The sequence below is a fragment of the uncultured Porphyromonas sp. genome (assembly GCF_900541275.1).
Taxonomy (GTDB): Bacteria; Bacteroidota; Bacteroidia; order Bacteroidales; family Porphyromonadaceae; genus Porphyromonas_A.
The window spans coordinates 288,358-403,700 of the sequence record NZ_UQJH01000001.1 but is presented as its reverse complement, the minus strand read 5'-3'; the positions used below and the strand labels follow the sequence as shown (position 1 = coordinate 403,700).

The 115,343-nt window shown below is 54.1% G+C and carries 83 protein-coding genes and 2 tRNA genes (1 of these 85 running past the window's edge); 46 read left to right on the top strand and 39 right to left on the bottom strand.

Annotation, left to right across the window (positions count from 1 at the left end):
* A protein-coding gene (locus QZR17_RS01600) for a DUF4954 family protein (RefSeq protein ID WP_297126794.1) crosses the window boundary here: on the top strand, positions 1 to 1,220 show its 3' portion. The gene continues 748 nt to the left of window position 1, outside the view; only the last 1,220 of its 1,968 coding nucleotides appear in the window; its start codon lies off the left edge, out of view; it ends in the stop codon at positions 1,218 to 1,220.
* Between the two features lie 3 nt (positions 1,221 to 1,223).
* Here the strand turns inward: QZR17_RS01600 and QZR17_RS01595 are convergent, their stop codons facing one another.
* The 6 genes from QZR17_RS01595 to QZR17_RS01570 all read right to left on the bottom strand — a co-directional run bounded on the left by QZR17_RS01595 (position 1,224) and on the right by QZR17_RS01570 (position 6,107).
* Positions 1,224 to 2,141, bottom strand: coding sequence for an NAD(+)/NADH kinase (locus QZR17_RS01595; RefSeq protein ID WP_297126790.1), 918 nt, complete (start codon positions 2,139 to 2,141; stop codon positions 1,224 to 1,226).
* 107 nt (positions 2,142 to 2,248) lie between these two features.
* Positions 2,249 to 3,895, bottom strand: a complete 1,647-nt coding sequence (locus QZR17_RS01590; protein WP_297126788.1) for a diphosphate--fructose-6-phosphate 1-phosphotransferase — start codon at positions 3,893 to 3,895, stop codon at positions 2,249 to 2,251.
* A 24-nt stretch (positions 3,896 to 3,919) separates the two neighbouring features.
* A complete protein-coding gene (locus QZR17_RS01585; RefSeq protein WP_297126786.1) occupies positions 3,920 to 4,138 on the bottom strand; it encodes a hypothetical protein in 219 nt (72 codons plus the stop codon).
* Between the two features lie 56 nt (positions 4,139 to 4,194).
* Positions 4,195 to 4,998: a tRNA pseudouridine(38-40) synthase TruA gene (gene truA / locus QZR17_RS01580; protein WP_297126783.1), complete on the bottom strand. Its 804-nt coding sequence runs from the start codon at positions 4,996 to 4,998 to the stop codon at positions 4,195 to 4,197.
* Positions 4,999 to 5,118: 120 nt separating this feature from the next.
* A complete protein-coding gene (locus tag QZR17_RS01575) occupies positions 5,119 to 5,754 on the bottom strand; it encodes an OmpH family outer membrane protein (RefSeq protein ID WP_297126780.1) in 636 nt (211 codons plus the stop codon).
* A gap of 122 nt (positions 5,755 to 5,876) precedes the next feature.
* On the bottom strand, positions 5,877 to 6,107 hold the full coding sequence (locus QZR17_RS01570; RefSeq protein WP_296164685.1) for a hypothetical protein: 231 nt from the start codon (positions 6,105 to 6,107) through the stop codon (positions 5,877 to 5,879).
* A gap of 279 nt (positions 6,108 to 6,386) precedes the next feature.
* Here QZR17_RS01570 and QZR17_RS01565 point away from each other — a divergent pair.
* From QZR17_RS01565 to sprA, 3 genes are all read left to right on the top strand, one after another.
* Positions 6,387 to 6,458: transfer RNA gene (locus tag QZR17_RS01565), tRNA-Phe, on the top strand.
* A 99-nt stretch (positions 6,459 to 6,557) separates the two neighbouring features.
* A complete protein-coding gene (gene ruvA / locus QZR17_RS01560) occupies positions 6,558 to 7,175 on the top strand; it encodes a Holliday junction branch migration protein RuvA (RefSeq protein ID WP_296164680.1) in 618 nt (205 codons plus the stop codon).
* An 18-nt stretch (positions 7,176 to 7,193) separates the two neighbouring features.
* A complete protein-coding gene (gene sprA / locus QZR17_RS01555) occupies positions 7,194 to 13,202 on the top strand; it encodes a cell surface protein SprA (RefSeq protein WP_297126776.1) in 6,009 nt (2,002 codons plus the stop codon).
* Positions 13,203 to 13,213: 11 nt separating this feature from the next.
* On the opposite strand, the gene QZR17_RS01550 is transcribed toward sprA, so the two are convergent.
* Positions 13,214 to 13,693, bottom strand: a complete 480-nt coding sequence (locus QZR17_RS01550) for an Lrp/AsnC family transcriptional regulator (RefSeq protein ID WP_070467169.1) — start codon at positions 13,691 to 13,693, stop codon at positions 13,214 to 13,216.
* Positions 13,694 to 14,056: 363 nt separating this feature from the next.
* Here QZR17_RS01550 and nspC point away from each other — a divergent pair, with 363 nt between their 5' ends.
* From nspC to thiL, 28 genes are all read left to right on the top strand, one after another.
* A complete protein-coding gene (nspC, locus tag QZR17_RS01545; RefSeq protein WP_297126772.1) occupies positions 14,057 to 15,211 on the top strand; it encodes a carboxynorspermidine decarboxylase in 1,155 nt (384 codons plus the stop codon).
* Between the two features lie 12 nt (positions 15,212 to 15,223).
* Positions 15,224 to 16,183, top strand: coding sequence for a signal recognition particle-docking protein FtsY (ftsY, locus tag QZR17_RS01540; RefSeq protein WP_297126768.1), 960 nt, complete (start codon positions 15,224 to 15,226; stop codon positions 16,181 to 16,183).
* Between the two features lie 11 nt (positions 16,184 to 16,194).
* Positions 16,195 to 17,499 carry a 30S ribosomal protein S12 methylthiotransferase RimO gene (rimO, locus tag QZR17_RS01535; protein WP_297126765.1) on the top strand — a complete coding sequence of 435 codons (1,305 nt, stop codon included), beginning with the start codon at positions 16,195 to 16,197 and terminating at the stop codon, positions 17,497 to 17,499.
* Complete coding sequence (locus QZR17_RS01530) at positions 17,496 to 19,772, top strand: GH92 family glycosyl hydrolase (RefSeq protein WP_297126762.1); 2,277 nt, start codon at positions 17,496 to 17,498, stop codon at positions 19,770 to 19,772. The genes rimO and QZR17_RS01530 overlap by 4 nt, the downstream gene beginning before the upstream one ends.
* A gap of 96 nt (positions 19,773 to 19,868) precedes the next feature.
* Entirely contained in the window at positions 19,869 to 20,867 is a 999-nt protein-coding gene (locus QZR17_RS01525) for an AAA family ATPase (RefSeq protein WP_296163653.1), read from the top strand.
* Positions 20,868 to 20,878: 11 nt separating this feature from the next.
* On the top strand, positions 20,879 to 21,751 hold the full coding sequence (locus QZR17_RS01520; RefSeq protein WP_297126758.1) for a DUF58 domain-containing protein: 873 nt from the start codon (positions 20,879 to 20,881) through the stop codon (positions 21,749 to 21,751).
* Positions 21,751 to 22,758 (top strand): hypothetical protein, encoded by a 1,008-nt coding sequence (locus QZR17_RS01515; RefSeq protein ID WP_297126755.1) that lies wholly within the window; start codon positions 21,751 to 21,753, stop codon positions 22,756 to 22,758. Before QZR17_RS01520 ends, QZR17_RS01515 begins: the two co-directional genes overlap by 1 nt.
* Complete coding sequence (locus tag QZR17_RS01510) at positions 22,755 to 23,735, top strand: VWA domain-containing protein (RefSeq protein WP_297126752.1); 981 nt, start codon at positions 22,755 to 22,757, stop codon at positions 23,733 to 23,735. The genes QZR17_RS01515 and QZR17_RS01510 overlap by 4 nt, the downstream gene beginning before the upstream one ends.
* Positions 23,736 to 23,747: 12 nt before the next feature.
* Positions 23,748 to 24,782, top strand: a complete 1,035-nt coding sequence (locus QZR17_RS01505; protein ID WP_297126749.1) for a VWA domain-containing protein — start codon at positions 23,748 to 23,750, stop codon at positions 24,780 to 24,782.
* On the top strand, positions 24,769 to 25,476 hold the full coding sequence (locus QZR17_RS01500) for a tetratricopeptide repeat protein (RefSeq protein ID WP_297126746.1): 708 nt from the start codon (positions 24,769 to 24,771) through the stop codon (positions 25,474 to 25,476). The genes QZR17_RS01505 and QZR17_RS01500 overlap by 14 nt, the downstream gene beginning before the upstream one ends.
* 6 nt (positions 25,477 to 25,482) lie before the next feature.
* Complete coding sequence (locus QZR17_RS01495) at positions 25,483 to 27,330, top strand: BatD family protein (RefSeq protein ID WP_297126743.1); 1,848 nt, start codon at positions 25,483 to 25,485, stop codon at positions 27,328 to 27,330.
* Positions 27,330 to 28,175: a tetratricopeptide repeat protein gene (locus tag QZR17_RS01490; protein WP_297126739.1), complete on the top strand. Its 846-nt coding sequence runs from the start codon at positions 27,330 to 27,332 to the stop codon at positions 28,173 to 28,175. Before QZR17_RS01495 ends, QZR17_RS01490 begins: the two co-directional genes overlap by 1 nt.
* A 4-nt stretch (positions 28,176 to 28,179) precedes the next feature.
* The gene (locus QZR17_RS01485) at positions 28,180 to 28,881 is read left to right on the top strand and encodes a phosphatase PAP2 family protein (protein ID WP_297126737.1); all 702 of its coding nucleotides are present in this window, start codon (positions 28,180 to 28,182) and stop codon (positions 28,879 to 28,881) included.
* 10 nt (positions 28,882 to 28,891) lie between these two features.
* Positions 28,892 to 29,998, top strand: a complete 1,107-nt coding sequence (locus QZR17_RS01480) for an aminoglycoside phosphotransferase family protein (protein WP_297126734.1) — start codon at positions 28,892 to 28,894, stop codon at positions 29,996 to 29,998.
* A 336-nt stretch (positions 29,999 to 30,334) separates the two neighbouring features.
* Positions 30,335 to 33,634: a DUF2723 domain-containing protein gene (locus tag QZR17_RS01475; protein WP_297126731.1), complete on the top strand. Its 3,300-nt coding sequence runs from the start codon at positions 30,335 to 30,337 to the stop codon at positions 33,632 to 33,634.
* Entirely contained in the window at positions 33,631 to 34,575 is a 945-nt protein-coding gene (gene queG / locus QZR17_RS01470) for a tRNA epoxyqueuosine(34) reductase QueG (protein ID WP_297126728.1), read from the top strand. Before QZR17_RS01475 ends, queG begins: the two co-directional genes overlap by 4 nt.
* A gap of 21 nt (positions 34,576 to 34,596) precedes the next feature.
* Positions 34,597 to 37,467, top strand: a complete 2,871-nt coding sequence (gene uvrA / locus QZR17_RS01465; RefSeq protein ID WP_297126724.1) for an excinuclease ABC subunit UvrA — start codon at positions 34,597 to 34,599, stop codon at positions 37,465 to 37,467.
* Positions 37,464 to 39,767: a UvrD-helicase domain-containing protein gene (locus QZR17_RS01460; RefSeq protein ID WP_297126721.1), complete on the top strand. Its 2,304-nt coding sequence runs from the start codon at positions 37,464 to 37,466 to the stop codon at positions 39,765 to 39,767. Before uvrA ends, QZR17_RS01460 begins: the two co-directional genes overlap by 4 nt.
* A gap of 31 nt (positions 39,768 to 39,798) precedes the next feature.
* Complete coding sequence (locus QZR17_RS01455) at positions 39,799 to 41,640, top strand: ABC transporter ATP-binding protein (RefSeq protein ID WP_297126719.1); 1,842 nt, start codon at positions 39,799 to 39,801, stop codon at positions 41,638 to 41,640.
* Positions 41,641 to 41,824: 184 nt separating this feature from the next.
* Positions 41,825 to 43,885 (top strand): DNA/RNA non-specific endonuclease, encoded by a 2,061-nt coding sequence (locus QZR17_RS01450; RefSeq protein ID WP_297126717.1) that lies wholly within the window; start codon positions 41,825 to 41,827, stop codon positions 43,883 to 43,885.
* Between the two features lie 38 nt (positions 43,886 to 43,923).
* A complete protein-coding gene (locus QZR17_RS01445; RefSeq protein ID WP_297126714.1) occupies positions 43,924 to 44,838 on the top strand; it encodes a fimbrillin family protein in 915 nt (304 codons plus the stop codon).
* Positions 44,839 to 44,901: 63 nt separating this feature from the next.
* Positions 44,902 to 47,655: a TonB-dependent receptor gene (locus tag QZR17_RS01440; protein ID WP_297126710.1), complete on the top strand. Its 2,754-nt coding sequence runs from the start codon at positions 44,902 to 44,904 to the stop codon at positions 47,653 to 47,655.
* A 29-nt stretch (positions 47,656 to 47,684) separates the two neighbouring features.
* Positions 47,685 to 49,124 (top strand): DUF5689 domain-containing protein, encoded by a 1,440-nt coding sequence (locus tag QZR17_RS01435; protein WP_297126708.1) that lies wholly within the window; start codon positions 47,685 to 47,687, stop codon positions 49,122 to 49,124.
* A complete protein-coding gene (locus QZR17_RS01430; protein ID WP_297126706.1) occupies positions 49,108 to 50,199 on the top strand; it encodes an endonuclease/exonuclease/phosphatase family protein in 1,092 nt (363 codons plus the stop codon). The genes QZR17_RS01435 and QZR17_RS01430 overlap by 17 nt, the downstream gene beginning before the upstream one ends.
* Positions 50,200 to 50,501: 302 nt before the next feature.
* Positions 50,502 to 52,973, top strand: coding sequence for a heavy metal translocating P-type ATPase (locus QZR17_RS01425; protein WP_297126703.1), 2,472 nt, complete (start codon positions 50,502 to 50,504; stop codon positions 52,971 to 52,973).
* A gap of 174 nt (positions 52,974 to 53,147) precedes the next feature.
* Positions 53,148 to 55,547 carry a type I DNA topoisomerase gene (gene topA / locus QZR17_RS01420; RefSeq protein WP_297126700.1) on the top strand — a complete coding sequence of 800 codons (2,400 nt, stop codon included), beginning with the start codon at positions 53,148 to 53,150 and terminating at the stop codon, positions 55,545 to 55,547.
* 16 nt (positions 55,548 to 55,563) lie between these two features.
* Positions 55,564 to 56,328, top strand: coding sequence for a tRNA (adenosine(37)-N6)-threonylcarbamoyltransferase complex dimerization subunit type 1 TsaB (gene tsaB / locus QZR17_RS01415; RefSeq protein ID WP_297126697.1), 765 nt, complete (start codon positions 55,564 to 55,566; stop codon positions 56,326 to 56,328).
* A gap of 274 nt (positions 56,329 to 56,602) precedes the next feature.
* Positions 56,603 to 57,637: a thiamine-phosphate kinase gene (thiL, locus tag QZR17_RS01410; protein WP_297126694.1), complete on the top strand. Its 1,035-nt coding sequence runs from the start codon at positions 56,603 to 56,605 to the stop codon at positions 57,635 to 57,637.
* 90 nt (positions 57,638 to 57,727) lie between these two features.
* On the opposite strand, the gene QZR17_RS01405 is transcribed toward thiL, so the two are convergent.
* Together QZR17_RS01405 and QZR17_RS01400 are read right to left on the bottom strand one after the other, a co-directional pair.
* Positions 57,728 to 58,921, bottom strand: a complete 1,194-nt coding sequence (locus QZR17_RS01405) for a DUF4369 domain-containing protein (protein ID WP_297126692.1) — start codon at positions 58,919 to 58,921, stop codon at positions 57,728 to 57,730.
* An 11-nt stretch (positions 58,922 to 58,932) separates the two neighbouring features.
* Positions 58,933 to 60,969 carry a trypsin-like peptidase domain-containing protein gene (locus QZR17_RS01400; RefSeq protein WP_297126689.1) on the bottom strand — a complete coding sequence of 679 codons (2,037 nt, stop codon included), beginning with the start codon at positions 60,967 to 60,969 and terminating at the stop codon, positions 58,933 to 58,935.
* A 3-nt stretch (positions 60,970 to 60,972) separates the two neighbouring features.
* On the opposite strand from QZR17_RS01400, the gene QZR17_RS01395 reads away from it, so the two are divergent.
* The gene (locus QZR17_RS01395; RefSeq protein ID WP_297126686.1) at positions 60,973 to 61,131 is read left to right on the top strand and encodes a hypothetical protein; all 159 of its coding nucleotides are present in this window, start codon (positions 60,973 to 60,975) and stop codon (positions 61,129 to 61,131) included.
* Positions 61,132 to 61,306: 175 nt separating this feature from the next.
* Here QZR17_RS01395 and QZR17_RS01390 read toward each other — a convergent pair whose 3' ends face one another.
* From QZR17_RS01390 to QZR17_RS01335, 12 genes are all read right to left on the bottom strand, one after another.
* Complete coding sequence (locus QZR17_RS01390; RefSeq protein WP_297127141.1) at positions 61,307 to 62,923, bottom strand: trehalase family glycosidase; 1,617 nt, start codon at positions 62,921 to 62,923, stop codon at positions 61,307 to 61,309.
* Entirely contained in the window at positions 62,923 to 64,128 is a 1,206-nt protein-coding gene (locus QZR17_RS01385; protein WP_296158972.1) for a DNA-binding transcriptional regulator, read from the bottom strand. The genes QZR17_RS01390 and QZR17_RS01385 overlap by 1 nt, the downstream gene beginning before the upstream one ends.
* Position 64,129: 1 nt before the next feature.
* The gene (locus QZR17_RS01380) at positions 64,130 to 65,587 is read right to left on the bottom strand and encodes a metallophosphoesterase (protein ID WP_297126683.1); all 1,458 of its coding nucleotides are present in this window, start codon (positions 65,585 to 65,587) and stop codon (positions 64,130 to 64,132) included.
* Positions 65,584 to 66,756 carry an alkaline phosphatase gene (locus QZR17_RS01375; RefSeq protein ID WP_297126680.1) on the bottom strand — a complete coding sequence of 391 codons (1,173 nt, stop codon included), beginning with the start codon at positions 66,754 to 66,756 and terminating at the stop codon, positions 65,584 to 65,586. The genes QZR17_RS01380 and QZR17_RS01375 overlap by 4 nt, the downstream gene beginning before the upstream one ends.
* Before the next feature lie 3 nt (positions 66,757 to 66,759).
* Positions 66,760 to 69,702: a GH92 family glycosyl hydrolase gene (locus tag QZR17_RS01370; RefSeq protein ID WP_297126677.1), complete on the bottom strand. Its 2,943-nt coding sequence runs from the start codon at positions 69,700 to 69,702 to the stop codon at positions 66,760 to 66,762.
* Complete coding sequence (locus tag QZR17_RS01365) at positions 69,699 to 70,748, bottom strand: phosphatidylinositol-specific phospholipase C domain-containing protein (RefSeq protein ID WP_297126675.1); 1,050 nt, start codon at positions 70,746 to 70,748, stop codon at positions 69,699 to 69,701. The genes QZR17_RS01370 and QZR17_RS01365 overlap by 4 nt, the downstream gene beginning before the upstream one ends.
* Complete coding sequence (locus tag QZR17_RS01360) at positions 70,720 to 71,580, bottom strand: phosphatidylinositol-specific phospholipase C domain-containing protein (RefSeq protein ID WP_297126672.1); 861 nt, start codon at positions 71,578 to 71,580, stop codon at positions 70,720 to 70,722. Before QZR17_RS01360 ends, QZR17_RS01365 begins: the two co-directional genes overlap by 29 nt.
* A 176-nt stretch (positions 71,581 to 71,756) precedes the next feature.
* Positions 71,757 to 72,602 carry a hypothetical protein gene (locus tag QZR17_RS01355; protein ID WP_297126669.1) on the bottom strand — a complete coding sequence of 282 codons (846 nt, stop codon included), beginning with the start codon at positions 72,600 to 72,602 and terminating at the stop codon, positions 71,757 to 71,759.
* Positions 72,599 to 73,405 (bottom strand): endonuclease/exonuclease/phosphatase family protein, encoded by an 807-nt coding sequence (locus tag QZR17_RS01350; RefSeq protein ID WP_297126666.1) that lies wholly within the window; start codon positions 73,403 to 73,405, stop codon positions 72,599 to 72,601. The genes QZR17_RS01355 and QZR17_RS01350 overlap by 4 nt, the downstream gene beginning before the upstream one ends.
* Positions 73,392 to 75,086 (bottom strand): RagB/SusD family nutrient uptake outer membrane protein, encoded by a 1,695-nt coding sequence (locus QZR17_RS01345; RefSeq protein ID WP_297126662.1) that lies wholly within the window; start codon positions 75,084 to 75,086, stop codon positions 73,392 to 73,394. Before QZR17_RS01345 ends, QZR17_RS01350 begins: the two co-directional genes overlap by 14 nt.
* Positions 75,087 to 75,118: 32 nt before the next feature.
* Positions 75,119 to 78,277 carry a TonB-dependent receptor gene (locus QZR17_RS01340; protein ID WP_297126659.1) on the bottom strand — a complete coding sequence of 1,053 codons (3,159 nt, stop codon included), beginning with the start codon at positions 78,275 to 78,277 and terminating at the stop codon, positions 75,119 to 75,121.
* 18 nt (positions 78,278 to 78,295) lie between these two features.
* On the bottom strand, positions 78,296 to 79,270 hold the full coding sequence (locus QZR17_RS01335) for a discoidin domain-containing protein (RefSeq protein WP_297126656.1): 975 nt from the start codon (positions 79,268 to 79,270) through the stop codon (positions 78,296 to 78,298).
* 667 nt (positions 79,271 to 79,937) lie between these two features.
* Here QZR17_RS01335 and QZR17_RS01330 point away from each other — a divergent pair.
* Both QZR17_RS01330 and QZR17_RS01325 read left to right on the top strand, forming a co-directional pair.
* A complete protein-coding gene (locus QZR17_RS01330; protein ID WP_297126654.1) occupies positions 79,938 to 81,689 on the top strand; it encodes a phospho-sugar mutase in 1,752 nt (583 codons plus the stop codon).
* 85 nt (positions 81,690 to 81,774) lie between these two features.
* Positions 81,775 to 83,799, top strand: coding sequence for a DNA topoisomerase 3 (locus tag QZR17_RS01325; protein ID WP_297126651.1), 2,025 nt, complete (start codon positions 81,775 to 81,777; stop codon positions 83,797 to 83,799).
* 2 nt (positions 83,800 to 83,801) lie between these two features.
* On the opposite strand, the gene QZR17_RS01320 is transcribed toward QZR17_RS01325, so the two are convergent.
* The 7 genes from QZR17_RS01320 to QZR17_RS01290 form a co-directional block, all read right to left on the bottom strand.
* Positions 83,802 to 84,335 carry a DUF4294 domain-containing protein gene (locus QZR17_RS01320; RefSeq protein ID WP_297127138.1) on the bottom strand — a complete coding sequence of 178 codons (534 nt, stop codon included), beginning with the start codon at positions 84,333 to 84,335 and terminating at the stop codon, positions 83,802 to 83,804.
* Between the two features lie 267 nt (positions 84,336 to 84,602).
* The gene (gene zupT / locus QZR17_RS01315; RefSeq protein WP_297126647.1) at positions 84,603 to 85,403 is read right to left on the bottom strand and encodes a zinc transporter ZupT; all 801 of its coding nucleotides are present in this window, start codon (positions 85,401 to 85,403) and stop codon (positions 84,603 to 84,605) included.
* 6 nt (positions 85,404 to 85,409) lie between these two features.
* On the bottom strand, positions 85,410 to 86,216 hold the full coding sequence (locus tag QZR17_RS01310) for a ZIP family metal transporter (protein ID WP_297126644.1): 807 nt from the start codon (positions 86,214 to 86,216) through the stop codon (positions 85,410 to 85,412).
* 3 nt (positions 86,217 to 86,219) lie between these two features.
* Positions 86,220 to 87,608 carry a UDP-N-acetylmuramoyl-tripeptide--D-alanyl-D-alanine ligase gene (gene murF / locus QZR17_RS01305; RefSeq protein WP_297126641.1) on the bottom strand — a complete coding sequence of 463 codons (1,389 nt, stop codon included), beginning with the start codon at positions 87,606 to 87,608 and terminating at the stop codon, positions 86,220 to 86,222.
* A gap of 93 nt (positions 87,609 to 87,701) precedes the next feature.
* Entirely contained in the window at positions 87,702 to 90,098 is a 2,397-nt protein-coding gene (locus QZR17_RS01300; protein ID WP_297126638.1) for an aspartate kinase, read from the bottom strand.
* A gap of 23 nt (positions 90,099 to 90,121) precedes the next feature.
* Entirely contained in the window at positions 90,122 to 91,072 is a 951-nt protein-coding gene (locus QZR17_RS01295) for an alpha/beta fold hydrolase (protein WP_297126635.1), read from the bottom strand.
* Complete coding sequence (locus QZR17_RS01290) at positions 91,057 to 92,358, bottom strand: PLP-dependent transferase (RefSeq protein ID WP_297126632.1); 1,302 nt, start codon at positions 92,356 to 92,358, stop codon at positions 91,057 to 91,059. The genes QZR17_RS01295 and QZR17_RS01290 overlap by 16 nt, the downstream gene beginning before the upstream one ends.
* Positions 92,359 to 92,784: 426 nt before the next feature.
* Between QZR17_RS01290 and pyrE the strand changes: the two genes are divergently transcribed.
* On the top strand, positions 92,785 to 93,426 hold the full coding sequence (pyrE, locus tag QZR17_RS01285) for an orotate phosphoribosyltransferase (RefSeq protein WP_297126630.1): 642 nt from the start codon (positions 92,785 to 92,787) through the stop codon (positions 93,424 to 93,426).
* 23 nt (positions 93,427 to 93,449) lie between these two features.
* A complete protein-coding gene (locus QZR17_RS01280) occupies positions 93,450 to 93,881 on the top strand; it encodes a hypothetical protein (RefSeq protein WP_296165340.1) in 432 nt (143 codons plus the stop codon).
* Positions 93,882 to 93,963: 82 nt separating this feature from the next.
* Here the strand turns inward: QZR17_RS01280 and QZR17_RS01275 are convergent, their stop codons facing one another.
* Complete coding sequence (locus QZR17_RS01275; RefSeq protein WP_297126628.1) at positions 93,964 to 94,131, bottom strand: hypothetical protein; 168 nt, start codon at positions 94,129 to 94,131, stop codon at positions 93,964 to 93,966.
* An 84-nt stretch (positions 94,132 to 94,215) separates the two neighbouring features.
* On the opposite strand from QZR17_RS01275, the gene QZR17_RS01270 reads away from it, so the two are divergent.
* Together QZR17_RS01270 and QZR17_RS01265 are read left to right on the top strand one after the other, a co-directional pair.
* Positions 94,216 to 94,392 (top strand): hypothetical protein, encoded by a 177-nt coding sequence (locus QZR17_RS01270; RefSeq protein ID WP_297126626.1) that lies wholly within the window; start codon positions 94,216 to 94,218, stop codon positions 94,390 to 94,392.
* An 83-nt stretch (positions 94,393 to 94,475) separates the two neighbouring features.
* Positions 94,476 to 95,357: a lysophospholipid acyltransferase family protein gene (locus QZR17_RS01265; protein ID WP_297126623.1), complete on the top strand. Its 882-nt coding sequence runs from the start codon at positions 94,476 to 94,478 to the stop codon at positions 95,355 to 95,357.
* A 69-nt stretch (positions 95,358 to 95,426) separates the two neighbouring features.
* Here the strand turns inward: QZR17_RS01265 and gltX are convergent, their stop codons facing one another.
* From gltX to metK, 6 genes are all read right to left on the bottom strand, one after another.
* Positions 95,427 to 96,956 carry a glutamate--tRNA ligase gene (gene gltX / locus QZR17_RS01260; RefSeq protein WP_297126622.1) on the bottom strand — a complete coding sequence of 510 codons (1,530 nt, stop codon included), beginning with the start codon at positions 96,954 to 96,956 and terminating at the stop codon, positions 95,427 to 95,429.
* 50 nt (positions 96,957 to 97,006) lie between these two features.
* Complete coding sequence (obgE, locus tag QZR17_RS01255) at positions 97,007 to 98,161, bottom strand: GTPase ObgE (protein WP_297126620.1); 1,155 nt, start codon at positions 98,159 to 98,161, stop codon at positions 97,007 to 97,009.
* Between the two features lie 63 nt (positions 98,162 to 98,224).
* Entirely contained in the window at positions 98,225 to 98,800 is a 576-nt protein-coding gene (locus QZR17_RS01250) for an adenylate kinase (RefSeq protein WP_297126618.1), read from the bottom strand.
* Between the two features lie 4 nt (positions 98,801 to 98,804).
* Positions 98,805 to 99,380 carry a phosphoribosyltransferase family protein gene (locus QZR17_RS01245; RefSeq protein WP_296160452.1) on the bottom strand — a complete coding sequence of 192 codons (576 nt, stop codon included), beginning with the start codon at positions 99,378 to 99,380 and terminating at the stop codon, positions 98,805 to 98,807.
* A 65-nt stretch (positions 99,381 to 99,445) separates the two neighbouring features.
* Positions 99,446 to 100,174, bottom strand: a complete 729-nt coding sequence (locus tag QZR17_RS01240; protein WP_297126615.1) for a methyltransferase — start codon at positions 100,172 to 100,174, stop codon at positions 99,446 to 99,448.
* A gap of 21 nt (positions 100,175 to 100,195) precedes the next feature.
* The gene (gene metK, locus QZR17_RS01235; RefSeq protein WP_297126612.1) at positions 100,196 to 101,494 is read right to left on the bottom strand and encodes a methionine adenosyltransferase; all 1,299 of its coding nucleotides are present in this window, start codon (positions 101,492 to 101,494) and stop codon (positions 100,196 to 100,198) included.
* A 539-nt stretch (positions 101,495 to 102,033) separates the two neighbouring features.
* Here metK and QZR17_RS01230 point away from each other — a divergent pair.
* The 3 genes from QZR17_RS01230 to QZR17_RS01220 all read left to right on the top strand — a co-directional run bounded on the left by QZR17_RS01230 (position 102,034) and on the right by QZR17_RS01220 (position 105,057).
* Complete coding sequence (locus QZR17_RS01230) at positions 102,034 to 102,624, top strand: FKBP-type peptidyl-prolyl cis-trans isomerase (RefSeq protein ID WP_297126611.1); 591 nt, start codon at positions 102,034 to 102,036, stop codon at positions 102,622 to 102,624.
* Between the two features lie 64 nt (positions 102,625 to 102,688).
* Complete coding sequence (locus tag QZR17_RS01225) at positions 102,689 to 103,564, top strand: FKBP-type peptidyl-prolyl cis-trans isomerase (protein ID WP_297126609.1); 876 nt, start codon at positions 102,689 to 102,691, stop codon at positions 103,562 to 103,564.
* A gap of 179 nt (positions 103,565 to 103,743) precedes the next feature.
* A complete protein-coding gene (locus QZR17_RS01220; RefSeq protein ID WP_297126607.1) occupies positions 103,744 to 105,057 on the top strand; it encodes a hypothetical protein in 1,314 nt (437 codons plus the stop codon).
* 74 nt (positions 105,058 to 105,131) lie between these two features.
* On the opposite strand, the gene QZR17_RS01215 is transcribed toward QZR17_RS01220, so the two are convergent.
* Both QZR17_RS01215 and QZR17_RS01210 read right to left on the bottom strand, forming a co-directional pair.
* Positions 105,132 to 105,644, bottom strand: a complete 513-nt coding sequence (locus QZR17_RS01215) for a hypothetical protein (RefSeq protein WP_296164842.1) — start codon at positions 105,642 to 105,644, stop codon at positions 105,132 to 105,134.
* Between the two features lie 122 nt (positions 105,645 to 105,766).
* Positions 105,767 to 105,837: transfer RNA gene (locus tag QZR17_RS01210), tRNA-Cys, on the bottom strand.
* 185 nt (positions 105,838 to 106,022) lie between these two features.
* Between QZR17_RS01210 and QZR17_RS01205 the strand changes: the two genes are divergently transcribed.
* The 3 genes from QZR17_RS01205 to QZR17_RS01195 are packed head-to-tail and all read left to right on the top strand — an operon-like array spanning position 106,023 to position 110,616.
* A complete protein-coding gene (locus QZR17_RS01205) occupies positions 106,023 to 107,957 on the top strand; it encodes an NAD(+) synthase (protein WP_297126603.1) in 1,935 nt (644 codons plus the stop codon).
* Positions 107,958 to 107,995: 38 nt separating this feature from the next.
* Positions 107,996 to 109,639: an ATP-binding cassette domain-containing protein gene (locus QZR17_RS01200; protein WP_297126601.1), complete on the top strand. Its 1,644-nt coding sequence runs from the start codon at positions 107,996 to 107,998 to the stop codon at positions 109,637 to 109,639.
* Positions 109,636 to 110,616 carry a hypothetical protein gene (locus QZR17_RS01195; protein WP_297126598.1) on the top strand — a complete coding sequence of 327 codons (981 nt, stop codon included), beginning with the start codon at positions 109,636 to 109,638 and terminating at the stop codon, positions 110,614 to 110,616. Before QZR17_RS01200 ends, QZR17_RS01195 begins: the two co-directional genes overlap by 4 nt.
* A 21-nt stretch (positions 110,617 to 110,637) precedes the next feature.
* Here QZR17_RS01195 and QZR17_RS01190 read toward each other — a convergent pair whose 3' ends face one another.
* Positions 110,638 to 111,285, bottom strand: a complete 648-nt coding sequence (locus QZR17_RS01190; protein ID WP_297126595.1) for a SprT-like domain-containing protein — start codon at positions 111,283 to 111,285, stop codon at positions 110,638 to 110,640.
* A 498-nt stretch (positions 111,286 to 111,783) separates the two neighbouring features.
* Between QZR17_RS01190 and QZR17_RS01185 the strand changes: the two genes are divergently transcribed.
* Positions 111,784 to 112,566, top strand: a complete 783-nt coding sequence (locus tag QZR17_RS01185; protein ID WP_297126592.1) for a DUF2807 domain-containing protein — start codon at positions 111,784 to 111,786, stop codon at positions 112,564 to 112,566.
* A 90-nt stretch (positions 112,567 to 112,656) separates the two neighbouring features.
* On the opposite strand, the gene QZR17_RS01180 is transcribed toward QZR17_RS01185, so the two are convergent.
* Positions 112,657 to 115,221, bottom strand: coding sequence for an adenosylcobalamin-dependent ribonucleoside-diphosphate reductase (locus tag QZR17_RS01180; RefSeq protein WP_297126590.1), 2,565 nt, complete (start codon positions 115,219 to 115,221; stop codon positions 112,657 to 112,659).
* Positions 115,222 to 115,343: the final 122 nt, after the last annotated feature.

Sequence of the window (115,343 nt, the reverse complement as noted above, 5' to 3'; positions counted from 1 at the left end):
GTCAGTCTGCTAAGGTGGGAAATCTTTTCTCTGCCAATGAGTCGCTGATATTCAGTAATTGTACCTTAGAGAATGGGGAGGCGGCTGCCATTGTCGCAGGTCCCTTCACGGTATCTATGCATAAGAGCTCCTTACTGATCGCAGGCCTTTTCTCCTTCCTGAATGCGGGCTCGGGATCCAACCAGAGTAATCACCTCTACAAGACTGGTCCCATCCATCATGGTGTCGTGGAGCGGGGAAGTAAGACCTCAAGTGACTCGTATATCCTCTGGCCCTCAAGGATCGGTCCATTCAGCTTGATTATGGGCCGGCATACGGACCATGTGGATACCTCCGCTTTCCCCTTCAGCTACGTGATCGAGAATCACAATGAGACTTATCTCGTGCCCGGTCGAGCACTACTGACTATTGGGACGATGCGTGATGCCAAGAAATGGCCCTCTCGTGATCACCGACCGGGAGACTGTAAGCTCGATTGCGTTAATTATAACCTGCTCAGTCCCTACACGGTGGGAAAAATGGAGCAAGGATATCGCAAGCTGCAGGAGCTGCTTGACTTTGTCGGGCAGCACGATGAGACCTACATTTATCACAATCTCCACCTTAAGTCCTCATCCCTGCACCATGGGCTTAGGATCTATAGGCTGGGTATCGACAAGTTTATCGGCAACTCCCTCATCACTCGTATCCGGGACAAGGTGGAGAGCCAAGAGATTGCCACTATTGAGGATCTCCAGAGACTGCTCCGACCGGATCACGATGAGGGAGTAGGTCTCTGGACGGACCTGTGTGGTATGATTGCTCCCGAGCGTGGGGTGAGACGACTCACTGATGGCTTGAGGGAGACTGCGTACGCGACGATCGAGGACTTCAGCAGCCAGGTCCGATCACTGCATGAGAGGTATTACGAGCTGGAGTGGGACTGGAGTTACGACCTGATCTATAGGTGGTACGGGCTTGATAAGTCCGAGTCTCTGACGGCAGAGGTGGTCCATGAGATACTGGATCGGTGGATCGATGCGGTGCTGACGATAGATCGCAGTCTCATCCAGGATGCTGCCAAGGAGCATGCGATCGACCGGAGAATATCCTCCTCAGCAACTACCCAGCTGGACGCAGCGGATGAGCTGGAGCAGGATGTGTATGTCCAGTGTGTCCGGGAGCATATGGAGCGGAAGCAAAGTCTATATGACTCGGTCGTGAAGCAGCTGCAGCTTTAGTCTTTAGTCGGGCTGAGAGGCTTCGTCTTCATCATTACCGACAGATCGCGAGTCGGCACCCCACATCAGCTTCTTACGAAGGTTTTCAAAGTATTGATAACCGCTGGTATGGAGTACCTTGACCACGCGATCCGACTTCCGGACGGTCACCCGACAATTGTCTAGAAAATCCTTTCCTCTCCCGTCCAGAGCGATAGCAAATGTCCCTGATCGGCTGCTGATCGTGAAGTCGATCGTCATGCTATCAGGTATTAGGATGGGTCTCATCGTGAGAGAGTGGGGGGCTATCGGGACGATGAGGAGTGAGGTGCAATTAGGGTGAACCAGTGGTCCGCCTACACTCAGCGCGTAGGCGGAGGAGCCTGTGGGCGTTGAGACAAGCACCCCATCCGCTTGGTAGTCGACCATCCATTGTCCACAGACCTTGGTGGTGACTTTGATCATACTCAGTATGTCTCGCCTGATGACGGAGACCTCGTTGAGCGCAATCCCTTTATGGAGGATCTTCCCATCCGGACCGGTGACGACTGCCTCCAGCGTGGCTCGCTCGTCCACCTGAGCACGCCCAGATCGTATCTCCTCCCAGTAGGAGGAGAGGACATCGGGCTGCATACTGGATAGAAAACCCAGATGTCCGGAGTTAAGACCGATGATCCCGGCTTCCGTGCCAGCGACCAATTTTGCACCCCGAAGGAATGTGCCGTCCCCTCCGATGCAGACCATTAGGTCTGTGTCGATAGTCCCGCTGAGGGGGTAGGTCTTCACGCCCAATGGAGCTATTTCGTGCTGGATCAGGTAGCTAAAAAAACGACTATCGATGGTTACCTCATCGGTACTGTCGACAGTCAGCAGGTCCAGGATCCCTCGCAGGGTATCGAGTGAAGCGGTCTGATGGGTCGAGCCTATGATGTGTATCCTCATATATTTATTCTAAAGGTCATTGGAAATCCCCGTGGACAAATATAGCAAAAGGGGTGGGATCGGAATGCTCCGATCCCGCCCCTTAGGCGATATAGGGTACTCAGGCCTTACTTGTGCTCCAGAAGGATGGTCTTTGTCGGACGATCGCAGACGGAGCTCGGACCCCAGTACTGAATCGGTCCCGGATAGACGAAAGCAGTCTCCTTAGCCCACTCCTCGCGATGGCTCTCAAACTCTCTGAATGGAGCACCCTCCAGATCGACAAGGGCCTTGCGGATCACCGGCTTGTCCTTTCCTCCGCGACGCTCGATATTGAACATCATCGTGATCGGTGTACCACCAGCAATCCACTGCGGAACCTCTCTCGTGAGATTTTGTACAGAGCTCATATACCCAGTCAGACCGGCCTCAATCAGCTTACTTGCTGTAAAGCCGAGAGTATAGCAGTAGTCGGCATCAAAATTGGATGGAGCAGCACATCTTCCCTCATAGCCGAGGAAGTGGTGCTGAGTCTTAAAGGATCCCTCGTACTTCCCCTCCTTCTTCCACTCTGCGAGTTTCTTCGCCACCATACCTGAGAGGAGCTTCTCCGTCTCGATGAGTGACACCTGTACGTTGCCGTGAGGGTCTCTCTCTCCTGCGATCTGATAGGCGACAGTGTCGGGGAGGGAGCGGAAGGCCTCTGCATTCTCTGCTGAGAGTCTTGATGCTATGAACTCAAGTTGCTCTTCCTTAGGGGTGTGGGCAAAGTCGTCTCCTACCTTAGCAAGCAGATCATTCAGCTCGCTGATGAGGTCTCGCATAGAGGGGATAAACTCGATCAGTCCCTCCGGGATCAGGGCTACACCAAAGTTATTGCCCTCAGCAGCACGCTTAGCCACTATTGAGGCAATATATTCTACGATCTGACTAAGGGACTGCTTCTTCTCCTCTACTTCCTCCGAGATGAGACAGATATTAGGCTGTGTCTGTAGAGCGCACTCGAGGGCGATGTGAGAGGCAGAGCGTCCCATCACCTTGATGAAGTGCCAGTACTTGCGCGCAGAGTTGCAGTCGCGCTCGATGTTTCCGATGATCTCGGAGTAGACCTTTGTGGCAGTATCAAAGCCAAAGGAGGTCTCTATCTGCTCGTTCTTCAGGTCCCCATCGATCGTCTTAGGACAGCCGATCACCTGTACTCCGGCATTGATCGACTTGTAGTACTCAGCTAGTACGCAAGCATTGGTATTGGAGTCATCACCGCCGATGATCACGAGAGCAGAGATGTGGAGCTCACGCAGGATCCCGAGTCCGCTATCGAATTGATCCTTAGTCTCCAGCTTCGTGCGACCGGAGCCGATCATGTCAAATCCTCCCGTATTGCGATACTCATCGATGATCTCCGCGGTGAGCTCGATATACTTGTGCTCGATCAGCCCGGAGGGTCCCATCAGGAATCCGTAGAGCTTGCTCTCGGAATTAAGCGCCTTAATACCATCAAAGATCCCCGCGATCACATTGTGCCCACCGGGTGCTTGACCACCGGACAAGAGGACACCTACATTGATCGGGTCGTGCTTGGCCTCGGCATCTTCTCCTTTCTCAAAGGTGATACTAGGCATACCATAGGTGTAGGGGAAGAGTTCCTTGACTCTCTCTTTGTCAGCTACCGACTCTGTGGCGTTGCCCTTGACGGCGTGTAGCTTCCCCTTCAGCACGTCAGGCATCTTGGGCTGGTAGGACTTTCTCTCTCTTTGTAATTCGCTTACTCTCATAAGATGTGTATGAATGTGTGATGTTTATTCCTCTTTTTTGCCCCTCTTGGACGGGTCGTTGTGGCTGATGAAGTAGAGCATCAGACCAAAGTTGAGTGCCAGTATCAGGCACAGCAGTGCGAAGTAGGTCTTCATCCAGCCTGCTAAGAAAATCAGACAAACGATCGCGCCGATGATTGAGATGGCGGCTCCTGCTAATGCAACTGCTCTGAAGCCACGAAAAAACCTTGGTCCTGGAGGCATAGTAAATATGGATTAGTGTGATACTTCTTACCTATCAGTACAAAGGTACTCATTTTTCACTCCTTGGGAGTATCCTGGAGTGGCGCCTCTGGCCCGGCATCTGCGAGGAAAATGGACTCCGGGTAAGTCACCTCCTCTAAGAAGAGTCCCTCACTCGGCGCAGATGACCCGCAGAGGGATCTGTCACGTGCTGCTAAGAGATCTCCGAAGTCCGATGGATCCATCTTTCCACGCCCAACCTCAAATAGTGTCCCCACTATGCCGCGAACCATATTTCTAAGAAAGCGGTTGGCCGTGATGTGAAAGGTGTTGCAACACTCACCAAAAGAGCGTTCACGCTCCCACTTGGCCTCTGTGACGATGCAGTTGTGCGTCCTGACCTGAGAGTGCTTCTTGGAGAAAGTCGTAAAGTCGTGCTCTCCGATGAGATAAGTGGCCGCTTGGTTCATAGCCTCAAAGTCCAGCGACTCGGGCACAAGGGTACAGTATTTCCGGGTAAAGGGTGAGGCTGTGGTCCTTACGTGGTATCCGTACCGGCGACTGATCGCATCAAATCGGGCATGGGCATCTGCGGTCACACGCCTGACCTCCAGTAAGGCAATGTCGGGAGGGAGGAAGCGTCGCAGACGATAGGTCATCTCCCCCATCTCTCTGCCTGACAGGTCGAGGTCCAGATGACAAACCATCCGGCTCGCATGCACCCCAGTGTCGGTCCTCCCCGCCCCCGTGATGGATATGGGGTGGCGAAGCATCGTGCTGAGCCTTTGCTCCAGCTCCCCCTGCACGGTGCGTCCCTCGGGCTGTGATTGCCAGCCGAGGAAATCGGTGCCGTCGTATGCTATGTAGAGGAAGTATCTCATACCCTTCTTCTTTTGCTCGGAAAAAAGTCCCACAGAGATCCGTCAAGAGGAGCACTGTGGGACTTGCTTTTAGATAGTTAGCCCATCCTTGATAAGGGTAGGGCGCATCGTAAAGGGGGCTTACTTCTTGTCAGTATCCTCCTTCTCTGCGGTGCTCTTAGAGGGGTCGTACTGATCGTTGAGATACTTGACCACCTCCTCAGTGATGTCGTACATAGGTACCGAGTAGATGATCGAGCCACCTTGGTTGGTGAGGATCATCTGATAGTGCCCGTGGAGCTCATTGTAGGTGCGTATCTGAGACCAGATGGTGTCGGAGAGCGACTTCATCGTCTTGGCCTGCTCTTCCATCAGTTCACCTGAGAGCTTCTGCTGGAGCTGCTGGAAGTCCTGCTGCTTCTTTGCGAGTCTCTGATACTCTCGCTCGGCACGCTCCTGGCTGAAGAAGGCGTTGTTATTCATCTTGTACTGAAAGTCCTGCATCTCCTTCTCGAGCTGACGACCCTGAGCGTTGAGGTTTGCCTGCTTGGTCTCAGCGGATGCCATAAGCTTGTCGTTAACGTCCTTGGCATAGTTGTACTGAGTCATCAGGCTGTCAATGGTGACGTAAGCTATCGGCATGACGACGGTAGAGTCGCCGGTAGGCATAGGTGCCATCTTGGGAGTTTTGGGCTTGTCTGCGAAGTGAAGCACAAAAAGTGCAACTACTGCTACCGCCAAGATGACGGTGATGATGGTATTTGTAGAGTTCTTCATTGATGAAATACTGGGAGCTGTGAGCAGAGATGCCCGAGATAACTCCTTTGAGAATTATTGGTTTTGGAGAATGACTGTATGATAAGAGATGTAGGTGTGATCAATCAAAGTGGATGGAGGTCTTAGTCGTCCGGGAGCTCCTGACCCTCGCTGATGCGATCGTATAGGTTCCGATGCTTCATCTCAAGAGCGGTGATCTTATTGCCGCAGACGAGTCCCTTAGCGCGAAGTGCAGGCTGATCCTCTATCTCGGTCTTAGGGAACTCTCCACCTTTCACGAAAAACACCCGCACCCCCAAGAGTAGCACGGCTATTCCTACGAGGGCAAGTGTAAGTATGAGAGTTGTCGTCATGACTTGGTAGTCGTTTCCTTAGGTGATCAAATACGCTGGCAAATATACCTTTTTTATTGCTTTCAAGGGTCTCGATTTCCTTTGGATCCGGGAAGAGGCGTCATCTTTAGGTAGTTATAACATTTTATGGTCCGGTCGGTCGAGGCTTGTATAGGCTGGGTCGGCACTTTCCTCAGGTCGGTGAGAGATGGTGAGGACGAAAAGGTGCTTGCTAATCCAAATTTTTATCTTACCTTTGCAGTGCAAAAACGAGGAGTACACCTCTCGTATAGCACAAATGGCGCGGTAGCTCAGTGGTAGAGCAATGGACTGAAAATCCATGTGTCCTTGGTTCAATTCCAAGTCGCGCCACTCCCTCCCCCGAAGCCCCTTGGATGTTGACTTAGGTCTCATTCGAGGGGCTTCACTTTTTGGGCTGGCTAGGCTTCCTTTTTTTTGTACCTTTCCACCATGATTGAGTACATCTACGGAAAACTTTTCTCCAAGAATCCGGCATCTGTTGTCGTGGAGGCAGGCGGCATAGGGTACCTGCTCAATATCACCCTCAATACCTACAACGCTCTGGACCGCCTAGGGACCGGGGAGGTTCGGCTCTTTGTCCATGAGGTCATCCGTGAGGATGCGTACGAGCTCTATGGCTTTCTTGACCAGAGTGAGCGACAGATCTTTCGTCTCCTGATTGGGGTCTCCGGCATAGGACCTGCCACAGGGCGACTTATCCTCAGCACTTTTACCCCTAAGGAGCTGGTCTCTATTATCGCGGCCGGAGACGACAGGTCCCTGCAGGGGGTCAAGGGGATTGGGGCCAAGACTGCTAAGCGGGCGATACTTGATCTTAAGGACAAGGTGGTCGCTGAGATGGCTGACTTCATCGATGCGAAGGATCTTACCCGGGATGACAAGGCGGTTCCACTGGCGAGGAGGGAGCTCTACGAGGAGGCGGAGCAGGCTTTTGTCACGCTGGGATACACCAAGGCTATGGCTCATAAGGTGATCGCCATGCTTGTCAAGGAGGATCCTGATATGAGTGTCAATGACATCATCCGTCGAGGTCTGCAGATGCTCTAATCATCCTATCGACCGCTGATGAAGGGCTGCCTGAACCTCATGCTCTGCGTGGCCGGACTGCTGCTCTCGGCATCAGCACTCGCACAGCAGCTGCCGAGTGATAGCGTGAGAAACGCCTCTCCCCAGCTCCGAGTCGTGACGAATGGCTCGATCACCCTCTCGGCCGGCAGGTCGACGATATGGGAGGATAACCCTCTCCTGCCTCAGAGCTATCGCAAGAGGACAATGCCGATACTGGAGCAGCAGAGCAATCTGCACGCCAATGTGAGGTATGGTGACCGCTTGTGGCTCGACCTTGACTACAATACCGATAGGAGTCTCAGCTCATCCAAGAATAGACTGCGTCTCGGGTATAGGGGAGGTGAGTACGAGATGCTACAGTCCCTCCAAGCGGGCAACATTTCTTTCCGAAGCCACAATCCACTCATCTCCACCCCGTCCAACCTCTTCGGCGTCTTGGGCGACTTCTGGGCGGGGCCTCTGCAGCTACGCTTCCTCACCTCGATACAGAGGGATAATGTCAGGCGGATGACCATCAGACGGGGTAAGCAGGTGTACCCCTTTGAGCTGAAAAGCTCCGACTATGAGGTCAATAAGCATTTCTTCCTGTCGGAGTTTTTTGCAAAGAAATACGATAAGGCGCTCTGGGAGTTGCCGTTGGTGGAGAGCGACATCAAGATCTTGCGCGTCTCCGTCTGGATCGAGTCAGCTGGCACTACAGATAATGGTGGCAGAGCACACAGAGTGGCTGCTTATCGGTCTCTGAGTATGGAGAAGGAGACCCCACCGGAGGGTCAGGGCCAGGGAGAGGTGTCTGAGATTCCCTATGCCGTGCGACTGGATGAGGAGAGCTACGAGGTCAATCCGATCCTAGGCTTCATCTCGCTCAGGTTTCCCCTCTCGGACAGCAAGCGGCTCGCTGTCTCCTACGAGTACCAGTATCAGGGGAAGAGGATCCGTGTCGGCTCCTTCGATGCAGATAGTTCGGGTACAATCACCGCAGCACTTCTGGCAGATCGGGACAAGTCCCCCTCATCCGACCTTTGGGCGCTGATGATGAAGAATGGCTACTCCATCGGAGCAACCGGTCGACTCGATGGTGCTGAGGACTTAGACGTGAAGCTGAGCTACTTAGAGCCCAGCACCGGTGTGGCTACAGAGATGACACCATCCGGAGAGACTTGGATGAAGTGGATGGGCTTGGATGTGCGGGACAGTAGGGGCATAGGTGGGGTGAGTGATGGGAGGCTGGACTACACTCCGGGCGTGACGGTGAGCGAGGAGATGGGCACACTTTTCATCCCGAGGAGAGAGCCGTTTCGATCCCTCCCCGATGGGTATGAGCCCTATGAGGATCTATATACAGAGAGCCCGACGAGGGCCAAGGAGCGTCAGGATCTGGATCGATTTAGGATCACAGGATCGGTCTCGGCGAGGTCGCAAGAGACGGTCAAGATCGGTCACCGCATCCCGAGGGGAAGTATTACTGCGACGCAGGGCGGACGATCGCTGATAGAGGGGGCCGACTATACTGTCGACTACGATCAGGGCGAGCTGAGAGTCCTAAGCACCTCAGACGAGCCGATAGAGATCACCATCCCCCAGGAGTCGCAGACAGAGGTCAAGCGGAAGTCCCTCTTCGGACTTGAGGCTGAGCTTGCACTTGCTTACCGTCTGACCCTCGGAGCCAGCCTATATGGTTACGTGGAGGATAGCGGGGGAGAAAAGATGCGGATCGGTCAGGAAGACTTGCGAAATACGATCCTGGGTACCCACCTCACGTACGACTTCTCCTCTCGAAAGCTGTCCCGATGGCTCTCCCGCTTTGCAACCGTCTCGGAGGAGATCCCCGTTTCGCTCAGAGCAAAGATGGCTTACACCCACTTGATCTCGGACTACAACACCTCCGGTGGTAGAGGGGCAATTGTCGTGGACGACTTTGAGGACGGTGGCACGGCTGTCGACCTGACTTCCTCTCTGCGGTGGCAACTGTCGACACTGAGAGAGAGCAGTCCCGATTACAGAGCCCACTTGGCGTGGTTCAATGTCGACCCTCTCTTGGTCCGAGAGGGGGCACCCGGTCAGCCGACCGGGCTCAGCCGACGCCCTGACCTGAGACAAAGTCCCCTCGTGCGCGAGTATCGAGTCGAGGAGCTCTTCCCCGGCAGAGACCTCGATCAGCTGACCACTCAGATTATCGAGATGCTAAACCTCTCGTACTATCCGGATGAGCGGGGACCCTACAACTACCGCACAGATGGCTGGACGTCGGATGGCAAGCTTGCTCGACCTCACGACAACTGGGCTTCCATCGTATCCACTCTGGAGATAAGGGACTTGGAGAAGGAGCGTATCACCTCCATTGAGCTCTGGGTTTTGGATCCTTTCTCCATACGTCCTGATGCCCCGGAGGGGGATTTGATGGTCGATCTTGGTAGATTTTCTGAGGAGATCATCCCGGATGGCGCTCTCGACTTTGAGAGTGACCTCCCCAAGGTGACTACCCCCCATGGTCGGCGCTCGGAGACGCTCCCTTCGTCTCGCTCTTTCTCCTCTCAGGGCATCGAGGAGCAGGATGTCGGCTTGGACGGTATTTCCTCGTCGGATGAGCAGGTCCTCTTTGCCTCGTATCTCAAGTCTGTCACTGCCCACATTGATCCGCAGGCTTGGAGTGTGGGAGGAGTACAGCTTCCCGGTTCGCCACTTGGGGACCCCTCCGGTGATGACTACCACTTCTACCTCGGGGACCACTGGGACAGGGTGGAGGCGGACATTCCGAGCAGGTATAAGTATATCAATGGTACGGAGGGAAATTCGTTGCCGCGGCTCATCCAAGGGCACCAGTCGGCACGCACCGATCTACCGGATAGCGAGGACCTCAATGGAGACGGCGTACTATCCACTACTGATGGCTACTTTCGCTATCATCTGTCGGTGACTAAGGAGGCGCTCCGTCCCGGAGGGAAGTGGTACTCCGGTGAGGTGGAGATCCGGGAGGAGGATGGGCGCTCCTCGAGGTGGGTCAAGCTTACCATCCCGCTCTCCAAGTACGATGCTACCTCTGGTGCTCACCCCACGATGCAGGATATCGAGTCGATTCGGCTCACTCTACAGCACTTCGATAAGCCGATACACCTCAGGTGCGCCTCCCTTCGGCTCATCTCCTCACCCTGGCAACGCTACACCTCGGTCATCGATCCCGACCGGTCCAATGCTGAGCTGACCCTGCAGACCCACAGCCTCGAGGAGGACTCGGGCAGATCACCCATTCCCTACGTCTCCCCTAAGGGGGTAGTCCGTGGCCAGAGGCGTGGCACCCTTTCCTTAGCTCGCTATGATGAGAAGGCACTTGCCCTCTCGATCCCCACTATGGAGAAGGACGAGGTGGCAGCGGTCTATCGGGCTACCGATCTTGACCTGCGCCACTACCGGTATCTCACCCTCCATACCCATGCCGAGGGAGAAGTGAGGGATCGGGATCTCGAGCTCTTTGTCCGGCTGGGATCGGACTACTCTGCCAATTACTACGAGTATCGTCTCCCCCTGATGGTGACCCCAAGGAGAGACTACAGTGGGATGAGCACCTCGGAGAAGCAAGACTTGATCTGGCCCCTCTCCAATGTCCTTCAGATCGATCTTAGCGAATTGACAGGAGTGAAGCAGGAGCGTGCCTCTCAGGGAGCTCTTGATAAGAAGGAGCTCTACACAAGAGGCAGAGTCTCGATCAAGGGCTATCCCTCCCTCGGCAACCTCTCAGCTATCTTGATCGGCGTTCGAAACCGGAGCAGTGGGCGCATCAGTGCAGAGGTGTGGATCAATGATCTCACCGTCTCAGGAGTTGGCCAAATGGGTGGCAGCGCTTGGCTCGCTGATGTACAGGCGACACTCTCCGACCTAGGTTCCGCTAGTATTAAGGTCGGCGGTCAGTCCGGTGGCTATGGCGACATACGCAATGATGCCCGCCTCCGGCAGCAACTCACACAAACCTATATTGACCTGGAGACTATGCTGGAGCTGGGTAAGCTCCTACCCCGGGAGTGGGGCGTCCAAGCGCCTGTCCGTTACACGTTGCTTGAGAATAAAAAGACACCGCACTATGACCCCTACGACACCGATCTGCCCTATCGGGGGAGGGAGCCCATTTACCTCGAGCGAGCGGATCATCTCATACTCAACAATTGGAGAGTCAGTCCCGAGGGAGAACCACTCACCTCGGGCGGGAAGTCAAGGTCCGATCTCACTTTCTCCTACGACCTCACCCATCATCAGCGTAAGGATCCCCAGGTGATAGAGGAGAAGAATAGACGGATGCACACCACCATAGACTACCGCGCGGAGGGGGGGGATGGGGATTACCTCAGGCTCCATAGTGGCTGGAGTCGGGTGGATAATACGTCCCTTATGCCTACACCCGGTGAGGAGAAGGAGCAGTCTGCTCAGGTCTATCGGAATTGGCTCTGGGACCGATCTCTGGCCATCAAGTGGTCGCCTGTCGACTTTGGATCACTCACCATCCAAAGCAATACTTTCGCCCTCATCGACAATATCCCTCCTGAGGTGGTCGCCCGAGGGGAGAGTGACCTCTCTTTTCGGCTATTCACGGACCGGATCCTCCGCTCCATTGTCTCGCTTGGCACTACCGACAGGTATCAGGGGCGCTATTGCATTACACTCCATACCCCGAGTATGCGCCACTCCCTCCTGACCCCACTGTACGCCAGTCTATCCTATAGTGGAGACTACAGCTGGAGGCGGGGTGTCGTGGTGGGCGACCGGTCGAGTGGGCATACCATCAAGAATAATGGACGCCTTGATCTCCAAGCCCAGTACGACCTCAGTAAGGCATCCAAGCAAGTGGGGGAGCTGCGACTGAGATATAGTCACGATGCCGGGAGTATGATCCCCGGCTTCCTGCCTGAGGCAGGCAAGATCTTTGGCTTCGGTCATCAGGGGCAGCTGCTGTCCCCCACGATCGGCTATATGCTTAGCATCTGCGACTACGCGGGTGAGATAGGTCATGCGGTAAGGTCTCGCTGGATAATGGACGATAGCTCTCTCAGTCGCCTTCCCTCCTACTTTGTCAAGGACGATCTCTCCTGCGCGCTGAGCCTGTCACCGGTCCGAGGACTATCTGTGGAGCTCTTCCTCACTCAGACGAAGAGCAACTCCTATATATGTAGCAGCATCACCGGTGATGTAGTCGATATGAGCGGACGGCTCACGATGTCCACCATTGGGCTTCGAGGCGATCGGACGGAGCGATTGCTTAGTGAATTAGCCGACAGCCCGACCATCGAGCAAGCCATCGACTGCTTCGCATCCGGCTATCTCGTCAGTCCCAAAATGTCTCGGGGCATACCCTCATCGCTCAATCTTCTCCCCAACTGGCTCCTCACGATCGACCTCGCCACACTCTCTGACGCCGTGCGATCACTTACACCCCGGCTCCTGATCAAGCATCAGTACAGCGGGCTCCTAGAGCTGCCCGATTACCGTCTGAGGAGCGATCCAGAAAGTGGCGCTCCCTACGACCTGCAGACGATCACCACTACCGACCTATTCAGTCCTCTGCTGGGGATGGACACATCAGTCGGCAAGAGCCTCACGCTCTCAGCAGCGTATGTCCTCAGTAGGTCGCACTCCCTCCTCACTGGGAGTCTCAGGCTCCTCTCTCAGACCGATCGGAGGTGTGATGTCTCACTACGGTATCAGCTCAAGCTTCCTCCCCTCTTCCGGTCGAGTCTTCCCTTGCTCTCCTCCACCTCTTCCAGCCTCGAGAGCAACATTGGGTACTCCTTCACACACACATCGCTGGAGGAGGCAGATCTCAGACGCTCGACCCAAAATAGGCTGCGCGGACTCAACACCCACAGCCTGCGACTGACGCTGGATTACCACTGCTCCCAGAGTCTCTCCATCAGAGGGTTCTGGAGAGAGGATATACGTACCCCCCTCGTCACGGGTAGGCAGTATCCCTACCGCAAGTCTTCCTACGGTGCTATGCTACTGCTGACCCTCCACCCCTGAGTCGGGGACTCTCACTCATCGATATTCTTCAGCGGGAGAGCCGGCGTCTGCTTGACTACTCCCAGCACAAAGACACTGTCGAGGCTGCCGATGCTGTCGATTGTGCCGAGCTTGTTGAGTACAAAATTCTGGTACTCTGACATATCGTGTACAAGGATCTTCACCATGAAGTCGTAGTCCCCTGAAGTGTTGTAGCACTCGACCACCTCGTCGAAGTCGACGATCTTACTCATAAAGTCCTGTCCCATCTCCTGGGCGTGCTTCTTGAGCTTGATGTTGCACCACACCTGGATGTTATTTCCCGTCTTTTGGGGACTCAGGATGGCAGCGTACCTCACGATGTATCCCTCCTGCTCCAGCTTGCGCTGTCGCTCAAAGACCGGTGACTGAGAGAGCCCAACGCGGTTGGCAAGCTCCTTAGTGGTCATCTTCCCATTTTGCTGAAGCTCCTTAAGGATCTTGATGTCTATATTATCTAATGTGTGACTCATATAAAGATGGTTGATTTAGATGATGGCAAAGGGTAATTGTTCTTTACTGAGACAAAAATAAGCAATTCTTTCTCGCCAACCGAATTCTTAAGCCTCCGCTGCAGAGGGGATGTCTATTTGACCCTCGAGGGTCTGTCGGCAGACAACGGCAAATTCCCCGACTTCAGGCTTAATTCTTTTACCGATATTAGAGAAAACTAATATCGGTATTGGAGAAGCCTAATATCGGTATTAGATTGGCGTTGTCTTCTCCTGAAAAGAGCACACAGCTGATTGACTGTCCATAAGTGTGTCCAGCTGGCTTTTTCAGCACGTGGGGTGACTTCTTATGTGGCGACCTCAATAAATTGGTACCTTTGAGTAATGAAGGAATGCTATCACAATATACCCTCTCCATCGTATGTGGTGGAGGAGATGCTCCTGAGGCGTAATCTGGAGCTGATACGTCGCGTGTCGGTCGAGGCGGACGTGGAGATCATAATGGCCTTTAAGGCTTTTGCTCTCTGGAAGACCTTCCCGATATTTAGGGAATACATCAGTGGCACTACTGCCAGCTCTCTCTCGGAGGCGCGACTGGGCTACGAGGAGATGGGCTCTCTGACCCATACCTATGCTCCGGTCTATCGTCCGGATGAGATGGAGGAGATCCTGCGTTGTAGCAGCCATATTACTTTTAACTCTCTCTCCCAATTTGACCGCTGGTATCCCACGGTCTGCGACTATGCCGGGCATCCGATCAGCTGCGGGCTCAGGCTCAACCCTGAGTACAGCGAGATCGAGACCGACCTCTACAATCCCGCCTCACCTGACTCGAGGCTGGGCGTGCCGCTCGCTGACCTGCCTGATGAGCTGCCGGCTGGGATCGAGGGGATCCACATCCACTCGCACTGCGAGGACGACTCGCACACCTTTGCGCGCTCGCTGAGCGTGATCGAGGAGAAGTTTGGTCGCTATCTCGAGCGAGCTAAGTGGGTCAATTTTGGGGGCGGTCACCTGATGACGCGGAAGGACTACGACGTTGAGCTGCTGATCAAGCTCCTCACCGACTTCCACCGGCGCTATCCTCACCTGCGGGTAATCCTGGAGCCGGGGAGTGCCTTTGCATGGCAGACCGGACCACTCATCACGACGATCCTCGACCGGGTGACCCATGGTGGAGTCACTACGCTGATGATCGATGCCTCCTTCTCCTGCCATATGCCCGACTGCCTTGAGATGCCGTATCAGCCTGTCATCCGGGGAGCCTCTATGGTGCAAGACGTTGAGCATACCTACGGCCCTTATCGTGTGGGTGGCAACAGCTGCCTCAGCGGGGATGTGATGGGCGACTGGTACGTCGACCATGAGCCGGTGGTGGGGGAGCGGCTGATATTCGAGGATATGATACACTACACGACGGTGAAGACGACTATGTTCAATGGCATCTCTCACCCCTCTATTTACCTACTCCACAGCGATGGTACGCCGGAGCTGCTGAGAGCCTATGGGTATGAGGATTACAAGACAAGAATGGATTAAAGATATTGAGCGATGGGATTTTTTGGATTATTCTCTAAGAAAAAGAAAGAGACACTGGACACCGGTCTGGAGAAGACGAAGCAGAGCTTCTTCGACAAGCTCTCCCACTCCGTAGCGGGGAAGTCCAAGGTGGATGACGAGGTACTCGATAGGCTCGAGGAGATACTCATCACCAGTGACGTGGGCGTGGAGACGACGCTGAAGATCATTGACCGGATCGAGAAGCGTGTCGCTCAGGATAAGTATGTGGGTACCAGCGAGCTCAATCGACTGCTTAAGGAGGAGATCGCGGCACTCCTCGCTGAGAATGAGACGGAGGATGGCACCTCCTTTGACCTCTCCAAGCAGGTCAAGCCCTACGTGATCCTCGTCGTGGGGGTCAATGGCGTGGGTAAGACCACCACCGTCGGCAAGCTTGCCTATCAGTATAAGAGCGAGGGGCTCAACGTAGTACTTGGGGCTGCGGACACTTTCCGCGCTGCAGCCATCGAGCAGCTGGAGATCTGGGGAGAGCGTGTCGGCGTCCCGGTCATCAAGCAGAAGATGGGCTCCGACCCGGCCTCAGTCGCCTATGATACCGTCGAGCATGGCAAGGCCAATGGCGCAGACGTGATCATCATCGACACTGCCGGGAGGCTCCACAATAGGGTGGGGCTGATGAATGAACTCTCGAAGATCCGCAAAGTGGTGCAGAAGGTTCATCCGGAGGCACCGCAGGAGATCCTGCTGGTGCTGGATGGCTCCACCGGGCAGAATGCCTTTGAGCAGGCCAAGCAATTTACCGAGGCGACCGACGTCAATACCCTCGCCATCACTAAGCTGGATGGTACTGCCAAGGGTGGGGTGGTGATTGGCATTTCGGATCAATTCAAGATCCCGGTCAAGTACATCGGTCTCGGGGAGCAGATGACTGACTTGCAGCTCTTCAATAAGGAGGAGTTCGTGGACTCCCTCTTTGAGGGCTCGCTCTGAAAGCTCGGCTTATGCGGAAGAATAGGGTAGACGTCATCACCATGGGCTGCTCCAAGAACCTGATCGACTCGGAGCGGCTCATGAGACAATTTGCGGAGAGTGGCTACACGGTCTGCCATAACCCTGAGAAGGTCGAGGGCGAGATCGTGGTGGTCAATACCTGCGGCTTCATCGAGAGTGCCAAGAAAGAGAGCATCGATATGATCCTCGAAGTGGTCTCCGGTAAGTCCTCGGGGCAGGTAGGACAGGTCTATGTCATGGGCTGTCTCAGTGAGCGATACCGGGAGGAGCTGAAGGAGGCTATCCCGGAGCTGGATGGGATATATGGGAAATTTGACTGGAAGGATCTGATCACTCACCTGGGGAAGGCATACCACACCACTGTCGCTGACTCTCGCCTGACGACCACGCCGGATCACTATGCTTTCCTGAAGATTGCGGAGGGTTGCAGCCGACACTGCGCCTACTGCGCCATCCCGATCATTACCGGTAAGCACATCTCCCGACCGGAGGAGGAGATCCTCGAGGAGGTGAGAGGTCTGGCCGCCTCAGGAGTGAAGGAGCTACTCGTTATCGCGCAGGATCTCACCTACTACGGACGGGATCTCTATGGAGAGCCACGACTGCCTGAGCTGATCGAGAAGATCTGCCAGATCGACGGGATCGAGTGGGTGAGGCTCCACTATGGCTATCCGGCACAGTTCCCGATGGATCTCCTGAGGGTGATGCGTGAGCAGCCCAAGGTCTGTAAGTATCTCGATATTGCCCTCCAGCACGCCTCCGACCATATGCTGCGAGTGATGCGACGAGGTGTGACCCGTCAGGAGACAGAGGAGCTCCTACGACGTATGCGTGAGGAGGTCCCCTGCATAGCGATCCGTACGACGCTGATGGTAGGGCATCCGGAGGAGACGGATGAGGACTTTGAGGAGCTGATGGACTTTGTCAGAGAGCAGCGATTTGAGCGGATGGGTGCCTTTATGTACTCCCATGAGGAGGGGACCTACGACTACCTTCACTACAGCGACAATGTCCCGCAGGAGGTCAAGGAGGAGCGCTACGACCGCCTGATGACACTGCAGCAGGAGATTGCCATAGAGACAGCGGAGTCGATGGTGGGCAAGACGCTCAGGGTACTGGTAGACCGAACTGAGGAGGGACACTATGTCGGTCGGACGGAGTACGACTCGCCTGATGTGGATCCCGAGGTGATCCTTACGGGTGAGGCGAGAGTGGGGGAGTTTTGTCAGGTACGTATCACCGGCACCGCCGACTATGACCTTATTGGTGAGGTGCTAAGCTTAGAGTCCAAATGATTAGACGCACACTCTCTCTTGCATCCCTTTTTTTCCTCCTCTCTGTCGGTCTCTTTGCCCAAGAGCCAGTGGACTATGTCCAAGTGCTGATGGGTACTGACAGCAGTCATGATCTCTCCGCTGGAAATACCTATCCGGTGATTGCCCGACCTTGGGGAATGAACGCCTGGACACCCCTTACGGGTAAGATGAGCGATGGGTGGCAATACACCTATGACGCGCAGAAGATCAGAGGCTTCAAGCAGACCCACCAACCCAGTCCATGGATGAATGACTATGGTCAGCTGGTCCTGATGCCTACGACGGACAATCCCTCTCCTGATCAGGACGAGAGGGCATCGTGGTTCTCACACTTCTCTGAAGTGGCTACTCCCTACAGCTATCGTGTCTATCTGCCAGACTACGATACCCGAGTGACGATGGTGCCGACTGAGCGAGCGGTAAGGTTTCGGATCGACTACCCAGAGGGGCGGACGCCTTATCTTGTCCTCGATGCTCTCGATGGAGGGTCAGCGATCACTGTGGACGAAAGAGCGCAGACCATTACCGGGTACAGCAGCAAGAATAGTGGCGGGGTGGCGGACAACTTCAGGTGCCACTTTGTGGTGAAGACGGACCGCCCCTTCCGACTACACAATATATATAGGGAGGGTCAGGAGGTAGACTCTCCTCAGGCGGAGGGAGATCATACCTCAGCTGTGGTCGCTTTTGAGAAGGGTGCAACGGTCGAGCTGGTCGTCTCCTCCTCTTTTGTCAGCCCGATGCAGGCAGAGCTCAACCAGCGAGAGGCGGTGTCAAAGGGTATTGACGAACTGGAGCAGGAGGGGCGAGAGCTGTGGAATAGTCTCCTCGGGCGCATCCGAGTGGAGGGAAAGAGCGTCGACGATATGAGGACCTTCTACTCCACGCTCTACAGGTGTCTACTCTTCCCACGTCGCCTCTATGAGTACGATGAGTCCGGGACGAGAATCCACTACAGTCCTTACGATGGTCAGGTCCATGAGGGGTATCTCTATGGAGATACCGGATTTTGGGACACCTTCAGGGCACTATTCCCGCTCCTCAACCTACTGTACCCTGAGGAGGCAGCTCATATGCAGGCGGGTCTCGTGAGTGCTTACCGCGAGAGCGGTTTCCTGCCCGAGTGGTCCAGCCCGGGACATCGAGACATTATGGTGGGGAATAACTCCGCCTCAGTCGTCGCTGACGGCTATCTCACAGGCCTGAGAGGCTATGACGTGGAGACACTATGGGATGCCGTCACCCATGGTGCTCACGCAGTCCACCCTAAGGTATCCGCGACCGGACGCCTCGGGTGGGAGTGGTACGATCGTCTCGGCTATGTCCCCTCCGATGTGGGGATCAATGAGAGTGCAGCGCGTACGCTCGAGTATGCCTACGATGACTGGTGCATCTGGAGGCTCGGCACGGCACTGGGGAAGAGTGAGAGGGAGCTCAGACCCTACGCAAAGTCAGCTACGAACTATCGCCATCTCTATGACCCCACGCACAAGCTGATGCGTGGTCGTCTGAAGGATGGCACGCCTGCCCCTGACTTTAATCCTCTTAAGTGGGGAGGAGACTTTACCGAGGGCAACTCTTGGCACTACACTTGGTCTGTCTTTCACGATCCACAGGGGCTGATCGACCTGATGGGTGGCAGAGAGCCATTCGTACAGATGCTAGACTCCGTTTTTTCTCTCCCACCGATCTTTGACGAGAGCTACTATGGCTTTGTCATACACGAGATCCGAGAGATGCAGGTGATGGGGATGGGCAATTACGCCCACGGCAATCAGCCGATCCAGCATATGATCTATCTCTACAGCTATGCCGGTAAGCCTTGGCGGACCCAGTATCTGGTTCGTGAGGTGATGGATCGCTTCTATGCAGCACGCCCGGATGGCTACTGCGGGGATGAGGACAATGGGCAGACCTCTGCCTGGTATGTCTTCTCGGCACTTGGGTTTTACCCCGTCTGTCCCGGCTCGCTCCAGTATGTGATCGGCTCACCGCTCTTTGACAGGGTGACGCTTAGTCTCCCTGAGGGAAAGGAGCTCTCCATCGAGGCGATAGGTAATGGTCCCAAGAGCCGATACGTAGATGCCCTGCAGCTCGGCGACAAGGTTTTGGATCGAAGTTACCTGACGATGGATGAGATCCGAGGAGGCGGAGTGCTAAGGTTTCAGATGAGCAATCGGCCTAATATGAAGAGGGGAATATCGCTCTCAGTTACACCGTACTCCTTTTCACGTGACTCCAGCGTTAAGTAAGATTACCAGTTGTTTCGGCAGGGGTTGGGGCGAAATCGGTATATTTGTGGCTGTTTGAGAGGGGAGGCTTAGGTAGATAGTATAATAAGATTAGATATGGAACAACCAAGCGTAGATATCAGGGCACTGACTGAGATGATCGAGCGTGAGAGCGGTTTTCTCACCCTCATTGATGAGGGGATGAATCGTGTCATCGTTGGGCAAAAGCATCTTCGGGAATCGCTTCTCATAGGGTTACTTGCGGACGGGCACATCCTCCTGGAGGGTGTCCCCGGACTGGCGAAGACACTCGCAATCAAGACTCTGGCGGAGCTTATTGACTCCGACTTTAGCCGGATCCAATTCACCCCCGACCTTCTCCCGGCAGACGTCATCGGCACTCAGATCTATAGTCAGCGGTCTGAGACCTTCAGCGTGAAGAAGGGACCAATATTTGCCAACTTTGTCCTCGCCGATGAGATCAATCGTGCGCCTGCCAAGGTGCAGAGTGCACTGCTCGAGGCGATGCAGGAGCGTCAGGTGACGATCGCTGACCAGACCTTTGAGCTGCCACGTCCATTCCTCGTCATGGCCACTCAAAACCCGATCGACCAGGAGGGAACCTACTCACTGCCGGAGGCACAGAGCGACCGCTTTATGCTCAAGGTGCTCGTGGGCTATCCCACCAAGGAGGAAGAGAGCCGTATCGTGACGGAGCAGATCAAGGCTACGCCGGCTGAGGTACGCCCTGTGGTCTCCGGTGATCAGATCCTTAAGGCTCGGGAGATCGTGCATCAGGTCTACCTCGACGAGAAGATCAATAGGTATATCATTGATATCGTCTTTGCCTCCCGCTACCCGGGCGATGCCGGGCTGGATAACCTTAGGGGGATGATCAGCTATGGCGCCTCACCGCGTGCCTCGATCAACCTTGCCCTCGCTGCGAGAGCTTACGCCTTTATCAAGCACCGTGGCTTCGTCATCCCGGAGGACGTGCGTGCTGTCTGTCACGATGTGATGCGTCACCGTATTGGGCTTAGCTATGAGGCTGAGGCGGAAAATCTCAAGACTGATGAGGTGATCACAGAGATACTTAATAAGGTACAGGTGCCCTAAGCGGAGAGGTGATGGATACACAGGAGTTGCTAAGGAGACTCCGTAGGATCGAGATCAAGTCGAGTCGTCTGTCGGAGGATATCTTCTCCGGTGCGTATCGCTCAGCCTTCAAGGGACGAGGTATGTCCTTTAGTGAGGTGAGAGAGTACCAGCCGGGGGATGATGTGCGGGATATCGACTGGAATGTCACCGCACGATATGCTCGCCCTTACGTCAAAGTCTATGAGGAGGAGCGCGAGCTGACTATGATCCTTCTCGTCGACATCTCGAGGAGTGAGCACTTCGGTACCGTAGGTATGACGAAGCGGCAAAGAGTGGCGGAGATCGCCGGCACGCTCGCCTTTAGTACCATAAAGAATAATGATAATGTCGGTGTGATCTTCTACTCCGATAGGGTGGAGAAGTATATCCCCCCGTCAAAGGGACACAAGCATGTGTTGACGATACTCTCCGAGATCCTCTCTATCGAGCCTGAGGGGTCGGGGACTGATATCTCCGTGGCTCTGCGCTTTGCACACAATGTACAGCGCAAGAGCTGTACCCTCTTTCTCCTCTCCGACTTTATCGACGGGAGTGACTATGCTAAGACTCTGGCAGTGGTGCGTAATAAGCATGACCTGCTCGCTATGCAGGTCTACGATCCCCACGAGGCAGAGTTGCCGATCGTCGGACTGCTTCGTGTCAGGGATGCAGAGACAGGTGAAGTACGTATGATCGATAGCTCCTCTAAGTCTGTCCGGAAACAGTATCGTGACTACTGGCAGGAGCTCTCCGTCAAGCTGAGGGAGACCTTCAGTAAGTACAATATCGGATATGCGAGCGTGTCAACATCGGAGGACTATGTCCCGAGACTGCAGCGACTCTTTACTCACCCTCGGATCTGATGACTGATATAAGTATGACCCATCGCCTCCGGCATTGTCGCCTGATTGCCCTCCTTCTGCTCGCGTCTGTGTGCGGAAGCGCTTTCGCACAGGACGAGGTGCGTGTTATCCCGAAACTGGAGCCGACGAAGATCCTAATTGGTGAGCAGACCACTCTTAGTGTGAGTGTCGTCGCCCCGGCGGATAGGGAGATCCAGCTCGCACTGCCCGCAGATACTCTGGTCTCAGGGGTGGAGATCTTGGGTGTTGCCACTGGTGATACGACGATGATCAGTGACCGACTGCGTCAGATCGTCTACGAGGTGACGCTCACCTCCTTTGACTCCGCCTCGTACACGCTTGAGCATATTGCAGCGTTAGTTGCGGACAAGCCGGTGGAGGCACAGGATCAGCCGATCCTCATGGTCGGGACCGTCCCCGTAGACCTTGAGCACCCGGATGAGATTAAGGACATCAAGCCCCAGTGGTTGGCTGACTTTGTCCTCTGGGACTATCTCTACTATGTGGCACTCTTCTACGCTCTTCTGAGTCTCATCGCCTTGCTCTTCGTCTCGGTCGCTTACTTTGTAAGTTGCAGAAAGAAGGGAGCCGTGGCGGTGTCTACCATAGCCAAGGAGCCACTCCGCGATCCCTACGAGGAAGCGGTGGAGGAGCTGGCGAAGCTCAAGGACGAGAAGCTCTGGGAGAGCGATCAAGTGAAGGAGTACTACACCGAGATGTCAGATATTCTGCGTCGCTACCTCAAGCGGGTCTATGGCTTTGAGACGGGTGAGAAGACCTCGTCGGAGATATTGGAGCTCTTCCGATCTCACATCGGGCGTGAGCGTATGTATGATGACCTAAGTCGTATCCTGACTACTGCCGATCTGGCGAAATTTGCCAAGTATCGTCCGGAGATGGGGGAGAATGTGGGTCTCTTGAGTGCCTCTCGAGCTTTTGTCGAGGAGCATAGACCGAAGGTGGAGGCTAAGGAGGACGATAAGGATAAGAAAGAGGACAAACTATGACATTTGCACATCCTTGTTTTTTTCTCCTCCTACTGCTCTTACCGCTTTTCGTCTACCTGTATCTACGTAGGCGGAAGCGTCCAGCAACCTTTACGCTGAGCACCGCCAATGCCTTCCGCGGTATGCGTCGTAGCTTGCGCTCACGCCTGACGTGGATCCCTTTTGCCCTGCTGCTCAGCGCTTACTCGTGTATGGTGGTGGCACTTGCCCGCCCGCAGAGCTTTAGTAGCAAGTCGTCAAGTGAGACGGAGGGCATCAATATTATGATGGCCTTAGATATCTCCGGGAGTATGCTTGCCCGAGACCTACAGCCCAATCGTGTCGAAGCGGCAAAGACGGTGGCTGGCGAATTTATCTCCTCTCGCGAGCATGACAACATCGGCTTGGTGATCTTTGCCGGAGAGAGCTTTACCCAGTGCCCCCTCACTACAGACCACGCCATCCTACTCAGCCTCCTCAGTCAGGTGGACATAGGACTGCTGGAGGACGGAACAGCCATCGGTGATGGTCTTGCCACCGCAGTGAGCCGACTTAAGGACCAGAAGGGTGACAGTAAGGTGGTGATCCTCCTTACGGATGGAACCAATAACGCCGGAACCATCGACCCTATGACGGCGGCTGAGATTGCGAAGAGCTTTGGGATCAGAGTCTACACTATCGCTGTCGGTACTATGGGGCAGGCTCCCTATCCCGTGATGACGGACTTCGGTATCGAGTATCAGATGATGCCGGTGGAGATCGATGAAAGCTCCCTCCGGACCATTGCTGAAACCACCGGTGGTAGTTTCTTTAGGGCCACGGACAACTCTAGCCTTGAGGAGATCTACGACCAGATCGATCAGATGGAGAAGATCAAGCTGGAGGTACATAACTACACGGAGAAGTCTGAGCACTTTATGCCCTGGCTCTGTGCCGCCCTACTCTGCCTATTTGGGGCGATCCTTTTGAGGACGACTGCCTTCCGTACGATGCCGTGATATACTGAGGATATGCGATTTTTATACCCCTACATACTGCTCTTGCTCGTGCCTCTCGCGCTCCTCTTGGTGTGGGCATTCTTGAGGATCAGGAGGGACAAGAAGAAGCTTAAGAACTTCGGTGAGACAGAGCTGGTTCGCCAGCTGATGCCCGATCTCTCTCTGAGACGAAAACTGACGAAGGACATCCTACTCATCGCCTCCGGTATGCTCATCGTGGTGGCGCTTGCCCGCCCACAGGTGGGATCAAAGCCGGAGAAGGTAAAGCTGGAGGGCATCGAGATGATCGTCGCTCTCGACCTCTCCAATTCGATGCTTGCCAAGGACGTTACCCCGAGCCGTCTCAAGTTAGCCAAGAACATAGTGTCTCGCATGACGGACGAGTTGGCTAATAACAAGATCGGTCTGATCTACTTCGCCGGGGAAGCCTACATCCAGCTACCGATCACGTCGGACTTCGTCTCCGCCAAGATGTTTCTCCAGTCTGCTGATCCAAGCCTCATAGCTGCTCAGGGGACCGTTATCGGTGAAGCAATCAAGCTGGCTACCAGAGGCTTTTCATCGGACAAGGAGGTGAAGAAAGCGCTGGTGCTGATCACCGATGCGGAGAATCTTGATGGAGATGTGGAGGAGGCGCTTCAGGCTGCTAAGGAGAAAGGAATCCTCATCTCCGTCCTCGGTGTAGGGACTGAGGAGGGTGCACCGATCCCGATGGGGAATGGTGAGTATCTGACGGACGAAGAGGGTAAGGTGGTCGTTACTCGCCTCAATCAGCAGCTCGCCAAGCAGATTGCTGAGACTGCCGATGGGGTTTATATCCATGCTCAGGATGTCTCCGGAGCTGTCCGACTCCTCAAGAAGAGCCTCGACAGACTGCAGAAGTCGGATATGAGTACCACCGTCTACCGATCCTATGCGGATGTCTATTATTACTTCCTGATACCGGCGTTGCTCCTGCTCATGATAGACCTGCTGATGCTGGATCATAAGAATAGGTTCCTCAGGCGGTTTAATATCTTTGACATAAAGCGTGATGATGAGAAGTAAGTACTTGCTGTCGATCCTCTTTGCCACTCTCTTCTGTCTCCCCCTGTGGGGGCAGAAGCAGGTCCGGGACCTGACCCGCAGCGGCAATAAGCTCTATCGCTCCAAGGAGTACTCCAAGGCTGAGATAGACTACCGCAAGGCTCTTGAGTTCAATAAGAGCGACCGCACCACGATCTTCAATCTTGCCAATGTCCTCTACCGGACCGATCGAGGAGAGGAGGCAGGCAAACTCTACCAGTCTCTCGCTCCGCACCTGTCTCTGCTCACTCCTACTGAGGCGGCCGATCTGACGCACAACGCCGGCAACACCGCTTTCCGAACTAAGCAGCTGGAGCAGGCGATCGAGTACTACAAGGAGTCACTTCGTAGGCGCCCCTCCGATGAGGACACGCGCTACAACCTCGCTCTCGCTCAGAAGCTACTGGAGAATCAGAAAAAAAATGGCGGTGGTGGACAGGATCAGAAGCAAGATCAGGATAAGGATCAGAAGAAAGACCAGCAGGATCAGAAGAAAAACCAGCAGGATCAGCAGAAAGATCAGCAGAAGCAACCTCAGCAGCCCAGTCAGGATCAGATGTCTCAAGAGACCGCCAGTAGGATCCTCCAAGCCCTCCAAAAGGATGAGAAGAATACCCGGCATAAGCTCGAGCAGGCTCAGCAGCAGAGAGGGCGCAGTCGTCGCAAGAATTGGTAATCCACTATGTCTCGTAGAGTATTTTATATAATCGCAAGCCTCCTCATCCTCTCCCTGACTGCTCAGGCGACGGATAAGGTAACTGTACGGGTCTCACCGCCCCAGGAAGCGGTCGTCGGGGAGCCCTTCAGGATCCAGCTGATCGTGAGTGACAAGGCATCCGATCCTCAGTGGGCGTTCCCATCAGGATTAGAGGTCCTATATGGACCTGCGGTGAGTCGATCCTCGAGTACCAGCATCATCAATGGTAAGATGTCCCGCTCCTCCTCAACCTCATTCACCTACACTCTGATAGCTGATCATGCCGGCTCCTACAGCCTCCCCTCCGCTACTGTCAAGGTCGGAGGCGCCAGCTATCGATCGGGGGCTACGACCTTCAAGGTCTATGAGCCATCTGCCGCCTCTCCTGGAGCCTCCGGATCAAGTGCATCCGGCGATGAGGGTGAGGGTAAGCTCTCCGACGCTGAGGCGGTCCACCTGAGCAATGATGCCCTGCAGGTGGTGGCTAATGTGAGTAAGACGACCGTCTATGAGCAGGAGGCCCTCCTCGTCACCTACAAGCTCTACTCGAGATATCAAGGGATCCAGATCGAGAGCGCCAACTTCCCCGAGTACGATGGATTTGTCAAGCAAGAGATCCCACAGACTGGTCCGCTACAGCTCGACATAGAGCAGTATCGGGGCAAAAATTACTACACAGTGACGCTCCTCCGTCAGCTTCTCTTTCCTCAAAAGCCCGGTAAGCTCAGCGTCCCATCAGGTTCCTTTGGCCTCCTTGTGACGGTTCCCTCGCAGAATAATGATCCCGAGGACTTCTTCTCCGGCTTCTTTGACTCCTACCAGAGGGTTCGGAAAAAGGTGACCACCAAGCCCTTTACGGTCAATGTGAAGCCCCTCCCTATGCCGAAGCCTGACGACTTTACAGGAGCTGTCGGCGACTTCAGGCTCACCTCCGATGGGCTTCACCAGCCTGTGAAGACCGGTGAGAGTGTACAGATGAAACTGACTCTCAGTGGTGAGGGAAATCTTAAGCTGTCTACCCTCCCTGAGGTGCAGTGGCCCGAGGGCTTTGAGGTCTATGATCCTCAAGAGGAGGACGACATCCAGGTCACGGCGGGAGGAGCATCCGGCTGGAAGTCCATCGAGTACTTCGCCATCCCGAGGTACGAGGGTACCTATACCATTCCCGAGGTTACCTACTCCTACTTTGACCCCAGGACTGGGTCCTACAAGCGTGAAGTGATCCCTGCACAGAAAATCCAGGTAGAGAAAGGCAGCGGATCGGCTGTGTCGGATGGCTCTGCCTTCGGTAGCCACGATGCCCTCAAGCGCTTGGGCAACGACATTCGTTACCTCAAGCCTACCGGCAGGCTTACCCATCTTTCACGAGTCAGCCTCAGGACATACTGGCTGCTCTATGGCGTGGTACTCCTTATAGGTATGATTGCCTTCTTCCTCATTCGCTCCCGCCGAGCCGGATCGGTCGAGAACTCCCACAATCGTGCCCGTCGTGCCGGCAAGATGGCGCGAAAGTATCTCAAGCTGGCGGAGAAGGAGCGCGCCAAGGGCGACAATATGGCCTACTATGAGGCACTCCTCAATGGTCTCAATAGCTACCTCTGTGCCAAGCTCCATATCGCGCCCTCCGATCTCTCTAAGGAACGTATTGCGGAGGTCATGCGAGTTAATGGCTTGTCCGATGAGCTTGTGAGCCGGACCCTCTCCGTACAGTCAGACCTTGAGCTGGCTCGCTTTGCACCCTCAGAGGAGGGAGGGCTAAGGGATGAGCTCTACAAGACCTCATCGGAGGTCATTGATGGCATTGAGGCCTCTAAAATCAAGATCATAGACTGATGAAACGACTACTGATACTTCCCATCCTTCTCCTCTCTATTTCCCTCAGTGGAGTTGCCTCTGCTCAGGAGACGGCTCCTACAGATAGTACCGACGTCGTGGCACTCACTGATGGCGCAGTCTCCTCGACCGACATCAAGAGACTGATGGATGAGGCAACGACTGCGTATGGTGAGCAAAAGTACAGCCTCGCTATATCGATCTACGAGAAGTGCCTCAGCCTCTCGCCTGAGCCCTCCGCCGAGCTGTACTACAATCTCGGCTGTGCATACTATAAGGATGGTCAGCTCTCCAGCGCCATCCTCAGTCTCGAGCGCGCCTACAGACTGGATCCCTCTGACGCTGACACCCGCTACAACCTTGCCTTCCTCGCCGACCATATGGCCGAGAAGGTAGAGCAGCCCCGATCACAGATGCTCTCACGGATGATGGACGGGATGACGCACTGGTTCTCTCTACCGGTATGGATGAGCCTTGCCTTAGGCTCCTTTGTGATCTTTATCCTACTCATTTTCCTCTTTGCTTACGGACGTAGTGAGACTAAGAGGCGTATAGGCTTCTATGCCGGGTTAGTCGCTCTCGTACTATGCCTGGTCCTCAATCTCTTTGTGTACCGATCTTATCGGTTTATCACTGATCGCTCTGAGGCGATCCTGACGGCCCCTGTGATCACTCTGCAGAGCTCTCCCGACTCCTCGTCGCAGGATATTGCGGTAGTGCACGAGGGGCATAAGGTTAGGGTGCTGGGTAGAGTAGGGGGCTACGCTGAGATACGACTTGCTGACGGGACAGTCGGCTGGGTCCCCGAGGAGACCTTTGACTTAATCAACGACTTTAGCGACTGATAGAATGGTAGAGAATTTAGCCCTGCTGGAGCGAGACTTTTTTCTCTGGCTCAATAGCCCTCACAGTGCCTATTTGGACTCGGTGATGTTCACCTTCTCCGACAAGCGGATCTGGTACTTCTTCCTGATCTTTTTCTTCACGTTGCTTTTTTATCGGCAAAAGGCCAAGGAGTGCCTGTTGCTTATCCTCTTTGTCGCACTGATGATGGTGATCTCTGACCAGCTCTCTTCGGCTGTCTTTAAGCCTTATTTCCAGCGCTTCCGCCCGACCCTTCATCCCTTTACGGAGGATGTCGTCAAGACGGTCATGGGACACTCAGGAGGAGGTCTATACGGCTTTATCTCCGGTCATAGCACCAACTTTGCAGCCCTTGGGGCCTTCACGATGTTGCTGATGAGGCATAGGGGCTATTCCATAATTATGACGATCGTTGTGCTGACTACGATGTACTCACGCGTCTACTTAGGTGTCCACTTTCTCTCAGACGTCATCGCGGGGTGTCTCTGTGGTACCCTCGTCGGTATTATGATGTACTACCTCTATCGTGAGACGCGCCACAGCTTTTTCAAGATCCCAGATCGACAGAAGTCGGTCTGCTATATAACTCCTCGCAGTAGGATCGATAAGATTGCACTCTCTCTTGTGATCCTATTCCTCGCCTTTTGGATCTTGGGACCTATCGTATACCCCATCTTGTATCTCTAAACTTAACATTATGACAAAAAACTATCAGGCGATCTTGGATGCATTCCCTATCGAGGGTGAAGTAGTTGGCGTAGAGCCTTTTGGGAATGGTCATATTAATGATACTCTCCGTGTTACAGTTAAGTGCCCTGATGGTGTGGAGCGTATCAAGTATGTCCTCCAGCGGATCAATCATCAAGTCTTCCGGGATGTAGACACCCTTCAGCAGAATATATTCACAGTCACAGAGCACATTAGGAAAAAGCTGGAGGCTGAGGGTGATCAGGACGTTGGCCGACACGTCTGCACATTCCTACGCACGAAGTGTGGGGAGCGCTATACCTCTTACGAGGGAGCCTACTGGCGCGTGATGCTCTATATCCCTGGATCACTTACCGTGGATACAGTCACACCGGAGTCTGCACGATCTGCCGGGAGGGCCTTCGGACAGTTTCAGAGCCGTCTTGCTGATGTGCCGGAGGGCACACTGGGTGAGACGATCCCCCGCTTCCACGATATGGCATTTAGGCTCAGAGAGCTCTCTGATGCCATCCGAGAAGATCGTGTAGGTAGAGCTGCTGAGGACCGTGTACGTAAGCTTGTCAAGGAGCTGGATGATCGCTCCGATGATATGTTGATCCAGGAGAGACTGTACGAGGAGGGAAAGCTACCTAAGCATATCAATCACTTAGATACAAAAGTGGATAACATACTCTTCGACAAAGAGACCGGAGAGGTGCTGACGGTGATTGACCTCGATACCGTGATGCCCGGCTTCATCCTCTCCGATGTCGGAGACTTCATCCGCACTGCTGTGAATACCGGTGCCGAGGATGAGACCGATGAGTCCAGGATTGGTGTGGATATGGAGATATTCAAGTCGTATGTGGAGGGCTATATGTCCTCAGCAAGTAGCTTCCTCACGGAGACGGAGACACGACTTATCCCCTACGGCGGTCGTATGATGACTTATATGCAGGCGGTCCGATTCCTGACCGACTACATCAATGGGGATACCTACTATAAGACGGACTACAAGGACCACAATTGGGATCGTGCGTGGGCTCAGTTTGTCTACCTGACACGCTTAGAGGCTAAGGCCAAGGAAATGAGTGACTTTATGTCACACTGGCTGTAAGCGTCTTATTCGCCTGACTGAAAAACCAAGTTCCTCAGTTAAGAGTCACATACATTGGTCCGATGCCATTTTGCAATAGTCTGATAGCGACCACCTCCTCAGGGGTATTTCTTATACCGGTATTAGTATTCTCTAATACCGGTATAAGGATTCACTAATATCGGTATTAGATTTCTCTCAGATCAATTTTGGTTTTAGGGGGAGTCCCTGCCCTTGAGTACCCTTTTGTGGTCATTCCTTAGTTGCACGAGCGTTGGCATTCCATAGGGGGCATTGGGCTAAAAATTGGTATTTTTGCAACTGATCGTGATGTCACGATTGGTTGAGAAGATAAGCATGCAACGAAGTAACTATAAGCGCCTGGAGCGTGGTATGAGCTGGCTCGTCTTTGCCATCTCTGCCATCGTCTACTGGGTGACCATGGAGAAGAGTGCCTCGGTATGGGACTGTCCGGAGTTTATCACCACCTTCCATAAGTTAGAGGTGGGACACCCGCCGGGCGCGCCATTCTATATGCTGGCGTACAATGCCTTTGCTGAGCTTTTCCCAGCTCATGGCGATTGGATTGCCATTGCGGGCAATGCGCTGAGTGGGCTCCTCTCCGGTCTGACGATACTACTTCTTTTCCGGACGATAAGCCACCTGATCCGGCGGTCCTTTATCCTCCGCACTGCCTCGTGGCGTGAGGAGGCTGAGATGCCTGCCGACTATGCGTGGATCGCTCTGGGTAGTGCCCTGGTGGGTTCGCTCACCTACGCCTTCACTGACACATTTTGGTATAGTGCGGTGGAGAGTGAGGTGTATGCCTTCTCGAGTTTCTTCACAGCTCTCGTCTTCTACCTCATACTGAAGTGGGAGGAGACGCGCAATCCGATCAAGGAGGATCGCTGGCTCCTGCTGACAGCGTACCTTATGGGACTGAGTGTGGGTGTGCACCTGCTCAATCTGCTGGCTATCCCTGCGATGGCACTGGTGTACTACTTCAAGCGGACGGAAAAGGCAACGTGGAGGGGTGGACTGGTAGCTACGCTACTGTCCTTTGTCCTCATCGCAGTGATCCTCTTTGGGATCATCCCGGGTGTGCCGGAGGTGGCGGGATACTTTGACCTCTTCTTCGTCAATACCCTTGGTCTCAGCTATAATAGCGGTCTGATCTGCTACGTCCTCGTGCTGGCTCTTGTGATGGGGCTCACCCTCTATGCATCGATGAGACGACCCGTGCCGATGACACTCCTCCGGGTGGGCTTCCTCTCCACCTGCATCCTGCTCGGGATCCCATTTATGGGGAGCGGTTGGGTCGTCCCCATCATCGTGATCGCTGCCATCGTCTGGTATTTGTGGTACTCCAAGCGGACAGATGCTCACAGGCTAGCTCACCTGACGATGGCGATGGGGCTTCTCTTTGCCGGTATCAGCACTTATGGCGTGATCCTTGTGCGAGCCAACTCGGATATTCCGATGAATCAGAATACTCCTGCTGATGTCTTTGCCCTCCGATACTACCTCTCGCGTGAGCAGTATGGTAGTACTCCCCTCATCTATGGTCAGACCTACGCCTCACTGCCGGAGTACGACGCCCAAGGGCGTCCGGTGACCACTACCAAGGTCACCTATGCCCGGGCGAATAAGCTCTCTCCCGATGATCCCGATCACTACGAGCGTCAGGAGAGTAGCTCGCTGGTCTACCGGAGCGATATGAAGATGCTCTTCCCGCGCGTCTACAGCAATATGATGCCACACTTCAAGGAGGGGTATGAGATCTGGGGTGAGGTGAAGGGTGAGACGAAGACGGTCAATCAAGCAGGCAAGGTGGAGACGGTGACGCTACCGACCTTCGGGGAGAACCTCCGTTACTTCTTCTCCTACCAGCTCAATTATATGTACTGGAGGTACTTCCTTTGGAACTTCTCCGGTCGCCAAAATGATATACAGGGGCAGGGAGAGCTGACGAAGGGTAATTGGATCACAGGTATCCCCTTCATCGATGGGCTCTTCCTCGGTCCACAGACAGAGCTGCCCTCCTTTGTGACCGACAATCCCGGACACAACCGCTACTTTATGCTGCCCCTCATACTCGGTCTTCTCGGACTGATTGCTCAGTTGCTGAGCCGACGTGAGCGGAGTAGGCAAAATTTCTGGATCATCCTCTCGCTCTTCTTTATGACCGGTATAGCCATCGTGCTGTATGTCAATCAGACGCCTTATCAGGTGCGCGAGCGAGACTACTCCTACGCGGGGTCTTTCTACGCCTTTAGTATCTGGATCGGGTGTGGTGTCTTCGGTCTCTATGACCTCATCACCGGGGAGAGAAGCAGGAAGAAGAGTGCTCTGGCTCTCGTTCTGACAGCCCTCTGCCTCCTCGTGCCGACCTTAGTGGCGTGGCAAAACTGGGACGATCACGACCGCTCAGGGCGTCGTCTCGCAGCCGATACGGGGAATAACTACCTCAATAGTTGCGAGCCAAATGGGATCATCTACTGCAATGGAGACAACGATACCTTCCCCCTCTGGTATGCGCAGGAGGTGGAGGGAGTGCGGACTGACCTGAAGGTCTGCAACTCCTCCTACCTGCAGGCGGACTGGTACATCGAGCAGATGAAGAAGCAAACCTACGAGGCGGCTCCAATGCCCATTACTTGGGGTCTGAAGGAGTATGGGGGTGACAAGCGTGGCATCGCTTATGTGGTGCCGGTGATGAGGGATACGCTGGAGCTGAGGCACGCACTTGACTTCATCGGCTCCGATGACCCCTCCACCAAGGATATCCCTGGTATTGTGCAGAAGGTGGACTACCTGCCCAGCACTAAGGTGGCCCTTCGTTACGACCCTGAGGATCTGATACATCGCGGCATCCTTTACCCAAGTGATACAGCGCTTGTGAAGGGTCCGGTGACGCTCTATGACTTTGCGGGCAAGAGCTATCTCGGCAAGGAGGAGCTGGTCTCCTACGATATGATCGAGGCTAATCAATGGAAGCGACCGATCTACTTCTGCATCACGGTCGGCGAGTCCAATCGCATGGGACTTACCCCTTACTTCCGACAGACCGGTATGGCCTATCAGGTGCTCCCGATCCGGACCAAGGGGACCTCGAGTGAGGTCGATGTGGAGCGGATGTACACCAATGTGATGGAGCGCTTCCGCTGGGCCGGAGCTGATCGCGCAGAGACCTATATGGATGAGAATGCCCGGCGAATGCTGGAGACGTACCGGAGCATGATCTTTGCTCCGCTGGCTAAGGGACTTATAGCCCGTGGTGACTCGATCCGAGCACGGGAGGTGCTGAAGCGATCCAGGACTGCCATCCTCGATGAGGTGGTGCCTCATGGAGCCTCCTCACTTCCCCTCGTGGGAGCCTTCTACGATGCAGGGATGACTGCTGACGCTGAGGAGATCACCTCGCTGATGCTTGATCGGAGCCTGAGAGACCTAGACTGGTTCTTCCGTCTCAGTGACAGGGACTTCATCACCTGTATGCCTGAGATTGAGCGTGAGATCATTGTTGCGGAGGAGCTCATGCGGCTCAATCGCACCCATGGTGGCGGTCTGGAGACGAAGTATGGCAAGGACTGTGACTACTACAGCAAGGCTTACCTGCAGATATACAACCAGCTCTCCGGGGCATCGAAGCAATGACTCAAGACCTGCGACCGCTCATCCGTGAGGCTGGTAGGGAGTATGGCTTTGATGCAGTAGGCTTTGCTCGGCTCGGCGAGGTGTCGGATGAGCACCAGTCCTACCTCGACCACTGGCTTGAGGAGGGCAAGGAGGCGGGTATGAGCTACATGTCCAAGAATGTCGAGGTGAGGAAGAATCCCATCGACAAGATCCTCCCGGGTGCTCGCTCGGTTATCGTGGTGGCAGCTTCGTATTATCCCTTGAGGCAGCAGCCCAAGGAGGCTCCGCAGGTGGCTAAGTATGCCTACGGACCGGACTACCACGATGTGCTGACGGAGGCACTGGTACGCCTTGGCGAAGGGATTAATGAGCGAGTGGCGCCACACTCATTTCGCTGCATCTCAGGCAGTGTACCTTTCCTCGAGCGGTATTGGGCGAGCGAGGCGGGTATAGGCTTCATAGGGAAGAATCGCTGTATGATCATCCCAGGGATGGGCAGCTTCTTTTTCCTTGCTGAGATGCTGACGACTCTTGATCTGGAGTCGGAGCATCCGGTCCGTAGACCGCTCTGTGGCTCCTGTCATCGTTGCCTGGACGCCTGTCCGACAGGTGCGCTCTCACCGGAGGGGATGGATGCTCGACGCTGTGTCAGTTACCTGACTGTCGAGCACCACGATGAGGTGTCGCCGGAGCTGAGTCGACGGATGGGTAATAGGCTCTTCGGCTGCGACAGCTGCCAGGATGCCTGCCCTTTTAATCACCGACCACAGCCGACTAAGCTCTTCCCCTCCTACGATACGATCCTCGACCTAAGTCGCGAGGATATCACAGAGATGTCGCTGGAGGAGTACCACAGAATATTTCAGCAAAGCCCTGCCCGCAGAGCTAACTATAAGTGGATGACGCGCAACTGCCGGCTTTGGCTGGAGAATAATCCTCCCACCGACGCTGATAATTGAGTACCTTTGCCCATTATATCTATGAAAGATAAGAGCACGATAGAGAGCAAGGCTGTAGAGAAAGGGTGGATCGCGGTACAGGGAGCGAGGGAGCATAACCTACGCAACATCTCTGTGTCCATCCCGCGCAATTCCCTAACGGTGGTCACGGGGCTGAGTGGTAGTGGTAAGTCGTCCCTCGCCTTCGATACGATCTACTCAGAGGGTAATCGGCGATATCTAGAGACCTTCTCCTCGTATGCCAGAGGCTATATCGGTGACCTGGAGCGACCTGACGTAGATGAGATTACCGGTCTGTCGCCTGTTATCTCCATTGAGCAGAAGACTACCAACAAGAATCCACGCAGTACCGTGGGCACGACCACGGAGATCTACGACTTCCTCCGTCTGCTTTACGCCCGCTGTGCGACCGCCTACTCGCTCAAGACCGGTAAGGAGCTAGTCCACTACTCTGAGGATCAGATCATAGAGCGGATCCTCGAGACCTATGCCGACCATAAGGTCTATCTCTATGCTCCGGTCGTACGGACACGTAAGGGCCACTACCGCGAGCTACTCGAGAGCTACCGCAGGAAGGGATACGTATCTGCACGGATCGATGGCGAGCTGACTAACCTGAAGCCTGGTCTCGCCTTGTCGCGGTACAAAAACCACTCGATAGAGATCCTGATCGATAAGCTGAAGGTGGTGTCCAAGCAGTCTGAGCGAATCAAGGAGAGCGTCAGGACGGCACTTCGTTTAGGTAAGGGGATCATCCTTGTGCAGGATATGCAGGAGGATGGGCTCAAGCCCTCCTACTACAGCCGTAATCTGATGGACGAGGAAGCGGGAGAGTCGCTCCCGGATCCGGACCCTAATACGTTTTCTTTTAATTCCCCTCAGGGCAGCTGTCCGAAGTGTAAGGGCCTCGGGGTAGTCACCGCTCCGGATCTCTCCAAGGTGATCCCGGACCCGAAGCTCAGCTTGAGAGAGGGGGGGCTGGTCCCGATCGGGAAGTACAAGCGTGGGCTGCTCTTTGCCCAGATGGATGCGATCCTTAAGCACCATGACCTGGATCTCGACACTCCCATAGAGGAGTATCCGGAGGAGCTGATCGATGATGTGCTAAATGGTGTCGACTATCCTCTCTACTATCACACTGAGACCGGTGTCCGTCAGCGGCTGACCGAGTACAATGGTATTGTCTCCTTGCTGGAGAAAATGACGGAGGGGGACTATAATGCTAAGACAAAGAAGTGGGCGGAGCAATTTAGTACCTATGTCCCCTGTCCGCGCTGCCAAGGGAAGCGGTTGCGCAAGGAGGCTTTGGCATTTAAGATCGATGGCAAGGACATCACAGAGATGTCGTCGATGCCAATCCCTGAGCTGCTTGATGAGATCAAAGCGGTCCCGGCAAAGATAGACCGGCAGAGACGTGTCGTCGCTACGGAGATCTGCAAGGAGATTGAGAGCCGTCTCTCATTCTTAGTAGAGGTGGGGCTGACCTACATTTCCTTGGATAGGACCACTGCCACCCTCTCCGGGGGGGAGATGCAGCGTATACGGCTGGCGACTCAGCTGGGAAGCCGCTTGGTAAATGTCCTATACATCCTCGATGAGCCCTCGATAGGGCTTCATCAGAGGGATAATGACCGGCTGATACGATCTCTTAAGTCTCTGCGGGACCAAGGCAATACGATCTTAGTCGTAGAGCACGACCGAGAGATTATGGAGCAGGCCGACTACATCATCGATATCGGTCCCGGAGCGGGACGCAAGGGAGGGCATATCGTCTTTAGTGGTACACCTGAGGAGCTGATGAAGACTGATACTCTGACAGCGCAGTACCTGAGGAGGGAGAAAGACATAGAGATCCCCAAGGTAAGGCGGTGTGGCTCAGGTAACTGCCTTACGCTGCTGGGCGCTAAGGGTAACAATCTGCAGGGAGAGCCATTCTCCATACCACTGGGGACGCTGACTCTAGTGACCGGAGTGAGCGGCTCCGGTAAGAGTACCTATGTCAATGACACCCTTTACCCGGCTCTCTCAAAGCATCTCTACAAGTCTCTCACGGAGCCACTGGCGTATGATAAGATCGAGGGCATTGACCTGGTAGACAAAGTGGTCCAGGTGGATCAGTCGCCCATCGGTCGCACACCAAGGAGCAATCCCGCGACCTATACGGGAGTCTTTACCGACATCCGAAATCTCTTCACGGAGATGCCGGAGGCAAAGATCAGAGGGTACAAGCCGGGCCGCTTCTCCTTTAATGTCAAGGGGGGACGCTGTGAGGCGTGCAATGGAAATGGCTATCGCCGGATCGAGATGCACTTCCTCCCCGATGTCTATGTGCCGTGTGAGGTGTGTCGTGGAAAGCGGTACAATCGGGAGACGCTGGAGGTAAGGTACAAGGGGCAGTCTATCTCCGATGTACTGGAGATGACCGTGAATCAGGCGGTGGACTTCTTCGATGGTCAAAGCCGCATCCAGAGTAAGATCAAGGTGCTGCAGGACGTGGGTCTCGGATATATAAAGCTTGGTCAGTCCTCATCGACTCTCTCCGGGGGTGAGTGTCAGCGGATCAAGCTGGCGAGCGAACTGAATAGAAGAGATACCGGCAATACGATCTACTTCCTCGATGAGCCGACGACGGGGCTACACTTCGAGGACATCAGTATGCTGATGACGATTGTCAATAGGCTGGTGGATCGAGGTAATACCATCGTTATCATTGAGCACAATCTTGACGTGATCAAGACAGCTGACCATATCATAGATATAGGTCCCGATGGAGGTAAGGATGGTGGACACATCATTTTCCAAGGGACACCTGAGGAAATGGTGCAGCGCTGTGACAGCCACACGGCAAGGTATCTGAGAGAGGAATTTAAGGCGGCAGGAAGAGACGTATGATGACGACAAGCGAGGAGCTCTTAGCGACGCTCAATGAGGAGCAACGTCAGGCTGTAGAGGATCTCACTCACGACAGTTTGGTGATTGCCGGGGCGGGCTCGGGCAAGACACGCGTCCTGACGACGAAGATAGCCTATATCTTGGCTGAGGGTAAGGCGGGTCCCTCAGAGGTGTTAGCGCTTACCTTTACGAATAAGGCTGCGAGAGAGATGCGCTCCCGTATCGCTACTATCGTGGGAGAGGATCTCTCGCGGATGATCCCTATGGGGACCTTCCACTCCATCTTTGCTCGCTGGCTCCGTGGTTACGGGAAGTATCTCGGATATGATAGTGATTATACCATTTACGACTCAGGTGACTCACGGACTTTGGTCAAGGTCATCATCCGAGATATGAAGCTGGATGAGAAAGACTATCCCCCCAAGAAGGTCTACGGACTCATATCAGCTTGTAAAAATGATGGACTTACTCCCGGTAGCCTCTCGGATAGTGACCCAAGACTACGTCGGATGCCCCGCTTTGAGGATGTCTACAAGGGCTATCTGAGCCGCTGCTTCAGAGCCAATGCGATGGACTTTGATGACCTTCTCATCAATATGCTTCGGCTGCTGAGACAGCATCCGGAGGTGAGGGACGAGCTCCATAGGAGATTTCGATATATCCTTGTCGATGAGTATCAGGATACCAATTGGGTGCAAAATGAGATCGTTAAGCAACTGAAGGGACCTGATACGATCCTCACCGTCGTAGGCGACGACGCACAGAGCATTTACTCCTTCCGTGGCGCTGTGATCGAGAATATCCTCAGTTTCAGCAATACATTCCCCGGAGCCGTGGTCTATAAGCTCCGGAAAAACTATCGCTCGACCTCCAATATCGTTGACATCGCCAATAGTCTGATCGAGAAAAATCACTTCCGCATTCCCAAGACTGTGGAAGCAATAGCCGGTCAGGGGGAGAAACTTACCCTCTTCGATGCCTTTAGTGGTAAGTCCGAGGCTGAGCGGGTCGCGGAGATGATCTCCTCCTCCCTCCGGCGTGGGAGATCCCCTGAGGAGGTAGCCATTCTCTACCGTACCAATGCTCAGAGCCGTCTACTCGAGGAGCAGTTGCGCAATTACTCTATCCCTTACAGGATCTATGGTGGGCTCTCATTCTACGACCGGGCTGAGATCAAGGATGCTCTCGCATACCTACGCCTGGTTATCAATGCCAGTGATGATGAGGCATTCCGGAGGGTCTACAATACTCCTAAGAGAGGGATCGGCGATATGACCTTTTCCACCCTCTCTGATCTGGCTAATAGTCAGCATAAGCCCCTGATGGAGGTGGCTGCAGACCCTGATCTGATGGCAGAGGCTCTTAAGGCGGGACCGATCAAGCGGATCTCCGACTTTGTGGAGCTGATCAATCAGCTACGCGAGGCGGCTAACACCGGGATGACTTTGGCAGAGTATATGAGCCATCTCATCCTCGCCACACGGCTGACTGATATGTATAGCGACGATAGTGTGGAGTCGCTGTCTAAGCTGGACAACCTCAATGAGCTGGTTTCAGCGGTGCAGGAGTATGAGGATGCTCACTACGAGCTCTCTGACGATCCGGTGACCATTGAGGACTTTGTCCGTGATATGTCTCTCTACACTGATGCTGATCAGAAGGAGGACGGTACCCCCAAAGTCACTCTGATGACGATGCACGCCTCCAAGGGACTGGAGTATGAGGAGGTCTACTGTGTGGGGCTTGAGGATCAGCTGATCCCCAGTGACCGATATAGCGAGGAGAAAGACATCGAGGAGGAGCGTCGTCTCCTCTACGTGGCTATCACGCGAGCCAAGGAGAAGTGTATCCTCTCCTATGCTCAGAGCCGTATGACTCATGGTCAGCTGGATTACCAGAGACCGAGCAGGTTCCTCCTTGACTTAGATCCCCGATACCTTGAGGATCATACCGGACTGACCGACTATTTGCCACGCTCGTCAGCTCGAGTGGAGTCTCCGAGAGAGGTGAGACCCTCAGTGATGCCCTCATCTCCAGAGAAGTCCTCGCCCCATATTGATCCCAAGCCCAGACGTGTCCGTCGAGTGATACGGACGAAAGAGGAGGACAACGAGCCGCTGACCGACCGAGTGAGCGAGGCGGATCTCTGCAAGGGCGATCGAGTAGAGCATCCCACCTTTGGGGTGGGGCAGGTGGAGGGCTTCTCACAGAGTGTCTCCGGGACCAAGGTCCTTGTCACCTTTGACGATGGATCGAGGAAGCAGATGATCCTTAAGTTTGCCAAGCTTCGCAAGATCTGATCGAGCTGCGACTTACTAACGACTTACCCTGATGAAGGACTTTTTTCGAGCATTTAGAAGGTTTCTCCCCAAGTACAAGTGGTATATCTTAGGTAACATAGCCTGCAATGCTATAGCACCGCTGCTAAACCTATTGGCATTCTCTCTCCTGATACCTATCCTGAGGGTTCTATTCGGGATAGACACCACCGCATACCACTTTGTACCATGGAATGAGCTGTCGCTCAGCACGCTGATGAGTGGGATCCAGAATAACTTCAATTATGCGGTGACGCAGATGATTGGCGCTTATGGTGTCTCTAAGTCTCTGCTGGTCTTGGCGCTTTATCTTGTGGCGATCACATTGCTGAAGGTGTCAGTGCAGTATGCTGCCTCATTCTTCATGATACCGGTCCAGACCGGTGTGGTGAGGGATATACGAAATCAGCTCAATGAGAAAGTGCTGGGGCTCAACCTGGCCTTCTTCTCCGGTGAGCGCAAGGGCGACCTGCTGGCGCGTATATCAGGAGATGTCAATGAGCTGCAGCACTCCTTGATCAGTTCGCTTGATATGATGATCAAGAATCCCCTTATCATCCTCGTCTCTCTGATCGCTATGCTGATCATCAGCCCCACGCTGACCCTTTTTGTGATGCTTCTGTTGCCTGTGGCTGGGCTTGTCATGGGGCGGATCGGAAAGAGACTTAAGCGTGACTCCCTTGAGGGGCAGACGAAGTGGGGCTATCTGATCAGCCTCTTTGAGGAGACGCTGGGCGGACTTAGGGTGATTAAGGCCTTTTATGCTGAGAAGCCTATACAAGATCGGTTTGAGAACCAAAACGAGGAGTTTAGGACCATCTCCAGGCACGTTGCCTCTAGACAGGCATTGGCTCATCCCGTGAGCGAATTCCTTGGGACGGTCACCATCGCCGTGGTGCTGTGGTTTGGTGGTACGCTCATTTTCCATAATAGCGTTGGCTTCGATGCCTCCACCTTCATCTACTACTTAGTGATCTTCTACAGCATCATCAATCCTGCGAAGGAGTTTTCCCGTGCCTCCTACGACATACGTAAGGGGATGGCATCCCTCGCCCGCATTGACGAAGTGCTCTCGGCAGTCAATCCGATCCAAGACCCTGAGCATCCCCGGGCGATCCGCTTCGAGAGAGAGATCAGATATGATCATGTGTCTTTTCGCTACAATAACTACGACGACCACTGGATCCTGAGAGACGTTGACCTCACCATTCCTAAGGGAAAGACGCTGGCGATCGTGGGGGAGAGTGGCTCCGGCAAGAGCACTTTAGTGGACCTTCTGCCTCGCTTCTATGACGTGGACGAGGGCTCCATACGGATCGATGACACGGACATCAGGGAGCTGAGGATGCACGACCTGAGGATGCTGATGGGTAATGTCAATCAAGAAGCGATCCTCTTCAATGACACCGTCCGGGCTAATGTCGCTTTTGGCAACGCGAATGCAACAGATGAGGAGATCGTGGCGGCCTGCAAGGTGGCCAATGCGGACGACTTTATCAGAGAGCTCTCTGAGGGATACGAGACCAATATCGGTGATCGAGGCAGCAAGCTCTCCGGCGGGCAACGACAGCGACTGAGCATCGCGCGCGCCGTGCTCAAGGATCCGGACATCCTGATCCTCGATGAAGCAACGTCCGCTCTCGATACCGAGTCCGAGCGACTAGTGCAGGAGGCACTGGAGCACCTTATGAGAGGACGCACCACTATCGTCATCGCTCATCGTCTCTCCACGATCGTCAGTGCCGATCAGATCATCGTCCTGCATAAGGGAAGTATCGTCGAGCGAGGTACGCACGAGGAGCTGCTGGCTCAGGGGAGATACTACGCTCGCCTCGTCGCTATGCAGAAGCTCTAACCAGTCGTTCCATTCCAAGTATTGCCGGTACTTAGCCCCTTGGCGGACTGAGTGCCGGCTTTTTTGTTATAGGAGAAGTCGAGGTCCCCTTATTGCTCGCTCTTTGGTCAAGGAATTGATATTGGGTATCTTTGGTTATCCACTAAGTGTTGTCATCTCAAAAAAAGATTATCACCATAAATCAATGAAAGGGAATTTGACCGACTACATGACTCTCCCAAGATTGAGCATAGCCCTTGTGGCACTCTTGGTTTTGTGGGCTTCATGCACGCATAGAGAAACGGGAGATGATCTTCTACAGCCGTACGAGCTGCGCTACAAGGCAAGCTTCCGATCTGCAGCTCCTACTTGGCAGAAAAACGATCAGATGGGAGTCTTCTCTCTCTCGGATGGTGTGGTCTCGGATGACAATATCCTCTATACCTCGAGTGCGGGGGATGGTGTTTTCTTCTCCACATCACCAGTCCATCGGTCGCCATCGTCCCCTCTCGAGATCATCGCGTACTATCCGTACACGGCCGAGGCTTCGCAGGGAAAGATCCCGATGAACTATGCAGGTCAGGCGGAAGGAAAGGCTCCGGACTACTTCTATGGGAAGCTCTCCGATGTTACTTGGGCGGCGGAGCCGAGGGTTACTCTTAGGCGTATCAATGCTCTTCTGCAATTAGTAATCACTGCATCGCCGGACTTCGGTGACCTATCGCATCTGACTGTCGAGGTTGCTGATGTTCCTCTCTCAGCTTGCTTTGATCTAGTGTCGGACCAATTTCAGTATCGGGGTGCAAAGGGTACACTTGATCTCGCTGTACGAGGTCGTCGTGCTCAAGCTGTGGCTGCAGCTGTGGTGGTGCCGGGCATTAACTATGGCGATCTGGCTGTGACCTTAAGTTTTGGTGGGCGCACAGTAAGGTGGCGTCCCTCTACTTATGTGGGGAAGGCGGGCGAAATGGCTACCTACCACCTGACCCTCTCCGGTAGTGGGAGCGGACTCTATGTACTCGAGACCAAAGGACCTGGTGAATTGTCTCAAGAGGCTCCCGAGGGTCCTATCGTGCTGACGCCGGACGGGCTGAAGGGCGAGCGCTACGATCCGTATGACCCAAAGTATGGCGCTAAGCCTATTGACCCGAGTGCCGGGATTGATCCTGTCCAGCCCTCACCGGTAGAGCCATCTGTCAAGGATAGTGAGGGTGGTGGCGTGCCAATAGATCCCAGTGCAGGCATCGACCCTCTCGCTCCGGCTGATATGGAACCCTCGATCAAGGAGGGAGATGAGCCCTCCAGTGGAGTGCCGATTGACCCGAGTGCGGGGGAAATCCTCCCTCTTAACCCCGGTGGTGACTTCACCGTCAAGGATCAGGATGCAGTACCTATTGATCCCTCCACTCCCGGGATCGATCCCACAGATCCGGATGAGCCCACGCCGGGAGTCGACCCCAATGACCCGCTTGGTAATGTCCGCCCCGGTGTGGTAGCGCAGTATCGAGAGGAGGCTGTGGCACAGAGTGCCAGACTGCTGGATCATGCCCTATTTGTTCGCCATATGGCGCCCGATGCATGGTTTACTGACGGAGGCGGTGGCACGAGGCGGAATTACTCCATTCTCTTTGATACAAAGTATCGTAGTCCCAGGTACGTTGCCTTCCCAATGTATCCAGGTGTAATAGGAAATACCAAGCGGTCCAATAGCTGGGACTACGATCCTGATCTCTCGAGATCCATTCAGCCTAACCTCTCCAAGTCTTATAAAACCCGTGGCTTGTCTCGAGGACATATGCTGTCTAGCGGGTCGAGAACAGCCTCCAGACCTCTGAATGAGACAACATTCTACTTCTCCAATATGCTTCCTCAGAATCAGTCTCAGAATGGCGGTCAGTGGCAACAGCTGGAGGGTAAGGAGCGCACTTGGGCTCAGCAAGTCTCCAAGTACGACACACTCTACGTAGTCTGCGGCCCGGTGTATAGCAGGGAACCCCTACAGATGACCAAAGACCAAGATGGGAAGCAGATCCCAGTCCCGGATGCCACATACAAGGTCTTCCTCCGCCAAGAGAAGTCTACGGGCAATTGGTATAGCATCGGCTTCGTTATGCCAAATAGAGCTCTCCCCGGCACTAAGTATCGCGACTACTCTGTGACGGTCTCTGAGGTAGAGCGACAGACAGGGCTCCAGTTCTTCACCCACCTCCCGAAAGATAAGGCAGTGGGGATAAAGTCGCAGAATGACCAGTCCCGCTGGAGGTAATCTCATCCCATCCCGAATCAGTACAAACGAATATATATATGTCACGTCACACGATCTATCACACGCTACTTGCCGCTGTGTGCTTGCTCTCACTTGGGCTCTCCTCGTGCTGTCGGGGACCGCAGTCCTGCTCGGCAGGCTGTGCTCCCGATGATGTCGAGGATCCGTATCTTATACGGTCCGGTAATCTCCGCTTGACAGGTATTCTCAAGGGCAACGACCTGCAGGCTGGCGCTCGCTGGCACGATCGTGATGCCATAGGTGTCACAGCGCTTCTTGATGGCAAGACACTGGTCTCTAATGTCAAGTATACTACGATGACATCCCTAGGAGGTCACTTCGTCGCTGCCAGGTCGGGCATTCGTCTGCCGGAAGGTAAGAGTTATGAGTTGATTGCCTACTATCCATACACCGAGGAGCTTGCCGATGGGGAATATCTCCCCTTGACAACCACCTCTGCCCTCTACCTCTCTCGCCCTGTGACGGGAGTGGCTGCCGATCAGACTGAGACAGTCTTGGAGTTCTATCCCGTCCTCTCGGCTCTCAAGATTAGTCTCTCGGGCGTTGATCTCTCCGGTGCGAGACTGGAGCTGATCGGGGTAGCCCTGTCAGGTATGGTCAGTGTGAGGGATGGCTCGGTGACCATCGGGGAGAAGAAGGGTAGCTCCACTGCGTCCATCACTACCGATGGACCCCTCTCCGGGAGTGTTGATCTACATCTCCTCCCAGGTCAGAGCCTTAAGGGGATGACCCTGCGGATCTTCACCCGCGAGTATGTCTTTACCTTTCCCATTACTCAGGACATTTTGCTCAAGAGTGGGACTCAGACTATCATAGAGCTGAAGCTGACGGATGGTGGGGATGCCACTTCCGGTAAGATCACCACCTCGGAGGGAACCATCCTGCCGATGCAGGACGTGATCATTGAGGCCGGCACGATATCAGTTGACTAGCATCACTCAAAGAGGTTTTGACTGAGTATTTGCTTTTACTGCCAATCATAGAAAAAGGTATATATGTTTAGACGAAAATTAGTAGCGGCACTCTCGCTCATCCTTACTGTCTCCGGGTTCTCTCCGCTCTTGGCGCAGGAGGAGTCTCCCGATCCGGTCATCATTGGACGGGTAGTGGAGAGCGAGGGCGGTGATCCGGTCGCCGGTGTACGTGTCCATCTGGAGCGAAGCGGTCTCTCGTGGATCACCTCTTCCGATGGGCGATTTAGGTTTGTCGTCCCCTCCACCGGGGTGGAGTACTTGAGCCTATCAGGGAGCGATATTCTTGATCAGAGGATTGAGGTGACTATCTCCGACTATGGAGTTACGGACTTGGGAGATCTCCGGGTGCACGTGACTAAGATGGAGGCCGATCAGTCCCTCATCGGCATTGTCGATGCCTTGGAGGTGGGAGAGACGGGCAACGACCAGACGATTAGCCCCACGGTCGTCCTCTCCAATGACCTTTTTCTCAAGACTGCCGGCTTCCGCTTCTCCCAATTTCGCTACCGCAATAGAGGGTATGACAGCCGATATGAGCAGCGGTACATCAATGGCGTTGCCTTCAATGACTTAATACGTGGGGTCTTCAATTACTCCTCCATCGGGGCCATCAATGACCTTACGAGAAATGGTAATGTGATCAATTATGTAGGGCCATCGGACTTCTCCTTTGGCGACCTTGGAGGATCACAAAATATCAATATGCGCCCCTCAAGCTACAGCCGAGGGGGAAAGCTCACACTCACCGGGACCAACCGCAATTATTACGCCCGGACGATGGTAAGCTACAATACCGGCCTTATGGACAGTGGCTGGGCTTTTACCGCTCTCCTCGGTGGTCGGTATGCCCATGAGGGGGTAGTGGAGGGCACTTTTTATAAAAATCTCTCCTATGCTCTCGGAGCAGAGTACCAGTGGGATGAGGGGCGTCAGGCACTCAGTCTGATCACCTTTGGCTCGCCGGTCCGTCGAGGTCAGCAGGGAGCCTCCGTTGATGAGGCGGTCCGTCTCGCAGGATGCTACAGCTATAATCCCAACTGGGGCTGGCAGAATGGCAAGAAGCGCAACTCTCGCATCGTCACCTCTTACGACCCCACCGCGATACTTACCTACGATTGGAAGCCCGATATGCTCACCAGCTGGACGACAGCGCTCGGGGTCCACTACAGTCACTACCAGAAGAGCTCCCTCGACTGGTTCAATGGTGCGGATCCCCGGCCTGATTACTACCGCTATCTGCCCTCTTACTTTACCGGAGCACCCGACGTGCAGGACTACTACCGCTACCTGTGGCAGTCGGGGCGTACCTCTCAGATTAATTGGGATCAGCTCTATCAGATCAATGAGCTGAATAATCGGACTGGTGATGGCTCGGCAATTTATATGGTGCAGGGTCGTAACAACGACCTCTTTGAGGCTACTATTAACTCAACCCTAAGTAAGCAGATCACATCTACCCTCAAGGTGACCGGTGGGATTGGGTATCGCTTCGGTCGGGCAAGACAGTACCAGACGGTCGAGGACCTGATGGGGGCTCAGTTTGCTCGCGATGTGGACAAGTTTGCTGAGCGGGACTTCCCCGGTGATCACGACAGGATCCAGAATGACCTCAATCGTGCGGACAGAAGAGTCTATGAGGGTGATGTCTTCGGCTACGACTACGGCTACGACCTGCACTCTGCTGAGGCGTGGGTGCAGAATAGCCATACCTGGGCTCACCTGGACCTCTACTATGGCGGTCGAATCGCCTACACGAATATGGTCCGTGAGGGGTATATGCGCAATGGTCGCTACCCTGATAGCTCCTATGGCAGAGGGCGCTCCTACGGCTTTGTCACCGGGGATGCTAAGGTGGGCTTTACGTATAAGTTTAGTGGACACCATTTCCTCCTTGGTAATGCCGTCTACCAGTCACGCCCGCCATTAGTGTGGGATATGTACGTCAATCCTAACGTTACAGAGATCACTGTCGATGATGTCAAGCCCGTTTGTGATGCATCTGTCGATCTCAGTTACGTCTTCTCGACTCCTCGAGTGACGGGTCGACTTGGGCTCTTCTACACCAAGTTCTGGGACGATATGCGTAAGATCGCGTACTACAACGATGTGGAGCGGACGTTTGTTTACCACACCCTATACGATATGGAGAAGGTGCATCGTGGCATTGAGGCGGGCATCAGCGTCAAGGCTACAGACGCACTCAGTCTCGACCTCGTCGGTACTGTCTCCCAGTATTTCTACGCCAATGACCCGATGGGGGTTATGAACTCGACCAATGGTAAGATCGAGAATCGCGAGGAGAGGGTCTATATGAAGAATCTGTACATCGGAGGACGACCTCAGATGGTCGGCACCCTGGGTATCAATTACTTTGTTAACTATTGGTTCCTCAACTTCAATGTCAATGGCTTTGGGTACAACCACATAGATCCGGCACCTATCCGCCGACTTGCCTCCAGTTACATCGGTGTGCGCCCCGAGGGCGTCCCGGGGTATAATCCTGAGGAGTATGCAGCCTTCCGGAGCTTCACCACTCAGGAGCGCTTCAAGGGTGGATACACCCTTGATCTAAGCATCGGTAAGATCATCTACCTCCCCGGTCGTCAGAGGGTCAACCTCAATTTTTCCATCCAGAATCTCACCAATCGGAGGGACATCATCACCGGTGGGTACGAGCAGGGACGTGTCAATCTGAAATACCCCGAGCGCTTCGGCAATAAGCACTACTATATGCAGGGCATTAACCTCTTCTTTAATGCCGGCTACATCTTTTAATCACCAGACAATCCGAGATATACTACGATATGAAACAAGGACTAAAATTACTGGCACTCGCCGCAGCAGCTATCGTGACGATCTCGTCCTGTAGCGACCTGAAGTACGATGCACCGCTCCTCACTGAGCCTAAGGTGGAGGGTCTGACGCCCAATGTCACCATAGCTGAGCTCAAGAGAGAGTACTCTGACCTCGCTGATCGCACCTCTAAGGAGATCGAGTATGAGTATGTCCTCAAGGCGGTCGTCTCGGCCAACGACGTCTCCGGAAATATCTATAAGCAGATCTACATCCAGGATGAGACCGGAGGTATCGCTGTGAGCATCGATCAGAATGAGATCGCCGGGACCTATCCTGTGGGGCAGGAGGTCTTCATTGACCTCCACGGTCTTGCGATCAGTATGTATGGCGGCCAGCCGTCCATCGCTCATCCCACAGCAGTGAAGAATCGGATCCCCTTTGAGATCGTGAAGAAGAAGATGCTGCCTAATGGTTGGCCCAATGCCGACCTTGTGCAGCCTAAGACTGTCAAGATCTCCGACCTCTCCGATGACCTTGTGGGGCGTCTGATCCGCATCGATAATGTCTACTTTGAGCAGAAGGGTCAGCCCTTTGCTCCCGCACAGGAGACTGTCAATCGTCTCATTACCGATGGCAAGGGTGCATCAATCATTGTCCGCAATAGTGGCTATGCCGACTTTGCTGCAGACAAGCTGCCGGAGGGTACCGGCTCGATCGTTGCGGTCCTCTCTAAGTTTGGCAACGACTACCAGCTCTTCCTCCGCTCTCGCGAGGATGTGATCGGCTTTGCTCCCGGTACGACCCCTTCTGATCCATCAGATAATGGTGGTAGCGATAAGCCGACACCCGAGACCGGGGGAGTGATCTTAGACGCCCCCTTCAGTAAGAATCTTGCACCCTTTGTGGCAGTGAGTGTCAAGGGCGAGCAGTCCTGGAGGATCAAGCACCAGAGCAATAAAACCACCGGTGAGGTTTATGACCACTTTGCTTTCATGAGCGGTCACGATGGCACCACCGGTCACGCCAACGAGGACTGGCTTATCTCTCCGCTCCTTGATCTGACCGGTGTCACCTCTGCGACCTTGACCTTCAAGCAGGCAATCAACTTTGCTACCTCCGCTACGATCAAGGAGTGTCATCAGCTAGTCGTCTCCACCGACTACAAGTCTGGCAAACCCTCCTCCGCCACTTGGGCCCCGGTCACCATTACACTGCCCGAGGGTAAGGGCTGGAAGTTTATGGACACCACGATAGACCTCCCCAAGTCCGTCCTCGGTCAGGGCGCCGTCCGCTTTGCCCTTAAGTACACCTCTCCTGATGGTCAGACCTCCTCGTGGGAGATCAAGGAGCTCAAGCTAAAGACTCTCGGAGGTGGCAAGGTAATCTCTGAGGGCTCCGGCTCTACAATAGACTCAATGAAGACAAAGAACTATGATATCGCCAACTAAGCCAAGGCTATCTCTCCTTGTGGGGATTCTCTTTCTCCTCACACTTACCACCTCTTGTGGCTCTTCGCGTCACTCAAGTGATCGGACCGCTACGTCAGAGACCAAGTATGAGGCTTATGCGGTCGCCTTCTATAATGTGGAGAATCTCTTCGATGCAGAGGACGATACTGACAACAAGGGGGATGATGAGTTTCTCCCCTCCGGTCCCTACAATTGGACCCAAGCGAAGTATGAGAAAAAGCTCCACAACATTGCCTCGGTGATTGCCCGGCTGGGGCGTGAGGTGACCCCCGCCGGACCGGCTATCATCGGTCTCGCTGAGGTGGAGAATAAGCGGGTCTGCGATGACCTCGTTTCTCGTCCGGAGATTGCCGATATGGGACTGCAGGTGATTGATGTCCCCTCACCCGACTGGCGAGGCATCGAGACGGCTCTGCTATACAACCCCAAGCTCTTCAAGGTCACCGACTACAAGGCCTACCATTATCCTGAGATCGACTTCCGCCCCGGCTACCGCACACGGGACCAGCTGCTTGTAAGCGGAGTGCTCGCCGGTGAACCCTTCCACGTGCTCGTCTGTCACTGGCCCTCTCGCTACGGAGGAAAGTCCTCCAGCATCTATCGTGAGACTGCCGCCAAGCTCTCCAAGCACATCGCGGACTCTCTATACAAAGACAACCCCAAGGCAAAGCTCATCATCATGGGGGACCTCAATGACGATCCGGTGGACAATAGTACCGCCAAAGTCCTGGGTGCCAAGCGTACTCCCGAGGAGGTTGGAGAGAGAGGATTCTTCAATGCCACCTGGGAGCCCTACGCCCAAGGTATAGGGACACTGACCTATCAAGGAAAGTGGAACCTCTTCGACCAGATGATCCTCACCGAGCCACTTCTTGACAACTCTCGGAAGTCGCTTAGCTTCTGGAGGGTGGAGATCTTCAATCGCTCCTTCCTCATTCGGCAGGAGGGCAGCCGTAAGGGGACACCGCACCGTACCTTTGAGGGAAACACCTTCATCAATGGCTACAGCGACCACCTCCCTGTGATCACCTACCTCGTCAAGGAACGGCAGTAGGGTAGCTCAACCTGATGCCCATCATAAGAGTGTATGCAGACGCATCGTCTGTGTACACTCTTTTTTTCTCTTGGATATAGTGTCATCCCCTTATTCCTCAGAGGTATTTCTATTACCGGTGTTAGTCGACACTAATACCGGTAGTAGTGCGCACTAATATCGGTATTAGAAAGAGGGCTGAGTCTAGTATAGTGGCCCTGCATGGCTCACCGACATCTTAGTCTCGGTGAGCTACTCTTTTCCTGACTATATGTAGCTAAAATCGTACATTTGTCCTACCAACCAGATACAGAAATTGCAGTATGAAACGAAATATAGAATGCCAAGTGGAGGGAATGATGTGCGAGGGATGCGCAAAGCATGTTCGTGAGGCTCTCGAGGGGCTCTCAGGTGTAGAGTCTGCAGAGGTCTCTCTTGAGGATGGTCGCATCTCAATCACCTACGATGATGAACTGACCGATACTAAGGAGCTTGAGGCTACTGTGCGTGATGCGGGCTACACTCTGGTGCTGCCCGGTGAGGATCCTGCGACTCCTAAGGGTGCCACTGCTCACCCCACCGATGAGCCCGAGGTGTCACAGAAGCGACTCTTCACCGTGACGGGGATGCACTGTGCCGCATGTGTAAGTGCCGTGCAGGAGCGGCTCCTCAAGACAAAGGGCGTGCGCGATGCGGAGGTCAATCTGATGGAGGGTCGGACACTCATCTCCTATGATGATCGAGAGACCTCTCCAGTCAAGCTTCGGGAGGCTGTACGGTCCATCGGTTACGATATGCTGATCGATGAGGACACAGAAGTACAGGACAGAGAGCTGATGAGCTCGCAAGAGAGAGCTCTTCGCCTTTTGCTGCGTAAGCTGGTCCTCACTGCCTTGTTGTCGATCCTTGCCATGGGTTTGATGATGACCCACGAGAGCATAGGTCTCTCTTCTAAGCTTACCTATATTCTCTCCTTTGCCATCGGAGCAATTATCTACATCTATGCTGCCGGGGATTACGTGCGTAGGGCGATGAAGCAGCTCACCAAGGGATCCTTCACGATGGACACCCTCATTGCCATAAGTACCACTGTCGCCTTTCTCTACAGCACCATCCGCTTCATTTTTGTAGAGGAGCCGGCACAGGTCGGGCTGATGCATACCTACTTCGATGTCATAGGGATGATTATGACCTTTATCCTCCTCGGTCGATACATTGAGGAGCGAGCCAAGAGACGGACTACTGACTCTCTCCGCAAGCTGATGTCCCTCGCTCCACAAGAGGCTATGGTGATGGTGGGTGAGAGCTTCGTCCGTCGCGATATTAAGGAACTGAGGATAGGGGATGAGGTCATGCTACGTAAGGGGGATCGGGTACCCGTGGACGGCATCCTCCTCTCAGAGGGTGCCTTTGACGAGAGCAGTATCACAGGCGAACCTATCCCGGTGGAGAAGGTGGCCGGAGATGAGGTCTTCTCAGGCTCTCTCTCTGTCGGCAGGGCTGCCATCATCCGTGCCACCAAGGTGGGGCGTAAAACACTTCTCGGCAGGATCATTGCTACCGTCCGTCGAGCGCAGGCAAGTAAGGCACCCATTCAGCGTATTGCAGATAGGATAGCATCGGTCTTTGTCCCTGCTGTGCTTTTCATCGCACTTCTTACTCTCTGCCTCTGGGGGTTCTGCTCTGACGCCCCGGAGCCTTGGCTTAGAGGACTGGATCATGCGATCAGCGTCCTGGTAATCGCCTGCCCCTGTGCCCTGGGGCTTGCGACTCCTACCGCCATCACCGTTGCCATGGGTAAGGCCTCTCGCAATGGTCTCCTCATCAAGGATGCTGTCGCTCTGGAGCAGCTGGGTAAGGTCACCGATGTCGTACTAGATAAGACAGGGACCATCACCATCGGACAGCCCAAGGTGGTCGATGCCAAGTGGACCACAGAGGACAACCATCTGCTGAAGTCGCTCTTGGTGCAAGCGGAGGAGAAGTCATCGCACCCGCTCGCGAGTGCGATCGTCTCTCGGTACGGTCATCGGGTGGAGGAGGATCTCCCCGTGGAGGTAAGGGAGACTGCTGGGGGAGGGATCGCCTTCGATTACAAGGGTAAGACTTATCGGGCAGGTCAGCGGCGATTTGTCGGCGATCCTGACTTGACTGAGGATATGCAGCAGCTGGAGAGCCTCCACCCGGATAGCACCCTTATCTATTACACCTGCGACGGAGAGCTGCTCGCACTGCTTGTCCTCGAGGATAAGCTGCATCCCGAGACTGAGATAGCTCTTAGTCGACTGAGAGAGCGGATCGGGGTAGAGCTACACCTCCTCTCGGGCGACACTCAGGCTCGGGTTGATACCATAGCAGCTCCCCTCGGCATTCAGAAGGCTCAGGGCGGCATGCTGCCCCTCGATAAGAAGAGCTATGTCGATGACCTGCGCAAGGATGGTAGGGTAGTTGCTATGGTGGGCGACGGGATCAATGACTCCCCGGCGCTTGCCTCTGCCGACCTTAGTATTGCTATGGGCAATGGCAGCGATATAGCGACGGACGTAGCACAGGTGACAGCCCTCGGCAACTCTCCCTTTGCTATCGAGCGCGCCATCCATCTCTCCAAGTCGACTATTCGAATCATCTATGAAAACTTCCTCTGGGCGTCCATCTACAATATTGTTGCAATCCCACTTGCTGCTGGACTATTCACCTCTGTGGTGATCGATCCGGCAGTGTCAGCCGCTGCGATGGCCTTCAGCTCCGTCCTAGTGGTGCTCAATTCGCTTCGACTCCGCTCAGTGCGACTGTGATCCTCCTTGGTATCAAGGTGTTTTACTAATAATAGGATCTAATAGGGCTCTGTGTGTTGCGGTAGCATTAATACGTCACGAAAAGAAGAACCAAAATCGGGGACGCAACACATTAGGCTATTAATTGCTACTTTTGCACGAAAGTAAGCAATAGTAATCTCAGAGCAAGTAATAATGGCCAATCACCTCCTTATCGTTGAGTCTCCTGCTAAGTCGAAGACAATCGGCAAGTTTTTGGGCAAGGACTTTACCGTCCTGCCCAGCTATGGACACATCCGTGATCTTAAGAAAAAGGGTATGGGTGTGGATGTGGAGCAGAATTATGATCCGCAGTACGAGATCTCCGATGATAAGAAAAGCGTAGTCTCAACCCTCCGCTCCGCGGCGAAGAAGGCAGACCACATCTGGCTCGCATCCGATGAGGACCGCGAGGGAGAGGCCATCGCTTGGCACCTCGCAGAGGTGCTGGGACTGAGTGAGAAGGAGAAGAATAGGATTGTCTTCCACGAGATTACTGAGTCTGCCATACAGAATGCTCTCAAGAACCCTCGAGCCATCGACCTCAAAATGGTTGATGCTCAGCAGGCGCGCCGCGTCCTCGATCGCTTAGTCGGCTTTGAGCTCTCGCCGATCCTCTGGAGGAAGGTCCGCCCCAGCCTCTCAGCCGGTCGAGTTCAGTCTGTGGCTGTGCGCATTATCGTGGAGCGAGAAAAGGAGATCCAGGACTTCGAGCCGGAGAGTTCTTTCCTCGTACGAGGCCTCTTCGTCACTCCCGATGGCGAGACATTCAGCGCTGACCTCACCGACCGCCCCGGATCTGCCTCCAATGCTAGAAAAGTCTTGGAGGATCTCATAGGGTCCACCTACACCATCAGCCAAGTGAGCGTCACTCCCGCTAAGCGGCAGCCGGCACCGCCCTTCACCACCTCTACACTCCAGCAGGAGGCGTCGAGACGCTTAGGCTATCCCGTCGGGCTCACGATGAGCCTGGCGCAGAAGCTCTACGAGGCAGGGCACATCACCTATATGCGTACCGACTCCGTGCATCTCTCCACTTTTGCCATCGGGGCATCTGCCTCTGTCATTGAGAAGGAGTATGGCAAGGAGTACGTCCGGACGCGCAACTATGCGACTCACACCAAGGGCGCTCAGGAGGCGCACGAGGCCATTCGGCCGGTCCATCCGGAGGCACCCTCAGCTGGAGCTACAGCCCAGGAGCGACGGCTCTACGATATGATCCGTAAGCGCACCCTTGCCACCCAGATGGCTGATGCCGAGCTGGAGCGCACCACTATGACTATTGACGCCTCCGGAGGACACTCCTTCCAGGCCAAGGGTGAGGTGATCACCTTCGATGGATTTCTCAAGGTCTACCTCGAGGGACGCGATGACGAAGATGATCCCGAGGAGAGTCAGGATACGTCTGCCCTACTGCCGCGGATGAAGGTCGGTGATAAGGTCTCAGCAGAGGATATCGAGGCTAGAGAGCGCTTTACTATGCAGCCTGCCCGTTACACTGAGGCTTCACTTGTCAAGAAGCTTGAGGAGCTCGGCATTGGTCGACCCTCCACCTACGCCCCTACCATCCAGACGATCCAGAAACGAGGCTATGTCGATAAGCGCACCCTCGAGGGTGTCGATCGGAGCTACCAAGTGCTTAAGCTAAGGGACGGCAAGATCACTAAGTCCACCGGCAAGGAGCGTATAGGGGCCTCTAAGGGTAAGCTCTGCCCCACCGACACAGGGTTAGTGGTTACCGAGTACCTTGTGGAGCACTTCCCCAAGGTTATGGACTACCACTTCACAGCAGAGGTGGAGGAGGAGTTTGATGCCATTGCCGATGGGGAGAAGGAGTGGACTGAAGTGATTGACCACTTCTACCGCTTCTTCCACAGCAATGTCGAGGAGGTAATGAGTGAGAAGGAGGACCACAAGGTGGGCGAGCGTTACCTCGGTGACGACAGCGAGACAGGTCTCCCTATTTACTCCAAGATCGGTCGCTATGGACCAATGGTGCAGCTGGGTAAGTCGGATAAGGATGGCGAGAAACCACGCTTTGCCTCACTCCCCAAGGATCTCTCGATCGCTACCATTACCCTCGAGCAAGCTATGAAGTTGCTTAGGCTGCCCCGCGAGATTGGGGAGCACAAGGGTGAGGTGGTGACCGTGGACGTTGGTCGCTTTGGTCCTTACGTGCGCGTCGGTAAGTCTTTCTTTGTCAGCATACCCCGTGAGATCAGTCCCTACGAAATAGAGATGGATCAGGCCACTCCTCTGATCCTCGAGAAGGAGGAGCGTGAGCGTAATAAGTACATCGCCGAGTATGGTGAAGGGACCGATAAGCTCGAGATCCTCAATGGTCGCTATGGTCCCTATATCAAGTACAAGAGGAAGAACTACAAGATCCCTAAGACTACTGATGCGAAGACTCTCACCGAGGAGCAAGCACGTGCTATCGTTGCTGAGATAGACAAGAATGGTGGACCATCTAAGCGTCGCACCTCCTCGTCTACCAAGTCACGCAAGACCTCGACTGTCAAGAAGAAGTCGACCACCTCTAAGGCCAAGAAATAAACGTAGAGACATAATTATGAACGAAGAATACTATCTGCTCCTCGACACCTCCACTGAGGTCTGCTCTGTAGCCCTTGGCAGTCGGGATGAGATCGTGGACTACGAGGAGTCCAGCGGAACCAATAAGCACGCCGAGCAACTTGCTGCGATGGCAAGTCGTATGCTCAACCGATTCGATTACCGTCGGGACCTCCGCGGTGTCGGGGTCGCAGGTGGTCCCGGTAGCTACACCGGACTTCGCATAGGCGCCTCTTACGCTAAGGGTCTCTGCTGGTCTCTTGGCATACCACTCGTCTCCGTGATGACGACAGAGCTCCTTGCAATGACGCTCTTCGATATGGAGGATGAGCTTGACTACCCTAATGCACTCCTGATGCCGATGATTGACGCTCGCAGGATGGAGGTCTACACCGCTATCTATACCGGCAGCTATGGAGCTGACTACTCCGGTGTCGTTGTCCCTCAGACCGACATTGCTGCTGTGGTCCTCACTGATTCGAATAGTCGGCTCAGGATTAGAGAGATTGTCGGTGACAAGCTTCTCTATTACTTTGGTAACGGGGCAGAGAAGGCAAAGGGGCTCTTTGATGAGCTTCTACCCGGCTCCCATCTCATCTATGACCTGCACCCTCGTGCCGATGCTATGCTCAGTCGTGTCATTGAGAGCATAGCGCATGGAGCGACTGAGGATGTCGCCTACTGGGAGCCCTACTATCTCAAGGAGTACGAGGCAAAGAAAAGTATCAATAAGGTACTCTCCCGTCTTATGCACGATGCCTAATCCGCAAAGCCGTATTCGGCTAAAATAGAATCTTAAGAGCTTCGGGCTTGATTGCGTATCTAAATGCGTGACTGAGCCCGAAGTTTTTCACCCCTGACTAATCACGTACCTGATCAGGAGACGTCAAATGGGGCATATGGTTTGAAATGATCGGGCTAAGGAGGTATCATTGCACCCGCCTGCACATAATCAAATGTGGATCTCGGTACATCCGTATGGGGAATTGTCGCTGAGGTCAACGGGATAAAGCCAAACTCTAATTAAGAAATAAATAATGGGAACGCTTAAAGACCTGGGAGAGAGTGGTATTATTCAGATGCTAAGAGCACTGACTCGGGAGCATATGCCTGGCTTAGCGCTTGGCATCGGTGACGACTGCGCAATGTTTAGCTTCTACGATGATGCCTACTACTATCTTGTCTCGACAGATATGCTTGTGGAGCGAGTCCACTTCAAGGTGGGGCAAATGACCCCATACCAGCTTGGTCTGCGGTCTCTTGCTGTCAATCTAAGCGACATTGCTGCTATGGGTGGCACACCTATAGCGAGCTTTCTCTCCTTGGCGTTGCCTCCGCACCTGGACGAGAGCTGGATCAAGAGCTTCAGTGATGGGTATGCTTACCTGACCAATCGCCACCACACTGCTCTGCTGGGTGGCGACACGGTGCGGAGTAATGGAGATATAGTGGTTAGTGTCACGATCCTCGGCAAGGTACTTAAGGGGGATGAGAAGATCCGAAGTACCGCTCAGTCAGGTGATCTCATCGTGGTATCCGACACGCTTGGTGACTCTTGCGCAGGACGCTTGATCGCTGATGAGCGGAATAGGAGGGTTGAGGCACATGGCACCGAAGAGCAGACCCACCTCCTCCAGCGGTACTACGAGCCCTCTCCTCGACTAGCTCTGGGTCAGGCACTCTCTAAGATCCCCGGTGTGCACGCTATGATGGATATCTCCGATGGACTTGTCTCCGACCTTCCCAAGATCCTGTCTCAGTCGCATGTTGATGCCACAATACAGCTAGATAAGCTACCCATCTCTGACGAGTTGGAGACAGAGTGCTCCAAGCGTACCAAGTGGAGCAGCGAGACTATGGCTGTGACCGGAGGCGAGGACTACGAGTTGCTCTTTACCATATCCGAGAGTGATCTTGACCAGTTGCCCGAGCCGGACCGAAAAAGTGGCATCCCGCCTCTTACCGTCATAGGCAGAGTCAGCTCTATGCAGGGTGGTGAGCCTGTGATCCACTGGGAGAGGAAAAAAAGGCATGTGACGAGGGACTTCCGCCCCTACAATCACTTCCGATAAGAGACTCTCTTACCCATTGAGAAAAAGAAGAGTGTGTTCCTTACCCGGGTGGGTGGGGAACACACTCTTTTTTCTCTCAAAAGGGAGGACTTACAGTTGCTTGTCGATCAGACTGCGAAGCTCATCAAAGGAGCTTGCCCTCGCTACGATATCCCCTTGAGCATTGATCAGGAAAAGGGCAGGGAGGGAGCCTATGTTGTACAGCCCGATGAGTGAGGAGTATACCCCATCAGCGTCTCTCACATTGTGCCATGGCTGCTGAGCTACTCTGTTTTTCCACACATAGCTGTCCCCGTCAAAGCTGACCTGGTAGATCCTGAGACCACGTCCGGTGTAGGTCTGATAGAGGCTACTGATCTGACTCTGATAAGCTACGCTCCAGTCTGTGTCCATAGTGGTGAAGCTCAGCAGTGTCATATGATCCTTAGCTACTTCCGAGAGACGGACCTCCTTGCCATCGATGTTAGGAAGCGAGATGTCAAAGTAGCCGATGCGGTGAACCTCTGGACGCGACAGGGAGTCTACCTTAGCGATCTCCCGGGCGGCCTTCTCCTGCTGACGCACGACAGCTATTGAGCGAAGTGCAAGGTTGTAGAGATGGTCTCTCCGCTCACTCTCAGGATAGAAGGTGTCGTAAACATTAGCCACAGCGGCAAAGATGCGTGAGTCTTTCTTGTCGTAGATATTGAAAATAAGGTTGCCATCGATCTGCTGAAAGAGAGCAAAGTAGGCAACAGGGGACTTCGGATCCTCAAAGATCACCTCCTGGGCCACATCCTTGTAGCTCTGAAGAATGCTGTCCCTATGGCTGGCAAAGTCTACATAGGAGATCTTGCCGGCATCGTACTTCTGCACCAGCTGCGACATGGCGACATTAGCATCCAGCTGTGCGAGCCAGACGTGCTTGATCTTCTCCGCAGGGATCGAGCCCTCCACGGTGTACCCTGTGGCAAAACTCTGTGCATCGCTATTGATGGTTATCGTCTCTATGGAGTCGACGCTGAAGGGGATCACTTGCTTCTCCAGCCGGAGGCGGTAAAACTCCGGGTACTCAGGTGCCTCACCACCCATCTTGTACTTCCCTCGCTCATCGAGTACGACAGAGTCGATTGGCTCGATGGCGGTTAGTCCCTGGTGCTCCAGGAAGAGTGTCTTACCGACAGCACCGGTGATTGTCCCTTGGATCCTAAACTTGTTGCCCTCTCCGCTGCAGGAGGGGAGTATCACCAATAGACCCATGAAGAGGGTCGCTATGTGAGAGGTAAATAAGGTCTTATGACTCATTATACTAGGTGTTAGATGGCTGGAAATAGTGTCTTTACAGTAAGTTGCTCACTACCGGCATCGACGTGGATGACAAGTACTCCCATCCCCTCCAGCATCTGCCGGTCGAGGATGGTGGATCGGGAGGTGATGGTCTTGGTGTAGACCTTTTGTCCCTGTAGTGTGTATATTGAGAGGTCAGCCCCGCTCTCTGCACGATCGGCAAGCTGCACCAATACCTGCTCCCTGCTTATGGGCGTGAGGGTAAAGAGGGGCTGGCTCGTCGCTGATCGGTCGGACTCAGGATCACCTATCAGCGGATCCATCCAGAGAGCGATGGTGCCGCTATTGAGCGTCCTCGGGCTCCATTTATTTCCTGACCGGATCATCATCTGCCCGCCGGCACCGCTGTATTGCTGGTGAAGTATGGAGACCCCCTTAGGGAGAGACCGGGTAGGCACCGCCAGTATCAGCTCGCCCCTATCGGATAGCTCAAGGGGCTGGTCAAAGGGGATAAAGACTTCTCGGTACTTGATTCGGTCGTTCTCAGAGTCAAGTGTACCGTGGATGATCTTGCTGAGATCTGCCGGCAGGGTGAGTGCCGGTGTGTCATCCCCGGTGTATACCTCGAGGGTCATGGTCTCCTTGTCGCTCAGCTCATTGGGCTTCACCTGAGACATATCCAGCATCACATAGGCTCCATAGAGGAGCGTGTGAGGCTTCAGGATGTAGTGCTCACCGACCGCATCAGCACTGCCGAGGATTTCCTCTGCGCTGAGCTGAGTACCCCGTCCGGAGAGAGAGTCTCCCGTCAGAGCGGAGGAGACATGGGTGATCCGCTTTGCTCGGCTACGGGGTGAGCCATAGGGATCTCGACCATCACAGGTGAGGACACCGGCACCCCCGGGAGAGAGTGCACGCACAATGCTCTGTGTTGCTTCGCGATTCTGTGCCCAGACATTGGCAAGGGAGAAGAAGTAGTCCGCTGCCTTGGTTGAGCAAAAGGATCTGCCGGCAGAGAGTCCACCCATTACCCTCTTCTCCTTATCTATAAGGGGTGATCCCGATGAGCCGGCAGCTGTAGTCCCAACGTCCCAAGCAGTCACTTCGTAGTGCATGTGGTCACCGAAGTAGTGCATATCCGTCACACAAGTGACATTGATCTTGACGTCCTTATTGTAGTAGTTCACCCTCTTCGTCATGGCAAGGGGGTGATGGATGTTGACGTAACTCCCCTGAGGATGGCTCTCTGCCGTCCATCCGAGGTAATAGGGGCGGTAGCTCTCCGGGGGGATGTTATTGAGTCGGATCAGGCAGGCATCGGTCGGCTTGTCAAATCCAACAACGACGGCACCGCTTACCGACTGAGACATATCCGGCATCACCTCACCGCTACAGGAGGGGGACTCGTAATTAAAGATCGCCACAGTCCGCTCAGCCTGATGCTCTATGTCCATATGATTGAAGTTGACGGACAACACGTGAGCCGCTGTCAGGAGGTAGGGCGTCTTGTCTCCCTGAGTATTGCTGACCATGGTGCCACTGCCGATACCCACGCCATTGATGACTACGACCACCACAGCGCGCTTCATCTCATCAAGCCCCGGCATACAGACTACCTCCGGTGTACAAGAGAGTGAACTGCTGCCTCGACCGAAGTTAGAGCCAAAGATTGCCCGTGTGGAGAAAGGTCTTACGCCATGATTGATCTCACTCAGATGAAGTATTGGCTGCGTACCCGCCGGAGCCTGTAGCTCGATGACCACGTCGTCCGACTCGATCGGCTGTGTCGCCAGAGTACCTGAGGAACTTACATTTTCAGCTCCAAAGCCGCCGAGGACCTTGCTTCCGTCATCAGTGTAGACGAAGAGCATAGCACCCTCCGGGAGGCTCACTCTGTCAAAGAAAAAGCTCAGGCTGAGTGCCCCCGGTGAGCTGATCCTGTACTGCCACACCTGCCGCCCGTCCCTCAGACTGGTGTGCTGACCCAATGTGAGGAGGTCAATGTCCGTCTCCTCCTTGTGTGCGAAGAGATAGACCCGGAGAGCCTCCTTATCTGCTGCTTCCATAGCATGCAGAGCAGAGTCTCTGTCAAAAGTCCCAAGTCGGGACACCGGAAGGTGCAGCACGCTTCTTGTCGTCTCCCCTCCACCAATACCGACCGGGCGGCTACCCGGTGTGGCAATCTGAGCCGAGCAAAGAGCCGAGACGAGGAGGGCTACTCCGACTAATATATAGGTACGTAGTCTCATATCGCTACAAAATTACCTATTTTTTAATCTTAATCCGATCTGTTGGATGTTCATCGGTCAATTCTTTTACCGGTATTAGTGCGCTCTAATACCGGTAAAAGAATTTCCTAATATCGGTAAAAGAATTCTCTAATATCGGTATTAGTCCGATCGCTCAGGGCTGTGACCTGTCGGGCTGGATGTGAAGAGTTTCGCTCTTCCCCTCTCCGTAAGTGAGGATGAGTGTGAAAGGGACATTGCTGTGGACTGTGACCCGCGGTCTCTCTCCGGGTGTGCTACGCCGTGCGCAGTGGAGGTCAATGGATCCCTCGGGACCAAAAGGGTAACGATCAATCCCGTGCGCCTCGAGCTGACGGATGTCCCAGGTGATAGTCTCCTCCGGGTAGTCAGCCTCAATGCCGATGAGGTACTCAATCAGTAGAGCGATCGGTGCCAATCCACCCCAGCCGACAAAGTGATCCCGTGCCATAAATCCCGGCTCTATCTCCTCGGGTGCGTAGTACTCGTAGAAGGTACCTGTCCGCCTATAGACCTCAAGGACAGACTCATAGTGTCGCTTCGCAATCTTGTACGCAAGGTCTCTATAGCCTTGTCGCGAGAGACCCTTGATGACCATATAATTGGTCCCCGGCCAGACGCCTCCCTGCCAGTATCGACCGTTGGGTCGGTACTTGGGATGATCGGCGGAGAGAGAGGGAATGGGGTGGGGACGGGCAAATTCGCACTCCTCGGAGAGGTGAGCGACGAGGCGATCCATACGAGGTCTGTCCAGCACGTCAGTCATCAGTGCCCAGAAGGCTCCGATCCCTTTAGCATCGCAGAGTGTGCCATCTCGATATTGGTCGTAGAGAAATCCGCTCTTCTCGTCCCAGAGCTGAGTATTAACATAGTCCTTAAGCGCCAGAGCATCAGTCTCATAGTCCTCGATCTCCTGCCACCGCTCGATGTAGAAGCCCATCTCAAGGAGCTGGTAGGCGGTCATGATCTGCTGGAGATTGGTGTCAAGCCAGATCATATGTCCGTGAGAATAGATTGGGTTGTATCCCTCCGGCACACGTGGCATATTGTCCATCCCAGTTCCCCAGCCACTGCTCCAGTAGGTGCCGTTGCGCCAGGTGCGATTGAGCCGCAGCCAGTCGTAGTAGCCACAGAGCACCGGGAAGACGCGGTGAAGTCGCCCAAGGTCTCCGTACTGATGGTAGTAGACCATCTCGCACCATGGGAGAAGGTTGGGGCCGGTGGAGGTAGGGTCGTACCGCTCAAAGCAGTCGGCACCATCCGCCTTGATCTCCCTACAGATGAAGCCATCGGGGTGTTGCTTGGCGTAGAAATTGTCGAGCGTCCTCTGGAAGGGGAAGAATCGGGCACCATAGCGGGCAAACATCAGGATGAAGCAGTCGTCCCACATAAAGAGATTACCATTGTATGCTGTATCAATGTAAGTGGCGACAAATCCCGACCCTGCATCGGGCTGACGGATATTATTGACCGCGATCTTCCAGGCGTCCCAGTACATACGGATCTCAACGTCGTGTCCCTCCCAGTGTGGCAGAGGCAGGATTTCTCTTGCTTCGTCAAATGAACGGGGGCGAGTGATCTCCGGCTTCATCGTCCGGAAGGCATTGTCTGTGACGAAGACATTCTTGACATAAGTATTCTTGTAGGGCAACTTGTAGATGGAGTCGTTGCCTGAGCTGATCTGCGATGAGGCGATGAGGGAGGAGACCACAAGGGTCAGTAGGAGGAGTGGTAATCTATTTCTCATAAGCATCATAGGTGTGGGGTATCAGTGAGTTGATTGGTCGGACTATCTGCAGTGGTGCAGTGATGTATGCGACGGTACTCCTGAGGGGAGACCCCGAGGACTGAGCGGAATTGTCGGGAGAGGTTCTTCGGGCTGACAAAGCCCATCTCATCGCTCAGCTCAGTGATCGGCCGGTCTCCTGTGAGCAAGAGGTGGGCCAGCTTATCCACCCGGTATTTCATAATGTATTTCTGGATCGTCTGTCGGGTAGCGCGCTTAAATCGCACCTCCAAGTGTCGTCTCGAGAGAGGCACCTGAGCCACGACATCCATGACCGACAGCGGTTGGGTGGCATGGTCGTGGATGAAGCGGATGGCAGTGGCTACCTCATGGTCATTGATGGAGAGGATGTTACTGGAGGTCCGCTCAGTGATGCGGATGGGGCGCACGACCACATCCTCAAGGCGATCACTTCGCCCTGATAGGTAATGGTCGATCTGAGTGGCCGCTTCGTACCCTCCCTGTACAATGTCGAGTGCTATGCTGGAGAGGGGCGGATCAGCCAGACCACAGATGGTCTGGTCGTCGTCCACACCAAGAATGGCCACGTCTTGAGGAATGCTGATACTCGAGACGCTGCAGAGCTCGGATACACGGATCCCCTCATTGTCATCGCAAGCGAAGATCGCTGTCTCGGGCGGAAGACCCTCGAGAAATCGGATCAGATCCTCCTGGCGGAAGTCCCACACTTCGTCAATAGAGGTCTCTCTGTAGTCGGTGAGCTGGCTGCTTAGCCCCACCCTCTCTAAGTAGGACTTAAATCCGTAGTATCTCTCCTGAGACCAGAAGACATCCCGGTAGCCAATGAAAGCAAAGGAGGTGAACCCCTTCTGCACGAAGTACTCTGCTGCCATCTCACCGGTCCCTCGGTAGTCTCCCGTGACCGCTGAGAGTGAGGGGATAGGGACCTTGTAGTCCTGCGCCATGGCGAGGATACCCGCCTCTCTGAAACACTCGACCCGATCACCGGGATCAAACCGCCCGATGATTGCATCAGCGCCCCAGGCTTTGGCCCACTGGAGGACACCATCTAGACCATGCTGGCTCTTGTAGCTGGGGGGCATACGGCACACGGCCCAGCGGTCGTGCTCCTGTGCATAGGCTTGGATGCCGGCGAAGAGCTTGTAGGAGTAGGACTCCGTAAAGTCTGTCAGGAGGATCAGTCGTATCATATCACCTGTCAGATGGTTCAAGGAAGAGGATACTCTCCGGGATGGGCTGCCGTAGTAGACCCTTCCCTGTCAGGCCCACCTCGAGAGTCTGCCCCATATAGTCCTCGAAGTAGTCAATCCTCAGCCGATGCAGACCTGCCTCCAGAGCGACTACTCCCTCACGTAGGCGAGCGCTGTGACCTCCGTCATTATCTACCACCTTAGCTCCATCAATGTAGAGCACAGAGCCATCATCTGAGTAGGTATAGAAGCGGTAGAGCCCACGCTCGGGTATGCGGATGAGGGACTCGAAGATGTAGCCAAAGTGGTCCTCACGATCTGCTCCCTCAATAGAGGGGTAGGGCAGGGCTCCCTCCTTGACAAGTGTGGCGGTGGGGATCTGATCAGTCTGCTTGATCGTCCCGGTATAGTAGCGGTACCTCACCCCGTGTGTCGCTGAATCGAGAGATAGTGCCGGCAGATAGTGGGCTGACTCCTCCTCGTTGGAGTCAAAGCCGGAGGGGTAGTAGAAGGTGGCTCCTCGACCGCCCTCCGGGGTGGTTATCCAACTGTCGAAGCGCTGCTCGCCCTCGTGCAGGATGATCAGGCGTCCACCTCTCGGGAGGTCACCATAGGCGTCCAGTCCACTCACCCGTCCATAGCCGAGGGTGATGCCGTCGCGGATAGACAGCGCGTCATTGGCATGGTCGTGTCCACAGAAGACACCCATTACGCCACCTAAGTCCAGTAGTGTGCTGAAGAGTCCGCTATTCAGCGTGGAGGAGGAGATGCCTTCGCTGATATGCCCTTTCCCTTGATCTTTTAGCATCTCGAACTCCGGTATGGGTATGTGGAAGAAAATCATCGATGGAATGCTCACCCTGCCACTCTCGTCAAGGGTTTGAGCATGAGTTTTCCTAAGCCAGTCGATCTGATCGAAGTGGATGTGGTCGTAGTGGCTGACGAACTGGTCCCTGTAGTACTGTCCCGAGTCCAAGAGGTAGAGCAGGGCGGCGATCTCTCCTCCGGTGGAGCTCTCTATGCGGATCTCTTGATTGCCCTTCCCCTCAATGCCCTCCGGTCCCCTGAGACTGACGCAATAGGGCGTCCCCTCGAGGAGATCATAGATGGAGTCCTTGGATAGTACCTCTGCGTCGTGGTTACCAAGGAGAACACCGTAGGGCTGCCTCTCCTCCTCAAAGAACCGAGCGAGAGACCTCCAGCCCTCTACCGCAGGTCGCTCCGTGATGACATCACCGGTCAGCAGGACCAGGTCCGGTTGCTCTGAGCGGATCACCTCCCGAAGGATCTCGTAGGTGCGTGGGGTATTGGCGGAAGTGGGGTCAATGTGAAGATCGGTAAACTGAGCGATCCGAAACGTGCTGTCGGCTCTAAAGCGTAGCACCCCACGCTGATCTTGTGCCGATAGGGTGCTTAGGCTCAGGAGGAGTAGGACGATGGGTATAAGTAGTCGCTTCATGGCTTGATGGTCTCTTGGGTGCATCGCTCAGAGAGTCCGAGTAGGTGCATAACTTTATGGTAAATCTCGGTATTGTGGTATATGCCAGTGAAGTGGTCTGCTGACGGACCATAGAGGTATATCGGTACCAGCACGCCACTATGCCCCCCGGTGGAGAAGTTTCCCTCTACTTCGCCCCTCTCCTCGTCTCCCCCGAGGATGGTGAGTCCTCCGGTCTCGTGGTCTGCCGTGACGATGACTAGCGTCTCGCCATCGCCCTCCGCCCACTTCATAACTGTCCCTATGGCTCGGTCAAAGTCTGCCGTCTCCTGCATCAGTAGGTCGAGATCGTTGGTATGTCCGTAGTCGTCCAGCTGGGATCCCTCAATCATCAGGAAGAAACCCTCTGGCGTCTGCTTCGCTAAGTGATCAAGGGCAAGTCGTGAGGCCTCAGAGAGTAGTTCGCCTCGCTCCAGTGGTACAGGTACGTCCTTCTCAGCATAGACACAGAGTTCGCGTCCGGACGGACTCTTCTCACCTGCGGAGAAGTCCTTGAGGCTTCGGGTGACGCGATACCCTTTCTTCTCCATCTCGCGGAAGATATTGCGCCCATCAGGTCTGTCGGTAAAGACCTTTGCGCCTCCGCCCATGATGAGGTCACAATTGCTACCGGGGAATTGCCCGATGATCTCATAGGGTGCCTCTCGCTCAGCGCTGTGGGCGAGGAAGGCAGCCGGGGTGGCATCGTAGAGACGGCAGGTGCTGATCACTCCGGTACCGAGACCGGCACTGTGGGCGTGATCAATGATGGTGGCGTAGGGGCTATCGAGACTATCCACAGCGAGGGTGTGGTAGCGAGCCTTGTGCCCTGTACTCATCGCAGTGGCGGCTGCGGCGGAGTCGGTCACGAGCTTGTCGAGTGCTGTGGTGATGACCAGTCCGGTGGCCTGAGCGTTAGAGAGATTGATGTGTCCCTTATTGACAGTACGGAGGGCAGCAATGTGGGCTAGGCTCATACCATCGCCGATCATCAGGACGACGTTACGTACCTTCGTCCCTCCCACTGGGCGAACAGTTACGGTCTCGTAGGTGGAGGGTAGAGTGACAGTCTGACGGCTCGGCTCCTGTGCCGAAGCAGAGAGACCTAAGAGCAGAAGGCTTATGAGGAGGTGTTTGGCTGTAGCTTTCATGGATTATTTGTGCTTGAGGGTGGGTGTGGTGTAGTCTGTCTGACCGCGTCGACGGTACTCTAAGCGAAGACCCTTGCCCTCGGCACCTTGCCAGTAGACTAGGGTGAAGGGGTGGAGTCCGCGACTGAGTGCAACCTTGCCGGTTGCTGAGACGAAGGCGTGCGAGCCGTCATTGAGGACAATCGGTCGGTCGTGTATCCGTAGGACGGATCCATCATCGGAAGTGAGCCGAAACTCGTAGACATCGGTCTCCGGCACCTGGATAAATCCTGTGAAAGTAAGCGCAAAAAGGTCCTCCCTGTCTCGCATCTCGATCGAGGGCTGCTCGCAGACGCCGCGCCCGATGATGGGGAGCGAGGCGATCTGATCCGTACTCTCGACCGCCCCGGCGTGGAGCGTCCAATCGGCACCATCGGCAACGGAGGAAACATCTTGCGCTTGGGCGTACTCTGCCTTCGTGACGATGAGTGTGGTCGTGGGAGACGGGTCCAGTCCGTCTTTCTCGGCATAAGCTCGGAGGGTTGCGCTGCGAGTGAGGGTGATGGGCGTACCGGTATACTCCTTTTTCTCCCCCTCATCGATCGTGTAGTAGATTGTCGCTCCCGGGGTTGCTGAGGCTAAGCTTACGCTCACTTGGTCGTGGAAGAGCGTGATGTCATCCGAGCTGTAGACGGGAGACACGAAGTCCTTGCGGGTCATACTGTAGGGCCTCTCCTCTACCACGAAGTCATCCACAGGTTTGTCGGAGAGTGTGAAGGCGAGTGTGCCACCCTCAGTGAGCTCCTTGATGGTGACGAAGAGGCGGTGAAGCTCCTTCCCATTTAGGCTGATGAAGCGGACATAAGGATACTCTGCTGGATCCTTGTCGGTGGTAATGGTGAGCTTGCCTTTCGGGAGCGTCAGAGTCACCTCTCGGAAGCGAGGGGTGGTGATCTGGAGCTCTCCACTCACCGGTGTCACCGGATAGAGACCGAGGGCGGTGAAGAGATACCAAGCGGACATCTGACCGCAGTCCTCATTGCCGCTAATACCCTCCGGGGTGTCGTCGTACAATTCATCCAGGATCTGACGCGTCAGCTCTTGTGTACGGGAGGGACGACCGAGGTAATTGTAAAGGAAGGAAAGATGATGGCTCGGCTCATTGCCGTGAGCATACTGCCCGATGAGCCCTGTGATGTCCTGGAGGTCTCCTGCCGGTGTGGTATCGCTAAAGAGATTGTCGAGGGCATCGAGCATCCCGCCAGCTCCACCATGGAGAGCGATCATTCCCTCCACATCGTGCATAGGAGCAAAGCGATACTGCCAGCCATTGGCCTCGGTGTAGTCTTTGCTTAACTCGTAGGGGTCAAAGTCGGCTCCCCACGATCCGTCCTCATGTCGTCCGCGGAAGAACTTGGTGCTGCCGTCAAAGAGGTGGGTGTAATTCTGAGCTCGCTGGTAGTAGGTGTCCGCAATCTCTGTCTCCCCGAGTGCCTCCGCCATTCGAGCTATGCACCAGTCATCGTACGCATACTCGAGAGTGCAGGAGACGGACTCGTTGTGCGTATTGGCGGGAATGAATCCCAGTCGGGAGTAGGCATCGGAGCCTTTCTTATTGATGTTAGAGGATTTGATCATCGCCTTAAGCACCTCCAACGGATCAAGATTGCCAAGCTGTCCGCTGAGGTAGGCATCAGCCAGTACGGAGACGGCATGGTAGCCGATCATAGTGCGAGTCTCACCACCATAGAGCGGCCAAATGGGTAGCTCTCCTCCCTCACGGTACATCTGCATCATAGATCGGCAGAGATCCGGTACTACCTCCGGGAAAAGCAGGGTAAGGAGGGGGTGCTCCGCGCGGAAGGTGTCCCAGAGCGATAGGGTAGAGTAGCTCACGCCGGATGCCCGGTGGATCTCATCGTCCATACCCCGATAGCTTCCGTCGGCATCACTTATCCTATTGGGCGCAACAAGGGAGTGATAAAGGGCGGTGTAGAGGCAAGTGAGGTCCTCCTTCTTCCCCTCTTTTACCTTGACTTTAGAGAGAAGAGAACTCCACTGCTTTTCTGTATCGGCTTGTACTTGATCGAAAGTCGCGCCACATCTTGAGAGTTCCGCATTGAGATTTGCCTCCGCAGCCTCCATAGAGGTCTGTGAGAGCCCGACAAAGATCTCCACCATGCCTTCATCGCCGGCATCTAGAGACAGTATGGCCCGTATGGAGTCGCCCCTTGCGATCAGTCCATCCACCTCTTCTCCATTAAGGAAAAGCTTGGCTTCTCGTATCGGACGACTCAGGTGGGCGGCAAAGTAGACGTGCTGCCGAGGTACCCAGCCATTGGTGATCGTGTAGCCCCTCAGTGTACTCTCTGAGGTCTGTTCCAGTCCGCTTTCTACGATCTCGTCCCCTTTGATATTGACTAAGTCGATCAGGAGTGATGCTTCCTCTGCCCCCTTTGGGTAAGTGTAGCGATGGACACCCATAAGGGAGCTGGCAGTGAGCTCAGCCTTGATGCCGTTCTCGAGCTCCACGCTGTAGTAGCCTGCATGTGCCTTTTCGCGGTCGTGGCTAAATCCCACCTTGGGTAACCGCTCCTCGTCAATGTGCTCAGTGTAGCGCTCGCTGTCGATGGTGGGGAGGAAAATCACATCCCCGAGGTCACTGCATCCGGTACCGGAGAGGTGGGTGTGGGCAAAGCCGTAGAGCGAGTCGTCATCGTAGTGATACCCTGCACAGGCATCCCAGCCCTCCCAGCGAGTCTCCGGACTTAGTTGCACCATTCCCATCGGAGCAGTAGCTCCGGGGAACGTGTGCCCGTGAAATCCGGTTCCTACAAAGGGATCGACCAACTCATAGAGCCTCTCCGGATCGGGGATGATCAGTTCTTCTTTGGTACTCTTACCACAGGAGTAGAGCGGTGGAAGGCAGAGACACAGTCCGACCCCTACCGATAGCTTTACATTCATAGTTTAGAGTTGTTTATTTCGCAAAGTTTAATGATACCTCTCGCCTCAGGCATTCCGGCAAAGTCCATAAAGTAGATCCCACCGGGAAGCGGTTTCTCAATGGAAAGTATGGTCAGAGCAAAGGGGTTGACGATACGCGCAACAGCGAGAGGTACGGCCGGAGCAGACCCACTGAGATAGGTGATGCTCCAGTAATCCGGCTTCTTTGCAATGAGGTCAAGCGAGGCCTGTATTGCCAGTTTCTTATCCTCCATTCGGACGATGTCACTCACCTTGTACTGATCTTCGACGATCAGATAGAGTGGTGGCTTGGATGGGTTGGTAAGCCGGCACTCAAATATCGTGTTGTCTCTAAAGCCCTCAAAGTTGTGTGCCCATACTTCTCCTGTGACTGTGGTGCGATTTAGGATTACCATCTTCCCCTGTATATCTCTGACGGTTGTCTCGGGCGTTAGGTTGCCGGTGTATAGAAAATCCCGCACCTCCTCAGTACTGAGTGCTTTGGATAGTGAGTTGATGTAAGCCTGTCGGAATTGCGTGTCCCCCTTGGCATCATCCTCCTTACGAAAAGAGAGAAACAGGTACTCTTCAGGGTGCAACTTGAGGAAGTCTAAGAAAACCGGTAGTATATCCTCCGTCAGTTCCATCCTCTGAGGGATGATGCCATGATATATGTACATCTTACCCGATCCGTTATATCGGTCTACTAGACGCAGGTCAAAAGCTCGGATCCCAATGTTCAGCTGCCCGGAGATAGAGAGATCCTGACACTGTGCTGCAAGACCACCTCTTAGAGCCCCGGAGTCATGAGTCCCGGGTACCGCCAAGTCGATGACTCGAGGAGAGGAGTCTGGGATCTTTGGTAAAGTGATGTCGTTGCTCACACTCTCTGGGGAGAGCGTTGGTGACTCCTCCGGATCTCCGCCCAGGCTATGGCACCCGCTGAGGATAAAGAGAAGAAGAACGGGAAGTGTGTATAGTGCTGATTTATTCATCATTATAGTGAAGTATTCATTATTAATCATTAAAGCATTTAAGCAGGTCACTAGTATCCTCTGTACCTACAAAGTCAATGAAGTAGACTCCTCCGGGAACCATCTTCCTCTCTCTAAGAAGCAGGTATGCAAATGGATTGACCTCACGAGCCACCCTCTGCGGTGTTGTGTTTCCGGTGCCACTGAGGAAGGCGATCAGCCAGTGGTCTGGTAGACTGTCGGAGCGCTCGAGGACATCAGACAGGGCAGCCTTCTTGTCGCTCATCTTGGCAGTGTCCCGGATCATATACTCATCCTCCACCAATAGATCTAATGTACCGCCACATGGATTGACTAAGCGAGCCACAAAGGTGGTGTCGTCCTGAAATCCATCAAAGTAGGGCAGGCAGACATCCTCATCGATCCTTGTGCGGAGCAGGATGAGCAGTTTGCCACGCACTTCTGAGATCTTGGTCTCCCAAGTAAGCTGTCCTCTGTAGAGGAGCCGTGCTACTTCGGGTCTCTCCAGCGCACGCCGAAGAGATTCGCTGTATGCCTTCATTTCCTCCTGCGAGTGGCGCTCATCATCCTCCTTACGGAGTGACAAGATAACGAATTCGTCCGGATGGGCGTTGAGAAATTGGGTGAAAAGTGGCAGAACCTCCTCTGTGAACTCGAGTCCAAGCGACTCCTCACCATGATACAAATCCATATACCCGGACCCGTCATATCGGTCAACGAGTCGGAGGTCAAAGGCTCGGACACCGACCTCCAGCTGCTCCTCCAGCGTCAGGTCTTGGCACCGAAGCTGAGGCGAGGCGCTAAAGGCTGCGGCATCATGCGTCCCCACGATCGCTAGATCGATCAGTCTCGTCTCCGGCGCCCTCCCACAACCTCCTATCATACCTGAGGTCAGCAGTAGTGTGAGCAAGGTAGGAGTCAGTCTACTCTTCAGCTCGGGGAAAAATGATTGCATCTCGCATTGATAAATATAGAAATACCATACAGCCGCCTAGTAGAGAGCTGATCTAACTCTCGGCTAGGCGGCTGAAAAATAAAAAGGTTAGGCTGACTTTAGACTCATCGACCCACAGCAGCTTCCACCTGCAGACGCAGACCTACGACCTTTCCCTCTTGGAGGTCAAAAAGCTTCTCACTTGACCTTAGCAGATAGGACTTAGGAGCCATAATAAAGAGGGCCACGTCTCCGTTGTCAGAGAGGTTTACCATTTTCTTCTCATACCCCTTTATCTCATTGATCTGGCTAATCATTGACTTGCTTCCTGATCCAAGTAGGAAGATCGAGGAGGGAAAATTAGTTTCCGTCAAAAGTCGTTTGTTGAGAGCGTCCGGGTCTCCGCTCTCATTCAGTGTGACGAGACCGAGGTTTATGTCATAGCTGAGTTGCTTTTCTCCGGTTGCCATAAGCTTCAGACCGGCAGTAGTCAAGAAACAACCAGTTCCGGATAGGGATTTCCCTTCAAACTTTTGAGCCCAGTCCTTAGCTAAGAGGAGATTTCCGCTCTTTAGGGAGCTTGGGTTAAATATCGGGAAGCACTTAACTGCATCCGAAATGACCGCATTAGGGGAAAACTCTCGTCCATCCTTGCTGTATGGACTAACGCCCATAAGCATATAGGCAGATACTTTTTCTCTTGGGAGAGAAACTAATTTTCTGCACACAGCTTCGTAGTCTGATAGAGAGCTCCCCAGATTTTCGCCATCCTTATTGGTAACAACCAAGAGAGATATGGTACGATTCTTATTCCACTCCGGAGTTTTTGTCTCCTCATTCGTGTCAGGAATTTTAGGCTCCGGCTGGGGGCTTGGTGAGGGCTTTTGTCCCCCACAACTGCTAAGAAATAGCAGGCAGCAGGCAGCCAAGGCAACCTTACTATTCCTAATCCTTCTATCAACTCCTATCATAATGTAAGGTCCATATATACGGAGGCGTGATCGGATATATCATAGCTGGCACCCTCATGATTGATGCGAAAGGGATCAACCTTTGGGGATCCACACTTGATATCGGGTGTGGTGAGTATGTAGTCCACCCAATGGTTTGCTGTGATAGCGAGCTTATTCCCAAAGAGACCGAGCGCGTAACTAACCGTGCCGGGGTCAGTATTGAAGTCGCCCATCATAATTATGGGGCGATTCGTCTCAAAGACCTCGTTTCTCTTGAGAATTTCAGAAAGCTGCTCCACTTGCCCTCCTGTATGGTCCAGGTGGGTACCTACTACACGGATCACCTTCCCATTAGGCAGAAGGAGATCAGCCCAGAAAACACTCCGAGGATCAGACGATCCCGTAGGCATTGACAGCCTACGGCAGTCCATCCGGATGATCGGATAGCGAGAAAGGATTCCATTCCCATAGAGTCCTGCACCTCTATTGAGCTCCGAGCGGTCGTAAGACTTACAGAAGTAGTAGAGCATTCCCAAATGCCCCGCAAGCTCCGCCAGTGGGTTACGATCACCAAGAGCATCCGTGTAGACCTCAAGCTCGTTAATCACGCAGATGTCGGGCGATACTTTGTCAAAGGCATCAAAGAAGGGCTTCATCACATACTTGTGACCGAGAGTAGTCTCAACAGCCCCCTCGAATGACTTGACATTATAGGTCATAACACGGATCGTCTGCGCATCTGTTGTCCACGATAGCCATTGGGCAGACAGGGCAAGAAGGAGTGCTAGAGCGATCCGTCCTGCTCGATTAGTAGCCAACATTTTGCTTCAGGTGCTTAGAGCCGTCAATGGCGGACTGAGGGATCGGGAAGACCTTATTCACAGCAGGGTTAAACTTACGTGCCGGCCAGACCTCGATCAGCTTCTTCTCGCCCTTGCCTGTTGTAGGATCGTATGTCTTCCCATAGTAATTGAGATCAAATCCGTGCAGGGGTTGCTCTAAGAGATCAAAGTCACCCCAGCGCATCAGATCAAGCCATCTCGGGGTCAGAAACTCAAACGCCAGCTCACAGCGACGCTCTTGCTTGAGCTCCGCCTTGGTCCCTTGAGAGTTGGAAGACAGCCCGGCACGGGTCCTGATCTGGTTGAGGATAGAGACCGCCTCAGCATTTCCCTCTCCCTTCGTCCAGATCAGAGCTTCTGCTTTCATAAGCAGGATATCAGCATATCTCAGAACTACCATTCCGAGAGTAGTACACATAAAGTTACCATTGTTGAAGAACTCCTTACCTGCATTGTCAGTTGTCCTATAGGGACTGATCCACTTTGTTAGGAGGATATTGGCAGGGGTGGACGGCTGGCGTTTGTCATCAATGGTTCGGATTTCCTTTCCTTGCTTATCCTTGGAGATCTCGGGCTCTCCCAGCTTAAAGTCCAGATCCATAAATACTACTCTGTCACCGGGCCCTGCAAAAGACGCTTGGCGACGCACATCACCCTCCTCGTATGCTTCGTAGAGCTCAGCTGTGGGACAAAAGTATCCCCATGTGTTGAACCTCCCGAAGCCTCCGTTCTGGAAACTCATCCCATGCCACTTGGGTCCGGCTGCTGCTGTAGCTGATCCGAGGAATGAAAAAATGTACTCGGAAGAGAAGTTATTCTTGGCAGTGAAGAGTGTTGAGAAGTCTGGGTACAGAGACCGCTTGTCGACTCCTGAGAGTTGGATGATCTTATCGCAGTACTCTATCACTTTGTCGTAATACTTCGCATCGAATTGGGATGCATATAGCGCTGCTCGGGCGGCAAGGCCCCATGCTGCTGCCTTCCACGGACGCCCGTATTGGTCCTCAGATTGCTGGGAGAAGAGAGGTAGGTGTGCAGCCGCCTGATCCATATCCGAGATGATCAGATCGTAATTCTCAAGGACACTCTTGGGTCGCTCGGTGTCCATTTCTGATACCGGTGTCTTGTCAGTAATGATGGGGATCCCTCCATTGGGACCATCATCGCCGTGCCAGGGAGCCAGCCAGAGATAGGCCATTCCACGATAGAAGTAGGCGTTGCCAAGGACGTAGTCTCTTAGCTCTCCATCTACATGGAGATTGTCTACAGCCTTGATCAGCTCGTTGGCTGAGCTGATCACCTGATACATACGATCCCAGTTCTCATTCCAGTCACGACCATTATTGGCGTCCATAGTGAAGTTCTTGATCTGAGCTGCTTCGGCTTGATTACGACCGGTGATGCAGTTGTCAGATGCGTTCTCCATCCACATGTAGCCACGACCTGTCGTTCCTTCCTCGCTCGTGAAGCGATTGAGTGCATCTACTGCGAGACGGAGGTTGTTTGGATCCTTGTAGAAGTCCTTATTTGTGTCTCCGTTGGCATAAGGCTCGTGATTGAGGAAGTCGCTATCAGCACACGAGGTAATGAGCGATCCGCTGCCGATAAGTATCAGCCCGGCGCAGAGTCCGGAGAGTATGCTTTTTGTATTGGGTGTCATAGTCGTATTCGTTCTTATTCGATCCATTATAATCAGAGACTGAGATTAAGTCCAAAGGAAAAAGTGCGAGACAGTGGATAGCGTCCGGCATCCACTCCATATCTTCCTACCTCGGGATCAATGCCACTATACTTGGTAAAGGTAATGAGGTTGGATCCATTGAGATAAAAGCGTACCGTTGCCCTGGGCATAGATATAGCCTCCATCCAGACCTTGGGAAGCGTGTAGCCGAGGGTCACATTCTTTAGTCTCAGGTAGCTGCCGTCCTCGAGGAAGTAGCTGTTGGCACTCGAGTAGTTGCCATTCTCATCCTTTGCCACACCTATCCTCGGGATGCCGGAGTTGGGGTCAAAGTCGAAGGACTTCATCACGAGGGCGTTCATATTGCCCTCCACTCCGCGACCTGTGAGAGTCATCTGCTTGTAGGCGTTGTAGATCTGATTGCCCTGGATCCCCTGGAAGTCTATGGAGAGGTCCACTCCATTCCAGCCGAAGTTGGCTCCAAATGAGAAGGTGAACTTGGGCATATAGGAGCCGAAGTACTTATAGTCCTTCGTATTGATGACTCCATCATTATTCTGATCCACAAACTTGATGTCTCCCGCCTTGGCATTGGGCTGTATGGGAGATACAGCACCGGTCTCAGGATCCTTGTGGGTATAGGCTGCCACCTCTTCGTTGCTCTTAAAGATTCCGTCAGCCTCCTGTAGATAGAAGGATTGCCATGGCAGACCCACCTTGGAGCGGATGGGTGACATACCATTGACGACCAGGTTGTCCTGGATGTAGTCACGACTGCCGAGGTCGAGTACCTCTGAGTTGATGATACTCATATTGGCAAATCCGCCCCATGTGAAGTCCCCCGAGCGATCATTGTAATTAAGCTGAAACTCCCAGCCCTTATTCAAGACGGAACCTACATTACCCAGAGGCTCCTCCTCGACACCCATCGTGGAGACGATCGGTACTCGCTCGATGAGGTCCTTAGTGAGCTTGTGAAAGTAGTCTACCGTGAGTGAGAGTCTGTCAAAGAGACCCAAATCAAGTCCCACTCCCCATGACTCCGTGGTCTCCCATCTGAGGTCCGTATTAGAGATACCCCTTTGGTAATAACCGGTTACTGTATGGTTGTCTATGCCAAATACAGTCTGGCGTGCTTGTGCCATAGAGACATTGTAGGCGTATGGATTTACGGTTGCCACGCTTCCTACCTGACCCCAGCTGGCGCGGATCTTAAGGAGATTGATGGCGTCCATATCCTTCATAAAGTCCTCACTGGAGATCTTCCACGATCCGGAGACGGCAGGGAAGACTGCCGAGCGGTGGGATGGGTCCAGCTTGGAGGAAAGGTCGTTACGCACGGAGGCAGTAAAGAAGTATCTGTCGGCATAGGAATAAGCAATGCGACCAAAGCCGGAGATCATAGACTCCTCTACGATGCCCTCAGTCGGCTTGACTGGGATCTTGGTGGCATTGGAGAGGATGATCTTATTGAGATCCTCACTGGGCAGCTCCGTCCCCTCGACCCAGTTGTCACGCCAGTTGTCATACTGCATAGTGTACCCCGCCATCGCGCTGATGTGGTGGTCGTCCCCAAAGACCCGTGCATAGGTTGCAGTGGTCTCCCATATCCACCTATTGTGTAGGGAGTTGTAGATAGAGCGGGAGTTCTGCGAGCCACGGCCTCCGACCTCTCTGACAGCCGGTGTGAAGCCCTCATAGCGACCCCAGTCCTCACCGAGAGAGAGACGACTGATGATATCTAGTCCGTATAGGGGCTTGATATTCAGTGAAGTGGTGGAGAAGAGGGTTGATGCCGGCTGATTCTCGTGGAGTCGGAATAGAGAGGCTACCGGGTTATTGATCATACCATAGCCTGATATTCCCTGCTTAGCGTAGTATGCCGGGATGGTACCACCCCACACCTTATTTCCCTTTGCATCGAGAATTTCTTTTCCATTCTCGTCCATCTCATAGATGGTGGCAGCTGTAGGGTAGAAGGTTGCGTCAGCGAGGATTCCCTCGTGACCATAGTCGTTGATATTACCTCCCTGACCATTATCGTGAGTGAAGTGGAGACTCTGAGAGAGCTTCAGCCACTTATTCACTGTGAAGTCTGCATTGAGTCGTGCTCCAAAGCCATCTGACCACGTATTCTTCAGGATACCATCGTGGCGATCATACGATACTGAGAATAGAGCACTAAGCCTCTCGCTACCACCGCTGATTGAGGCGGCCACATGCTTCATGGAGCCGAGGCGGAAGATCTCATCCATCCAATTGGTGCGATCAATCATCCCATATGGGTACAGGCTGACGTTAGCCACTGCGGGCAGAGCAGCTGCATCGCCATTCTCTACGACCTTATTCCACACCTTGATATACTGACCTGCTGTGGTTACCTGAGGTTTCTTGGTGATCTGGTCAAAGCTATAGGAACTGTTGATATCCACATGCAGGTTGCCCTCCTTGGCCTTCTTAGTGGTTACCACGATCACACCGCCGGATCCTACAGAGGCACCATAGATGGCTGCCGAGGAGGCGTCCTTCAGGACAGTAATGTTCTCTACATCCTCAATGTTGAAGGGTGCACCCGGTACGCCATCCACGACATAGAGTACCTGATCCCCACCGCGAGACCCTTTGCCTCGGATATTGAGCTCCGCGCCTTTCATAGGGTTACCACCATTGTTCTGGATGGTGACACCGGGCATACGACCCTGAAGCATATTAGCCAAATTTGCCGGGCGAGACTTTAGGCTCTCGTCAATATTCATGGTGGAGATCGAGGTGGAGAGGTCCTCCTTGCGGGAGGATCCATATCCGATGACTACAAGCTCTTCTAGTGCCTGAGTGTCCTCCTGCAGCACAACCTTCAGATCACTTGTGGCTCCATTCACCTTTACCTGCTTGGGCTTGTACCCAATAAAGGAGAATGAAAGGGTTACCTGATCCGGAACCTTGATGGTGAAGTGCCCATTGAGGTCGGTGGTCGTGCCAAGTGTCGTACCTATCGCTTGGATAGTCACGCCAATGAATGGCTCATCGATGGTCCCGTCAATAACGGTACCACTTACTGTAACCTCGTTATTCTTCTGGGCCTTGGCCTCCATGGACATACCGAGTGACCCGGAGAGGAGAAGGGTCACTATGAGGTATGACAAGCTCTTTATGATACTATTGCGTTTCATTCTTTTATGCTCACTATGTTACTTGGTGGCGTTTGCCTTCTTGTTGTTTTCTATGATCTCCATGATGGCGATCTCGGGGTCATGCTCATTGTACTCCGTCACCTGGGAGAGCCACAGCTCTGCCATATGGAAGTATCTGTCACCGCCACCTGTACCAAGTAGGCTGATGAGATCGGTGCCATCGTAGCGGGAGGTCGGCTCCAGTCTGATGTAGCGAGTGCCTGCAGGCACGCTGAAGTACTCGCAATTGACTCTCACGCCACTCTCCTTGGGCATATCAAAGGTGACTGAGATCGGTGCTGACCAGCTGTTCCCGTCCTTGCTGAAGGAGACTCTAGCATCCTTGACAGAATCACCCTCCTTTCCGGGGCGGGGAGCGTAGCCAAGGATCATATCCTGAGCCGAGACACCGCTCTTAAGGTCGATAACGATGTTGTGGAGCTGGCTTACGTCCACCCAGCCATGCCAGTCAGAGTGGAAGTAGTTACCCAGATCTCCATCGGTAAGGTTCTCAATAGGACCCTCAGACTCCTCCTGAGCATTTGTGCTGAGTTGATCGGCGATCAGGGGGATATCCTTCCACGCCTTAGTGGTGTAAATCATCGCCATATGCTGGCTGACGGCAGAGGTGGTCATGGATGCTGAGGCGTCACCGGTACTACTGTAGGAGGTTACGGTGAAGTCAATCGTCCCGGCACACTCAGCAAGGCCGGAGGCGACCACCGATCCCTGCTCAGGCTTACCACCGAGCAGGACTTTGTGATTTAGGATTGGGTCAAAGTAAGAGACCATCACTCCGATGCAGTCGCTGTTCTCTTTTTTGCCTGACATAGACCACGAGATGGTGATCTGACCGGGTCCCTCCGACTTGGCAGAGACCTTCTCCAGAGGTATGGCACTCTGTGGCTCGGAAAGCTCGTTCTTATTGGTGTCGCAGCTGATTGTCATCAGCCCTACCGCCAGTGTGAAGAGCAAGGTTTTTGTTCCTTTCATATCCTATATTGATTAAGTAAAATAAAGTTCGCTTCCTTAAGTATGTAGTGCTTTAGAAAATAAGCTACAATATCATACTGTATGAAATCGTTCCAAAGGTAGTGGTTTGATGTGGCAAATCTAATGCATTTTGACGACATTAATGTTACAGTCTTTCTTTTACGCAGTTTTCGATTTTGGTGAATTGGTAGATAATGTTGATTTAATATTCTGGTAACAAGATGAATACAACGTTATTTTGACATTCTGGTGATGGGGAGCGTTATTACGGATGTTTGTCCTCTTTTTGCGTTAAGTCTTGTATAATGGCGATTTGAGCGTACCACTCTTTTATTAGTTGGTGATCACCTGAGACCGCTTTTTCGGGCGACCATTAAGCCTCACACAATCATGTACTATGCGTTCGTCCTTCAGGAGTAATTCTTTTACCGATATTAGTCTTGTCTAATACCGCTAAAAGAATTCTCTGATATCGGTAAAAGAATTCTCTAATATCGGTATTAGTCAGAGGGGAGATCCTGATCGATTTGAGCGATGATTTCGCGGTGATGTGAAAGGTGGTGAGAGAAAAAAAGGTACATTTGTGACTGTAAGGTCACGCCATGCAGATGGGTGTGAGCTTTAACGTGAGAATAAATTATTTGGTAACCAGATATATAATCAAGCTATGGCAGTATCAGAAAGCTTAATCGCCTCTGCACGTGAGAGAGCCCGCAAGTGGCTCTCTGAGGACTATGATGAGGAGACACGCCGTCAGGTGCAGCAACTCTTAGACGCTGAGGATCCATCGGAGTTGGTCGATGCGTTCTACAGGGATCTGGAGTTTGGCACCGGAGGTATGCGGGGCATTATGGGTGCCGGGACTAATCGTATGAATAAATACAATATCGGTGCTGCCACTCAGGGTCTCTCCAATTATATGATCAAGGAGTTTGGCGAGGACGCAGACCTTAAGGTGGTCGTCGGCTATGACGGACGTCACAATAGTAAAGTCTTTGCGCGTATCGTGGCAGATGTCTTTACCGCCAATGGCATCCATGTCTACCTCTTCAAGAGTCTTCGCCCCACGCCGATGATCTCCTATGCGATCCGTCACTTCGGCTGTCAGAGCGGAGGGATGGTGACCGCCTCACACAATCCGCGTGAGTACAATGGATTTAAGGTCTACTGGGAGGATGGCGCTCAGATCATTGCTCCTCACGACAAGAACATCATCGGTGAGGTCAATAAGATCCGCTCCGTGCGTGACATCAAGTTTGAGGGACGAGAGGACCTGATCACACTCATCGACGAGAGCTTTGATAAGCAATATATCGATGATCTGCTGACGACCCGCCTGACTCCCGAGGCGATCAAGGCTCATCACGACCTCTGCATCGTCTACACACCGCTTCACGGCACCGGTAGTCAGGTCAATGTCCGCGCTATGGAGGCTGCAGGATTTGACAACATCCATCCGGTCAAGGAGCAGATGGTTGTTGATGGGGACTTCCCTACGGTGGACTCTCCCAATCCGGAAAACCCTGAAGCGATGAAGATGGCACTTGACCTTGCTCATAAGGTAGATGCCGATCTCGTCCTCGCCTCGGATCCTGATGCGGACCGCCTCGCTGTGGGGTGTAAGGATAATGAGGGGAAGTACGTCCTACTCACCGGTAACCAGACCTGCCTCCTCTATGCTTACTATGCGATCAAGCGGCATCAGGAGATCGGCGATCTGTCGGAGAGTGACTATCTCGTCAAGACCATCGTGACCACCGACCTGATCCGTAATGTGGCTGATGCCGGTCACGTCGAGCTCTACGACTGCTACACCGGCTTCAAGTGGATTGCAAGTGTGATGCGTCAAAACGAAGGTACTCGTCGCTACCTCGGTGGTGGTGAGGAGAGTATCGGCTACCTCTGGGAGGACTTTGTCCGCGACAAGGACTCTGTCTCAGCTTGTATCATCATGGGTGAGATCTTTGCGTGGGCTCTGGAGCAGGGTATGACACTCTATCAGCTCCTCGATAAGATCTACCTCGAGTATGGCTACTCCGTCGAGAAGACCATCAGCGTGGTTCGTCCCGGTGTGACCGGTGCTCAGGAGATCGAGGATATGATGAAAAACTTCCGTCACCATCCCCTCAAGGAGCTTGCAGGCGAGCAGGTGACCGAGGTGCTGGACTACTCCACACTTGAGGGTAGAGATCAGGTGAGCGGCGAGACCTATACCCTCGACTTCCCCACCACCTCCAACGTCCTTCAGTTCTTTACCGCCAGTGGCACCAAGCTCTCTATCCGTCCCTCGGGTACGGAGCCGAAGATCAAGTTTTACATCGAGGTGCATGCCTCACCGAAGGACCCCGCTCAGCTGGCTGAGGCACGTCGCTCTTGCGATGAGCGTGTAGAGGCGATCCGTAAGCAGCTCGATATCTGAGCAATTAGATTGAGTTAATAAAAAGTAGTCAAGGGATGGGAGAGCGGTATGGAGCTGTCTCTTCCATCCCTTTCTGTTATGACGGATGAAAGTCTGTATTGCTGAGAAACCCTCCGTTGCTCGCTCCATTGCTGCTGTCCTAGGTGCCGTCGAGGCACACGACGGCTATATGGAGGGCAATGGGTATAGAGTCACCTGGACCTTTGGTCACCTCTGTGAGCTGAAGGAGCCGGCGGAGTATGCCACACGATGGCAGCGGTGGAGTCTCGTCCATCTGCCGATCGTGCCGGAGCGCTTCGGGATCAAGCTCAAGGAGGATAGTGGCATCAAGCACCAGTTTGACGTCATCCGCAGATTAGTGTCGGGGGCCGATGAGGTGATCAACTGTGGAGATGCTGGTCAGGAGGGTGAGCTGATCCAGCGCTGGGTACTCCAGCTGGCTGACTGTAGGGTCCCGATCCGGCGTCTCTGGCTCTCCTCTATGACTGAGGAGGCTATCCGAGAGGGCTTCGATCATCTGCACGACTCTGCCGAGTATGAGCGACTCTACTATGCCGGTATGACGCGAGCGATCGGAGACTGGCTCCTTGGGATCAATGCGACTCGCCTCTATACTCTTAAATATCGGTCTGGGGACTCTCGCCGCCTGCTCTCTGTCGGAAGAGTGCAGACACCGACGCTGGCCCTTATCGTCGAGAGGGCGGAGGAGATAGAGCACTTTGTCCCCGAGCCCTACTGGGAGATCAAGACGATCTACAGGGAGACCGCCTTCGCTACCACCGCAGGGCGATATAGCACGGTCGATAAGGCGCAGAAGATATTGGATAAGATCATGGGTAAGCCCTTCTCTGTCACAAAGGTGACGAAGAAGAAGGGGAAGGAAGCTCCTCCGCATCTCTTTGACCTTACCTCTCTCCAGATCGAGGCTAATAAGAAGCTGGGGCTCTCAGCCGATGAGACGCTTCGCACGATCCAGGCACTCTATGAGCGAAAGTTAGTCACCTATCCACGTGTAGATACCACCTATATCACTGAGGATGTCTACGCCAAGTGTCCTGAGATCCTTAATAACCTCTACCAGCGCAACCATGTACTAAGGGACCTTATTGCCCCGCTGGGACACAAGAAGCTCCGTAAGCTAAGGAGTGTCGTCGACAATAGTAAGGTGACTGACCACCATGCGATCATACCGACCGGTGAGGGTGGGGTATTTACCAGCAACGAGGAGCAACAGATCTACGACCTCATCTCGAGACGATTCCTTGCTGCCTTTTACCCCGACATGCAGTATGAGCAGACGACGGTCCAGGGAGCAGTCGAGGGCGTACGCTTCCGTGCCAACGGGCGAGTGATTGCTGACCCAGGGTGGCAGGCGGTGGCGAAGCCCGATGAGGATAAGGAGTCTCAGGACGAAGAGCCGATGACTACCGTGATGCCTTCTTTTGTCGAGGGGGAGCAGGGACCACACCGACCGGAGCTGCAGGAGAAGCAGACCCGCCCCCCCAGAGCCTACACTGAGGCAACCCTCCTCAGGGCTATGGAGACTGCCGGTAAGCTGGTGGAGAGCGAGGAGATGAAAGAGGCCCTGAAGCAAAATGGTATTGGCCGCCCATCCACTCGTGCTGCCATCATAGAGACGCTCCTCAGTCGCGGATATATCCGCAAGCAGCGTAAGACCTTGCTCCCGACTCCCGTTGGGAGGGAGCTGATCCATATCATCCGGGACGATATGCTCAAGAGTGTGGAGCTGACCGGTCAGTGGGAGAGGAAGCTACGCCAGATAGAGAGTGGCGAGTATGATGCTAGGCAGTTCATCTCCGACCTTACTCAGAAGGTTACCCGGATGGTTACTGAGGTGATTCGGGATCCTCGCACTATGAGTGCTCTGATCGAGGAGGAGAAGTCCGCTGTGTCGGAGAGGGGAGAGGAAAAGAAGAAACGGCAACGCCATTCCTCCGCTCAGTCTGGCAAGTCAGCAGATGCTCCTCCCGTCGAGGGAGACCTATGCCCTAAGTGTCGTCAGGGACACCTGCTTCGTGGGCGGACAGCCCTTGGTTGCTCGAGGTATGCGGAGGGGTGTGACTACCGATTTCCCCTTCCCGAGGAGTGACTTTAGACCAAGCCGTACTCCACCTCTGTACAGACGCGCTCGATCATAGCGTCCCGTCCATAAGGGTCGTAGTCAGCCTTTAGAGAAGCGCCAAAGAACTTGGCAAACATATTCCAAAATCCTGCTGCAAAGCCACCGAGGAAGGAGTCGATCAGCTCGTAAGACGTGCTATTTGTCTCCCGCGTGATGAGCTTAAGGAGGAGCTTACCCTGGCGGAGAGTGAGCTTTTTCATCTCTGGCTTATATTGCTCGTAGAGCTCCTTCTGCATCCGCTTGAGGTGTGCCTCACGAGCCTTATCATTAGGTAGCGTCTGGAGGTACTCGTAAGTCTCCATCATCGTCTCGCTCACCATCTTGGCGTACGGGAGGGTGATCTTGACATCTCTCACGAGACGATTATAAGCCCTGCGCTCCTCGGGCGTGGCATACTTCATCTCCCGATAGATAGAGACTGGACCGAGGTCCACTGTCGGGAGACTCTCGCCGTACTCCGTCCGGACCGGCACCAGGAATCCCTGCACCTTTTTCCCCTCCATTGAGATCTGCTTCAGCTCCTCTCGGAGAGACTCCTGAGCCTCTCCCAGTGCCGAGGTCAGCACCAGGGTGAGGAGCGATAGGAGGACCCGATAGGGGATATGAAGTCTCAGAGGATGCACAAGTAAATGGTTCATAGTCATACAGTCGAGGACGTGTGGTACGCCCCCCTTATCTACGGCACAAATATACGCAAAATGCCCCCTCTTAATTCGCTCAAAGGCTGATTATAAGGGAGATTTAGGAAAAAGGAGAAAGTATAGTTTTTTTTACAATATCAGAAGTGTCCCTGCCATTACCGCCATACCTGAGATCACACCGAATATAGCTTGGTGGTGCTTGCCATAACGCTCTGCTGCAGGAAGCAGCTCGTCGAGAGAGATGTAGATCATCACGCCGGCGATGACCGCATTGGTGGTATGGAGTAGAGCGGGTGTCAGGTAGGGCTGTAGGAAGAGGTAGCCCATGAGAGCGCCGACTGGCTCAGCTAGTCCGGATAGGACACCGAGGAGCAGAGCTCGTGAGCGGCTCCCGGTGGCGTAGTAGATCAGGACCGAGACAGAGATGCCCTCCGGGATATTGTGGATCATGATTGCCAGCATGATCGGCAGAGCGGTGGTGGGAGAGGATAGGGCGGAGAGAAAGGTGACCATTCCCTCAGGGAAGTTATGCAGCGTGATGATGAGACCGCTCATCAGCCCGATCCTCCTCAGCCCCTCCAGCGAGTGATCCTCACCGGTCCGCATCTCCTCCACCCCATGGATCTCGTGAGGATTTTCTGTCTCAGGGATTGCTAAGTCAATCAGCAGTGTTGCCACTATGCCGCCAAAAAATGCCAGCACCGCATATAGCTCCCCTATGGCCCCCCACGTCTCCACGAGAGAGACTCGCGCCTGAGACAGCAGCTCCACAAAGGAGATGTAGATCATCACCCCAGCGGAGAGTCCCAGCCCAATGCAGAGGAGTGACTTATTGGTCCGCTTGGAGAGAACTGCGATCGCAGCACCGATGCCAGTAGAGAGCCCTGCCAGCAGGGTCATCAGCAGGGCTATGGTAAAATTGCCTTCCATAAAAGATTAGTGGTGTATCAGTATCATCGTCAGTCCCATAAAGAATAGCCCCATGAGGATCCCAAGGAGAGAGGCGTGGCGTCTGCCGTAGCTGTAGGAGGCGGGGATCAGCTCATCGAATGAGACGTAGACCATAATGCCGGCAATCAGAGCGAGCATCAGGCCAAGGAAGAGGGGCGACTCCATTGGGGTAGAGAGGAATGCTCCGAGGAAAGCCCCGATAAGCTCCATCACACCCGAGAGAAGGCAGACCAGTAGCGCCCTCATACGTCCATATCCAGCATAGTAAATAGGTATGGCGATCGAGAGTCCGATAGGGATATTGTGCATCCCGACAGCCAGCATGACGGGGATCCCCTCCATAGGTGCTTCAGTCGCTGTCAGGTAGAGCATCATCCCCTCAGGTATATTATGTATCGAGATCGCGGCCGCTGCCGCCAGTGCGGAGATGAGGAGGGAGCGCTTCTCCTCAGTATCCTCCTTCATCATCCTCCCATCGCTGTGGTGGGTATGGTGCGCACTCCCGGGCAACAGTCTGTCGAGTAGAGCCATCATCGCCATCCCACCGGCGAAGCCCCCGAGAGCCAAGAGATGCCCTCGCTCTCCATAGAGCGAGACCAACTCCTCGCACGCCTCAGGGAGTAGACCCTGTAGAGCCAAGAATAGGAGGACGCCCCCTGCCAGTCCCATCCCTAAGGCGAGGAGCCGATCCTCGTTGGAGCCTCTCTTTCCAATGAGTGCCAAGGCGCCCCCTAGGGGTGTCGCCATACCGGCTCCGAGGGTCAGTAGCAGTGCGTAGAGGTCAAGGCTCATGGATTAGTATCTGAATATCGACGTGGGGATGGTATAGGAGTCGGAGTTAGACACTCCCTCGTCAGCCTTCATCGCCAGAGTGTCCTTGAGCCTATCAAGCCCGATCTTATGCGACCCCTTGAGTAGCCAGACACTCTCATCCGGCACTTCGATCACCTCCAGAAACGACCGAAGCCCCTCGATGTCTCGGAAGGTCATCGTCTCCGGTGAGGCGAGCCGGCAGAAGGTTTCGCCCACATAGAGCGTCGTGATCTCCGGCTCCCCCTCCATCAGTCTCATAATCTCCCTGTGCTCCTCGTCTGATGCGTCGCCCAGCTCCAGCATATCCCCTAGGATGGCAAACTTTGCCGGCTCCGGTGCTGTAAAGAGATTTTCAATGGCCGCCCGCATCGAGGAGGGGTTGGCATTGTAGGCATCCATAATCAGCGAGATGTGGCGTGGGAGCCTGACCACCTGAGAGCGGTCATTGGTCGGCGTGTAGGACTCAATCGCATTGGCAATCGTCGGCATGGTGAGCCCAAAGGTCACCCCGACTGCAAAGGCTGCGAGGACGTTGTGGTAATTGTAGCGCCCCACAAGATGGGTTCTGATATCCTGCTCGCCAAGGCTACAGCTGATCCGGAGGGATAGGTAGGGCTGCTCCCTTAGGATCGTTGCCTTGAAGTCCGGCTCCCTCTCGTATGAGCCGTCTGCGAGACCATAGGTCACTTGAGCCTCGTCGGACCAGCGCTCGCGCAGGAGTGGGTCATCGAGATTGAGGAATACGACTCCCCCGCTCTCATAGGCTCTCTCAGCGAGGATGCTCTTCTCTCTCAGCGTCCCCTCCAGTGAGCCAAAGCCCTCGAGGTGCGCCTTTCCGATCCCGGTGATCAGAGAGTGGGTCGGGCGTGCAATATCGGCGAGTGGAGCCATCTCGCCGGGGTGATTGATCCCGATCTCCACCACCGCTATCTCGTGCTCGTCATTGAGGCGTAGGAGTGTGAGCGGCATACCGAGGTGGTTATTGAAGTTACCCTCAGTATAGAGGACCTTGTACCTCTGAGAGAGGACGACAGCACAGAGCTCCTTCGTCGTTGTCTTGCCGTTGCTCCCGGTGATGGCGATGAGGGGGATCTTAAAGCTCTCCCGGTGTCTCTTGGCGAGCTGCTGCAGAGCGAGAAGTGTGTCCTCGGTGTAGATACAGCGCTCGTCCCGCTCAGCGAGAGACGGATCTGAGACCAGCGCCACAGCAGCGCCGCGCTGCAGAGCCGCCTCTGCAAAGGTATTTCCGTCCACACGCTCACCGGGTAGAGCGACAAAGAAGTCTCCCTGCTCTACCTGCCTGGAGTCGGTGCAGATAGAGGGGTGCTCCAAGAAGACCTTGTAGAGCGACTCTATATCTTGATTATTCATATCCTCTTATCTCTAATTCTTGACAAAATTAGTCTAAAAGAGGTCCCCCCGCAAGTATAGCTCCTTTTCCCCTTGCCACAAGTTGTCGATTTGTCACGAGAGTTCGCCACGGTCAGCGATCCTGAGGAGGTCGCCAAAGACGCCGAGCGCGGTCACCTCTGCGCCTGCTCCGGCCCCTCGGATAACGAAGGGGAGGTCGCCATAGCTCTCGGTGTAGATCTCAAAGCAGGAGTCTGCACCGCTGACCGAGCCGGGGGCGCTATCGGCAGGAAGGCTTCTGAGACCACAAGAGAGTTGGGTAGCATCGGTGCCGTCCCCGATAGTCAGCTCTCCGACATATCTCAGCACTTCCCCTTGAGAGGTGCTCGAGAGACTCTCGAAGTAGGACTGTGCCTCGTCCAGGCGCTCCATGAAGTGCTCTGCTGAGCAGTCCCTGAGAGACGATGGAACCAAATTCTCTACCTCAATGTCTGACATCTCTGCCGAGATGCCCACCTCACGTGCGAGGATTAGGAGCTTGCGTGCCACATCGAGACCATTGAGATCCTGCCGTGGGTCCGGCTCAGAGTAGCCGAGACGGGTGGCGGAGCGGATAGCCTCAGCGTAGGAGGTGCTGTCACTGAGTGAGGAAAGGATGTAGCCGAGGGTGCCACTGAAGAGTCCTCTGATGCGAGTGATGCGGTCGCCTGAGAGGTGGAGGAGCCGGAGGTTGTCGATCAGTGGTAGACCGGCCCCCACATTGGTCTCATACCTGTAAGTTCGCCGGTGGTCCCTCAGGATCTCACGCAGTCGGAGGTAGTCAGAGAAGGGACCGGTATTGGAGATCTTATTGGAGGAGACGAGGTCATAGCCCTGCTCAGCGAGCTCGCAATAGCGGTCTGCGATGGCAGGCGAGGCGGTGTTGTCGATGACGACAACATTCTCTAAGTAATTCTCGTCTGCATATCGGATGATCTCTCGGATCGGGTCGTCGGAGGCGGGGGCGGCAGCCTTTCGCTCCCTCCAGTCGGTGCCGATGCCCTCCTTGTCGAGAAGGAGCTGCCGGCTACTGGCGATGGCGAAGAGGCGGAGATCAACGGCTTTGTCGGAGCGGATCCGCGCCCGCTCTCTGGTCACCCGGTCGAGGAAGGCGCCACCGACCGTGCCGTGACCGATGCAGGCGATATGGATCCGCTTGGCGTGAGCAAACATCTCCCCGTGGATCACATTAAGCGCCTTCGGCACTTCTTCGTCATGGACGAGGAGGAAAAGGGTGTCACCGGTAACGGCATTGTTGACCAGCAGAGGTGTGATGCCATTTCGGATAAGGGCGGAGTAGGGGTGGTCGAAGCCGGAGAGGCTGACCCCGATGAGGGCAATGACGGAGAGCCCCTTCGTCGCCTCGATCGTGGGGCGGTGGATGTCCCGATCAAACTCTCTCCTCAGTGCCGCCACGGCATGGTCCGCATCGCTCTCCGCTACAACGAAGCCGACGCCACGCTCCGTCGATCCCTGGGAGATGATACCAGTGCTGATGCCCTCGTCCCTGAGGACGGAGAAGATCCTAGCATCAAAGCCGGGAAGCCCCTTCATCTCGTGCCGCTCAAAGTGGATCAGAGCCTTGCCTGAGAGGGCAGCGATGGCTCTTGCCTGCTGGGAGGATGGAAGAAGATGGACGAGCGTTCCCTCCTGGCGACATCCCTCGGGGCTGAAGGAGTCTAGTATGCGGAGGGGGATCTGCTTAGCAGCCAGTGGGTCGATCGTCTTGTAGTGGAGGATCTCTGCACCCAGCTGGGAGAGCTCGGCCGCCTCGGTGTAGGAGAGCTCGGGGATCTTGTGCGCTGAGAGGACGATGCCGGGGTGAGCGGAGTAGATGCCGTCAATATTGCTGTAGTTGTCGAGCTGCATGGCATCAAGGAAGTTAGCGAGTAGAGCAGCTGTGTAGTTGCTCCCATTTCTTCCGAGGGTTGTCCGCACCCCCTCGTTGCTTCGGGCGATGAAGCCGGTCACGATCGGGAGGGTGTCAGCGGGGAGGTGGGCAAAGTAGCTGCGCGTCTTATCCTCCGACTCCTTGAGCTCCACATTTGCCTCACCATAGGAGTCGTCGGTGACGATGAGGTCGCCGGCGTCGATCGGTAGGGCGTGAGGTAAGAGACGGGCAATGTGGTGGGCGGAGAAGATTTCCCCAAAGGAGAGGACCTCATCCAGTGTCTTGGCACTGCACTCTTGCAGGAGTTCGATCCCCTCGAGGAGCCTGGTAAGTTGATCTGAGAGTTCTTCGGTCCCCTCTCCTTGGTCAGCGAGGAGCCGGTGAAGGCTCTCCCGCCAGGGCTTTCCGGCTTCGGCGAGGTGAGCGAGCTCAAGGAGGCGATCGGTAGTCTTGCCTCGAGCGGAGACGACAACTAAAGGGGGAGTGTCGTCAGCCTCGGCTATTTCTTGGATGATATTGAGGGAGAGGCGGAGGGGCTCTCCATTGGCGAGGGACTTGCCCCCAAACTTTAGCACACGCATACTATACTATTGTCTTACTTGGATTAGGAGAAGTAAGGGCTCATGATCCGGCAGAGCTGGTCATACTCGATGAGGAAGGCATCGTGACCGTGGTCGGAGACGATGGTGTGGAGCTCCGCGCGCCCCTTGCCGAAGTGCTTGAGTCCCTCGATAGTCTCTCGGGCGACGAAGTAGGGGAAGAGCCGGTCGCTATCTATGGCGACGAGGTGGATGTCTGAGACGATCCGTGACAGCTCTTCCTCGCTCCCCGCTGCATTGATCGTGGAGGTGAGGAAGGTCATCACCCTATAGGCGCTCAAGCTGAAGCGCTCCTCTAGCTTGCGACCATGATAGTCGAGCCAATCGATCACCTTTGGGAGTCCGCTGTCCTCCACCTTTTTCCCCTCAAAGCGTTTGATGAGGGACATCGGCGTTCGGTAGGTGAGCATGGCGTGGACCCGCGCATCGTGGATAGGGCGATTGGAGTGCTCCAGTATCAGTCGCTGTACCTCGGTCTGAGCAAGAAGCCAGTCGGAGGCCTTGTAGTCCGTGGCGATGGGGAAGAGAAAGTCCGCCAGCGTGGGCTCGAGGGTGGCGATCTGCCAAGCAAGGCCACCACCGAGGCTGGGTCCGATGAGTGCGTAGAGGTGATCAACACGGAGCTCTCTCAGCACGAGCAGCCAGAGGCGAGCCACGTCCTTCACATTGAGCAGAGAGGGATCGTCCAGTGGAGTAGAACCGGCATATTCATTTCCAGGGATGTCGATCGAGAGGATGGTGTAGCGGGCAGTGTCGATCGTCTGTCCGGGTCCGATGAGCTTTGCCCACCAGCCCTCCGGACCGGCGACAGCGGAGTTGCCGGTAAGGGCGTGACAGACAAGCACTATGGGAGCACTGCCGAGGGCGGGACCTGTCACCTGGTAAGTGAGGGTGACAGAGGGGATACTCTCGCCTCGCCAATTGGTGAAGTCCGAGAGGGTTACTTGTCCGAGCATGATTGGTCGAGTGCGCTTTGGAGATCTGCCTTCAGGTCCTCGATGCTTTCCAGACCGATGGAGAGGCGTATGAGATCGTCTGAGATGCCGGCCTTAAGGAGCTCGTCCTCGGTCATCTGGCTGTGGGTAGTGCCGGCGGGGTGGGTGATGAGGGACTTGCTGTCACCAAGATTGGCAACGAGGGTGAAGAGTTGGGTGCTCTCGGTCACCCTGCGAGCTGCGTGGTATCCCCCCTTGGGCGCAAAGGTGATGATCCCCCCGCCAAAGCCATGAAGCGAAGTCTTGCAGAGGTCATTCTGCTCGTGGGAAAGAAGAGCAGGGTAGCGGACCCAAGCGACCTTCGGATTTGCCTCAAGCCACTCAGCCAGCTCACGACTGCGATCACTGATGGCGTGTGCCCTCAGGTCAAGCGTCTCCAGCCCCTTGATCATCTCGTAGGCGTTGAGGGGGCTGAGCCCGGTGCCAAGATCCCTAAGACCGATGGCTCGGAGTGCCGTGATGAGTGCCTGGGAACCAAAAGTCTCTGTGAAAGAAATGTTGTTATAAGTCGGGCAAGGCTCAGATAGCTCAGGAAAGCGTCCGCTACCCCAGTCGTACCGACCGGAGTCGATGATCGCCCCACCGAGTGTCGTGCCATTACCGCAGACGATCTTGGTGAGAGCGGAGGTGAGGACATCTGCTCCCTCGCTGATGGCGTGGCTGATCCCCTCGGTGAGGGTGATGTCAGCCACGAGGGGCAGACCATGGCGGTGAGCGACCTCAGACGCCGCGGGGATATTGGTGATGGTGAGCCGTGGGTTGCTGAGCGTCTCGCAGAAGACCAGCTTGGTCCTCTCGGTGATGGCAGCCTCCACTTCTTCTGCATTATTAATATCTACAAAGGTGGTGGTGATGCCGAAGCGGGGGAGAGTAGACTCCAGTAGGTTGAATGTCCCGCCGTAGATGCTATTGGAGGCAACGATGTGGTCCCCGGATCGGAGCAGGGTGAGGAAGAGTGTGCTGTGGGCACTCTGTCCGGTGGCGGTAACTACTGTGCCGACACCGCCCTCATATGCAGCAAGCCGCCTCTCGAGGACATCCACTGTGGGGCTGCCGAGGCGGGAGTAGAGGAAGCCCTCCTTGCGGAGCGCAAAAATGTCGATAGCCTCCTGCGAATCAGCGAAGGCGTATGCGGTCGAGGCTACCAGCGGGACGGACACCGCATGGTGACCCGTGGCAAGAGGATCGTAGCCATAGTGAAGTGCAATAGTCTCAGGAGAGTACTTAGGCTGGGTAGTGTGTGACATAATGATGGGGTATAGTGTATGTGATGATAAAAGTGAAGCGAAACCTAACTGAGCTGTTGGCTCGTCGGTTTCGCCTCGTGTGTATGAATGTTGACTTCCGAAATTGTTATGGGATCAATTGTGGACACGATAGAGCCGACGAGTGTACGCAGTACATTCGCATCATCATCAGGGGCAGCATGCTACTGAGGAATATGTAGCTCTTTTGTCTCATAACACTTGACTTAACAGTGCGACAAAGTTACGAAAATGCTTTTATGTAGCAAATTTATTTGAATCTTATTTTTATTGCGGAATAAAATTGCATTCATTGTCTTTTTCTAAGAATATGTTTATAGCTCCTTTGAGGGGCGAGTATCTGGCTAGAGGTAGAGAAAAATGAGTTACCTTTGGGTGCTGGTAATATAACTCACGAAATAACACCCTATGTTTACCTCAATAACCGTAGCTGAGAAGATTGCTAAGCTCCTATTGGATGCTCATGCAGTGTCGCTTAATCCTGAACACCCCTACACCTGGGCCTCGGGCTGGCATAGTCCCATCTACTGTGATAATAGAGTGACGCTCTCCTCGACGGAGATTCGGACACAGATTGCTGATGCACTGGTGGATCTGATCAAGGAGAAATTCCCTCAGGTCACAGCAGTCTCAGGAGTCGCCACGGGTGGCATTCCACAGGCGGCTCTCGTTGCTGATCGCATGCGGTTGCCGCTCTCCTATATCCGCGCAAAAGCTAAGGATCATGGTATGCAAAATCAGATAGAGGGGGCTATTGATAAGGATGCCAAGGTGGTGGTTATCGAGGATCTTATCTCTACAGGTGGTAGCAGCCTCGCAGCGGCAAGGGCGCTGCAGGCGGCAGGGTATGAGGTGCTCGGACTAGTTGCTACCTACTCTCATGGCTTTGCTGTCGCAGAGGATGCCTTTGCTGAGGCTTCTATCCCGATGTTCACCCTCAGTGACTACGATCATGTGGTTGCAGAGGCGGAGCGGAGAGGATTTATCCACAGCGATCAGGTAGAGACCCTCAAGGAGTGGCGAAAGGATCCAGCTAACTGGGGTAAGTGATAGACTTAGAATAGTAGATAGATATGCAGGTAATCAATAGTAGACCATTTACCATCAAGAAGGATATAGACACCGTATTTGACCTAGCGGGAGAGCCTGAGTCAGCTCGTCACTTCCTGAGCAAGGTGGGGGACAAGCCGATGTTTAAGGACGTCTCAGTGACAGATGATGCCATCAGTGCCAAGCTTCCTCTCGTAGGTGACATTACCCTTCGTCGTAATCGTATGGAGAAGCCCTCTCTCGTCAGCTACAAGGCTGAGGGCGCACCGGTGCCGGTGGAGTTGGTGCTCAACTTCCAGCCCGAGGGCGATAATACCCAGGCTCAGGTCTCTGTCGAGGTGGAGGCCCCGTCCTTCGTTGCCGGTATGGTGAAGACTAAGATCCAACCCCTGCTGGATAAGATGGCCGATAGTCTCGAACACTTGGACGTGGATCGCTTCCTTGGGAAAAAGTAAGTCAGAAGTACTCTACAGACTTATCCCTATAGCCACAGCCGTGATACTGGCTGTGACCCTGCTCTCTTGCGGGCATCTCAGCTCAGATACCCCGATACCAGATACGCTTCCGGACCTTCCGGTAGCGTACACCATTGATCTTATGTCCGCTGAGGGGAGGTCCATTGCTTCCCCCCAGACTGCCATCCTTATCCTCACTCCTCGACAGCAGAGTGATCTGCTCGGTGTGGGAGGGCTGATAGTCTGCCATGGACTTCCGGGTGAGGTCGAGGGCGGAGGCTATGCGGCCTTCGATGCTCAGTGCCCCCTATGCTATCCCACCCGAGGGATAGTCATGCCGGATCACACTCCGGCTGAGGAGACGCTGATGTCTGCTACATGCAGCCACTGCTTAGCCGTGTACGATCTCTCACTCGGTGTGGGACAGCAGACCCGCAGGGATCTACCCACTGCTGTGCTAAAGCACTATCCGACTATACTGCGGGGGAGAGACTTGGTGATCGGCAACTAAGATGAAGAAGAGACAAGATGAAAGGTCTAATGCTGGTGAAGCGGGTGAAAAAGGCAATTGCTGAAGATAAACTGAGGTAGGCTATGACAGAGAAACAGAAGACCAAGTGGGCGCTCAGGCTTTGGCGCCTACTGGGGAGGATACCTCTCAAGAGGCTCTACCATCTGTCCGATTTCTTGGCGTGGGTGGTCAGGGATGTGGTCCGGTATCGTAGAGAGGTAGTGGATCATAATCTTGAGATCGCCTTCCCGAAGCTTACTCAGGAGGAGAGGAGAAAGATTGCGAAGGACTTCTACAGCTACTTCTGTGACCTGATACTGGAGGCTCCGAGGATGATGACTTGGTCGGAGGAGGAGATGAAGGAGCACATTACCTTTGAGGGTATAGAGCAGATCCTGGAGGATACAGCTGGTGGACGCAATTTCACCCTGTACATCGGGCACTATGGTCAGTGGGAGTGGATCCCTTCTATCGCCCTCTGGCTCCCTGGGGTCACTTGTGCTCAGATCTACTCTCAGCTCCACGACCCGGTCTCTGATCAGATCATCCTCGCCAATCGGCAAGCTCATGGCAGTAAGTCGGTCGAGATGAGGGATACGCTCCGGTATATCCTCTCTGCAAGGCAGTCAGGAAAGCCCTTCGGGGTGGGGTATGTGGCTGACCAGTCCCCCTCATCAGACAAGCTTCATCACTTCATTGACTTCTTTGGCCGGCAGGTGCCTACGCACGTCGGGGCTGAGAAGATCACAAGGAGGCTGGGGCTGAGTGCTTACTTCCTTGATATGCATCGCGTACGGAGAGGCTACTGGAGTGTGAGAGTCGTCCCGATGCCCTACGACAAGGACGATGATCAGGGGGACTTCTCCCTTACACAGCAGTTTTACACCCTCTTAGAGGAGATGATCAGGAGAGAGCCGGCCTATTATCTATGGAGTCATAAGCGCTTTAAGTACGAGAAACGCTGAAGTGACGAAAAGAAAAAGCAGGACGCAAAGCACTAAGGTTTTGCGTCCTGCTGTTGGTTGATATAGGTATCAGCCCAGTCGCTCAATGGCGTACTGGACCCTTTGCTTGGTCTCCTTGATACCGATGAAGTCGATGATGTCGTAGATGTAGAGCCCTATCGCCTCACCCACGAGTGCCACTCTGAGAGCATTCATCACCACTCCTATCTTATAGCCTTTCTCCTCCAGCCAGTCGTGAGTCTTCTCATCGAGTAGCTTTATATCGAGAGGTCTAGGGAAGGTGTCGATATACTCCATGTACTCTGTGAGTTGCTTGGCACTATCTTCCTTCCACCGCTTTTTGACTGATTTCTCATCGAAGTCGGTCGGAGCTTGGAGGAGGTAGCCTGTCTGTTCGACGACATCTGGGAGGAGCGTCAGTCGCTCTCGTGTCAGATCAAGGGCACAGACCAGCCTATGGTGGTCACAGGTGATGCCGGCCTGCTCAAGATACGGCATACAGAGGTCGGCTAAGCGGTCGAGGTCGCAGATCCTGATGTACTGCTGATTGAACCACTTTCCCTTCTCGTAGTCGAAGCGGGCGCCACTCTTATTGACACTGCCGAGGTCAAACCGACGGATGAGGACATTCATCGGCATAAGCTCTATGTCATCTCCGGGATTCCACCCAAGAAGAGCAAGAAAATTAACCACCGCCTCAGGTAGGTAACCACTCTCGCGATAACCTGGGCTCACAGCTCCGTCCTCCGGTGACTCCCAGAGAAGGGGGAAGACCGGGAAGCCAAACTTGTCCCCATCTCTCTTACTGAGCTTTCCACTGCCCTCCGGCTTAAGTAGGAGAGGCAGGTGCGCAAAGTGAGGCATCTCCGACTCCCAGCCAAAGGCACGATACAGCAAGACATGAAGGGGTGTGGATGTGACCCACTCCTCTCCGCGAATGACGTGTGAGATCTTCATCAGGTGGTCATCCACTACGTTGGCCAAGTGGTAGGTAGGGAGATCATCGCTCTGCTTGTAGAGTACCTTGTCGTCAAGCTCCGAGGAATTGATGGTCACCTCCCCGCGTACCATATCGGTGAAGCTGATCGCCTCTCCCGGCTCTATCCGAAGTCGCACAACGTATGGCACACCCGCTTGCTCCAGTTCCTCGCACTCGCTCTCCGTCAGTGCGAGGGAGTTGCGCATACCCATACGGGTGGATGCATCGTACTGAAAGTTCTTGGTACTCTCCCGAGCCTTCTCCAGCTCCTCAGGGGTGTCGTACGCCTTGTAGGCCTGACCGCTCTCCAGTAGCTCACGGACATACTTGCGGTAGATGTCCCTGCGCTCACTCTGGCGGTAGGGTCCATACTCACCCCCCACACCTACACCCTCGTCGATATGGATGCCAAGCCAATTAAGGGACTCGATGATGTAGTCCTCTGCTCCGGGGACAAACCGACGAGAGTCGGTATCCTCGATCCGCAGGAGCATTTTTCCCCCTTGATTTTTGGCAAAGAGGTAATTGTATAGAGCCGTTCGGACCCCTCCGATATGGAGTGGTCCGGTAGGGCTGGGAGCAAATCGTACTCTTACCTGTGATGGAGTAGTATCAGTCATATCTGTATTCTTATCTTTCGTTCGTTCTCTCAGCGTCGCATAGGGTGTGATCAGTAGGGATCCTCGTCGTGCATTCTCCCTCCGGCATCACTCTCCGGATCCTCATCAGTGTCGAAGGACTCCTCGGCATCATCTTCGCTCTCATCGAGCTCGACCCCCTGTAGGGTGCGATTGAGATTCTGCTCCACGAGGGGAGAGACTGCCTCAAAGTTATTGATCGTAATGCTCTTCCAAATCAAGTCCTTGAGCTCTGCCACTCCCTCCCCGGTGACGGAGGAGAAGAAGCAGACCGGAACTCCCTCGGGAAGGGTAGCGCTGATCATTTCCTTGAGATCCTCATCGATGAGGTCAGACTTTGAGATACCCAAGACCCTATTCTTATCCAGCAGCGAGGGGTTGTACTTCTCCAGCTCTCCCAGCAGTATCTCATACTCCTCTGCGATGTTGTCAGCATTGGAGGGGATGAGGAAGAGTAGGGCGGCATTGCGCTCGATATGGCGGAGGAAGCGGAGCCCCAACCCCTTACCCTCAGCAGCACCCTCGATGATCCCGGGGATGTCTGCCATGACGAAGGAGCGACCATCGCGGTACTTCACGATGCCGAGGTTGGGTACCAGTGTAGTGAATGGGTAGTTGGCCACCTTGGGCTTGGAGGTAGTGATGGCAGATAGGAGGGTCGACTTCCCTGCGTTGGGGAAGCCTACCAGTCCTACATCGGCCAGTAACTTCAGCTGGAGTATCACCTCACGCTCCTCGCGCGCCTCACCGGGCTGAGCAAAGCGGGGTGCCTGATTGGTCGAGGTGGCAAAGCGGGTGTTCCCCTGTCCCCCACGACCTCCCTTGAGTATGCGGATCTCCTCTCCATGCTCTCGCACCTCGGTGATGTAGTCTCCAGTGTCAGCATCGTAGCAGGCGGTCCCGAGTGGGACGTCGATGTAGATATCCTCTCCATCGGCACCGGTGCGATTGTTCTCGCCACCGCTCTTGCCATTCTTTGCAAAGATATGACGATTGAAGCGAAGGTGAAGTAGCGTCCAGTAGTTTCGGTCACCCCTGAGATAGACATCCCCTCCACGTCCACCATCCCCTCCGTCAGGTCCTCCCTTAGGACTCCGCTTGGATCTGTAGAAGTGGACACATCCCTGACCTCCCTTGCCGCTCCGGCAATAGATCTTTACGTAATCGACAAATCCTGACTCAGCCATAGCACTTATTCTTTAGAGGGTGTTTCTTCTCATTACGAGAGAGCGATCTGCTGATCTCTCGGGTTAGGCAACGTAGCTATCGATCGCCTTGATGATCCGTTCTGTGATCTCATCGATGCTACCCTCGCCCTCTACGGCAACGTACTTGCCTTGCTTGGAGTAGAAGTTGCGGACCGGCTCCGTCTCACTGTGGTAGACCTTGAGTCGCTCACGTGCCGACTCTTCATTGTCATCAGCGCGGCCGGATACCTTCCCTCGCTCCAGGATACGGCTGATCAGCTCCTCTTCGCTGACCTGTAGCTCCAGAAGGAGAGTGACGCTCTCGCCATGAGTCCTCAGCATCGTGTCCAGCGCATCAGCCTGAGCTACAGTGCGTGGAAAGCCATCGAAGATGATCCCTGCATACTCACCGGGATCCTTGATATGCCCCTCCATGATACTCACGATGGTCTCATCGGGTACGAGGTGTCCCTCACTGATGAGCCCCTCCACCTTCTTCCCCAGGGGAGTACCCTTCTTGATCTCTGCACGCAGGAGATCCCCCGTGGAGATGTGGTTGAGATTGTAGTGCTCCTTGATGTGTGCACTCTGAGTACCTTTGCCGGAGCCGGGAGCCCCGAATATGATGATATTTAGCATGATATTATATATTGAGTGATTGATTCTTCTTCCGGAGAGACTCCTCATCGACCACGAAGATGTCATTGAGCATCCGACCGAAGCCATTGTAGTCCAGTCCGTGACCCACGATAAAGTCATCCGGGATTTCCTTCCCCACATAGTCCAGCACGAGTGATGCATCCTTGTGTGCATTGGGCTTATCCAGCATGACAGCGATGCGCACCTCTTCAGCGCCTCGGGAGAGATAGAGTTTCTTAATCTGTGTCAGGGTAAACCCGGTGTCCACGAGATCCTCCAGCACCACCACTATGCGTCCCTTGACATCGATCTGTGGAGCCATCACCTCCGTGAGCCGGCCCGTGGAGTGCATACCCGAGTATGAGCTGTACTTCGCAAAGGTCATCTCATAAGGCTTGTCCAGCAGATGAGCAATGTCAGAGCCAAACATAAATGCCCCATTGAGGATACAGACAAAGAGCGGATCTCTGTCTCCTACATCAGCGATGATCTCCTTAGCAACTCTCGCTATCTGAGGGTGCAGCTCCTCCTGTGACAGATAGGGCTTAAATGTCAGCCCACCCACCTCTATTGACTTCATGATTTACGTTCCTGAGATTAAAAAACAAATTTACCATAAAGTATGTGCTTATGCCACCTCTTTGATCAAAAGATCGTCAGAAAGTCTCGCATCAAGCCTGCATAGCGGTCGCTATACCCATCCCCTGTGGAGATGGTTAGTAGCTCCTCCGTGCAGTCGCTCTGTCCTCCACCGGTCCACAGTCCGATGACTCGCTTGCAAGCCTTTCCTGCTATGGTCTGTATGAGACAGCGGTGAACCATCTCCAGCCCGCAGGATAATGCTGCACGATCGTAGAGGGGTAGTGCGCTTGCCGGGAGGACCACCGCGATGTACCCACTCGGCGATAGCAGCTCTGTGGAGGTCCCGAAGAACACCTCCGGGGGCAACGTCCCGCTATGTCGGGCGATCTGTCGCCGCTCATCCCCGGGGAGATAGCTCCCATTGTGGTAGGGCGGGTTGCTAACGATCAGGTCGTACTCACGAGGCAAGGTACCAGAGCTTACTGAGCCGTAGTCCCCCTCCGTGAGGCTGAGTCGGGATGAGAATGGCGAACGAGCGAAATTGCGTCTCGCAGTCTCTGCAGCCTCGTGGTCAATCTCGATGGCAGTAACCTCTGCGGAGGAAAACATCTGAGCCATCATAAGTGCGATGACTCCCGTCCCGGTCCCCACATCGAGGATCTGCTGAGGCTGGATAAGACTCTTCCTCAGCCACTCGATGGTGTATGCACCCAGTAAGGTGCCATCGGTACCCACTTTCATGGCTGCTTTGCCCTGCTCGAGGTCAAAGCCCTTCATGCGGAAGACGGACATAAGTCTCCTTCAGATAGAAAATCAGAAGTGGAATGCGCCTCGGACCTTATCTACGAGATCCGTTTTCTCCCAAGCAAAGAGCTCCACCTCCTTGGTAAGCGTCCGGCCATTTCCGTCCGTGAAGGACTTCGTGGCTACTCGTGGTGTGCGGCCGATATGCCCATAGGCAGAGCTCTCCCGATAGATCGGTGCCTCCAAGTGAAGTGACTTGATGATGTGGTAGGGTCTGAGGTCAAAGAGAGAGGACAGCATCGAGGCGATCTCGCCATCCGTCTCGCGTACCCTGCTCCTGCCGTAGGTATCTACATAGATGCTCACCGGATCAGCCTGACCGATGGCATAGGCGACCTGGATCTTGATTTCATCGCTCACACCGGCGGCTACCAAGTTCTTGGCGAGGTACCGAGCCGCATAGGTAGCTGACCGATCCACCTTGCTTGGGTCCTTGCCACTGAAAGCTCCGCCACCATGGGCAGCACGACCGCCATAGGTATCTACGATGATCTTACGCCCTGTCAGGCCGGTATCTCCGGCAGGTCCCCCGAGGACGAAGCGTCCGGTAGGATTGATCAGGTACTTTACCTGATCGTCGAGGAGGTTCTGGACCTTAGAGCTGTACTTCTCGATCAGCCTCGGGATCACAATACGCTGGACATCCTCCGAGATCTTCTCCTGCATCAGTCGATCAGCCTCCGCCTGGCTCATCCCATCGTGTGGCTTCACGAAGTCATCGTGCTGTGTGCTGAGGACAATAGTATTGACTCTCCTCGGTGTGCGATCGATATTGTACTCCAGAGTCACCTGTCCCTTGGCGTCAGGACGGAGGTAGGGCATCAGCTCCGGCTCCTCCTTCCGGATCTGCGAGAGGATCTGCAGCATCGAGTGAGCCAACTCAATCGGTAGAGGCATATAGTTGTCACTCTCGCAGGAGGCATAGCCAAACATAATCCCCTGATCACCGGCGCCCTGATCCTCGTCTGCCTCGCGCACAACCCCCATATGGATGTCCGGGCTTTGCTCGTGTATGGCGCTGAGGATGCCGACCGACTGGGCATCAAAGCCATACTCTCCCTTTGTGTAGCCGATATCAGCTATAACTCCTCGCACGACAGACTGTAGGTCTACGTACGCATCAGAGGTGATCTCGCCTGCTATGAGTACCTGACCTGCAGTCACCAGTGTCTCGCAAGCGACCTTACTCTTGGGGTCCTGGGCAAGGAAGTTGTCCAGGAGGGCATCGGAGATCTGATCGGCCACCTTATCGGGGTGTCCGTCGCTCACTGACTCGGAGCTGAAGAGATAGGTATCGGATGTTTTCATATATCAATGAACCAAATAGAATTGTATAGTGTCTGTAATCCGAGAAGAGACCTCACTCTGTCAGCACCCAATGCTCGAAGCCTCTCTCGGTCAGGCGCCACGGCTTAGGAGCGAGAGCTCCGACCGGTTCATTGACTCAAGAGTGCCTTTTAGCATTGTTTTAGCGTGGTTGCAAGCAGACACAAATCTCTCCACGTGATCTAATGTCGGTGCAAAGGTACGATATATTCTTGGCACAATAGTCTACTCGACTCATCGGTGTCCGAGATCCGGGAGCAATACGCTTTACGATCATCGTTTTGAGCCCCCATTTCGGGTCCAAAGACAAACTCAAACTAATATCGGTATTAGAGAAATCTATTACCGGTATTAGAGACGACTAATATCGGTATTAGATAAAACTCTTCAGTAGGATACTTTTGCTATGATCTGTGAGCAACTTTCTGATGAGTTGGGGACGGCGTGAGAGTAGGGTGTTACCTTTTTTGTTATCTTTGTGGCGATTTTGACCAAGCCAATTAATAATTATAACTCTACCAATGGATAAAGTAAGTTACTCGCTCGGACTGAGCCTCGGCAATAATCTCGTCAGTAGCGGCATCAAGGACCTCAGTGTCGAGGACTTTGTGCGCGGTCTCACTTGCGTCCTTGAGGGCGCTGAGCCGGAGATCACCTATGAGGAGGCTGAGGAGGAGCTGAAGAACTACTTCACCCGTCAGCAGGAGGAGCAGTTCCATAACAATAAGGCTGCCGGTCAGACCTATCTGGCTGAGAATGGAGCACGCGAGGGCGTGGTAACTCTCCCCTCAGGTGTCCAGTACGAGGTGCTTGTGGAGGGCAATGGTCCTAAGCCATCACCCACGGATACCGTTCGGTGCCACTACGAGGGATCTCGCACTGATGGCCAGATCTTCGATAGCTCTATTCGCCGAGGCGAGCCTGCGACCTTTCCGGTCAATGGCGTGATCAAGGGCTGGCAGGAGGTCCTGCCGATGATGCCTGTAGGCTCTAAGTGGAGAGTCGTGATCCCTGAGGAGCATGCCTACGGGAGCCACGGTGCTGGTCAGCTCATTGAGCCGTATATGGCGCTTATCTTTGAGATTGAGCTACTCGGCATAGAGGGGAAGTAAGTCCTTAATGGAGCTCTTTTATTGAGAAATAATTCAACTACACTTATTTATACACACAATCAACATGAAAAAGACCGTAGTAACGCTCCTCGTCGGCACGATTGCCGCTATGGGAGTGATGACGGGATGTGGCAATGGTCAGGGGACCGCAAAGCTTGTGACCCCTCAGGACTCTGCTGCATACTTCTTAGGCCTCTCACAGACCATGCCTCTGCACGAGCAGTGGGATCAGTATCAGTATCAGGTCCCTGGTGACTCTGCGTCCAAGAAGGACCAGTTCATCAAGGGCTTCCGTGATGCGCTCACCTCAGGCAGTGCCAAGGCAGCCTACTCCAATGGCTACCTTATGGGCTTCCAGCTCATCGACTCCTGGGAGGGCTTCAATGCCCGTATCCCCGGTGACTCTCTCGATAAGCAGAAGTTTATCGATGGTCTCATCGCAGGTCTCTCCGGCAAGGTAGATACTACCCTGACGATGGATGCCATCAATAACTATATGCAGGAGTACTTTGCTAAGGCGCAGAAGGTCGTCGAGGATCAGAATAAGAAGGCCGGGGCCGACTTCCTCGCTGCTAATAAGTCTAAGGAGGGTGTTGTGGAGCTGCCCAGCGGTCTGCAGTATCGTATTGACAAGCTCGGTGACGGCATCAAGCCCGCTGCTGAGGATACTGTAGTCGTTCATTATAAGGGGACCAAGCTCGATGGTACTGTTTTCGACTCCTCCTATGATCGTGGTGAGCCTGCGACCTTCCCCCTTACGGGAGTCATCCAAGGCTTCAGCGAGGGACTCCAGCAGGTGCCTGCCGGATCCAAGGTGACCCTCTGGATCCCCGGTGATCTTGCCTACGGTCAGCGTGGTTCGGGAGACAAGATTGGTCCGTTCGAGATGCTTACGTTCGAGATGGAGCTTCAGGAGGTACGTCCCGCTGCTAAGAAATAAGCCGGGCATTTTGCCTTACTAATAAGGCATTGTGTCCTTGATAAAAGGAGTGTGTTGAGTCTTCTCGGCACACTCCTTTTGCATTGTTAGTTTTTCTTTACATTTGTGACGTGGTTATTGAGTTGCAATATAGGTTGCATAGATAGCCGATTACCTATCCTATTAGTTTCGTTAGTATTATGAAACAGGTATATAACTTATCAATCCTGCTGATCGGGCTTATGATGCTTCTATCAGGCTGTAGCTTGATGAAGCTCTTCACCTCGGAGCCAAGGGACGTCTGCAAGGCGCAATTGGAGACCAAGGAAGGGGCTACCTACACCGGGTATCTCAGGATGCCTATGTCGGGGGACAAGGAGCTTAAGCTCTTTGATGACCTCGCCCTCACCCAGTCAGCCGGCACCTTCAAGTCAGAGAACTTGAAGGGCATCGAGCTAAGCAACCCCAAGAAGCCGGACTTGAGCTATCGCTTTGAGTACAAAAAGTTCTCCGCCTTCTTGCAAAGCAATACCGCATGGATGGCCCTCGTAGATAAGGGGCCTGAGCTTACGGCCTACCTCCTTGCCTCTTCGTACAAGATTGACGAGAATGGTGACATCTTCTTCATCGGTTACGAGCAGAGGACCATACGTAGTGGAGGAAGTATGTCTGTGGTAAAGCCCAGCTTCCCGCTATTCTTAGAGAAGCGTGGAGGCACCTTGAAAAAGGTCGCTCTGGTACACGGAGTCAACTATGAGGGGTCTCAGTTTAGAGGCGGAGTGGTTAGGTTCCTTGCCGATGACCCGGAGCTCTGTAGCTATGTGAGGGGACTGAAGTGGGAGTTTGAGGACATAGATAAGGTGGTGAAGTACTACGATCCTCACCGCAAGGGTGAGCTGGTCATCAAGGATGACCGGGGTCAAGTCCTCACCCTGCCACCATATAAGATGGTTACTGATGCGCTGTCGGGCGAGCTTATCTATACTGCGGATTTGGCTAAAAACCTAACGCCCCACTTTGGGATGGCCTCCTACCTCGGGCTCCGCTCATCACTCGGGACGTACTTCGCCTATGGCGGGTCTGTAGGGTTCAATCAGCCCTGCCTCGTGGATGATACAGCTCTGATAACGGAGGATCCGAGCTTCTTGATGAAAGATCGCAAGGAAGTGGAGGTGCCTAAGGAGTTCATTAAGCGAGTGACCCTTTTTAGCTTCAATGCTTTTGCGGGTCTACAGGTACCGCTGGACCTGAAGTCTGTCTATGTCATTCCTTCCCTGAGTGGATGTGTTACCGGTGATCTTCACTCCGACTACAGCCTGATCAGTGTTGGACCACTCGTAAGGTGCGACTTTGGCATCCCCCTGAAGTATGGGAATATGCTCTTCTTCGGCGCCGGATACAAGTATGGCTTCCCCATCAAGGATGCAGATGAGATGGCGGCGGATAACTACAAGAATGTGACTCCTTATGGTCAGTCTCATACCGTCTTCCTGACCATCGGCTATATGTATTGACCCATAGATCTTAATTAATAAGGGCGCGGAAGAGTCTTCTCTTTTGCGCCCTTATTGTTTTAATGACTACGGAATTAATGAGGACGGATGATAGCCGTATAAATCACAGCTTCAGGCTGACGGGAAGTAGGGTCGACCCTCTGTAGAGCCTCGGGAAGAGTCTCGACCCAGTCAATGAGGGGCACAATCCCCTCCTCTGTATAGCTCTCTCGAAGCCAGTCCTTTGCTCCGCTGAGGAGTAGGGTGATCATATCGTGTCTCAGCTCCTCTAGCACGCCATCGAGTCCCTCCATGACTAACCAGGCAGCCCCCTCGACAGTACCATCCTCTAAGTCAGCAAATCGAGTAAAGGTACCAATCCTGAGTCTTGGCTGTCGGTCAGGGGACTGAGCCGTCCCCGCTTCTGTGATGAGATCGGAGTAGAGGCGGTCTGCCTCATCGTGCGCATAGGTCACCATCGGGAAGGACTCGCTGTAGCCCTTATGCCGAAAGAACTCTTCCCAGTTAGCTCGGTTGAGCAACCGTGCTGCCGACACATTATTAGCTGTCAGCTGAGTGTCTCCCCATTTGTCGTCTTTATCTATCATAGCTGTTGCTTCTCTTTGTGAGGGGACAATATACTTTATTTTGTGGAACTGTGCATTCTGACAGGATGGTCTGGATATGAAAAAAAGGTCCCTAACGCTATGTTAGAGACCTTTCCTTAGAGAGGTGCCTGGCGGATTCGAACCGCCGTGAACGGATTTGCAGTCCGGTGCATAACCACTTTGCTAAGGCACCCTATTGTTCTTTGTGGTGCAAAGGTCACGAAAAAGTATGACATAGGCAAGTCATCAGCTCAGATGGAATGTTCCTCGAGGGCTTGGGAAAGTGAGAGTAAAGGGGTAACTTTGACGAGGAAGAGACCTACTATCACTCAGCTTAACCGATAGGTCTCACACACACAACTCACCTATATTAAGTTTATGAAATACGGATACATCAAGGTGGCTGCTGCCGCTCCCTTTGTGCGTGTCGCTGACTGCTTCTACAATATTGATCGGATCGAAGCTCTCGTCAGACGTGCTGTGGGTCAGAAGGTGGAGGTCCTTGGCTTCCCTGAGCTGTCGATCACCGGCTACACGGCCGGCGACCTCCTGCTACAACCCTTCCTGCTGGAGCAGGCGGAGGAGGCTGTGCTGGAGCTTGCCAATCGCACCGCCGACACAGACATCCTTTTCTTTGTCGGTATGCCTCTGAGGGCAGAGGAGAAGCTCTACAACGCTGCCGTCGGTATACAGGGAGGGCGTATCTTAGGTGCCATACCGAAGACTTTCCTGCCTAATTATAGGGAGTTTCAGGAGAAGCGCTGGTTCTCTAGCTCCTATGAGCTCGCCTACTCGACTATTGAGATCGGGGACCAAGAGGTGCCCATTGGTCACGACCTGATCTTCCGTCATAAGGACGTCGGTATCGGGGTGGAGATCTGCGAGGATATGTGGGCACCGATCACTCCCGGAGTCCGTCTTTCGCTCCATGGGGCTCACATCATCTTTAATCTCTCGGCAAGTAATGAGAATGCCGGGAAGAACTCCTACCTCCGTGCGCTGATCTCCGGGCTCTCCTCTCAGGCGATCAATGGATATGTCTATAGTAGTTGTGGTCATGGTGAGAGCTCGACAGACCTGGTTTACACCGGTAAGGCATTTATAGCGGAGAATGGTACGATCCTGAAGGAGATGGAGCGCTTTGACCTAAGCGAGAAGCTGATCGTCAGTGACATTGACATCGCTCGCATCAGAACTGAGCGGATGCTCAATAGCACCTTCCGCACTGCGGCTACGAAGTATGCGACAGAGAAGCTTATTGTCGTCCCCTTTGACCTCTCAGAGCAGGATGACGACTATGTGATGACGCGCCCTGTGGAGCGCAATCCTTTTATGCCAGGCACAGTGGACCTTGAGGAGCGTAGTGATGAGATATTTAAGATCCAAGTGACCGGTCTTATGCAGCGCCTTCGTCACCTCAATAACCCGAAGATGGTCATCGGCGTGAGTGGTGGGCTAGATAGTACGCTGGCACTGCTCGTCTGCTGTCGTGCCTGCAAGGTACTTGGGCTCTCAACTCGCCAGATCATTGGCGTGACAATGCCTGCTGAGGCAACGAGCGACCGCACGAAGTCCAATGCGGACAAGCTGATGGAGCTTTTGGATATCGATAGTCGCGAGATTCCTATCAGCGCAGCAGCTATGGATCACCTGCGGCTGATCGGTCATGATGCAGCGACACAGGACACTACCTACGAGAATGCTCAGGCACGCGAGCGGACTCAGATACTGATGGATTTGGCAAATATGGAGGGTGGCATCGTCATCGGTACCGGAGATCTCTCTGAGCTGGCTCTTGGCTGGTGTACCTACAATGGCGACCATATGAGTATGTATGGCGTCAATGCCTCGATCCCCAAGACCAGCGTACAGATGATCGTCACTCACCTCGCTGGGCAGCCGGATGTGTCCCCGGAGCTCAGGAGGGTCTTGCTTGATATTGTGGCCACTCCGGTCTCCCCCGAGCTTACCTCCACCTCCCCGGAGGAGGGGCGGATCACCCAGCGTACCGAGGATCTGATAGGGCCATACGAGGTGCACGACTTCTTTATCTTCCATATGATCTACAGCGCTTACTCTCCCGCTAAGATCCTCTACCTTGCTCAGAATGCCTTTGGTGATGACTACACGAAGGAGCAGCTCAAGGAGTGGATGAAGATCTTCGTGAAGCGCTTCATCTCCCAGCAATTCAAGCGCAACTGTAGCCCCGATGGACCAAAGGTTGGTGCGGTCTCTCTCTCCTCGAGAGGCTGCTGGCGTATGCCGAGCGATGCCTCGGCTGATATGTGGCTGAATGAAATAGACAAATTTTGATACCTTTGTCGCCCACGTTAATATTAGGATGATTAGGAATGATTGAAGTCAACGATCTCGCCATACAATTTGGAGGGAAGACCTTATTTAAGGACGTTAATCTGAAATTCCTCCCGGGGAATTGCTATGGTGTTATCGGTGCCAATGGAGCAGGAAAGTCTACCCTGCTCCGTATGATCAGCGGAGAGCTATCACCCACGAGAGGCACCATTACCTTTGGACCAAGTGAGCGACTCTCCGTGCTGTCGCAGGACCACTTCGCTTTTGACGACGAGACGGTGCTCAATACCGTTATGCAGGGACATAGTACCCTCTGGGCAGTGAAGGAGGAGAAGGATGCACTCTACGCTAAGGAGGACTTCTCTGATGCGGACGGTATTCGCGCGGCAGAGCTTGAGGAAAAGTTTGCTCTCATGGAGGGGTGGAATGCGGAGAGTGACGCAGCTCAGCTGCTGAGCGGACTCGGCATCCCGGAGGAGCTCCATGGCGAGCTGATGGCTAACCTTAATGGTAAGCAGAAGGTGCGAGTGCTACTTGCTCGCGCCCTCTTCGGCAAGCCGGACAACCTGCTCCTCGATGAGCCGACCAATGACCTTGATATCGATACGGTGGCATGGCTGGAGGACTACCTCCAGGACATCGACAATACCGTCCTGATCGTCAGCCATGATCGACACTTCCTCAATGCGGTCTGCACCGACACCGTCGATATTGACTATGGTAAGGTGACTCTCTATCCGGGTAACTATGACTTCTGGTATGAGAGTAGTCAGCTGGCGTTGAAGCAGCTCCAGCAGCAAAATAAGAAGATGGAGGAGAAGAAGAAGGAGCTGGAGGAATTCATCCGTCGCTTCTCCGCCAACGTGGCCAAGAGTAAGCAGACCACCTCGCGTAAGAAGATGCTCGATAAGCTCAATGTCGAGGAGATCAAGCCCTCCACGAGACGCTACCCGGGGATCATCTTTACTCCTGATCGTGAGGTGGGGAATAAGATCCTTACCATAGAGGATCTGGCAGTGAAGGCTCCGACGATCGATGGATCGGGCGAGGAGTTGCTCTTCTCCCGGGTGAGCTTCAATGTTGAGAAGGATGATAAGGTCGTCTTCCTCTCCCGTGACCCGCGAGCGATGACCGCTTTCTTCGAGATTATCAATGGAAATCGCGAGCCCCTCGAGGGACACTACGAGTGGGGGCAGACGGTCACATCCGCCTACCTACCGCTGGAGAACGGAAAGTTCTTCGACTCAACGATGAACCTTGTGGACTGGCTGGCACAATTCTCTGCGGACACCAATGCGGTCTACCTCAAGGGGTACCTCGGTCGTATGCTCTTCCGCGGGGAGGAGCTGGAGAAGCAGGTGAAGGTCCTGAGCGGAGGAGAGAAGATGCGCTGCATGATTGCACGGATGATGCTCACCAATGCCAATGTCCTTATCCTCGACTCTCCCACCAATCACCTGGACCTGGAGAGCATTCAGGCATTTAATAACACGCTGATCAACTTCCCCGGAAATATCCTTTTGGCGAGCCACGATCACCAGTTTATACAGACGGTTGCGAATCGTGTCATCGAGCTTGGTCCCAATGGCATCATCGATAAGCGATCTGACTTTGATACCTATCTGCAAGACCCTGTCGTTGCGGAGCAGAGGACAAAAATCTATAACGAGAGCAAGGAATGATAAATGTAGGTATAGTAGGTAGCGAAGGGTATACCGTCGCAGAGCTGTACAGCCTCGTGATCAAGCATCCGGATGTGGATCTCCGGATGATCTACTCTCCATGGCGTAGTGGGATGAATGTCTCGGAGCTCTACCATGATCTCCACAGTATGCGGACGCTGCGCTTCACCGATGAGGCGGACTTTGAGGGGCTTGATGTCCTCTTTATCTGCTTGCCGAGCGGGATGTCACGCACATTCTTGGAGAATCACCCTATGCCGGAGGGCATACGCGTGATTGACTTTGGTCATGAGAACCGCCACTCCGTTGATGCGGACAAGACCTTTGTCTACGGCTTGGTCGAGGCCTATAAGGACGAGATCGTCGATGCTCAGTATGTCTCTGTCCCTGGCTCCTTTGCTGAGGCAGTGGAGCTTCCCCTCCTGCCTCTAGCGCGGGAGGGTCTCCTCCAGAGTGACCTGCATATCCACTGCGTCTCCGGTAAGACTCAGGCGTTTGCTCGTCCGGAGAAGGACAAGGGGCTATCCTACGAGGCGATTTTTGACCAAATGCACGTCTACTCTCCTTTCTCTCATCACCAGCAGGACGAGATCTACAGGACGCTATCTGACCTACAAGAGGGGGGATTCCACAAGGAGATCAGTATGATCCCGATGCGTGGTGGCTTCAATAGAGGGATGTACTCGACGATATACATGAACTCCCCCCTCACTGCTGAGGAGGCGGAGAAAATGTATACCGACTTCTTTGACCCCTCTGCCTTTGTCTACATTAGGGACGAGTACCCGGACGTGAGAGACACGCAGAATACGAATAACACCCTCATCCACCTCGCCAAGCTGGATGACAAGTTGCTCATTGTCTCATCGATGGACAATCTGATGAAGGGGGCTGCCGGGACTGCGATCCATATCATGAACACCATGTTCCGTCTCGTCGAGACGACCGGACTGGAGCTGAAGTTTACCAGTTACTGATCTGGCACAGTCGCTCTCGGCTTATCTCCGGAGGTTATCCGGTATGGGTGTGGCGTCTGAGAGCTCCCGCTCCAGTTCATCGCTGTCTATCAGGTGAGCCGTGAAGACCCCTGAGACCGGGTAACGATTGAAGTAGGGGTTTCGGGTCATAAAGAAACGGATCTCACTCACCTCCGGAGACTTGATGACGGCATCGTAGTAACGCCATATGCGTTGGGCGATCAGGGGCAACACCTTGACCATAGGACCTTGGGTGGTAGTTAGTACCGCAACCACATGCCAGCGAGGACGGCGATCGATGTGATCGGTCGTTCCTCTCGGGAGACTGTGAGAGATACTTATGTGACGACCGCCCTCCTTATTGATCCTCTCCATCATCTGCCTAAAGAGTGTCCCATGAGGTGCATCATCACGCTTGCCTGAGAAGTCGATCGCATAGTGGATCATCTCGTGGAGCAGAGTGTCCTCATATACTTCACAAGGAAGATCCATCCGGACATTGATCTTGATCTGACGGGTCACACCGGAGGTACGCCGACGATGCACATACATTCCTGCGTAGCTCTTGACATCACTCAGCAGGATGGGAATAGGGGGTAGGGCGTCCCCGAAGAAGGTCTGATTGAACTCTCCAAATCTTTCCTCCAGAAAGTCAGCTGTTGGTCTCATACTGCAAAGTTACCCAAAGGAAGCCCCTCTCGCATACTTTGCACATAGGGCTGACGCATTTGAGCTATTACATAAGTCATTCAACTCATCGCAAAGAGTGGGGAATAAATCACCCCTCCGAGTTGCACCGCAGTTCGTTCGTTCCGGTCGACTCGTCCGACTCGCCCGATAAGATAGCGTAACTGACGAAGAGACGCTCAAAAAGGTGCGTTTCGCATGGCTGTATAACTTAAATGCGTCATCCCTGGAGTTTCAACCCCTCGGAGCCGGAGTTTCCTCCTGCGGGACAGGAGTTTCATCCCCTCGGGACCGGAGTCTCTCCCACAAGAGACTGCCCTGTGACCCCGGACCAATAGCGGTAATAGAATTCACCGAACTCTATCCAGTCAGGTACGATACAATACTTTCTTCAAGCCCCTGAGATTCTTTTTGGGGATGCTATATATTCGCTTATATTTGACCATCGGATAACCCTTAATGTACTTTGTTGTGAAATCAATGACTTTACCCCTTATGGCGATGCTCGCCATGCTGCTCAGTACTCCGCTGATGCAAGCCGGTACTCCAGACAAGACCGTTTCGCTTGGTTTTACTCCCGTAGAAATAGAGCTCGAGGATGGTATCATCGCTCGAGTTGCTCGTGGAGCGGACGAGCGTGTAGAGATATACTGCGATGAGCCCTCTGAGATCATATGCAAGAAAGACTCAAGGAGCGGCTCGCTGGAGCTGAGGCGCAAGTCAAGGAGGGGCGACTTCCTCGGTAACTTGCCAAGGCGTAAGTGCATCGCCATCATTGTGACCAAGGATCCCTCTGCCATCAGAGAGATCTCGTGTGACTCAGGAGCCTCTATCAAGATGGATGATAAGGGACTTCGCTTCAGCTCACTGTCGCTCTCTGCCGACTCAGGCGGTGAGATCCGTATTAATGGTGACTGCCCCAGGATCGACATAGAGGCTGATAGTGGAGGTCGGGTCAGCGTGTCGGGAGTTTTCGATCGGCTCACAGCCTCAGCGGACTCCGGTGCCTCAGTAGTGATCCGAGGCGAGATAAAGCGAGGAAGCTTCAGTGTCGACTCCGGCGCAAGAATAAGTGCCCGTGGGAGGGCAGGCTTTGCCAATGTGGAGTGTGACTCTGCGGGGGTCTTTGATGGCAAAGATCTTATCGCAGATGGGGCAGCCCTTGAGGCAGACTCCGGCGGGGTGATCCGCATCACCTGCAGAGGAGAGTACAGGAGCGAGAAGGACTCTGGCGGTGTGATCAAGGTATCACGTCCCAAGTGACTCCCGTATATCCCTTATAATAAATCCCGAGGGGGTGTCGATCAGCTAAGATCGACACCCCCTCGGGATTTACGGATTACAGAACTAGTATCAGCCGCACCTTGAGGTGCCGCAGTCCTTGCAGATAAGGCACCCCTCCTGGTAGACTAGCTGGTGGGAGCCGCAGTTGGGACAGGTCTGACCATCTGCCACGGTCCCGGATGTAATGTACCGCCTGAGAGCTCGCTCGACACCATTCTTCCAGGTGTTGATGCTCTCATTTCCGAGGTCAAGTCCACGGACGAGATTGACTACTTGGTCGATCGGCATACCATAGCGGAGGACGCTGGAGATGAACTTCGCATAGTTCCAGAACTCAGGATTGAACTTCTCATCCAGTCCGGCGACCGTAGTGCGCAGTCCACGCTTATTGGAGAACTCGAAGTCGTAGTGCTTGGATCCATCCGGTTCGTAGACCTTGATGATCTTACCCTGAGTGACACGCTTGGGGATATAGAGCCCCTCGTCCTCGTCATCAATACCGGTAAAGATCTCGTAGGGACGACCGTCACGCATACCGATGAAGGCGATCCAGCGCTCCTTGTTATTCTGGAAGCGAATGATGTCCGCCTCCAGCTCATCAGGACGCTTCAGAGGCTCCATGCCGTCTGCAGTGAATGTGAGCGTAGGCAGCTCGGGCTCCTTTTTCTCCTCCTTCTTCTTTGTGGAGAGGAGCACACCATCCCGTGAGCCCTCACGGTAGATGGTGCAGCCCTTGCAACCAGCCTCCCAAGCTGTGAGGTAGAGGGTATTGACGAGCTCCTCGTCTACGTCATTGGGGAGATTGACGGTGACGCTGATGGAGTGGTCCACCCACTTCTGCATAGCACCCTGCATCTTGACCTTGGAGACCCAGTCCACGTCATTGGCGGTGGCCTTATGGTAGGGTGAGCGCTCGACCAGGGCGTCGATCTCCTCTTGTGTATACTCCTTGTCGGTGGGGATGCCGCTCGCCTTCATCCAGTCCCTAAACTTTGGGTGGTAGACGATAAACTCCTCGAAGACATCCCCCGTCTCATCGGTAAAGGTGGGGTGGGTGCTGTCCGCCACCTCATTGCTATTTACCTTGCGTCGGCGCTTGTAGACCGGCATAAAGACTGGCTCGATACCGGAGGTGGTTTGGGTCATCAGACTGGTGGATCCTGTGGGGGCGATGGTCAGGCAGGCAATGTTACGACGACCATGCTTGACCATATCCTCATAGAGCTTAGGGTCAGCCTCCTTAATGCGGAGGATAAAGGGATTGTCCTCCTCGCGCTTGGGGTCGTAGATCTCGAAGGCTCCGCGCTCCTGTGCCATCGTGACGGAGCTACGATAGGCACTGAGAGCAAGCGTCTGCTGAACCTTGACGGCAAAGTCGATCGCCTCCTTGGTCCCATATCGGAGACCAAGAGCAGCCAGCATATCCCCTTCACCTGTGATCCCAAGTCCAGTGCGGCGTCCCTTGAGCGTCTTCTCCCGGATCTTCTCCCAAAGGTGGTGCTCGACGTACTTGATCTCGTCGCTCTCCGGGTCACTCTTGATCTTGGCGAGGATGGTGTCGATCTTCTCCTTCTCAAGGTCAATGATGTCATCCATCAGTCGCTGAGCGCAGCCGATATGCTCTCTGAAGAGGTCGAAGTCAAAGGAAGCATGGTCTGTAAATGGATCCCTGACGTACCCATAGAGATTGACAGCCAGCAGGCGACAGCTGTCGTAAGGGCAGAGCGGTATCTCTCCACAGGGATTGGTAGAGATAGTCTCAAAACCGAAGTCCGCATAGCAGTCGGGGATAGACTCCTTAAGGATAGTGTCCCAGAAGAGGACGCCCGGCTCGGCACTCTTCCACGCATTGTGGATGATCCTGCCCCAGAGCTCGCGCGCCTTGATAACCTTGGTGTACTTGGGATCTCCCTCGCTGTCGACCGGGAAGCGGAGGGTAAAGTCCTTGTCGTCCCGCACTGCCTCCATAAAGTCGTCTGTGATGCGGACGGAGACATTGGCGCCTGTCACCGCTCCCTCCTCCATCTTAGCATCGATGAAGTCAGCGACATCAGGGTGCTTGATAGAGCAGGAGAGCATAAGAGCGCCACGACGACCATCCTGTGCTACCTCGCGGGTAGAATTGGAGAAGCGCTTCATAAAGGGGACAAGCCCGGTAGAGGTGAGGGCCGAGTTGCGGACTAATGACCCCTTGGGGCGGATGCCGGACATATCATGTCCCACTCCGCCACGACGCTTCATCAGCTGCACCTGCTCCTCGTCAATCTTGAAGATCGCCCCATAGCTATCGGAGGGGCCGTCGAGACCGATCACAAAGCAATTGGAGAGGGAGGCAATCTGCAGATTGTTGCCGATACCGGTCATAGGGCTACCCTGTGGGACCAAGTATTGGAAGTGGTCCAGCAGATTTACTACCTGAATCTCGGTAAGTCCATTAGGATACTGTGCTTCGATCCTCGCTATCTCCCGAGCGATCCGGTGGTGCATGTCGAGAGGAGACTTCTCGTAGAGATTGCCGTCGGCATCCTTAAGCGCGTACTTCGTGGTCCACACCTTAGCTGCCAGCTGATCTCCTCCAAAGTACTCCAGAGTGGCTTCGTACGCCTCGTCGTACGAGTATGTTTTCTGAGTCATGAGTGATTGAGTTTTTGTTTGCTTTTGCTCACAAAGATACGCTAATTTCGGTCGACAGGAAGCTTTTACTCTCCATTTTTGGGTAACTTTTTACTTCACATCGCTACAGAAGTTTACCACTT

Coding starts and splice junctions, on each gene's coding strand:
- QZR17_RS01595 (WP_297126790.1), bottom strand. CDS start 2,141: ATGAGGATACACATCATAGGCTCGACCCATCAGACCGCTTCACTCGAT.
- QZR17_RS01590 (WP_297126788.1), bottom strand. CDS start 3,895: ATGAGAGTAAGCGAATTACAAAGAGAGAGAAAGTCCTACCAGCCCAAG.
- QZR17_RS01585 (WP_297126786.1), bottom strand. CDS start 4,138: ATGCCTCCAGGACCAAGGTTTTTTCGTGGCTTCAGAGCAGTTGCATTA.
- truA (WP_297126783.1), bottom strand. CDS start 4,998: ATGAGATACTTCCTCTACATAGCATACGACGGCACCGATTTCCTCGGC.
- QZR17_RS01575 (WP_297126780.1), bottom strand. CDS start 5,754: ATGAAGAACTCTACAAATACCATCATCACCGTCATCTTGGCGGTAGCA.
- QZR17_RS01570 (WP_296164685.1), bottom strand. CDS start 6,107: ATGACGACAACTCTCATACTTACACTTGCCCTCGTAGGAATAGCCGTG.
- ruvA (WP_296164680.1), top strand. CDS start 6,558: ATGATTGAGTACATCTACGGAAAACTTTTCTCCAAGAATCCGGCATCT.
- sprA (WP_297126776.1), top strand. CDS start 7,194: ATGAAGGGCTGCCTGAACCTCATGCTCTGCGTGGCCGGACTGCTGCTC.
- QZR17_RS01550 (WP_070467169.1), bottom strand. CDS start 13,693: ATGAGTCACACATTAGATAATATAGACATCAAGATCCTTAAGGAGCTT.
- nspC (WP_297126772.1), top strand. CDS start 14,057: ATGAAGGAATGCTATCACAATATACCCTCTCCATCGTATGTGGTGGAG.
- ftsY (WP_297126768.1), top strand. CDS start 15,224: ATGGGATTTTTTGGATTATTCTCTAAGAAAAAGAAAGAGACACTGGAC.
- rimO (WP_297126765.1), top strand. CDS start 16,195: ATGCGGAAGAATAGGGTAGACGTCATCACCATGGGCTGCTCCAAGAAC.
- QZR17_RS01530 (WP_297126762.1), top strand. CDS start 17,496: ATGATTAGACGCACACTCTCTCTTGCATCCCTTTTTTTCCTCCTCTCT.
- QZR17_RS01525 (WP_296163653.1), top strand. CDS start 19,869: ATGGAACAACCAAGCGTAGATATCAGGGCACTGACTGAGATGATCGAG.
- QZR17_RS01520 (WP_297126758.1), top strand. CDS start 20,879: ATGGATACACAGGAGTTGCTAAGGAGACTCCGTAGGATCGAGATCAAG.
- QZR17_RS01515 (WP_297126755.1), top strand. CDS start 21,751: ATGACTGATATAAGTATGACCCATCGCCTCCGGCATTGTCGCCTGATT.
- QZR17_RS01510 (WP_297126752.1), top strand. CDS start 22,755: ATGACATTTGCACATCCTTGTTTTTTTCTCCTCCTACTGCTCTTACCG.
- QZR17_RS01505 (WP_297126749.1), top strand. CDS start 23,748: ATGCGATTTTTATACCCCTACATACTGCTCTTGCTCGTGCCTCTCGCG.
- QZR17_RS01500 (WP_297126746.1), top strand. CDS start 24,769: ATGATGAGAAGTAAGTACTTGCTGTCGATCCTCTTTGCCACTCTCTTC.
- QZR17_RS01495 (WP_297126743.1), top strand. CDS start 25,483: ATGTCTCGTAGAGTATTTTATATAATCGCAAGCCTCCTCATCCTCTCC.
- QZR17_RS01490 (WP_297126739.1), top strand. CDS start 27,330: ATGAAACGACTACTGATACTTCCCATCCTTCTCCTCTCTATTTCCCTC.
- QZR17_RS01485 (WP_297126737.1), top strand. CDS start 28,180: ATGGTAGAGAATTTAGCCCTGCTGGAGCGAGACTTTTTTCTCTGGCTC.
- QZR17_RS01480 (WP_297126734.1), top strand. CDS start 28,892: ATGACAAAAAACTATCAGGCGATCTTGGATGCATTCCCTATCGAGGGT.
- QZR17_RS01475 (WP_297126731.1), top strand. CDS start 30,335: ATGCAACGAAGTAACTATAAGCGCCTGGAGCGTGGTATGAGCTGGCTC.
- queG (WP_297126728.1), top strand. CDS start 33,631: ATGACTCAAGACCTGCGACCGCTCATCCGTGAGGCTGGTAGGGAGTAT.
- uvrA (WP_297126724.1), top strand. CDS start 34,597: ATGAAAGATAAGAGCACGATAGAGAGCAAGGCTGTAGAGAAAGGGTGG.
- QZR17_RS01460 (WP_297126721.1), top strand. CDS start 37,464: ATGATGACGACAAGCGAGGAGCTCTTAGCGACGCTCAATGAGGAGCAA.
- QZR17_RS01455 (WP_297126719.1), top strand. CDS start 39,799: ATGAAGGACTTTTTTCGAGCATTTAGAAGGTTTCTCCCCAAGTACAAG.
- QZR17_RS01450 (WP_297126717.1), top strand. CDS start 41,825: ATGAAAGGGAATTTGACCGACTACATGACTCTCCCAAGATTGAGCATA.
- QZR17_RS01445 (WP_297126714.1), top strand. CDS start 43,924: ATGTCACGTCACACGATCTATCACACGCTACTTGCCGCTGTGTGCTTG.
- QZR17_RS01440 (WP_297126710.1), top strand. CDS start 44,902: ATGTTTAGACGAAAATTAGTAGCGGCACTCTCGCTCATCCTTACTGTC.
- QZR17_RS01435 (WP_297126708.1), top strand. CDS start 47,685: ATGAAACAAGGACTAAAATTACTGGCACTCGCCGCAGCAGCTATCGTG.
- QZR17_RS01430 (WP_297126706.1), top strand. CDS start 49,108: ATGATATCGCCAACTAAGCCAAGGCTATCTCTCCTTGTGGGGATTCTC.
- QZR17_RS01425 (WP_297126703.1), top strand. CDS start 50,502: ATGAAACGAAATATAGAATGCCAAGTGGAGGGAATGATGTGCGAGGGA.
- topA (WP_297126700.1), top strand. CDS start 53,148: ATGGCCAATCACCTCCTTATCGTTGAGTCTCCTGCTAAGTCGAAGACA.
- tsaB (WP_297126697.1), top strand. CDS start 55,564: ATGAACGAAGAATACTATCTGCTCCTCGACACCTCCACTGAGGTCTGC.
- thiL (WP_297126694.1), top strand. CDS start 56,603: ATGGGAACGCTTAAAGACCTGGGAGAGAGTGGTATTATTCAGATGCTA.
- QZR17_RS01405 (WP_297126692.1), bottom strand. CDS start 58,921: ATGAGTCATAAGACCTTATTTACCTCTCACATAGCGACCCTCTTCATG.
- QZR17_RS01400 (WP_297126689.1), bottom strand. CDS start 60,969: ATGGAAGCAGCAGATAAGGAGGCTCTCCGGGTCTATCTCTTCGCACAC.
- QZR17_RS01395 (WP_297126686.1), top strand. CDS start 60,973: ATGCAGAGCAGAGTCTCTGTCAAAAGTCCCAAGTCGGGACACCGGAAG.
- QZR17_RS01390 (WP_297127141.1), bottom strand. CDS start 62,923: ATGCTTATGAGAAATAGATTACCACTCCTCCTACTGACCCTTGTGGTC.
- QZR17_RS01385 (WP_296158972.1), bottom strand. CDS start 64,128: ATGATACGACTGATCCTCCTGACAGACTTTACGGAGTCCTACTCCTAC.
- QZR17_RS01380 (WP_297126683.1), bottom strand. CDS start 65,587: ATGAAGCGACTACTTATACCCATCGTCCTACTCCTCCTGAGCCTAAGC.
- QZR17_RS01375 (WP_297126680.1), bottom strand. CDS start 66,756: ATGAAAGCTACAGCCAAACACCTCCTCATAAGCCTTCTGCTCTTAGGT.
- QZR17_RS01370 (WP_297126677.1), bottom strand. CDS start 69,702: ATGAATGTAAAGCTATCGGTAGGGGTCGGACTGTGTCTCTGCCTTCCA.
- QZR17_RS01360 (WP_297126672.1), bottom strand. CDS start 71,580: ATGATAGGAGGTTGTGGGAGGGCGCCGGAGACGAGACTGATCGATCTA.
- QZR17_RS01355 (WP_297126669.1), bottom strand. CDS start 72,602: ATGATAGGAGTTGATAGAAGGATTAGGAATAGTAAGGTTGCCTTGGCT.
- QZR17_RS01350 (WP_297126666.1), bottom strand. CDS start 73,405: ATGTTGGCTACTAATCGAGCAGGACGGATCGCTCTAGCACTCCTTCTT.
- QZR17_RS01345 (WP_297126662.1), bottom strand. CDS start 75,086: ATGACACCCAATACAAAAAGCATACTCTCCGGACTCTGCGCCGGGCTG.
- QZR17_RS01340 (WP_297126659.1), bottom strand. CDS start 78,277: ATGAAACGCAATAGTATCATAAAGAGCTTGTCATACCTCATAGTGACC.
- QZR17_RS01335 (WP_297126656.1), bottom strand. CDS start 79,270: ATGAAAGGAACAAAAACCTTGCTCTTCACACTGGCGGTAGGGCTGATG.
- QZR17_RS01330 (WP_297126654.1), top strand. CDS start 79,938: ATGGCAGTATCAGAAAGCTTAATCGCCTCTGCACGTGAGAGAGCCCGC.
- QZR17_RS01325 (WP_297126651.1), top strand. CDS start 81,775: ATGAAAGTCTGTATTGCTGAGAAACCCTCCGTTGCTCGCTCCATTGCT.
- QZR17_RS01320 (WP_297127138.1), bottom strand. CDS start 84,335: ATGGAGGGGAAAAAGGTGCAGGGATTCCTGGTGCCGGTCCGGACGGAG.
- zupT (WP_297126647.1), bottom strand. CDS start 85,403: ATGGAAGGCAATTTTACCATAGCCCTGCTGATGACCCTGCTGGCAGGG.
- QZR17_RS01310 (WP_297126644.1), bottom strand. CDS start 86,216: ATGAGCCTTGACCTCTACGCACTGCTACTGACCCTCGGAGCCGGTATG.
- murF (WP_297126641.1), bottom strand. CDS start 87,608: ATGAATAATCAAGATATAGAGTCGCTCTACAAGGTCTTCTTGGAGCAC.
- QZR17_RS01300 (WP_297126638.1), bottom strand. CDS start 90,098: ATGCGTGTGCTAAAGTTTGGGGGCAAGTCCCTCGCCAATGGAGAGCCC.
- QZR17_RS01295 (WP_297126635.1), bottom strand. CDS start 91,072: ATGCTCGGACAAGTAACCCTCTCGGACTTCACCAATTGGCGAGGCGAG.
- QZR17_RS01290 (WP_297126632.1), bottom strand. CDS start 92,358: ATGTCACACACTACCCAGCCTAAGTACTCTCCTGAGACTATTGCACTT.
- pyrE (WP_297126630.1), top strand. CDS start 92,785: ATGTTTACCTCAATAACCGTAGCTGAGAAGATTGCTAAGCTCCTATTG.
- QZR17_RS01280 (WP_296165340.1), top strand. CDS start 93,450: ATGCAGGTAATCAATAGTAGACCATTTACCATCAAGAAGGATATAGAC.
- QZR17_RS01275 (WP_297126628.1), bottom strand. CDS start 94,131: ATGGCAGACTATCAGCCCTCCCACACCGAGCAGATCACTCTGCTGTCG.
- QZR17_RS01270 (WP_297126626.1), top strand. CDS start 94,216: ATGCCGGATCACACTCCGGCTGAGGAGACGCTGATGTCTGCTACATGC.
- QZR17_RS01265 (WP_297126623.1), top strand. CDS start 94,476: ATGACAGAGAAACAGAAGACCAAGTGGGCGCTCAGGCTTTGGCGCCTA.
- gltX (WP_297126622.1), bottom strand. CDS start 96,956: ATGACTGATACTACTCCATCACAGGTAAGAGTACGATTTGCTCCCAGC.
- obgE (WP_297126620.1), bottom strand. CDS start 98,161: ATGGCTGAGTCAGGATTTGTCGATTACGTAAAGATCTATTGCCGGAGC.
- QZR17_RS01250 (WP_297126618.1), bottom strand. CDS start 98,800: ATGCTAAATATCATCATATTCGGGGCTCCCGGCTCCGGCAAAGGTACT.
- QZR17_RS01245 (WP_296160452.1), bottom strand. CDS start 99,380: ATGAAGTCAATAGAGGTGGGTGGGCTGACATTTAAGCCCTATCTGTCA.
- QZR17_RS01240 (WP_297126615.1), bottom strand. CDS start 100,174: ATGTCCGTCTTCCGCATGAAGGGCTTTGACCTCGAGCAGGGCAAAGCA.
- metK (WP_297126612.1), bottom strand. CDS start 101,494: ATGAAAACATCCGATACCTATCTCTTCAGCTCCGAGTCAGTGAGCGAC.
- QZR17_RS01230 (WP_297126611.1), top strand. CDS start 102,034: ATGGATAAAGTAAGTTACTCGCTCGGACTGAGCCTCGGCAATAATCTC.
- QZR17_RS01225 (WP_297126609.1), top strand. CDS start 102,689: ATGAAAAAGACCGTAGTAACGCTCCTCGTCGGCACGATTGCCGCTATG.
- QZR17_RS01220 (WP_297126607.1), top strand. CDS start 103,744: ATGAAACAGGTATATAACTTATCAATCCTGCTGATCGGGCTTATGATG.
- QZR17_RS01215 (WP_296164842.1), bottom strand. CDS start 105,644: ATGATAGATAAAGACGACAAATGGGGAGACACTCAGCTGACAGCTAAT.
- QZR17_RS01205 (WP_297126603.1), top strand. CDS start 106,023: ATGAAATACGGATACATCAAGGTGGCTGCTGCCGCTCCCTTTGTGCGT.
- QZR17_RS01200 (WP_297126601.1), top strand. CDS start 107,996: ATGATTGAAGTCAACGATCTCGCCATACAATTTGGAGGGAAGACCTTA.
- QZR17_RS01195 (WP_297126598.1), top strand. CDS start 109,636: ATGATAAATGTAGGTATAGTAGGTAGCGAAGGGTATACCGTCGCAGAG.
- QZR17_RS01190 (WP_297126595.1), bottom strand. CDS start 111,285: ATGAGACCAACAGCTGACTTTCTGGAGGAAAGATTTGGAGAGTTCAAT.
- QZR17_RS01185 (WP_297126592.1), top strand. CDS start 111,784: ATGACTTTACCCCTTATGGCGATGCTCGCCATGCTGCTCAGTACTCCG.
- QZR17_RS01180 (WP_297126590.1), bottom strand. CDS start 115,221: ATGACTCAGAAAACATACTCGTACGACGAGGCGTACGAAGCCACTCTG.